This is a genomic window from Streptomyces sp. NPDC048197 (genome assembly GCF_043202395.1).
Classification (GTDB): domain Bacteria; phylum Actinomycetota; class Actinomycetes; order Streptomycetales; family Streptomycetaceae; genus Streptomyces; species Streptomyces siderophoricus.
The window spans coordinates 88,411-203,753 of record NZ_JBIDAJ010000015.1 but is presented as its reverse complement, the minus strand read 5'-3'; the positions used below and the strand labels follow the sequence as shown (position 1 = coordinate 203,753).

General features: G+C 72.4%; 97 protein-coding genes and 1 riboswitch (2 of these 98 only partly in view). Of the genes, 46 read left to right on the top strand and 51 right to left on the bottom strand.

Features of this window, described 5'->3' with window-relative positions:
• The 3 genes in view from ACGF4C_RS21330 to ACGF4C_RS21320 are tightly spaced (each overlapping or abutting the next) and all read right to left on the bottom strand, a layout consistent with a single transcriptional unit that may run on beyond the window.
• On the bottom strand, positions 1–295 hold the 5' portion of the coding sequence (locus ACGF4C_RS21330; protein ID WP_393568282.1) for an AIM24 family protein. The gene continues 479 nt to the left of window position 1, outside the view; the window shows 295 of its 774 coding nt (coding positions 1–295); its start codon is at positions 293–295; its stop codon lies off the left edge, out of view.
• A complete protein-coding gene (locus ACGF4C_RS21325; protein ID WP_393568281.1) occupies positions 292–942 on the bottom strand; it encodes an AIM24 family protein in 651 nt (216 codons plus the stop codon). Before ACGF4C_RS21325 ends, ACGF4C_RS21330 begins: the two co-directional genes overlap by 4 nt.
• On the bottom strand, positions 942–1,580 hold the full coding sequence (locus tag ACGF4C_RS21320; protein ID WP_393568279.1) for an AIM24 family protein: 639 nt from the start codon (positions 1,578–1,580) through the stop codon (positions 942–944). Before ACGF4C_RS21320 ends, ACGF4C_RS21325 begins: the two co-directional genes overlap by 1 nt.
• A gap of 284 nt (positions 1,581–1,864) precedes the next feature.
• On the opposite strand from ACGF4C_RS21320, the gene ACGF4C_RS21315 reads away from it, so the two are divergent.
• Both ACGF4C_RS21315 and ACGF4C_RS21310 read left to right on the top strand, forming a co-directional pair.
• On the top strand, positions 1,865–2,215 hold the full coding sequence (locus tag ACGF4C_RS21315) for a DUF3817 domain-containing protein (protein ID WP_030414102.1): 351 nt from the start codon (positions 1,865–1,867) through the stop codon (positions 2,213–2,215).
• A complete protein-coding gene (locus tag ACGF4C_RS21310) occupies positions 2,212–2,508 on the top strand; it encodes an MTH1187 family thiamine-binding protein (RefSeq protein WP_030414101.1) in 297 nt (98 codons plus the stop codon). Before ACGF4C_RS21315 ends, ACGF4C_RS21310 begins: the two co-directional genes overlap by 4 nt.
• Positions 2,509–3,226: 718 nt before the next feature.
• On the opposite strand, the gene ACGF4C_RS21305 is transcribed toward ACGF4C_RS21310, so the two are convergent.
• Positions 3,227–4,207 (bottom strand): DUF5937 family protein, encoded by a 981-nt coding sequence (locus ACGF4C_RS21305; protein WP_393568276.1) that lies wholly within the window; start codon positions 4,205–4,207, stop codon positions 3,227–3,229.
• A 131-nt stretch (positions 4,208–4,338) separates the two neighbouring features.
• Here ACGF4C_RS21305 and ACGF4C_RS21300 point away from each other — a divergent pair, with 131 nt between their 5' ends.
• The 4 genes from ACGF4C_RS21300 to ACGF4C_RS21285 all read left to right on the top strand — a co-directional run bounded on the left by ACGF4C_RS21300 (position 4,339) and on the right by ACGF4C_RS21285 (position 9,050).
• Complete coding sequence (locus ACGF4C_RS21300; RefSeq protein WP_393568274.1) at positions 4,339–5,964, top strand: MFS transporter; 1,626 nt, start codon at positions 4,339–4,341, stop codon at positions 5,962–5,964.
• Positions 5,965–6,150: 186 nt separating this feature from the next.
• Complete coding sequence (locus ACGF4C_RS21295; protein ID WP_393568272.1) at positions 6,151–6,663, top strand: MarR family winged helix-turn-helix transcriptional regulator; 513 nt, start codon at positions 6,151–6,153, stop codon at positions 6,661–6,663.
• A 143-nt stretch (positions 6,664–6,806) separates the two neighbouring features.
• On the top strand, positions 6,807–7,139 hold the full coding sequence (locus ACGF4C_RS21290; RefSeq protein WP_030417254.1) for a DUF3817 domain-containing protein: 333 nt from the start codon (positions 6,807–6,809) through the stop codon (positions 7,137–7,139).
• 210 nt (positions 7,140–7,349) lie between these two features.
• A complete protein-coding gene (locus tag ACGF4C_RS21285) occupies positions 7,350–9,050 on the top strand; it encodes a methylmalonyl-CoA mutase (protein ID WP_393568269.1) in 1,701 nt (566 codons plus the stop codon).
• A 47-nt stretch (positions 9,051–9,097) separates the two neighbouring features.
• On the opposite strand, the gene ACGF4C_RS21280 is transcribed toward ACGF4C_RS21285, so the two are convergent.
• Complete coding sequence (locus ACGF4C_RS21280; protein WP_393568267.1) at positions 9,098–9,748, bottom strand: hypothetical protein; 651 nt, start codon at positions 9,746–9,748, stop codon at positions 9,098–9,100.
• A gap of 106 nt (positions 9,749–9,854) precedes the next feature.
• Between ACGF4C_RS21280 and ACGF4C_RS21275 the strand changes: the two genes are divergently transcribed.
• The 3 genes from ACGF4C_RS21275 to ACGF4C_RS21265 all read left to right on the top strand — a co-directional run bounded on the left by ACGF4C_RS21275 (position 9,855) and on the right by ACGF4C_RS21265 (position 11,810).
• Complete coding sequence (locus tag ACGF4C_RS21275) at positions 9,855–10,193, top strand: hypothetical protein (protein ID WP_201811201.1); 339 nt, start codon at positions 9,855–9,857, stop codon at positions 10,191–10,193.
• Positions 10,194–10,269: 76 nt separating this feature from the next.
• Positions 10,270–11,415, top strand: a complete 1,146-nt coding sequence (locus ACGF4C_RS21270; protein ID WP_393568265.1) for a hypothetical protein — start codon at positions 10,270–10,272, stop codon at positions 11,413–11,415.
• A 35-nt stretch (positions 11,416–11,450) separates the two neighbouring features.
• Positions 11,451–11,810, top strand: a complete 360-nt coding sequence (locus tag ACGF4C_RS21265) for a hypothetical protein (protein ID WP_393568263.1) — start codon at positions 11,451–11,453, stop codon at positions 11,808–11,810.
• Here the strand turns inward: ACGF4C_RS21265 and ACGF4C_RS21260 are convergent.
• Entirely contained in the window at positions 11,795–13,255 is a 1,461-nt protein-coding gene (locus ACGF4C_RS21260) for an ATP-binding protein (protein WP_393568261.1), read from the bottom strand. The genes ACGF4C_RS21265 and ACGF4C_RS21260 overlap by 16 nt on opposite strands.
• Before the next feature lie 68 nt (positions 13,256–13,323).
• Positions 13,324–14,049, bottom strand: coding sequence for a response regulator transcription factor (locus ACGF4C_RS21255; RefSeq protein WP_393568259.1), 726 nt, complete (start codon positions 14,047–14,049; stop codon positions 13,324–13,326).
• 57 nt (positions 14,050–14,106) lie between these two features.
• Here ACGF4C_RS21255 and ACGF4C_RS21250 point away from each other — a divergent pair, with 57 nt between their 5' ends.
• On the top strand, positions 14,107–15,282 hold the full coding sequence (locus ACGF4C_RS21250) for a glycosyltransferase (protein ID WP_393568257.1): 1,176 nt from the start codon (positions 14,107–14,109) through the stop codon (positions 15,280–15,282).
• Positions 15,279–16,328, top strand: coding sequence for a GDP-mannose 4,6-dehydratase (locus ACGF4C_RS21245; RefSeq protein WP_393568256.1), 1,050 nt, complete (start codon positions 15,279–15,281; stop codon positions 16,326–16,328). The genes ACGF4C_RS21250 and ACGF4C_RS21245 overlap by 4 nt, the downstream gene beginning before the upstream one ends.
• A gap of 4 nt (positions 16,329–16,332) precedes the next feature.
• On the opposite strand, the gene ACGF4C_RS21240 is transcribed toward ACGF4C_RS21245, so the two are convergent.
• Positions 16,333–17,046, bottom strand: coding sequence for a TetR/AcrR family transcriptional regulator (locus ACGF4C_RS21240; RefSeq protein WP_393568255.1), 714 nt, complete (start codon positions 17,044–17,046; stop codon positions 16,333–16,335).
• Positions 17,047–17,374: 328 nt separating this feature from the next.
• Between ACGF4C_RS21240 and ACGF4C_RS21235 the strand changes: the two genes are divergently transcribed.
• From ACGF4C_RS21235 to ACGF4C_RS21220, 4 genes are all read left to right on the top strand, one after another.
• Positions 17,375–18,340: a tetratricopeptide repeat protein gene (locus ACGF4C_RS21235; protein ID WP_393568253.1), complete on the top strand. Its 966-nt coding sequence runs from the start codon at positions 17,375–17,377 to the stop codon at positions 18,338–18,340.
• A 629-nt stretch (positions 18,341–18,969) separates the two neighbouring features.
• Entirely contained in the window at positions 18,970–19,587 is a 618-nt protein-coding gene (locus ACGF4C_RS21230) for a DUF6230 family protein (RefSeq protein ID WP_030415642.1), read from the top strand.
• A 137-nt stretch (positions 19,588–19,724) separates the two neighbouring features.
• On the top strand, positions 19,725–20,276 hold the full coding sequence (locus tag ACGF4C_RS21225; RefSeq protein WP_393568251.1) for a DUF6114 domain-containing protein: 552 nt from the start codon (positions 19,725–19,727) through the stop codon (positions 20,274–20,276).
• Positions 20,266–21,582: a hypothetical protein gene (locus ACGF4C_RS21220; RefSeq protein ID WP_393568302.1), complete on the top strand. Its 1,317-nt coding sequence runs from the start codon at positions 20,266–20,268 to the stop codon at positions 21,580–21,582. The genes ACGF4C_RS21225 and ACGF4C_RS21220 overlap by 11 nt, the downstream gene beginning before the upstream one ends.
• 102 nt (positions 21,583–21,684) lie before the next feature.
• Here the strand turns inward: ACGF4C_RS21220 and pyk are convergent, their stop codons facing one another.
• The 3 genes from pyk to pta form a co-directional block, all read right to left on the bottom strand.
• A complete protein-coding gene (pyk, locus tag ACGF4C_RS21215; RefSeq protein WP_030415645.1) occupies positions 21,685–23,112 on the bottom strand; it encodes a pyruvate kinase in 1,428 nt (475 codons plus the stop codon).
• Between the two features lie 61 nt (positions 23,113–23,173).
• Complete coding sequence (locus tag ACGF4C_RS21210; RefSeq protein WP_393568249.1) at positions 23,174–24,409, bottom strand: acetate kinase; 1,236 nt, start codon at positions 24,407–24,409, stop codon at positions 23,174–23,176.
• Positions 24,410–24,448: 39 nt separating this feature from the next.
• Positions 24,449–26,542: a phosphate acetyltransferase gene (pta, locus tag ACGF4C_RS21205; protein ID WP_393568247.1), complete on the bottom strand. Its 2,094-nt coding sequence runs from the start codon at positions 26,540–26,542 to the stop codon at positions 24,449–24,451.
• A gap of 231 nt (positions 26,543–26,773) precedes the next feature.
• Between pta and ACGF4C_RS21200 the strand changes: the two genes are divergently transcribed.
• Positions 26,774–27,799 (top strand): ATP-dependent 6-phosphofructokinase, encoded by a 1,026-nt coding sequence (locus ACGF4C_RS21200; RefSeq protein ID WP_393568246.1) that lies wholly within the window; start codon positions 26,774–26,776, stop codon positions 27,797–27,799.
• Between the two features lie 106 nt (positions 27,800–27,905).
• Here ACGF4C_RS21200 and ACGF4C_RS21195 read toward each other — a convergent pair whose 3' ends face one another.
• The 8 genes from ACGF4C_RS21195 to ACGF4C_RS21160 form a co-directional block, all read right to left on the bottom strand.
• Complete coding sequence (locus tag ACGF4C_RS21195) at positions 27,906–30,500, bottom strand: ABC transporter permease (RefSeq protein ID WP_393568244.1); 2,595 nt, start codon at positions 30,498–30,500, stop codon at positions 27,906–27,908.
• 81 nt (positions 30,501–30,581) lie between these two features.
• Complete coding sequence (locus ACGF4C_RS21190; protein ID WP_362141765.1) at positions 30,582–31,382, bottom strand: ABC transporter ATP-binding protein; 801 nt, start codon at positions 31,380–31,382, stop codon at positions 30,582–30,584.
• A gap of 235 nt (positions 31,383–31,617) precedes the next feature.
• On the bottom strand, positions 31,618–32,325 hold the full coding sequence (locus ACGF4C_RS21185; RefSeq protein ID WP_393568242.1) for a helix-turn-helix domain-containing protein: 708 nt from the start codon (positions 32,323–32,325) through the stop codon (positions 31,618–31,620).
• A gap of 155 nt (positions 32,326–32,480) precedes the next feature.
• A complete protein-coding gene (locus ACGF4C_RS21180) occupies positions 32,481–33,317 on the bottom strand; it encodes a carbohydrate ABC transporter permease (RefSeq protein ID WP_393568240.1) in 837 nt (278 codons plus the stop codon).
• A 4-nt stretch (positions 33,318–33,321) separates the two neighbouring features.
• On the bottom strand, positions 33,322–34,242 hold the full coding sequence (locus tag ACGF4C_RS21175) for a carbohydrate ABC transporter permease (RefSeq protein WP_393568238.1): 921 nt from the start codon (positions 34,240–34,242) through the stop codon (positions 33,322–33,324).
• Entirely contained in the window at positions 34,239–35,603 is a 1,365-nt protein-coding gene (locus tag ACGF4C_RS21170) for an extracellular solute-binding protein (RefSeq protein WP_393568237.1), read from the bottom strand. Before ACGF4C_RS21170 ends, ACGF4C_RS21175 begins: the two co-directional genes overlap by 4 nt.
• Before the next feature lie 88 nt (positions 35,604–35,691).
• On the bottom strand, positions 35,692–36,372 hold the full coding sequence (locus tag ACGF4C_RS21165; protein WP_030415655.1) for a response regulator: 681 nt from the start codon (positions 36,370–36,372) through the stop codon (positions 35,692–35,694).
• Between the two features lie 46 nt (positions 36,373–36,418).
• Positions 36,419–38,077: an ATP-binding protein gene (locus ACGF4C_RS21160; protein ID WP_393568236.1), complete on the bottom strand. Its 1,659-nt coding sequence runs from the start codon at positions 38,075–38,077 to the stop codon at positions 36,419–36,421.
• Positions 38,078–38,223: 146 nt separating this feature from the next.
• Between ACGF4C_RS21160 and ACGF4C_RS21155 the strand changes: the two genes are divergently transcribed.
• Complete coding sequence (locus ACGF4C_RS21155) at positions 38,224–39,639, top strand: cation:dicarboxylate symporter family transporter (protein WP_393568234.1); 1,416 nt, start codon at positions 38,224–38,226, stop codon at positions 39,637–39,639.
• A 69-nt stretch (positions 39,640–39,708) separates the two neighbouring features.
• Here ACGF4C_RS21155 and glgB read toward each other — a convergent pair whose 3' ends face one another.
• From glgB to glgX, 13 genes are all read right to left on the bottom strand, one after another.
• Positions 39,709–41,883 (bottom strand): 1,4-alpha-glucan branching enzyme, encoded by a 2,175-nt coding sequence (glgB, locus tag ACGF4C_RS21150; protein WP_393568300.1) that lies wholly within the window; start codon positions 41,881–41,883, stop codon positions 39,709–39,711.
• Between the two features lie 368 nt (positions 41,884–42,251).
• Positions 42,252–43,733, bottom strand: a complete 1,482-nt coding sequence (locus ACGF4C_RS21145) for a maltokinase (RefSeq protein ID WP_393568233.1) — start codon at positions 43,731–43,733, stop codon at positions 42,252–42,254.
• Positions 43,734–44,062: 329 nt separating this feature from the next.
• Positions 44,063–45,781, bottom strand: coding sequence for a maltose alpha-D-glucosyltransferase (treS, locus tag ACGF4C_RS21140; RefSeq protein WP_362141750.1), 1,719 nt, complete (start codon positions 45,779–45,781; stop codon positions 44,063–44,065).
• Positions 45,778–47,781 (bottom strand): maltotransferase domain-containing protein, encoded by a 2,004-nt coding sequence (locus ACGF4C_RS21135; RefSeq protein ID WP_393568231.1) that lies wholly within the window; start codon positions 47,779–47,781, stop codon positions 45,778–45,780. The genes treS and ACGF4C_RS21135 overlap by 4 nt, the downstream gene beginning before the upstream one ends.
• Before the next feature lie 567 nt (positions 47,782–48,348).
• Positions 48,349–49,974: a sensor histidine kinase gene (locus ACGF4C_RS21130; RefSeq protein WP_393568229.1), complete on the bottom strand. Its 1,626-nt coding sequence runs from the start codon at positions 49,972–49,974 to the stop codon at positions 48,349–48,351.
• A complete protein-coding gene (locus ACGF4C_RS21125; RefSeq protein ID WP_393568227.1) occupies positions 49,971–50,636 on the bottom strand; it encodes a response regulator transcription factor in 666 nt (221 codons plus the stop codon). The genes ACGF4C_RS21130 and ACGF4C_RS21125 overlap by 4 nt, the downstream gene beginning before the upstream one ends.
• A 137-nt stretch (positions 50,637–50,773) precedes the next feature.
• Positions 50,774–52,408, bottom strand: a complete 1,635-nt coding sequence (locus tag ACGF4C_RS21120; protein ID WP_393568225.1) for a M4 family metallopeptidase — start codon at positions 52,406–52,408, stop codon at positions 50,774–50,776.
• Positions 52,409–52,694: 286 nt separating this feature from the next.
• Positions 52,695–54,974, bottom strand: a complete 2,280-nt coding sequence (locus ACGF4C_RS21115) for a M4 family metallopeptidase (RefSeq protein WP_393568224.1) — start codon at positions 54,972–54,974, stop codon at positions 52,695–52,697.
• A 320-nt stretch (positions 54,975–55,294) separates the two neighbouring features.
• The gene (locus tag ACGF4C_RS21110) at positions 55,295–57,112 is read right to left on the bottom strand and encodes an ABC transporter ATP-binding protein (protein ID WP_393568222.1); all 1,818 of its coding nucleotides are present in this window, start codon (positions 57,110–57,112) and stop codon (positions 55,295–55,297) included.
• Entirely contained in the window at positions 57,109–58,923 is a 1,815-nt protein-coding gene (locus ACGF4C_RS21105; protein WP_393568220.1) for an ABC transporter transmembrane domain-containing protein, read from the bottom strand. The genes ACGF4C_RS21110 and ACGF4C_RS21105 overlap by 4 nt, the downstream gene beginning before the upstream one ends.
• 49 nt (positions 58,924–58,972) lie before the next feature.
• Positions 58,973–60,886: an ABC transporter ATP-binding protein gene (locus tag ACGF4C_RS21100; RefSeq protein WP_393568218.1), complete on the bottom strand. Its 1,914-nt coding sequence runs from the start codon at positions 60,884–60,886 to the stop codon at positions 58,973–58,975.
• Positions 60,883–62,760 (bottom strand): ABC transporter ATP-binding protein, encoded by a 1,878-nt coding sequence (locus ACGF4C_RS21095; RefSeq protein WP_393568216.1) that lies wholly within the window; start codon positions 62,758–62,760, stop codon positions 60,883–60,885. Before ACGF4C_RS21095 ends, ACGF4C_RS21100 begins: the two co-directional genes overlap by 4 nt.
• A gap of 127 nt (positions 62,761–62,887) precedes the next feature.
• Positions 62,888–65,140, bottom strand: a complete 2,253-nt coding sequence (glgX, locus tag ACGF4C_RS21090; RefSeq protein WP_393568214.1) for a glycogen debranching protein GlgX — start codon at positions 65,138–65,140, stop codon at positions 62,888–62,890.
• 231 nt (positions 65,141–65,371) lie between these two features.
• On the opposite strand from glgX, the gene ACGF4C_RS21085 reads away from it, so the two are divergent.
• The 7 genes from ACGF4C_RS21085 to ACGF4C_RS21055 all read left to right on the top strand — a co-directional run bounded on the left by ACGF4C_RS21085 (position 65,372) and on the right by ACGF4C_RS21055 (position 71,938).
• Complete coding sequence (locus ACGF4C_RS21085) at positions 65,372–66,616, top strand: Ig-like domain-containing protein (RefSeq protein WP_393568213.1); 1,245 nt, start codon at positions 65,372–65,374, stop codon at positions 66,614–66,616.
• 214 nt (positions 66,617–66,830) lie between these two features.
• Positions 66,831–68,078: an Ig-like domain-containing protein gene (locus ACGF4C_RS21080; RefSeq protein WP_393568211.1), complete on the top strand. Its 1,248-nt coding sequence runs from the start codon at positions 66,831–66,833 to the stop codon at positions 68,076–68,078.
• 78 nt (positions 68,079–68,156) lie between these two features.
• Positions 68,157–68,924 (top strand): enoyl-CoA hydratase/isomerase family protein, encoded by a 768-nt coding sequence (locus ACGF4C_RS21075; protein ID WP_030799678.1) that lies wholly within the window; start codon positions 68,157–68,159, stop codon positions 68,922–68,924.
• Positions 68,925–69,188: 264 nt separating this feature from the next.
• A complete protein-coding gene (locus ACGF4C_RS21070; RefSeq protein WP_393568210.1) occupies positions 69,189–69,728 on the top strand; it encodes an ATP-binding protein in 540 nt (179 codons plus the stop codon).
• An 88-nt stretch (positions 69,729–69,816) separates the two neighbouring features.
• Positions 69,817–70,248 (top strand): hypothetical protein, encoded by a 432-nt coding sequence (locus ACGF4C_RS21065; RefSeq protein ID WP_393568208.1) that lies wholly within the window; start codon positions 69,817–69,819, stop codon positions 70,246–70,248.
• A gap of 56 nt (positions 70,249–70,304) precedes the next feature.
• Entirely contained in the window at positions 70,305–71,081 is a 777-nt protein-coding gene (locus ACGF4C_RS21060; protein ID WP_393568206.1) for a DsbA family protein, read from the top strand.
• Positions 71,078–71,938, top strand: coding sequence for a cytochrome c biogenesis CcdA family protein (locus tag ACGF4C_RS21055; protein WP_393568204.1), 861 nt, complete (start codon positions 71,078–71,080; stop codon positions 71,936–71,938). The genes ACGF4C_RS21060 and ACGF4C_RS21055 overlap by 4 nt, the downstream gene beginning before the upstream one ends.
• 29 nt (positions 71,939–71,967) lie before the next feature.
• Here ACGF4C_RS21055 and ACGF4C_RS21050 read toward each other — a convergent pair whose 3' ends face one another.
• The 4 genes from ACGF4C_RS21050 to ACGF4C_RS21035 all read right to left on the bottom strand — a co-directional run bounded on the left by ACGF4C_RS21050 (position 71,968) and on the right by ACGF4C_RS21035 (position 75,620).
• Positions 71,968–72,321, bottom strand: a complete 354-nt coding sequence (locus tag ACGF4C_RS21050) for a hypothetical protein (protein ID WP_030799666.1) — start codon at positions 72,319–72,321, stop codon at positions 71,968–71,970.
• Positions 72,322–72,502: 181 nt separating this feature from the next.
• Positions 72,503–73,333 carry an ammonia-dependent NAD(+) synthetase gene (nadE, locus tag ACGF4C_RS21045; RefSeq protein WP_393568202.1) on the bottom strand — a complete coding sequence of 277 codons (831 nt, stop codon included), beginning with the start codon at positions 73,331–73,333 and terminating at the stop codon, positions 72,503–72,505.
• Positions 73,334–73,551: 218 nt separating this feature from the next.
• On the bottom strand, positions 73,552–74,106 hold the full coding sequence (locus tag ACGF4C_RS21040; RefSeq protein ID WP_393568200.1) for a GH25 family lysozyme: 555 nt from the start codon (positions 74,104–74,106) through the stop codon (positions 73,552–73,554).
• 284 nt (positions 74,107–74,390) lie between these two features.
• Positions 74,391–75,620, bottom strand: a complete 1,230-nt coding sequence (locus tag ACGF4C_RS21035; RefSeq protein ID WP_393568199.1) for a glycosyltransferase family 4 protein — start codon at positions 75,618–75,620, stop codon at positions 74,391–74,393.
• A gap of 235 nt (positions 75,621–75,855) precedes the next feature.
• Here ACGF4C_RS21035 and ACGF4C_RS21030 point away from each other — a divergent pair, with 235 nt between their 5' ends.
• Together ACGF4C_RS21030 and ACGF4C_RS21025 are read left to right on the top strand one after the other, a co-directional pair.
• Positions 75,856–76,623 (top strand): response regulator transcription factor, encoded by a 768-nt coding sequence (locus ACGF4C_RS21030; RefSeq protein ID WP_393568197.1) that lies wholly within the window; start codon positions 75,856–75,858, stop codon positions 76,621–76,623.
• Between the two features lies 1 nt (position 76,624).
• Entirely contained in the window at positions 76,625–78,085 is a 1,461-nt protein-coding gene (locus tag ACGF4C_RS21025) for an ATP-binding protein (RefSeq protein ID WP_393568195.1), read from the top strand.
• A gap of 58 nt (positions 78,086–78,143) precedes the next feature.
• Here ACGF4C_RS21025 and ACGF4C_RS21020 read toward each other — a convergent pair whose 3' ends face one another.
• Positions 78,144–79,100, bottom strand: a complete 957-nt coding sequence (locus ACGF4C_RS21020; protein ID WP_393568193.1) for a M56 family metallopeptidase — start codon at positions 79,098–79,100, stop codon at positions 78,144–78,146.
• Positions 79,097–79,525, bottom strand: coding sequence for a BlaI/MecI/CopY family transcriptional regulator (locus ACGF4C_RS21015; protein ID WP_393568191.1), 429 nt, complete (start codon positions 79,523–79,525; stop codon positions 79,097–79,099). The genes ACGF4C_RS21020 and ACGF4C_RS21015 overlap by 4 nt, the downstream gene beginning before the upstream one ends.
• 114 nt (positions 79,526–79,639) lie before the next feature.
• Between ACGF4C_RS21015 and ACGF4C_RS21010 the strand changes: the two genes are divergently transcribed.
• From ACGF4C_RS21010 to ACGF4C_RS20995, 4 genes are all read left to right on the top strand, one after another.
• Positions 79,640–80,341 (top strand): DedA family protein, encoded by a 702-nt coding sequence (locus tag ACGF4C_RS21010; RefSeq protein ID WP_393568190.1) that lies wholly within the window; start codon positions 79,640–79,642, stop codon positions 80,339–80,341.
• A complete protein-coding gene (locus tag ACGF4C_RS21005; RefSeq protein ID WP_393568188.1) occupies positions 80,338–80,943 on the top strand; it encodes a phosphatase PAP2 family protein in 606 nt (201 codons plus the stop codon). The genes ACGF4C_RS21010 and ACGF4C_RS21005 overlap by 4 nt, the downstream gene beginning before the upstream one ends.
• Before the next feature lie 53 nt (positions 80,944–80,996).
• A complete protein-coding gene (locus ACGF4C_RS21000; RefSeq protein WP_393568186.1) occupies positions 80,997–81,731 on the top strand; it encodes a phosphatase PAP2 family protein in 735 nt (244 codons plus the stop codon).
• 142 nt (positions 81,732–81,873) lie between these two features.
• Complete coding sequence (locus ACGF4C_RS20995) at positions 81,874–82,182, top strand: hypothetical protein (RefSeq protein ID WP_030799642.1); 309 nt, start codon at positions 81,874–81,876, stop codon at positions 82,180–82,182.
• A gap of 99 nt (positions 82,183–82,281) precedes the next feature.
• Here the strand turns inward: ACGF4C_RS20995 and ACGF4C_RS20990 are convergent, their stop codons facing one another.
• The 7 genes from ACGF4C_RS20990 to gcvT all read right to left on the bottom strand — a co-directional run bounded on the left by ACGF4C_RS20990 (position 82,282) and on the right by gcvT (position 89,513).
• Entirely contained in the window at positions 82,282–82,674 is a 393-nt protein-coding gene (locus tag ACGF4C_RS20990; RefSeq protein WP_393568185.1) for a type II toxin-antitoxin system VapC family toxin, read from the bottom strand.
• A complete protein-coding gene (locus ACGF4C_RS20985) occupies positions 82,671–82,943 on the bottom strand; it encodes a hypothetical protein (RefSeq protein WP_393568183.1) in 273 nt (90 codons plus the stop codon). Before ACGF4C_RS20985 ends, ACGF4C_RS20990 begins: the two co-directional genes overlap by 4 nt.
• Positions 82,944–83,128: 185 nt before the next feature.
• Positions 83,129–84,514, bottom strand: a complete 1,386-nt coding sequence (locus ACGF4C_RS20980) for an L-serine ammonia-lyase (RefSeq protein ID WP_393568181.1) — start codon at positions 84,512–84,514, stop codon at positions 83,129–83,131.
• A 106-nt stretch (positions 84,515–84,620) separates the two neighbouring features.
• Positions 84,621–86,303, bottom strand: coding sequence for an APC family permease (locus tag ACGF4C_RS20975; protein WP_393568180.1), 1,683 nt, complete (start codon positions 86,301–86,303; stop codon positions 84,621–84,623).
• Positions 86,304–86,559: 256 nt separating this feature from the next.
• Positions 86,560–87,822 carry a serine hydroxymethyltransferase gene (gene glyA / locus ACGF4C_RS20970; RefSeq protein ID WP_388961910.1) on the bottom strand — a complete coding sequence of 421 codons (1,263 nt, stop codon included), beginning with the start codon at positions 87,820–87,822 and terminating at the stop codon, positions 86,560–86,562.
• Positions 87,823–87,877: 55 nt separating this feature from the next.
• Positions 87,878–88,255 (bottom strand): glycine cleavage system protein GcvH, encoded by a 378-nt coding sequence (gene gcvH, locus ACGF4C_RS20965; RefSeq protein ID WP_030412406.1) that lies wholly within the window; start codon positions 88,253–88,255, stop codon positions 87,878–87,880.
• A gap of 130 nt (positions 88,256–88,385) precedes the next feature.
• A complete protein-coding gene (gene gcvT / locus ACGF4C_RS20960) occupies positions 88,386–89,513 on the bottom strand; it encodes a glycine cleavage system aminomethyltransferase GcvT (protein WP_393568177.1) in 1,128 nt (375 codons plus the stop codon).
• Between the two features lie 150 nt (positions 89,514–89,663).
• A riboswitch (glycine riboswitch) is annotated at positions 89,664–89,759 on the bottom strand.
• A 217-nt stretch (positions 89,760–89,976) separates the two neighbouring features.
• On the opposite strand from gcvT, the gene ACGF4C_RS20955 reads away from it, so the two are divergent.
• The 9 genes from ACGF4C_RS20955 to ACGF4C_RS20915 all read left to right on the top strand — a co-directional run bounded on the left by ACGF4C_RS20955 (position 89,977) and on the right by ACGF4C_RS20915 (position 100,678).
• On the top strand, positions 89,977–90,726 hold the full coding sequence (locus ACGF4C_RS20955; protein ID WP_393568299.1) for an AAA family ATPase: 750 nt from the start codon (positions 89,977–89,979) through the stop codon (positions 90,724–90,726).
• Positions 90,727–90,860: 134 nt separating this feature from the next.
• Complete coding sequence (locus tag ACGF4C_RS20950) at positions 90,861–91,664, top strand: enhanced serine sensitivity protein SseB (RefSeq protein WP_393568175.1); 804 nt, start codon at positions 90,861–90,863, stop codon at positions 91,662–91,664.
• 120 nt (positions 91,665–91,784) lie between these two features.
• On the top strand, positions 91,785–92,582 hold the full coding sequence (locus ACGF4C_RS20945) for an enhanced serine sensitivity protein SseB C-terminal domain-containing protein (RefSeq protein ID WP_201811116.1): 798 nt from the start codon (positions 91,785–91,787) through the stop codon (positions 92,580–92,582).
• Between the two features lie 406 nt (positions 92,583–92,988).
• Entirely contained in the window at positions 92,989–93,987 is a 999-nt protein-coding gene (locus ACGF4C_RS20940) for an ABC transporter permease (protein WP_261955588.1), read from the top strand.
• A gap of 115 nt (positions 93,988–94,102) precedes the next feature.
• Positions 94,103–95,857 (top strand): ABC transporter substrate-binding protein, encoded by a 1,755-nt coding sequence (locus ACGF4C_RS20935; protein ID WP_393568173.1) that lies wholly within the window; start codon positions 94,103–94,105, stop codon positions 95,855–95,857.
• 78 nt (positions 95,858–95,935) lie between these two features.
• Positions 95,936–96,946, top strand: a complete 1,011-nt coding sequence (locus ACGF4C_RS20930) for an ABC transporter permease (protein WP_393568172.1) — start codon at positions 95,936–95,938, stop codon at positions 96,944–96,946.
• Positions 96,943–98,043, top strand: coding sequence for an ABC transporter ATP-binding protein (locus ACGF4C_RS20925; RefSeq protein WP_393568170.1), 1,101 nt, complete (start codon positions 96,943–96,945; stop codon positions 98,041–98,043). The genes ACGF4C_RS20930 and ACGF4C_RS20925 overlap by 4 nt, the downstream gene beginning before the upstream one ends.
• A 29-nt stretch (positions 98,044–98,072) precedes the next feature.
• Positions 98,073–99,158: an ABC transporter ATP-binding protein gene (locus ACGF4C_RS20920; protein ID WP_393568297.1), complete on the top strand. Its 1,086-nt coding sequence runs from the start codon at positions 98,073–98,075 to the stop codon at positions 99,156–99,158.
• A gap of 110 nt (positions 99,159–99,268) precedes the next feature.
• The gene (locus ACGF4C_RS20915) at positions 99,269–100,678 is read left to right on the top strand and encodes a M1 family metallopeptidase (protein WP_393568169.1); all 1,410 of its coding nucleotides are present in this window, start codon (positions 99,269–99,271) and stop codon (positions 100,676–100,678) included.
• Between the two features lie 16 nt (positions 100,679–100,694).
• Here the strand turns inward: ACGF4C_RS20915 and ACGF4C_RS20910 are convergent, their stop codons facing one another.
• Complete coding sequence (locus tag ACGF4C_RS20910) at positions 100,695–101,333, bottom strand: trimeric intracellular cation channel family protein (RefSeq protein WP_393568167.1); 639 nt, start codon at positions 101,331–101,333, stop codon at positions 100,695–100,697.
• Between the two features lie 94 nt (positions 101,334–101,427).
• Between ACGF4C_RS20910 and ACGF4C_RS20905 the strand changes: the two genes are divergently transcribed.
• The 5 genes from ACGF4C_RS20905 to ACGF4C_RS20885 all read left to right on the top strand — a co-directional run bounded on the left by ACGF4C_RS20905 (position 101,428) and on the right by ACGF4C_RS20885 (position 110,354).
• Complete coding sequence (locus ACGF4C_RS20905; protein ID WP_362141678.1) at positions 101,428–102,276, top strand: thioesterase family protein; 849 nt, start codon at positions 101,428–101,430, stop codon at positions 102,274–102,276.
• 147 nt (positions 102,277–102,423) lie between these two features.
• Entirely contained in the window at positions 102,424–102,918 is a 495-nt protein-coding gene (locus tag ACGF4C_RS20900; RefSeq protein ID WP_393568165.1) for a CU044_2847 family protein, read from the top strand.
• Positions 102,915–105,092: a trypsin-like peptidase domain-containing protein gene (locus tag ACGF4C_RS20895; RefSeq protein WP_393568163.1), complete on the top strand. Its 2,178-nt coding sequence runs from the start codon at positions 102,915–102,917 to the stop codon at positions 105,090–105,092. The genes ACGF4C_RS20900 and ACGF4C_RS20895 overlap by 4 nt, the downstream gene beginning before the upstream one ends.
• A gap of 85 nt (positions 105,093–105,177) precedes the next feature.
• A complete protein-coding gene (locus ACGF4C_RS20890; protein WP_393568161.1) occupies positions 105,178–106,191 on the top strand; it encodes an AAA family ATPase in 1,014 nt (337 codons plus the stop codon).
• Positions 106,188–110,354 carry an SAV_2336 N-terminal domain-related protein gene (locus tag ACGF4C_RS20885; RefSeq protein ID WP_393568160.1) on the top strand — a complete coding sequence of 1,389 codons (4,167 nt, stop codon included), beginning with the start codon at positions 106,188–106,190 and terminating at the stop codon, positions 110,352–110,354. Before ACGF4C_RS20890 ends, ACGF4C_RS20885 begins: the two co-directional genes overlap by 4 nt.
• Here the strand turns inward: ACGF4C_RS20885 and ACGF4C_RS20880 are convergent.
• Positions 110,290–111,168, bottom strand: coding sequence for an alpha/beta fold hydrolase (locus ACGF4C_RS20880; RefSeq protein ID WP_393568158.1), 879 nt, complete (start codon positions 111,166–111,168; stop codon positions 110,290–110,292). The genes ACGF4C_RS20885 and ACGF4C_RS20880 overlap by 65 nt on opposite strands.
• A gap of 119 nt (positions 111,169–111,287) precedes the next feature.
• Here ACGF4C_RS20880 and ACGF4C_RS20875 point away from each other — a divergent pair, with 119 nt between their 5' ends.
• The gene (locus ACGF4C_RS20875; protein WP_393568156.1) at positions 111,288–112,457 is read left to right on the top strand and encodes a cysteine desulfurase family protein; all 1,170 of its coding nucleotides are present in this window, start codon (positions 111,288–111,290) and stop codon (positions 112,455–112,457) included.
• On the opposite strand, the gene ACGF4C_RS20870 is transcribed toward ACGF4C_RS20875, so the two are convergent.
• Positions 112,454–113,257, bottom strand: a complete 804-nt coding sequence (locus tag ACGF4C_RS20870) for an N-acetylmuramoyl-L-alanine amidase (protein WP_393568154.1) — start codon at positions 113,255–113,257, stop codon at positions 112,454–112,456. The genes ACGF4C_RS20875 and ACGF4C_RS20870 overlap by 4 nt on opposite strands.
• A gap of 54 nt (positions 113,258–113,311) precedes the next feature.
• Here ACGF4C_RS20870 and mnmA point away from each other — a divergent pair, with 54 nt between their 5' ends.
• On the top strand, positions 113,312–114,451 hold the full coding sequence (gene mnmA / locus ACGF4C_RS20865) for a tRNA 2-thiouridine(34) synthase MnmA (protein WP_201810888.1): 1,140 nt from the start codon (positions 113,312–113,314) through the stop codon (positions 114,449–114,451).
• On the opposite strand, the gene ACGF4C_RS20860 is transcribed toward mnmA, so the two are convergent.
• The 3 genes in view from ACGF4C_RS20860 to ACGF4C_RS20850 are tightly spaced (at most 8 nt apart) and all read right to left on the bottom strand, a layout consistent with a single transcriptional unit that may run on beyond the window.
• Positions 114,445–114,783 (bottom strand): Uma2 family endonuclease, encoded by a 339-nt coding sequence (locus tag ACGF4C_RS20860; protein WP_393568153.1) that lies wholly within the window; start codon positions 114,781–114,783, stop codon positions 114,445–114,447. The genes mnmA and ACGF4C_RS20860 overlap by 7 nt on opposite strands.
• An 8-nt stretch (positions 114,784–114,791) precedes the next feature.
• Positions 114,792–115,055: a hypothetical protein gene (locus ACGF4C_RS20855; protein ID WP_358918944.1), complete on the bottom strand. Its 264-nt coding sequence runs from the start codon at positions 115,053–115,055 to the stop codon at positions 114,792–114,794.
• Positions 115,052–115,343: the 3' portion of a hypothetical protein gene (locus ACGF4C_RS20850; RefSeq protein WP_393568151.1), read on the bottom strand. The gene runs 74 nt beyond the window's last position; only the last 292 of its 366 coding nucleotides appear in the window; its start codon lies beyond the right edge, outside the window — the gene reads right to left on this strand; its stop codon occupies positions 115,052–115,054. Before ACGF4C_RS20850 ends, ACGF4C_RS20855 begins: the two co-directional genes overlap by 4 nt.

Genomic DNA, 115,343 nt, shown 5'->3' with positions numbered 1-115,343 from the left:
TGCCCTCATCGAGGTCGTAGGAATTCACGTCGAAGGCCCGGTCCGCGAGCAGCATCTTTCCCCGGCCCTCGGCGACGACCCAGTCCGCGGCGTGCAGTGGCGAATGGAAACTTCCGGCGATCAGCCGGTCCAGCCGGCCGTGTCCGATGCCGTGGAAGTCGATCTGCCCGTAGTAGGCGATCATCTTCCCCTTCTGCAGGAACCACTGGCCGTCCAGATCGACGCTGAAGGCGTACGGATTGACGTTGTCATCCGCGGGGAGCGAGGCGACGTCGTGGACAACGGGACCGGTCACAGCTTCTCCTCCGAGGCCTGGACGTAGACGGTGCCCTGGCCCGACAGCTCCAGCTGGAAGGCCTCGCCCGAGCCGCGGCCGACCATGTCGCGCCAGCCGAGCGCGGTGGACAGTTTGTTGCGGACCTCGCCGCGGTGCGCGACGTACGCCTGAGGATCGACGTGCACCGGGCGCTGCGGGGTGATCGGCAGCTCCAGCACGCCGCCGTGGGCCATCACCGCGACCGAACCGACGCCCGAGAGCGTCGTCGTGAACAGGCCCTGGCCGGTGACCTGGCCGCGGACCATGCCCATCACACCGCCCTGCGCGCCCAGGAACATCGTGCCCTGCTGGAGCGAGCCGTCGAAGGCCAGCAGCCGGTCGGCCTCGACGTAGAGCGTCTCGCCGGTCAGGTCCACGACGTGGACGTGATGACCGCCGTGACCGAACATCACCGTGCCGCTTCCTTCCACGGTCATCAGCGGGGTCGCCTCACCGGCGATCCGCCGCCCGATCATCGAGCCGATACCGCCCTGACCGCCCTGGATGTTCGGGGTGAACGTGACCTCCCCGCGGTACGCGAGCATCGCCCCGCGCTGGCTGAACATCCGCTGCCCGGGCGTGACCGTGGCCTGCACCATGCGGGAGTTGAGCGCAGTGAACGGCATCAGACCTCACCGCCCACGGTGTTGCGCTCGCTGGGCTGGACGTAGACCAGCCCCTCGCCCTCGAAGCGGATCTGGAACGCCTCGCCCGAGCCCTCCCCCATGAACGTGCGGAAATTCACGCCCGACTGGAAGTGCTGCTTCAGATCACCGGTGTGCGCCACATAGGCACCCGGGTCGACCTGGAGCGGGTACTGCTTGGTGACCCGCAGCACCACCGCGGGACCGTCCGAGGTGATCGCCGCCTGGCCGCTGCCCTCGACGGTGGTGGTGAACAGGCCGTTGCCCTGGGAGGCGCCGCGCAGGCCGGTGAACGTCGTGCCCGTGCGCAGCGCCGCGTCCGTGCAGAGCAGATTGCTGGCCTCCACGTACAGCTTCTCGCCCTGCAGCTGCACCAGATTGATCTCGCTGGCGCGGTCGGCGAAATAGCAGGTGCCGTGGCCCTTCACCTCCATCACGGCCATCTGCTCACCCGTGAGCCGCCGGGTGACCATGCCGCGCAGACCCTCGCCACCGCCGGTCATCTTCTTGAAGGACATCTGGCCGTCGTACGCGACCATCGCCCCGTTTTTCGCCTTGACGGCATCGCCCGTCATGTCGACGGCGAGCACCTTGCTCCCCTGGAGCCGAAACTGAGCCACGCCTCAGACGGTAACGGCCACCGGCCGTACGGGGCAGGGTCTTTGCCCCTGACATGGCCCGGATTGCGCCCTGATATGACCCGGGGATCTTCCTGGGGGGTGGGGTGGGGGTGGGGTGGTTCGGCTCACGTGGGTCCGGCTCATGCGGGTCCGGCTCGGGCCCGGGGTGGTCCGGCTCACGTCCCCCCGGCGCGGGGATCGCGGGCGCGGCTGTAACAATGGGGCGACGCTTGTGAACCCTTGCACAAGCCTGCTGCCTCCCCCGCCACCCGAACGAGGTTCTCGTGGACATCAAGACCGCCGCCGCCCTGCACCGCCTGCGCCTGGCCTCCGTTCCGGAGGCCATCTCGTTCCCCGCGCTGCTGATCTTCGGCACCGGTTTCCGGCTCGCCTTCGACTACGACGCCCTGGTGATGCCGCTCGGCCTGATCCACGGCCTGCTGTTCATCACCTACGTGGTGCTGCTGCTGGACGTGTGGAACCGCACCAAGTGGCCCTTCAAGCGCGTCGCGTTCTTCTTCCTGCTGGCGATCATCCCGTTCGGCGGCCTCTACGGGGACAGGGTGCTCAAGCGCGAGGAGGAGGCCGGCGTGATCGCCGCCCGCGCCCGCAAGGAAGGGATCGTCAACGCATGATCGTCGCCTTCTCGGTGAGCCCGCTGGGCGTCGGCGAGGACGTCGGCGCGTACGTCGCCGACGCGGTCCGCGTCGTCCGCGAGTCCGGCCTGCCGAACCGGACGGACGCGATGTTCACGTCCATCGAGGGCGAGTGGGACGAGGTCATGGACGTCGTGAAACGAGCCGTCGCGGCCGTCGAGGCACGTGCCGGTCGGGTCTCGCTGGTCCTCAAGGCGGACATCCGCCCCGGGGTCACGGACGGCCTGACGTCCAAGGTGGCAACGGTGGAACGACACCTCGCCGAGGGCTGACTTCCCACGTACCTGGCCGTCCCGCCGTGTCGCTGCGCTTTGCGGCGCGCCGTACGTACTTGGCTTTCCCGTCGCGGGGCTTGGTCGCCGTTGCGCGCTTTGCGGCGCCCCGTACGTAGCTGTCTGCTGCGCCGCGGGGCTTGCTCGCCGTTGCGCCTGCGGCGGGCTGGGTGGGTGTCGGGTGCGGTGCCAGCCCTACAGACTTCGTCCTCCGGTCTGTCCCCTCCCGTTGGGGGATGGGGGGGAGGGCGGTGGGGGTGGGCGTTGGGGGTGCAAGGGGGCCTGGGGACCCGTAGGGGTTGGTCGAACGGATCCCGTAAGGGTCGCGAGGGCCCCCTGCGGGGCCACAACCCGACGGGCTGGGACAGCTATTCCCGCTGACCAGCGACGCCAGGTGTACGCGATACGACGCGCGCCCCCACTCACCCGCACACTCCCCCAACGGGAGGGGACGGGCCGGAGGGGCCGGTGTTTGGGACGTAAAGCGTCAGCAGTCCCAAACACCGGCCCCGGAGGCCCGTCACCGCACCCACCACAAACCCAGCCCGCCGCAGGCGCAACGGCGAACAACACCCGCGGCGGGACAGACGAGTACGTGCGGGGGCGCCGCAAAGCGCAACGGCGAGACGCCCCGCGGCGGGACGGCCAAGTACGTGGGAGGCGCCGCAAAGCGCAACGGCGAGCAACCACCGCGGCGGGACAGACGGGTACGTGGGAATCAACCGAGCAGCGCCAGACCTAGTGGCGTCTGCTCATATAGCACCTCGTGGCCGTGGCGGCGGGAGGTCAGGAGGCCGGCGGCGCGGAGGACGGAGAGGTGGGCCGATACGGAGGACGGTGCGAGGCCGAGGCGGCGGGCGAGCGCCGTTGTGGAGGACGGCGCGTCGAGTGCGGCCAGTACGGCCGCCCGCTTCGGTCCCAGCAGCCGGGCGAGTGCCGGCCCGGCGTCCGGTTCGGCCCACAGGCCGCCGATCCCGCGTGCCGGGTAGATGACGGTGGGCTGCCACGGCGGATCGAAACCGCTCACCACGTCCGGCCAGGCGAAGACGCTGGGCAGCAGCAGCACACCGCGGCCGTTCAGGTCCTGGGTCTGCAGGAAGTCGGTGCGGGTCCGGACCGTGAGGGTGTCGCCCGACCACGTGAGCCGCGGATGCAGATCGGCGAACAGTCGCCGCAGCCCGCCGTCCGCCAACTGGCGTGACCGGTAGGCGATTTCGGCCTCCAGCAGGGCCCGCAGCCGGGGCCAGTCCGGGGCGAGCAGCGCATGCCAGGCCCGTTCGGTGGCGTCGGCCAGCTCCTGCACGGCACGGGCCGGATCCGCCAGTGCCGCCCGGCCGCGCGCGGACTCGGTCCCGCCGGGTGTGCAGGCCAGCGACTTGGCCATCTCGGTCCGGGCCAGTTCCGGGTCGGTGGCCCGCAGCCGTGCCAGTTCCTCGTCGAACCCGGTCGTCGGGGTGTCCGGGGGCCGGCCCAGGAAGTCCGGGGTGTAGCCCGGCGGCGAGGCCGGCATGAACAGCCACAGCGGTGTGAGGTCCAGTCCGGCCAGCGTCGTGCGCATCCGCCGTAACCACGGTGCGTGGTAGCCGTGCCGGTCGGTGCGGCGCAGGGTCCGTACCGCCTCGTGCGTCTCGCACAGCGGCGAGATGGCGAACCGGATGCGCAGCAGGTCGTCGGCGCCGAAGTGCAGATGCAGCGGCATGACCGCGGGACCTCCCCCGGGATTCGGCATGAGGCCGGGACTCGGCATGGGGCCGGGATCCGGCATGGGGCCGGGATTCGGCTGGGGCCGAAAGATTACGGGACGAGGGCGGCGCGCGGCAGTCTGCCGCCATGTCCGCGACCACCGGGCCCGTTCCGCCGGGCCGTACTCCCGCACGCCCTGAGCAGGACCCCAGGGACAGCCCCGAGGAGGGCCTCGGGGACGGTCCTGAGGAGAGCCCCGAGGAGCGCCCCAAGGGCGGCCCCGAGCAGAGCCCCAAGGACAGTCCTGGGGAAGGCCCCAAGGACAGTCCTGGGGAAGGCCCCAAGGACAGTCCTGGGGAAGGCATCAAGGACAGGCCAGGGGAAGGCCCCAAGGTCGGCAGCGGCCCAGTCCCTCCCGGGCGTCCGGCCCGTTACCGTGCGGTCTTCGCCGTGCCGGAATTCCGTGCGGTCTTCGCCGCGCACCTGCTGTCCTCCCTCGGAGTGGTCGTCTGTGAGATCGCGCTGTCCGTGCTGGTCTTCCGGCGCACCGACTCCCCGCTGCTGAGCGCGCTGACCTTCGCGCTCGGGCTGCTGCCGTACGTTCTCGGCGGGACGCTGCTGTCCGCCGTCGCCGACCGGTACCCGGCCCGCCGGGTGCTGGTGGTCTGCGATCTGCTGTGCGCGCTGGCGGCGGCCGGGATGGTCCTGCCGGGCACACCGGTGGCCGTGCTGCTCGTCCTGCGCTGTCTGATCGCCGCCATCGCCCCGGTCTTCGCCGGGACCCGGGCTGCCACGCTCGGCGACATCCTCGGCGAGGGCGAGCGGTTCGTCCTGGGCCGGTCGGTGATCCGCATCGTGAACCAGAGTGCCCAACTGGTGGGCTTCGGCGTCGGTGGGCTGTTGGTGGCCGTGGTGACGCCCCGGGCGGTGCTCGCCCTCACGGGCCTCACCTTCCTCGGCTCGGCGCTGCTGCTGCGCCTCGGCACCCGGGCCCGCCCGGCCCGGGACGGCGGTGGCCCGGCGGACGGGCGCGGGGCCCTGCTGGGCGCGTCCCTGGGCGGCGTACGGCGGCTGCTGGCGGACCGCAGGGTGCGCGCGCTGCTGCTCCTGACCTGGCTGCCGCCGGCCTTCGTGGTCATCCCCGAGGCGCTGCTCGTCCCCTACGCCGACCAGCTCGGCGCCGGCCCGGGCGGTGCGGGTCTGTTGATGTGCAGCATGCCGATCGGTGCCGTGGTGGCGGAGAGCCTGGTCGGCTCGCTCCTGGGGCCGCGGGCCCGGTCCCGGCTCACCTTCCCCATGGGCGTCTTCGCCGTCCTGCCGTCCCTCGGCTTCGCCGCGCAGCCCTCGCTGGGCTGGGCGGTGCTGCTCCTCGTACTGACCGGTACCGGCATCTCGTACAACTTCGGGGTGGACCGGTGGTTCGTCGCCGCGGTCCCCGAGGAGTTGCTGGGGCAGGGGATGACGGTGGTGCAGGCGGGGCGGATGACGGCGATGGGCCTGGCGATGGGCGCGGCCGGTCTCGCGGCGGAGTATGCGCCGCTGCGGGCCGTGATGCCGGCGGCGGGGGCGCTCGGTGTGCTCTGCGTCCTCGCCGTGATCCGCGAGGTCCGGCGGACCGCCCGGACCGACCACCGGCGGACCGCTCCGGGCAGTCCTCCGGCGGACCACTTCCGGGCCACCCCGGGCCGACCACCAACGGACCGTCCCGCGCCGCCCGTCCCGCCCACCGGCCGGCCACCCCGGGCCGACCACCCGGGGCGACCACCGGGCTGACCGCCCCGGCCGACCACCGACGGACCGCTCCGGACCGCCCCGGCCGACCACCGACGGACCGCCCCGCGCCGCCCCGTCCCGACCACCGGCGGGCGGGACCGCTCTCCCGTCTCCCGCGACCGCTGAGTGAGACCGAAAACTGAGACAAGGCTGACCACAATATGACCGCCGGGTAGGGTCGGAGACGTGCCGAAGCCGCTCAGCCTTGCTTTCGATCCCATCGCGCGCGCCGACGAACTGTGGCGCCAGAGGTGGGGAGCCGTGCCGTCGATGGGCGCGATCACGTCGATCATGCGCGCCCATCAGATCCTGCTGTCCGAGGTGGACGCGGTGGTCAAGCCGTACGGGCTGACCTTCGCCCGCTATGAGGCGCTGGTGCTGCTGACCTTCTCCAAGGCCGGTGAGCTGCCGATGTCCAAGATCGGCGAGCGGCTCATGGTGCATCCGACCTCGGTCACGAATACCGTCGACCGGCTGGTGAAGTCCGGCCTGGTCGCCAAGCGGCCCAACCCGAACGACGGGCGGGGCACCCTCGCCTCCATCACGGAGAAGGGCCGCGAGGTCTGCGACGCCGCGACCCGGGACCTGATGGCGATGGATTTCGGACTCGGCGCGTACGACGACGAGGAGTGCGCGGAGATCTTCGCGATGCTGCGCCCGCTGCGGGTTGCGGCCGAGGACTTCAAGGACGGGAGCTGAGCCTGCGGGGCAGGGTCCCTGCAGGTCAGCATGCTTGTGTCCGGTATCCGCGGGGAGGGTCCGCGAGGAGGCCTCACCCGGTCCGGGGCACGTGCGTGCTCCCCGCGTCCGCGGGGATTTTCCGGGCGGTTACGCTCGTATCCATGAAATCCAGCGTGCTGACCCGCTATCGGGTAATGGCCTACGTCACGGCCGTGATGCTGCTGGCGCTCTGCGCCTGCATGATCGCCAAGTACGGCTTCGGGATCGGCAAGGACCTCACCCTGGTCGTCGCCCAGGTACACGGCGTGCTCTACATCATCTACCTGATCTTCGCCTTCGATCTGGGCTCCAAGGCCCGGTGGCCGTTCGGCAAGCTCCTGTGGCTGCTGGTCTCCGGCACGATCCCGACCGCGGCGTTCTTCGTCGAGCGCCAGGTGGTGCGCGAGGTCGAGCCGCTGCTCGCCGAGAACGCGGCGGAGCCGGTCAAGGCCTGACCCCGCTCCCGTCCGCCGTCCTCCGTCACGCGCCCGTCCCTCACCGGCACGGGCGCGTTTTCGCGTTCCCGCTTCCCCACCCCGGCCCCGCCGCAGCCCCGCGCCAGCCCCAAGCCCTTGCCTCCCCCGCCCCGCTACGGCGTGTGACCGCCGCGACTCGAAGGCCACTCCCGTCGACAAGTACTAGGACGTCCTAGTAAATTCGATCGTATGGACGCTGACGCGATCGAGGAAGGCCGCCGTCGCTGGCAGGCCCGGTATGACGCCGCACGCAAGCGGGACGCGGACTTCAGCACGCTCTCGGGCGATCCCGTCGAGCCGGTGTACGGGCCCCGGCCCGGGGATTCCGTCGAGGGCTTCGAGCGGATCGGATGGCCGGGCGAGTACCCCTTCACCCGTGGCCTGTACCCGACCGGCTACCGCGGCCGCACCTGGACCATCCGCCAGTTCGCGGGCTTCGGCAACGCCGAGCAGACGAACGAGCGCTACAAGATGATCCTGGGCAACGGCGGGGGCGGGCTCTCGGTCGCCTTCGACATGCCGACGCTCATGGGGCGGGACTCCGACGACCCGCGCTCGCTCGGAGAGGTCGGCCACTGCGGTGTGGCCATCGACTCCGCCGCCGACATGGAGGTCCTCTTCAAGGACATCCCGCTCGGCGACGTCACGACGTCGATGACGATCAGCGGCCCGGCCGTGCCGGTCTTCTGCATGTACCTCGTCGCCGCCGAGCGGCAGGGCGTCGATCCGGGGGTGCTCAACGGGACCCTGCAGACCGACATCTTCAAGGAGTACATCGCCCAGAAGGAATGGCTCTTCCAGCCGGAGCCGCATCTGCGCCTCATCGGCGACCTGATGGAGCACTGCGCGCACGGCATTCCCGCGTACAAGCCGCTGTCGGTGTCCGGCTATCACATCCGCGAGGCCGGGGCGACGGCCGCGCAGGAGCTGGCGTACACCCTCGCGGACGGTTTCGGATACGTCGAACTGGGACTCAGCCGCGGCCTGGACGTCAACACCTTCGCGCCCGGACTCTCCTTCTTCTTCGACGCCCATCTCGATTTCTTCGAGGAAATCGCCAAATTCCGTGCGGCCCGCCGCATTTGGGCCCGCTGGATGCGGGACGTCTACGGTGCGACGAGCGAAAAGGCGCAGTGGCTCCGCTTCCACACCCAGACGGCCGGTGTTTCGCTGACCGCTCAGCAGCCGTACAACAACGTCGTACGGACCGCGGTCGAGGCGCTGGCGGCGGTGCTGGGCGGCACCAACTCCCTGCACACCAACGCCCTGGACGAAACCCTCGCGCTGCCGAGTGAGCAGGCCGCCGAAATCGCGCTGCGTACGCAGCAGGTGCTGATGGAGGAGACCGGGGTCGCCAATGTGGCGGATCCGCTGGGCGGTTCGTGGTTCATCGAGCAGCTGACGGACCGCATCGAGGCGGATGCGGAGAAGATCTTCGACCAGATCAAGGAACGGGGTCTGCGGGCGCATCCCGACGGGCAGCACCCCATCGGTCCCATGACCTCCGGAATTCTGCGCGGCATCGAGGACGGCTGGTTCACCGGCGAAATCGCCGAATCCGCCTTCCGTTACCAGCAGGCGCTGGAAAAGGGCGACAAGAAGGTCGTGGGCGTCAATTGCCACGAAGGTTCGGTCACCGGCGACCTGGAAATTCTCCGGGTCAGCCACGAAGTCGAACGCGAGCAGGTCCGCGTCCTCGCCTCCCGCAAGGCCGCCCGCGACGACGCTCGGGTGAAGGCATCACTGGAGGGTATGCTCGCCGCCGCCCGCAACGGCGACAACATGATCGAGCCGATGCTGGAGGCCGTACGGGCCGAGGCGACACTCGGCGAGATCTGCGGGGTGCTGCGGGACGAATGGGGGGTCTATACGGAGCCTGCCGGGTTCTGACTTCCTGCCGGGCCCGACGAACGCCGCGGGCCCGGCCCTGTCCCGGCTCAGCCGGGAAGTGCGAACGCGAGAAGCGGGCCGGCGGCGAGGCCGATGACGCCGATTACCGCGATGCCGACCACGACGACGCGGCCGGCCGTGCCCTTGGTGCTCCGCCACGAATCCGCCAGGCTCATGCCGTTCTTGTCGAGCTTCGTTACGAACCAGAAGACGACGAACGCCTCGATGAGCAGCAGCCCGGAAGCGATCAGGAACATCTTCAGCGCACCGTGGGGGTCATCCGGCAAGACCTCGTTGCCGCTGCGCTGGGTCGACAGCGTGTGTCCCTTGGGGTACTCGGCCGCGAGGCCGCTCACGTGGGCGTTGTCGGCCACGACTTTCCCGTCGTCCGCCCGGAACGTGCCGTTGCAGGTGAAGGTGTCGGGGGATCGGCTCGTGTGCCGTTTCCCGCTGACGGGATGCTTCCTATAGCAGTAGTCGACCGTGAGCTTCCCATGCGTCCCCGCGATTCCCGCCTGGATCAGCCCCATCCAGGCGACAACGACACTGGCCGCCAGGACGCCCAGAATGGCGAACAGATGGACGCAGCGCCACCAAATACGCTTGAGGTCTTTTAGGTGAAATGTCTGGGGCATGGGGACATTCTCTTCTCTGGTCACGTACGAGGGGCGGTACTGGTCTGTGAAGTTGATCTTCACCGCCCACTCACTCTGTCGCCGTGGTCGTCGGATACCGTACGACACAGGATTTGCGCGGTACTTAAGCGCTTCGGTCAACGCGCATCAACGCACACAAGGGGGACCCGTGGCAGGCTCCGGCTACGACGTCGATCCGGCCGTTCTCAAGGCGCAGGGCGGTGTCTTCAAGGACATCGGCTCCGATTTCAGCGCTGCCGCAAAGAAGTTGGCGGCCACGCTCAAAGAGGCCGAGGACTGGGGTGACGACGATGTGCTCAAGTATTTCATGGACGTTTACTCACCGGTGAGCGCAGGTCTCGTCGAGTCGATGCCCACCCTCGGTGAAGGGCTCTCCGTGATCGGGGAAAAGCTTGAGGCGACGGGCGAGCATTACGCCACCACCGAGCAGGATCAGCACGATCACCTTGCCAAGTACGCGGCGAGTCGCCCCAAATTTGCGAATTGACGGCGATTCAGCTCGGGACACCCCCGCAAACACCCTTACATCAACGAAAGTACGCTTCCCGGGGGAGTGACGCATAGTGGCCACCATCATGCTTCCTGTCGAGGTCGACTGGGTTCTCGACCTGCTGGGCTTCCAATGGCCCAATATCGACGAGGACAAGATGCGCGACGCGGCCGAGGCCTGGAGCAGCTTCGCCGCCTCTGTCCGTAGGGCCCAACAGCAGGGTGAGAGCGCCACCCAAGCGGTGCGCGGCGCCAACTCCGGTGAGGCGATCGAGGCATTCAACGACAAGTGGAAGAAGTTCTCCGGCGACGGCTTCCTCGATGAGTCCGCCGAGGCCGCCGAGGCGCTTGCCATCGTGCTGCAGATCGTGGCCACCATCATCATGGTGATGAAGATCGCGGTGATCGCTCAGCTCATCGCGTTGGCCATCGAGTTCGCGGCGGCCCAGGCCGCCGCGCCGGTCACGCTGGGTGCCTCGGAGGCCGGGGCGGCCGCCGCCACGGCGACGACCCGGGTCATGGTTCGCCAGATCATCAGCAAGGCGAAGGACCAGATCATTCAGGCCATCAAGGACGCCATCGCCCAGAAGGTGAAGCGGTCGGGCAAGGAGATCGCGCTTGATCTGGCCAAGGAACTCGGTATCGACGCCGGCAAGAAGCTCGTCGGGAACCTCGCCACACAGGGGATCAAGAGCCACTTCGGGGCGCAGAAGGGGTTCGACTTCGGGGCTGCGGGTGAGGCCTTGACCAAGCCCTTTGTCGACAAGGGAAAGGAGGTTGTCGACGGCGCCAAGGGGGTGGGCGAGCTGGGCCAGGGTCTCGGGAAGATGGCGACGGGCGATTTCAGCGAGGGCGCCAAGCAGGCCTACGAGGGGGAGCAGAAGGCCGCCAAGGTTGCCAAGACCGTTTACGGCGCCACCTACAAGGACCCCGAGCCGGCCGCCTCGGGTGACGGCACGTCGTCGGAAGGCGGCGACGGCAGCTCCTCCGAGGGCGGGTCCTCCGAGGGCGGTTCCACTTCCTCGTCATCCTCATCCTCTTCCTCGGCCGAAGCCGGCTCCGGTGATGCGTCGTCCTCCAGCAGTGGCTCCGACGGCTCGAACTCGTCGTCCGCCGCCTCCGCGGGCGGAGCTGCCAGGTCCCGCGCCGAGAGCAACACCAACACCGATAACGACGGCGGCCAGGACGAGGCCGCACGCGTCCGCAACGCCTTCGGCTGACGCCGACCCGTACCGTCCGACAGGAGCCCTGCCCCATGACCGGCAACAGCGCCTTCACCAACCCTGGCGACCGCGAATACCCCATCGAGGAGAGAGACCTCGCCGAGGAGCAGAACGAACACCTCACCTCCGCTCTGCGCACCGTGCGCGACAACCCCAAGGCTCCCTCCGAACTTCAGGACCTCGCCCGCAAGCTGCTCGGCGGCCGTCTTGAGCTCAAGGATGTGCTCGACGATCCGTCCGGGTACCGGGCGCTGACCGACGGGCTTGCCGGGATGCGGGAGAGCTGGCGGTCGATGGCGCCGGAGGACCGGCAGGCGGTGCGGGCGCGGGTCGAGGAGAAGGCCGTGGAGGCGGAGGCCGATGGGGTCGGTGCCACCTACCGGCCTCGGTGAGCGCCTTCCGGGGGCGGCACCGGCAGGCGCAGCCGGAAGAGTGCGCCGCCGCCCGTTGCCGCCTCTGCCGTGAGGTCGGCGGCGTGGGCGTGGGCGATCTGGCGGGCCATGGCGAGGCCCAGGCCGGAGCCGGGGAGGGCGCGGGCGGCGTGGGCGCGGTAGAAGCGGTCGAAGACGTGGGGGAGGTCTTCGGGGGCGATGCCCGGGCCGTGGTCGCGGATGGTGAGGTTCAACTCGCCTGAGGAGTAGTTCAGTTGGGCCTCCACCGGGCCGGCCGGTGGGGAGAACTTGGCGGCGTTGTCGAGGAGGTTGGAGAGCAGGCGGGTCAGGCGGGAGGGGACGCCGGGGGTGGTGACCGGGGCCGCTTCGGGGGCGATGCGGAGGGTGAAGGTGGTTTCCGGCCAGTGTTCGCGGGCGGTGGCCACCGCGTGTTCCAGGAGGGCGGCCGGGCGGACCTGTTCGACCAGCGGCCGGGGCTCCTCGTCCCGGGCGAGTTCGATGAGGTCGTTGACGAGGGTGGTGACCTCGCGCAGCTGCCGGTTCAGGGCCGCCGAGGCGCGGTCGCGCTGGGCGTCGGTCAGGCGGCCGGCGCGGGCGAGCAGTTCGGCGTTGGTACGGAGTGCCGTCAGTGGCGTCCGTAGTTCGTGGGAGGCGTCGGCGACCAGGCGGCGCTGGGCGGTGACGGACTGCTCCAGGGCCGCGAGCATGGTGTTGAAGGTGGCGGCGAGACGGGTGAGTTCGTCCTCGCGGGCGGCCGGGCCGGCCGGCAGCGCGATGCGGTGGCGGGGGTCGCGGGTGGCGGCGATGCGTTCCGCGGTCGCGGTGAGGCGGGCGACCGGCGCCAGGCCCGCCCGGGAGACCGCGTAGCCGAGCGCGGCGGCCAGCAGGATGCCGGCACCGCCGACCGCGGACAGCGCCCAGGCGGCGTGCCGTACGCCGCGTTCGACGGTGTCCGAGCGGAGCGCCACCTGGAGCGCCTCGTGCCCGCCGGGGCGCGGCGCGGTGTACATCCGGACGGGCTGCCCGTCGACGGTCAGGTCGCGGTAGTACGGCGCGTGCCGGCCGGCCGCGACCTGGCGGGTGGCGTCGGAGACCGGCAGGACGGGGTAGCCGCCGCGCGGGTCCTTCGCCGGGTCGGCAGGGACGATCTGGTAGCAGGGCACGGCTTGGTAACGGCAGGAGGCGTCGCTCGCGGTCGGGCCCCAACCGCGGGTGTCGTGGATCTTCTGGGTGGCCGTCTGGGCGAGGTTGAGGTTGAGCTGGCGGGTCATCTGGTAGCTGATGATCACGAAGGCGGCGGCGCAGACACCGACCGCCACCAGGGCGACGGCGGCCGAGGCGGCCAGGGCGAGACGGGTGCGGAGGGGGTAGTGGTGACGCCGCCAGGGGGCGGCGGTGTCCGGGGCCTCGGGCTCCTGTGTTCTGGGCTCCTGGGTTCCGGTCACGCGGCCCGTTTCGTGGGGAGCCGTTCCGTGCGGGTCCGCGCCGTGCGGGCCCGCCCCGTACCCCCCACTCACCGGTTCTCCGGGAGGCCCAGGCGGTAGCCGATGCCGTGCACGGTATGGACCAGGCGGGGCTCGCCGCCGGCCTCCAGTTTGCGGCGGAGGTAACCGACGTACACCGCAAGGGAGTTGGAGTCCGGACCGAAGTCGCGGCCCCAGACGCGCTCCAGGATCATCTCGCGCGGCAGCACCTGGCCCGGGTGCAGCAGGAGCAGCTCCAGCAGCGCCCATTCGGTACGGCTGAACTCCAGCGGGCGGCCGGCGCGGTGGCCGCTGCGGCTGACCGGGTCGACGACCAGGTCGTCGAAGGAGAGCCGGGTGTCCGGGGCGGCGGGGGTCGCCGCCCGGCGCAGCAGGGCCCGTAGCCGGGCCAGCAGTTCGTCCAGCGCGAAGGGCTTGACCAGGTAGTCGTCGGCGCCGGCATCCAGCCCGTCGACGCGTTCGCTGACCGAGTCCAGCGCGGTCAGTACGAGGATGGGCGTGCGGTCGTCCAGCGCACGCAGCCGCCGGCAGACCGCGAGCCCGTCCAGCACCGGCATCATCACGTCCAGGACGATGGCGTCCGGCTGCCAGGCGGCGACCTCCGAGAGCGCGGCCAGCCCGTCGGCGGCGCCGCGGACCGCATAGCCCTCCACGGACAGGCCGTCCTCCACGGCGGCACGCACCTCCGGTTCGTCGTCGACGACGAGGATCTTGGGGGCCGGGGCGGGCCCGGGAGTGGACGGCGGCATGGACATAGGCTGCCAAACACCTCTCTTAGAAGCTTCTTAGGGCACATGGCGAGCGTGGCGGCCATGCGCACACCACTCTCTGTCGTGATCGGGGCGGGTGGCACCGGCGGTCACATCTACCCCGGCCTCGCCCTCGCCGACGCGCTCCGCAGGGCCGTGCCCGATGCCGTGATCTCGTTCGTCGGGACCGAACGCGGGCTGGAGACCCGGTTGATCCCGCAGGCCGGGTACCGGCTGCACACCGTCGACATGATCCCCTTCGACCGCTCGCTCGGCGCCCGACGCTATCTGCTGCCGGCCGCGCTGCTGCGCTCGGGCGCCCAGGTCCGGACGATCCTCAAGGAGCAGGGCGCCCAGGTGGCGGTCGGGATGGGCGGCTATCCGAGCGCCCCGGTGATCGTCGGGGCGCGGCTGGCCGGGCTGCCCAGCCTGATCCACGAATCCAACGCGGTGCCCGGCCGGGCCAACCGGTTCGCGGCCCGCCTGACCCCGCACCTCGCCCTCGCCTTCGACCGCAGCCGGCCGCACCTGGCGGGCGGGGAGCGCGCCGAGACGGTCGGGATGCCACTGGTGGGCCCGCTCGCCGGGCTGGACCGTACGGCGCTGCGGCCGGCCGCCCGGCGGGCGCTGGGTGTCCCGGACGGGGCCCGGTTGCTGCTGGTCAACGGCGGCAGTCTGGGTGCGGCCCGGCTGACCGGGGCGGCGGTGGGACTCGCCGCCCGGTACCGGGCGCACACCGATCTGCGGATGCTGATCAAGACCGGCCCCGCGGCCCTGGAGGAGACCCGGGCCCTGCTGGCGGCGAACGGCGGGGCGGCGGTCGCCGAGGCCGTGCCCTACCTGGACCGGATGGACCTCGCCTACGCCGCGGCGGACCTCGTGGTGTGCCGGGCGGGTTCGGCGACCGTCGCCGAGCTGGCCACGATCGGGATGCCGGCGGTGCTCGTGCCGTATCCGCATGCGCCCGGCGACCACCAGACGCACAACGCGCGGGTGCTCTCCGACGACGGCGCCGCGGTGTTGCTGCCCGACGCCGAGACCACGGCGGAGCGGCTGGACGCGCTGGTCACCCCGCTGCTGACGGACCCCGCCCGACTGGCCGCGATGGGCGCGGCCGCCGACCCCGGCACCCACGCCCGCGCCGCGGACCTGCTGGCCGCCAAGGCCCTGACGCTGGCCGGCCACCACCCCCACCACCTGAGCACCCACCTGAGCACCCACCTGAAGGAGACGGCATGAACGACAGCAACGACAGCAACCGCAGCAATAACAGCAACAGCCCCCATGACAACGGACCGAAGTGGGCCGGGCGGCGGGTCCTGGTCACCGGGGCCGAGGGGTTCATCGGTTCCACCCTGGTCGATCTGCTCGTCGAAGCCGGCGCCGAGGTACGGGCCTTTGTCCACTACAAGCCGTACGCGGAGAAGGGCAATCTGGCGAGCTATCTGAGGCCGGGCGGGCCGGTGGAGATGGTCGCGGGGGACGTACGGGACGCGGGCCGGGTGGCGGACGCGGTCGCCGGCTGTGACACGGTCTTCCATCTGGCCGCGCTGATCGGGATCCCGTACAGCTACGACTCGCCGGGCGCGTACGTGCAGACCAATGTGGTGGGCACGGAGAACGTGGCGGAGGCCTGCCGGCGGCATGCGGTGCGGCGGCTGGTGCACACCTCCACGAGTGAGGTCTACGGGACCGCGCGGACCGCTCCGATCGCCGAGGACCACCCGCTGCAGCCGCAGTCGCCGTACTCCGCCTCGAAGATCGGTGCGGACATGACGGCGCTGTCGAACTGGCACGCCTTCGAGCTGCCGGTGACGGTGGTCCGGCCGTTCAACACCTATGGGCCCCGGCAGTCCGCGCGGGCCGTGATCCCCACGATCCTGGCCCAACTGCACGCCGGCGCCCGGGAGATCAAGCTCGGTTCGCTCACCCCGACCCGGGACTTCACCTACGTCACGGACACCGCGGCCGGGTTCCTGGCGCTGGCCGGCTGCGACCGGGCGCTGGGGCAGGTGGTCAACCTCGGCACCGGGCGGGAGATCGCGATCGGCGCGCTCGCCGAGGCGCTGATCGCCGCCTCGGGGCGGGACGCGGAGGTGGTGGTCGATCCGGCGCGGCTGCGGCCCTCCGGCAGCGAGGTGGAGCGGCTGCTTTCGGACAACTCCCGGGCGCGCGAGTGGTCCGGGTGGCAGCCGGAGGTCTCGCTGGAGGAGGGGCTGAAGCGGACCTCGGCGTGGGTCGCCGAGCATTTGCACCTCTTCGCGGCCGACCGCTACCAGGTCTGATCCGCTACCAGGTCTGATCCGCGTCCCGCTGTTCCCCGGTCCCGGCGGCCCGGTCGGCCCGGTCGGCCTGGCCGTCCAGCCCGGCCAGCCCGCCGAGGAAGAGGGCGGTGAAGTCCCGGCCCCAGTCGGCGTCCACCGGTTCGCCGCTGACCAGGGTGCGGTGCACGATCGCGCCGGCGATCACGTCGAAGATCAGGTCCATGGTGCGGGCGGCGGTCCGCGCGCCGTCCTCGCCGGGGGTGTCGGCCGGCAGTTCGCCGCGTTCCTGGGCCCGCGCCCGGCCCAGCAGGACCAGGCGCTTCTGGCGGTCGACGATGGCCGAGCGGATCCGTTCGTGCAGCGCCTCGTCGGTGGTGGACTCGGCGACCACGGCCATCAGGGCCGTCTTGGTCTCGGGCCGGGCCAGCAGCGCGCCGAACTGCAGCACCACGCCCTCGATGTCGGCCTGCAAGGAGCCCCGGTCGGGGAGTTCGAGCTCGTCGAAGAGGACCGCCACGGCGTCCACGACGAGCTCGTTCTTGTTGGCCCAGCGGCGGTAGAGCGTCGTCTTGGCCACTCCGGCGCGGGCCGCCACCTCGCTCATGGTCAGCCCTCCCCAGCCGAGGTCGACGAGGGCGGCACGGGTGGCGCTGAGGATCGCGTGGTCGGTCTCGGCGCTGCGCGGGCGGCCCGTGCGGCCCTTCCTCGGGCTGGCGGAGTGGTGCATGCGGGCGACCATACCGGCCGGTAAGGGCCCCGGCGGGGAGCCCCGTGAGGGAGATCACGGAGCTCGGGGCCGGAACCGGTTGTTGCGCGGGGGCGACGGCGAGTTACGCTACGACCCGTAGCGTAAGACTGGCATCCTCCTCCGGACACGGATCCGTCTTGAGCGACAACCACCGGCCTGGGTGGGGACCCGAGGCCCGCATGTACGGCCCTTGGGGCCGACCGCAGTACCGAGTACCACCCCGGCGCTCCGGCAGCCGGAAACGCTGACCACGTCGACCGACCGCACCGCTTTCCGGATCGCTTTCCGGAACGGGCCGCCCAGGGGGGAGGATGGACCCATGCAGCCACGCAATATGTCCATGAGCGGAGTCGTCGACCTCGCAGCGGTGAAGGCGGCCGGGGAAGCGAAGCAGAAGGCCGAGCAGGCGCGCGCCGAGGCCGCCCGTACGGGCCGGGCGCCGGCCGGCGGGGCCCGCCTGGTGTACGACGTCGACGAGGCCGGGTTCCAGCAGGACGTCCTGCAGCGCTCCACCGAGGTCCCGGTGGTCATCGACTTCTGGGCCGAGTGGTGCGAGCCGTGCAAGCAGCTGGGCCCGCTGCTGGAGCGCCTCGCGAACGAGTACGCCGGTGCCTTCGTCCTGGCGAAGATCGACGTCGACGCCAACCAGATGCTGTTCCAGCAGTTCGGGGTGCAGGGCATCCCGGCGGTCTTCGCGGTGGTCGCCGGGCAGCCGATCCCGCTGTTCCAGGGTGCGGCCCCGGAGGCGCAGATCCGGCAGGTGCTGGACCAGCTGGTGCAGGCCGCCGAGCAGCAGTTCGGCATCGTCGGTGCCCAGGTCGACGCGCAAGGGGCGGCCGAGCAGGCGGCCGCCGCGCCCCCGCCGGGTCCGTACGACGCACTGCTGGAGGCCGCCAGCCAGGCGCTGGACGCCGGTGATCTGGGCGGTGCCGTCCAGGCGTACAAGAACGTCCTCTCCGACGACCCGGCCAACCCGGAGGCCAAGCTCGGCCTGGCGCAGGCCGAGCTCCTGCAGCGGGTGCAGGACCTGGATCCGCAGGCGGTGCGCAAGGAGGCCGCGGACAACCCGGCCGACGTGCCGGCGCAGATCCGCGCCGCGGACCTGGACCTGGTCGGCGGACATGTCGAGGACGCCTTCGGCCGGCTGGTCGAGACGGTGAAGCGGACCGCCGGGGACGACCGGGAGGCCGCGCGGCTCCGGCTGCTGGAGCTGTTCGAGGTCATCGGCGCGGAGGATCCGCGGGTGACGGCGGCGCGTACCGCGCTCGCCCGGGTGCTGTTCTGACCCACTGTCCTACGAGGCGTCCGCTTCTGACCAGGCGTCCGCTTCTGACCTGTACGACCTCCAGGCGTTGACCAAACAAACGAAGCAGCGGCCACGTTTTACCTAAACTTGGTAAACGTGGCCGCTGTTACTTGGAGTAAGTCAGAGCGACCCCCTTGCGGCACTGTGTCCGCAATTGCGCGATGTCTCTTCGCGGTGAGTGGCGACCGTATGTGTCGGGCCGGTGTCGGTCGGTCGTCACGTGGTTATCAGCCCGTTACCCGCAAGTAACGAGCCCCTTGTGCACGGGCCGTGAATGGACCACGATCGGCCACGCTCGGTCCATTCCCGCAGCCCGGCATCCGGTCGGCGCGACGGGGCACTTGGGTCCCCACCGAGTGGTCGGCGGCAGTGGCGCCGGCCGTGGACAGGGGGGTCTCTGCCCTTCGGCGGAGCCTGTCCAAGGAGGTTGCGCGAGAGCGTGGCCAGTGGTTGTCGCTCGGGGGTGATCGCCGGTATTCGGAACACGATGTGCCTCCGAGAACGGGCGCTCTCCTTCCCGAGGACGTAGCACTTCTCCCATCCCAGGTACCGCCGTCCCAACTCGGGCGGCAGATACCGGAGATGTACGTCCGAGAAGGAGGAAAGTCATGGAGTCCCTGGCTCGTGGCGGGACCAGATGGAAGCGGTTCGCCGTTGTCATGGTGCCGAGCGTGGCGGCGACCGCCGCGATCGGCGTCGCCCTGTCGCAGGGTGCCCTTGCGGCGTCGTTCAGCGTGTCCGGCCAGCAGTTCAAGGTCACGACGGACCGTCTGGACGGCACCGGCTTCGTTCAGTACGGAGCCATTGACGCCCAGAAGGGCGGCAAGGCTGTCCCGGTGGCGGTCTCGGCGTTCTCCAACGCCAAGATCAAGAACCTGTGCCAGTCGGTGGTCGTTCCGGTCCCGGTCTTCGGCGATGTGTCGCTGAAGCTGTCGGCCGGTGGTGGAAGCACGCCGGTGGAGGCGAAGAACCTCTACATCGACCTCGATCAGCTGGACGCGGACGCGACCTTCAACAACATCAACATCGGTGTTGCTGCGGGATCGACGTCCAAGGGCCCCGGCATTCAGAAGGGCGACAAGACCGACCCGGGCTCGTTCGCCCAGGAGGCCGACTCGGCCGTGCTCACCCACGTCAAGCAGACGGCGTGGGCCACGACGGCCGGCACCTTCAAGCTCAGCGGCCTGAAGATGAGTGTCGCCAAGGGCAAGAACGAGTGCTACTGACGCACTGAGCGTACGGGCGCGGGGCCTCACGCCAGTGCGGTGGCCCACGCCGTTCCCCGTGCCCGTACGCCGGGTAGCGCTTGGTAGACATCTCAGCTCAGAACCACCGATTTGCCAGTCCCGAGGAGCTGTACGACATGAGCGCCGAAACGCGACCAAGGCTGATCGAGTCCGTCGGCCGGAAGCGGATTTCGTTCCGGGAGTGGCGCGGACACCGCCCGTTCTGGGGCGGGTTGCTGACCCTGCTGGCCGGTCTGCCGATCATGTACATCCCTTACGCGAACCTCACGATCGGTTCCCTGACCGTCCGCATGTCCACCACCGCCGGCGCCGGCTCGCTGATCATCGGCGTTCTGCTGGTCGTGCTCGGGCTGACCATGTGGTTCCAGCCGGCCTCGCGGGTCTTCGCCGGTGTGGCGGCGATCCTGCTGGCCCTGGTCTCCATCGTCGTCTCGAACTTCGGCGGTCTCGTGGTCGGCTTCCTGATGGGGCTGATCGGCGGTGGCCTGGGCGTCGCCTGGGCACCGGGCGCGCCGGAACAGAGCGGGGACGACGCGGGCGAGCCGGTCCGCAACGTCGCCGGGCCGGTGGTCGCGACGGACCCCGCCCGTGGGTCGGGCAACGGACTGGACGACCTGTCAGGAACGAGCCCGATCAATGAAACGAACGGGAGGCACCGTGCCGGGTGACGAGCTGCATGAGGAGAACGCAGCCGCCGGGGCGAGAACCGGGCCGAGGCACGCGGCGCCGAAAAAGCCGCTGCTGACTCGGCTCCACGTGCCCGCGGGCAAGGCGATCGCGATCGCCGCCATGCCGTCCGCCGTCCTCATGGGCATGGGGCTGACGCCCCAGATGGCGATCGCCAAGCCGGCGCCGCCCAAGAGCCCCTTCAAGGACGGGCCGTGCGTCACCGCTCCGGACAAGGTGGACGGACAGGACGGCAAAAAGGCCAAGGACGGCGCGAAGGACAACAAGGCCGGCGGATCGGCGAAGGACGACAGCACGCCGTCCGCCAAGCCCTCGGCCACGCCGTCGCCCTCGGCCGGCAAGCAGGCGGACAGGACACCCGAGGCCACGCCGTCCGGCTCCGCCTCGAAGACCGACGAGCCCTCGGGCTCCGCGACCCCGTCGCCGTCGGCCTCCGAGGAGAAGAAGGACGACGGGGGTCTGCTGGGCGGGATCGGAGACGCGCTCGGCGGTCTCCTCGGCGGGGGCTCGTCGGACGACGACAAGGCCTCCGCCTCGCCGAGCACGACGCCGTCCCCCTCGCCGTCGGCCTCGGCGTCGAAGGAGTCCACCTCCGGCGACGCGGCCAAGGACACGGCGTCCGCCGGCGACCAGGCCAACAGCCCGGTCAAGGACACCCTCGGCGGTCTGACGGACGGCGCCAAGCGGGCCGCTGACCCCAAGAACGGGTCGAAGACGGTCAACGACACCGTGCACGGCGCGGTGGGCACGGCCGACAACGCCCTGCCCGGCGGCGGTCTGGACGGCAAGGACGCGGACGGCAAGAAGTCCTACCCCTGCGTCGTCGAGAACAAGCAGAAGGGCAAGGACGAGCAGACGCCCGTCACCCTGCCCGACGACCCCTGGCACCTGGAGTCCAGCGGTCTGACCCTGCGCGGCCTCGACTACGAGGGCGTCGTCAACGTCACCACGCAGAGCGGCCACACCAAGCAGGCCCTGAAGTTCACCGCGGACAGCGTGGACATCGGCGACCTGCACCAGATCGTGGACGACAAGGCGTCCGGCAAGCACTACCACGTCCGGTCCACGCCCCACTCCAAGTCCACGATCCGCGGCGGCAAGGTGACCATGTACACCGAGCGGCTGCAGGCCAACCTCTTCGGGCTGATCCCGATCGTCTTCGATCCGGAGCACCCGCCGCCGCTGAACATCTCCTACGCGTACTTCACCAAGGTGAAGCTCGACCAGGCGGGCCAGTTCGGCGGCAACCTCACCGTCCCGGGCATGAACGTGTCCATCGAGGACTGACCGGGCACACCACCCGGCCGGAACTTTCCGGGAGCCGCGGAAACGGCGGTGGGCCGTCCCTCCAAGAGGGGCGGCCCACCGCCGTTTCGCCGTACGGGAGCGTCAGCCGCGGCCGCCGCCGAGGTGGTGCACCCGGACCATGTTGGTGGTGCCGGGGACGCCGGGGGGCGAACCGGCGGTGATGATCATGGTGTCGCCCTCGCTGTAGCGCTGGAGCTTGAGCAGCTCGGCGTCCACCAGGTCGACCATGGCGTCGGTGTTGTCGACGTGCTCCACCACGAAGCTGTCCACGCCCCAGCTGAGCGTGAGCTGGTTGCGGGTGGAGACGTCGGTGGTGAAGGCCAGGATCGGCTGGACCGCGCGGTAGCGGGACAGCCGGCGGGCGGTGTCACCGGACTTGGTGAAGGCCACCAGCGCCTTGCCGTTGAGGAAGTCGGCCATCTCGGCGGCCGCCCGGGCCACCGAACCACCCTGCGTACGCGGCTTCTTGCCGGGGACCAGCGGCTGCAGGCCCTTGGAGAGCAGCTCCTCCTCGGCCGCCTCGACGATCTTCGACATCGTCTTGACGGTCTCGATCGGGTACTGGCCGACCGAGGACTCCGCGGAGAGCATGACCGCGTCGGCGCCGTCGAGGATGGCGTTGGCGACGTCGGACGCCTCGGCGCGGGTCGGCCGGGAATTGGTGATCATCGACTCCATCATCTGGGTCGCGACGATCACCGGCTTGGCGTTCCGGCGGCACAGCTCCACCAGGCGCTTCTGCACCATCGGGACCTTCTCCAGCGGGTACTCCACCGCCAGGTCACCACGGGCGACCATGACGGCGTCGAAGGCCATCACGACCTCCTCCATGTTGGCCACCGCCTGCGGCTTCTCCACCTTGGCGATGACCGGCACCCGGCGGCCCACCTGGTCCATGACGCGGTGCACGTCCTGCACGTCCTTGGCGTCCCGGACGAAGGACAGCGCGACCATGTCGCAGCCCATCTTCAGGGCGAACTTCAGGTCCTCGATGTCCTTCTCGGACAGTGCGGGGACGTTCACCGCGGCGCCGGGCAGGTTGATGCCCTTGTGGTCGGAGATGACCCCGCCCTCGATGACGATGGTGCGCACCTGCGGGCCGTCGACCTCGACGACCTGCAGCGCGACGTTGCCGTCGTTGATCAGGACCGGGTCGCCCTTGGAGACGTCACCGGGCAGGCCCTTGTAGGTCGTGCCGCAGATGGTCTTGTCGCCGGGGACGTCCTCGGTGGTGATGACGAACTCGTCGCCGCGCACCAGCTCCACCGGGCCGTCGGCGAAGGTCTCCAGACGGATCTTGGGTCCCTGGAGGTCGGCCAGCACGCCGATGGCGCGGCCGGTCTCCTCCTGGGCCTTGCGGAGTCGGTGGTACCGCTCCTCGTGCTCCGAGTGGGTCCCGTGGCTCATGTTGAAACGGGCCACATTCATACCGGCCTCGATCAGCGTCTTCAGCTGCTCGAAGGAGTCGACGGCGGGGCCCAGGGTGCAGACGATTTTGGAACGGCGCATGGCTTGGATCCTATCGGTTTGTTTCAGAGCGGAATATTCCGGTAGGCGAAAACACCAACGTCTAGGCGTTGACCAGGGCGTATGTCTGCTGGGCGATCTCCAGTTCCTCGTCGGTGGGCACCACGGCGACCGCGACCCGGGCGTAGTCGGGCGAGATCAGCCGCGGCTCGCCGGAGCGTACGGCGTTCAGCGTGGCGTCCACGGCCAGGCCCATCTCCGCAAGGCCGGCGACGGCGGCCTCGCGCACCGGGGCGGCGTTCTCCCCGACGCCCGCGGTGAAGGCCACCGCGTCGACCTTGCCGAGCACCGCGCTGTAGGCGCCGATGTACTTCTTCAGCCGGTGGATGTAGATGTCGAAGGCGAGCCGGGCCCGCTCGTCGCCCTCGTCGATCCGGCGGCGGATCTCCCGCATGTCGTTGTCGCCGCACAGCCCCACCAGCCCGCTCTTCTTGTTGAGCAGCGCGTCGATCTCGTCCGTCGACATCCCCGCCACCCGCTTGAGGTGGAAGGTCACCGCCGGGTCGATGTCGCCGGACCGGGTGCCCATGACCAGGCCCTCCAGCGGCGTCAGGCCCATCGAGGTGTCCACGCAGCGGCCGCCGGCCACCGCCGAGGCGGAGGCGCCGTTGCCCAGGTGCAGCACGATGACATTGACCTCGGAGGGGTCCTTGCCCAGCAGCTCGGCGGTCTTGCGGGAGACGTACGCGTGCGAGGTGCCGTGGAAGCCGTACCGGCGGATGCGGTGGGCGTCGGCGGTCGCCACGTCGATGGCGTAACGGGCCGCGTGCTCCGGCATCGTGGTGTGGAAGGCGGTGTCGAAGACGGCGACCTGCGGCAGGTCGGGGCGGAGCGCCCGGGCGGTCCTGATGCCGGTGATGTTCGCGGGGTTGTGCAGCGGGGCGACCGGCACCAGCCGCTCGATCTCCGCCAGGACCGCGTCGTCGATCACGGTCGGCGCGGTGAACTTCAGCCCGCCGTGCACCACCCGGTGCCCGATCGCGGCCAGCTCGGGGGAGTCCAGGCCGAGGCCGTCGGCGGCCAGCTCCGCGGCGACCGCCTTCAGCGCGGCGTCGTGGTCGGCTATCGCGCCCTCGGTCTCCCGCTTCTCCCCGCTGGCCGCCAGCGGGGTGTGCACCAGACGCGAGCTCTCCTCGCCGATCCGCTCGACGAGCCCGACGGCGAGCCGGGTGCCCGCGGCGGAGCCGCTGTCCGGCTCCGCGCCCATGTCGAGCAGCTGGTACTTCACCGACGAGGAGCCGGAGTTGAGGACGAGGACGCGGGTGGCAGTGGCAGACATCTGGTGCTTTCCGGTGGGTTGCGGGAAGGGCTTTGCGGCTCAGGCGGTGGGTCCGGCGCCGGGCCGGGCACCCTGCGCCTGGATGGCGGTGATGGCGACGGTGTTGACGATGTCCTGCACCAGCGCACCGCGCGAGAGGTCGTTGACCGGCTTGCGCAGGCCCTGCAGGACCGGGCCGACGGCGACCGCACCGGCCGAGCGCTGCACGGCCTTGTAGGTGTTGTTGCCGGTGTTGAGGTCCGGGAAGATCAGCACGGTCGCCTTGCCGGCCACGTCGGAGTCCGGCAGCTTGGTCCGCGCGACCGCCGCGTCCACCGCCGCGTCGTACTGGATCGGGCCCTCGACCTTGAGGTCGGGGCGGAGCTCCCGGACCAGCTCGGTGGCCTTGCGGACCTTGTCGACGTCCGCGCCGGAGCCGGAGGTGCCGGTGGAGTACGACAGCATCGCGATCCGCGGCTCGACGCCGAACTGGGCCGCGGTGGTGGCGGACTGGATGGCGATGTCGGCCAGCTGCTCGGCGTTCGGGTCCGGGTTTACCGCGCAGTCGCCGTAGACCAGCACCCGGTCGGCCAGGCACATGAAGAACACCGACGAGACGATCTGCGCGTTCGGCCTGGTCTTGATGACCTCGAAGGCCGGGCGGATGGTCGCGGCGGTGGAGTGCACCGCGCCGGAGACCATGCCGTCGGCCAGGCCCTCCTGGACCATCAGCGTGCCGAAGTAGGAGACGTCGGCGACCACGTCGTAGGCCAGCTCGTAGCTGACGCCCTTGTGGGCGCGCGCCTTCGCGTACAGCTCGGCGAACCGCTCGCGCAGCTCGGAGGTCTGCGGGTCGATGATCTGGGCGTCCGCCAGGTCGATGGCCAGGTCGGCGGCGCGCTTGCGGATCGCCTCCTCCTCGCCCAGCAGCGTCAGGTCGCACACGTCGCGGCGCAGCAGCACGTCGGCGGCGCGCAGCACCCGCTCCTCGGTGCCCTCGGGGAGGACGACCCGGCGGCGGGCGGACCGGGAGCGCTCGATCAGCTCGTGCTCGAACATCATCGGGGTGACCCGGCCGGAGCGGGCCACCGAGATCCGGTTGGTCAGCTCGACGGTGTCCACGTGCCGCTCGAAGAGGCCCAGCGCGGTCTCCGCCTTGCGCGGCGAGGCGGCGTTGAGCTTGCCCTCGATGGCGAACAGCTCGGCGGCGGTCGGGAAGGAGCCGCCCGGTACGGAGACCACCGGGGTGCCGGGGGCGAGCCGGCCGGCCAGCGCCATGATGTCGGGGCCGGGCCGTTCGTCGAGGGTGAGCAGCACACCGGCGATCGGCGGGGCCCCGGCGCTGTGCGCGGCGAGCGAGCCGATGACCAGGTCGGCCCGGTCGCCGGGGGTCACCACGAGGCAGCCGGGGGTGAGGGCCGGCAGGAAGGTCGGCAGCATGGCGCCGCCGAAGACGAAGTCGCGGGCGTCCCGGGCCAGGCCGGAGTCGTCGCCCAGGAGTATCTCGGCGCCGAGGGTGTGCACGATCTGGCCGACGGTCGGCGCGGAGAGCGAGCCGTCCTCGGGGAGCGCGTAGCAGGGCACCGGCAGCCGGGCGGCGAGCCGCTCGACGACCGCCTCGCGCAGCTCGGGGGCCACCCGGTTGACGATCACGGAGACCACGTCGCAGCCCAGCGACTGGAAGGCGCGGTAGGCGTTGCGGGCCTCGGCGCGGACCGACTCGGCCTCCTGGCCCTGGCCGCCGACGACGGCGATCAGCGAGGCGCCGAACTCGTTGGCGAGCCGGGCGTTCAGGCTCAGCTCGTCGGGCAGGCTGGTGTCGGCGTAGTCGGAGCCGAGGACCAGGACGTACTCGTAGTCGCGGGCCACCGCGTGGAAGCGGTCGACGAGGTGGGAGACCAGCTCGTCGGTGCCGCGCTCGGCCTGGAGCGCGGCGGCCTCGTCGTAGCCCATGCCGTATACGGTCTCGGGGGACTGGGCGAGCCGGTAGCGGGCCCGCAGCAGGTCGAAGAGGCGGTCCGGTCCGTCGTGGACCAGCGGGCGGAAGACCCCCACCCGGTCGACGTGGCGGGTCAGGAGTTCCATGACTCCCAGCTCGACGACCTGGCGGCCGTCACCGCGGTCGATACCGGTCACGTATACGCTGCGCGTCACGCGTGCACTCCGTCCATTCCGTTGGTCGCAAGGTCAAAATTGGCCGTTATGGTGGGCTTGCCCCTCTTGACAATACCTGCGCGTGTGGCTAGGTCGCCCCTCCAGTTTCCCTTGAGGCGGCCGGGCGGGGACAGTAGGGGTGGGGTCGATGTGTGCGGCCGGGACCCGTCGGGCCCGTGAAACAATCGGACCGGCTCAGGAACCCACAGCGAGCACAGGAGACACAGCACGATGCGTATCGGAGTCCTCACCGCAGGCGGCGACTGCCCCGGCCTGAACGCTGTGATCCGGTCCGTCGTCCACCGCGCCCTCACCGGCCACGGCGACGAGGTCATAGGTTTTGAGGACGGCTTCGCCGGCCTGCTCGAAGGCCGCTTCCGCAAGCTGGACCTGGAGGCGGTCAGCGGCATCCTCGCCCGCGGCGGCACCATCCTCGGCTCCTCCCGGCTGGAGCGCGCCCGGCTGCAAGAGGCCTGCGAGAACGCCAAGGACCACTCCAAGGACTACGGCATCGACGTCCTGATCCCGATCGGCGGCGAGGGCACCCTCACCGCGGCCCGGATGCTGTCGGACGCCGGACTGCCCGTCGTCGGCGTGCCCAAGACCATCGACAACGACATCTCGTCCACCGACCGGACCTTCGGCTTCGACACCGCCGTCGGCGTCGCGACCGAGGCCATCGACCGCCTCAAGACCACCGCGGAGTCCCACCAGCGGGTCATGGTCGTCGAGGTGATGGGCCGGCACGCCGGCTGGATCGCGCTGGAGTCCGGGATGGCCGGCGGCGCGCACGCCATCTGCCTGCCCGAGCGCCCCTTCGACCCGGCCGACCTGTGCGCGATGGTCGAGGAGCGGTTCGCCCGCGGCAAGAAGTTCGCGGTCATCTGCGTTGCCGAGGGCGCACACCCGGCGCCGGGATCCATGGACTACGGCAAGGGCGCCATCGACCAGTTCGGCCACGAGCGCTTCCAGGGCATCGGCACCGCCCTCGCCCGCGAGCTGGAGCACCGCCTCGGCAAGGAGGCCCGGCCGGTCATCCTCGGTCACGTCCAGCGCGGCGGCACCCCGACCGCCTACGACCGGGTGCTCGCCACCCGCTTCGGCTGGCACGCCGTCGAGGCCGCGCACCGCGGTGACTTCGGCAGGATGACCGCACTGCGCGGCACGGACATCACGATGGTGCCGCTGGCCGACGCGATCACCGAGCTCAAGACCGTGCCGGGGTGGCGGATGGACGAGGCCGAGTCGGTCTTCTGAGCCGGCCCCGCCCCGTACGGCGGCGGACCCGAACACGGCGGTGAACCCGAACACGGCGGCGCGCCTCCCCCGGCAGGGGAAGGCGCGCCGTCGTGCAGGGACCGCCTCACTCGGCGCCGATCGCCTCCAGCATGTTCAGCCGGGCCGCCCGGCGGGCCGGCCACAGCGCCGCCAGCACCCCGACCACCAGCGCGATCAGCAGGAACAGCGCCAGCCTGCCCCAGGGCAGCACCATCTCGTACGTCGGGAACGACGAGCCGACCAGGCTGCCGCCGGCCCAGGCCAGGAAGATCCCGACCCCGATGCCGAGCACCGCGCCGAACAGCGAGATGACCACCGACTCCAGCCGGACCATCTGCTTGATGCCGGTCCGCGCCAGGCCGATCGCCCGCAGCAGTCCGATCTCCCGGGTCCGCTCGAACACCGACATCGCCAGGGTGTTGACCACACCGACGACCGCGATGATCACGGCCATGCCCAGCAGTCCGTAGACCATGTTGACGACGGTGTCGATCTGGCCGGCGTTCTCCTTGCGCAGGTCGTCGCGGGTCTGGACCTTCAGCAGCGGGCTGTCGCCGAGCGCGTGCCGGATCTCCTTGGTCAGCGCGGGGGACGCGCCGTCCGCCGCCTTCACCAGCAGGTCGTCGTTCTTCACGCGGGACAGGTGCGGGTCGACCAGCGAGACATCGGCGAAGGACTCCCCGAGCATCTCGTTGTCCTTGTAGACGGCGGCGACCTTCAGCCGGGTCGGCCGCTTCTTGGCGCCCTCGGGGCCTTCGCCGAACCGGGCGCTCACCGTGTCGCCGGCGTGCCAGCCGTGCCCCTTGGCGTCCGTCTGCGAGACCGCGATCCCACCGGCCCGGACGGCGTCCAGCGAGCCCTCGGTGAACGTGAGCCGGGTGACCTTGTCGATCTGGCTGAGGTCGGTGCCGCGGAGGTAGACGAAGCCGCCCCCGCCGCTGCCGTCGGTGCTGAAGCCCGTGCCGCGCAGCGGCGCCGTCGCCTCGACGCCCGGGACCTTCGCCACCTTCTTCGACAGCTCGGGGTCCAGACCGACGTAGGTCGAGGTGTTGATCCGGTAGTCCGCGGTCAGTCCGTCGGCCGCCATCTTGTCCATGCCGAGCTGCGCCGAGTGGCCCACCACGGTCATGCCGGTGATCAGGGTGAGCCCGATCATCAGCGCGGACCCGGTCGCCGCGGTACGGCGCGGATTGCGCAGCGCGTTCTCCTTGGCCAGCTTCCCGGCGACCCCGAACAGCCGGGTGGTGACCAGCCCGGCCAGCGAGACCAGCGGCCGGGACAGCAGCGGTGCCAGCACGATCACGCCGGTCAGCGTCAGCGCCGAGCCGGCCATGGCGATCGGCAGGTCGTCGCCGCTGTTCAGGGTGGAGACGTACAGCATCACCGCCACGCCCAGGCCGGTGAGCAGCAGACCGAGGACGTTGCGGAGGACCAGACTGCGCGGCGCGGGCGGCGCCTCGACGGTGGTCAGCGCCTCCACCGGCGCGATCCGGGCCGCCTTGCGGGACGGCAGCCAGGCGGCGAGCACGGTCACCACGACGCCCACGGCCAGCGCGGCCAGCACCGTGTTGGGGGCGATGACGACCGGGCCGTCGGGGAAGCCCGCGCCGTTGGCGTTCAGCACCGCCCGCAGGCCCACCGCGATCCCCAGCCCCAGCGCGAAGCCGACGACCGAGGAGATCAGGCCCAGCAGCGCCGCCTCGGCGAGCACCGAGCGCACCACCTGGCGGCGCGAGGCGCCCACCGCGCGCAGCAGCGCGATCTCCCGGCTGCGCTGCGAGATCAGCATGGTGAAGGTGTTGGCGATGATGAACACCCCGACGAACAGGGCGATTCCGGCGAAGGTCAGCAGGGTCGTGCTCAGCGCGCTGTTCTGCTGGGCGATCATCCTGGACTGCTCGGCCGCGAGGGTGCTGCCGCTGGTCGCCTGGGCACGGCCCTTCGGCAGCAGCTCACGGACCTTGGCGGTCAGGGCCTGCTGGTCGGTGCCGGGCGTCGCCGACACGACCAGCTCGTCGAACTGGCCGGGGTACAGATAGAGCCGCTGTGCGGTGGCGGTGTCGAAGAGCGCCAGGCTGCCGCCCGCGGTCACCTGCGGGTCGTCGCTGCGCACGATGCCGACCAGCTTCTTCTTCAGCAGCGGCCCGTCGGTGGCGAACCGTACGGTGTCGCCGAGCGTGACCCCGGCCGCCTCGGCGGTGGACTCGGCCAGCGCGATCTCGCCGCCGTTGGCCGGGCCGCGGCCCCGTACGAGCGGGTAGCGGGGGTCCGTGCCGTCCTTGCCCGGGCGGTAGTTGACCGCGCGGTTCTGCCAGCCGTTGCCGACCGGCTGGTCGTCGCGGCCGGCCAGGGTGGCCTGGCCGGTGACGTCCGGCCGTACCGCGGCCACGCCCGGCAGGGCGCGGATCCGGTCCGCCAGCCGGTCGTCGAGGGCGGTGGCCCGCTTGCCGTCCTTGGCGGCCCCGACGGCATCGGGGCCTTCGGGGGCGTCGTCGATGGCCTGGACGGAGACGGCCACGTCCTTGAGGTTCTTGGCGGAGGCGTTCTTGACGGCCTCGCCGACGGTGTCGCTGAAGATCAGGGTGCCGGCGACGAAGGCGACGCCGAGCAGGACCGCGAGGGCGGTCATCAGCAAACGGGCTTTGTGCGCAAGGACGTTGCGCAGTGCGGTACGCAGCATGGTGGTGGTGTCAGTCCTGGGTCCGGGGGCTCGGGATACGTAGGGGGCGGGCGGGGCCGCGTCGGCTCGTCCGGCCCTCGGTCAGCTGGTCCGGCCCTTGGCGTCGAACAGCCGCATGCGGTCGAGCACCGCGTCCGCGGTCGGGTCGTGCAGCTCCTCGACGATCCGGCCGTCGGCCAGGAAGACCACCCGGTCCGCATAGCCGGCCGCTACCGGGTCGTGGGTGACCATCACCACGGTCTGTTCCATCGCCCGCACCGACTCGCGCAGGAAGCCCAGCACCTCGGCGCCGGAGCGGGAGTCGAGGTTGCCGGTCGGCTCGTCGGCGAAGATGATCTCCGGCCGGGCGGCCAGGGCCCGGGCCACCGCGACCCGCTGCTGCTGGCCGCCGGAGAGCTGGGCCGGCCGGTGCGCCAGCCGCCCGCCCAGCCCGACGGTCTCGATGACCGCGCTGACCCACTCCCGGTCGGGCTTGCGGCCCGCGATGTCCATGGGGAGGGTGATGTTCTCCAGCGCGGTGAGCGTGGGCAGCAGGTTGAACGCCTGGAAGATGAAGCCGATCTTGTCGCGGCGCAGCCGGGTCAGCTGCTTGTCGTTGAGCGAGCCCAGCTCGACGTCCCCGATCCGGGCCGAACCGCCGGAGATCTTGTCCAGGCCCGCCATGCAGTGCATCAGGGTGGACTTGCCGGAGCCGGACGGGCCCATGATCGCGGTGAATCGGGCCTTGCCGAACTCCACGGAGACGGAGTCCAGCGCCACCACCCGGGTCTCCCCGTGCCCGTAGACCTTGCTCAGGTCGGTGGCGCGGGCGGCGACGGCGCCGGTGGTGCGGGTGGGTGCGAATGAGCCGGGAAGGCCCGGGACGGCGGCCGGGTGGGACACGGGGACTCCTGGAAGGGGACGGGAAATGCGACGTCCTCATTCTCGAAGGCGCAGGTCACCGTGGTCGTCGGCCCCAAGGACCGAAAGCCGGGCCGATCGGAAGAGTGATGTCGGCCTCCGGTGTCCTCCTCTGGGGGGACGGCCCTACGACCTGGGAGCGACGGGATCCCTCAGGGTCGCCCGGGCGCTGCCGGCCCCGGGGCCGTGCGCCTCACCGGCCCGCGGCCGTGCGCGGTCAGGACAGTTCGCCGACCCGGGCCCAGAACTCGGCCAGGATGTCGTCGAGGAAGGCGCGCCCCGCCTCGCCCGACTCCCCGGTCCCGTCGCCGCCGCCCCAGTTGAGCGTGGCCGCCATCGACGCCTGGTAGTCGGCGTGCAGCGCCTGCAGGACCTCCTGGATCCGCTGCTTGGGCAGCGGGACGAGCTTGCCGACCGGCCGGACGTACGCCTGCCAGCGGGTGGAGGCGGCGCTGGTCAGCAGCTCGGCGAGCCTGGTGTCCTGGCCGGTGAAGCGGAGCAGGGCGGGCAGCGGCAGGTCCAGCGCCTCGACCAGTGCGGCGGCCTGGCGCTCGGTGCCGCCCCATTTCCCGCCCGCCTCCAGACGTTCGTACCCGGCCGGGTCCATGCCGATCCGCAGGGCGAGCGCGTCCGGTGCGAGGCCGGCCGCGAGGCGGTACTCGCGCAGGGTGCCGGGCGCGCCCAGCAGTTCGCCCGGCGCACACCACAGGGCGCCGGCGAGCGCGGTCAGTTCGGATTCCGTAGGAGCGCTTTCCCCCAATTCCCAGGACGCCACCGTGGCCGGGGACACCGGAATTCCATAAGCGGCGCGAATTCCGTAGGCGACATGGGCGGGGGTCATGCCGAGGGCCTCGCGGAGCCGGCGGGCGGCGGTGGCGTCGAAAGGGGGCCTGCGCGGCTCCCCGGCGTGCGTGTTCACCGGCACACGGTAAGTGACGATGTGGCTTCGCACCTATCGTGTGGAAACCCAAGGATGAAAGTCGTAGGAACCTCCGAGCCAGTCGCTTTTTCTCGGCCGGGGCGTGAAGATTTCCGGCCGATCGGCCGCTCACCAGCGCCGACCGGCCCACCGCTCCTTCACTACCCCTTCACTGCGCCGCCCAGTGCGAAACCCCCGCCGAGCCGCCGGGAAATGAGGACGTACAGCAGCACGACGGGTGTCGAGTAAAGGAGGGAGAATGCCGCGAGTTCACCGAACGCGATGGCTCCGTAATTGCCGAAGAAATTGAAAATGCTGACCGACGCGGGCAGTTGCTCCGGGGAGAGCAGCAGCATGAACGGCACGAAGAAATTGCCCCACATCATGATGAAGGTGTAAATGGCGACCACTGCGAGTCCGGGCCCCATCAGTGGCAGGATCACCCGCAGCAGGGTCTGCCGCCAGGACGCGCCGTCCGTCCACGCCGCCTCCTCCAGGGCCCGCGGCACCCCGTCCATGAAGTTCTTCATCAGCCAGACGGCGAACGGGAGTTGGGCCGCGGCCAGGAACAGCGCGGTGCCGTAGCGGGTGTCGATCAGGTTGATCTGCACGAACAGCCCGTACACCGGCACCATCACCGCGGTGATCGGCAGACACGTCGAGAACAGGATGGTCAGCAGGTACGGGCGGGCGAAGCGGGAGCGGAAGCGGGACAGCGGATAGGCGGCCAGCGCCGCGCAGACCACGGTGAGCAGGGTGGCGCCGCCGCAGATCAGCAGGCTGTTGAGCATCGGCGTGAAGGTGATCTCGTCGGTCAGCACCGCCGAGAAGTTCCCCAGCGTCGGCGAGGTGGGCGGCCGCACCCGCAGCGTGGCGTGCGCGTCCAGCGACGCCAGCACCAGCCACAGCAGCGGTACGGCGAACGCCACCGCGACGGCCAGCAGTCCGGCGTCGGCGGCCAGTTGGCGGACCACCCGCCGGGGGAGGGGCAGCGGCACGGCGTCAGACCTCCTCGCGCATCAGGCGCAGCCAGCCGGCCGCGAACACCGCGCCCACCAGCAGCAACAGCAGCGCCACCGCGGTGCCGTAGCCGATCAGCGACTTCAGGAACGCCTGGTCGTACATGAACACCGGCAGCGTCCGGCTGCGGTTGCCCGGGCCGCCCCGGGTCATCGCCCAGATCAGCCCGAAGACGGAGAGCGTCTGCAGGGTGTTGAGCATCAGGTTCGTGCCGATGGAACGGCGGATCATCGGCAGCGTGATGTGCCACAGCCGGCGCAGCCCGCCCGCGCCGTCCACCTCGGCGGACTCGGTGACCTCCGGCGGGATCGCGGACAGCGCCGCGGAGTAGATCAGCATCGAGAACGCCGTACCGCGCCAGACGTTGGCGAACGACACCGCGAGGATCGGCAGCGTGAACAGCCAGTTCTGGGTGGGCAGATGGAGCCAGGCGAGCACCGCGTTCAGGGTGCCGCGCCGCTCGAAGAACGTGTACAGCAGGAAGCCGGCGACGATCTCCGGGAGCACCCAGGCGGTGATCACCACGGCGCCGGTCAGCGCCCGCACGGGACGCGAGGCGCGCCGCATCAGACCGGCCAGCGCCAGCCCGAGGGTGTTCTGCCCGAGGATCGAGGAGACCACCGTGAACACCAGCGTCAGCACCACGGCGTTGCGGAACCCCGGATCGCCGAACGCCCGCCGGAAGTTGGCCAGGCCCACGAACGACGCCGACTCCTGGCCGGTCAGCTGGGTGTCGGTGAAGGCGAGGTAGACGCAGTACGCGATCGGGCCGGCCAGGAAGAGCAGCAGCAGGACGGTGGCCGGGAGCAGCGGCGACCAGCGCAGCAGGTGGGTGCGCACCGGGACGGCCCGCGGCCTGCGGGGGCGGGCGGCGGTCCGGCTGCCGGCGACGGTGCCGGTCACGGCCGGGCGACGGTCCGGCCGTCCACGATCGCGCCGAGGCCCTGGTCGTAGTCCTTGGCCGCCTCGGCCGGGGAGGAGTCGTCGGCGGTGACCGCCTCCATCGCCTCCCCGATCGCCGCCGCGACCTTCGGGTACTCGGGCAGCGCGGGACGGAAGTGGCTGACCTTCACCAGCGAGGTGAAGAAGCCGATGCCGGGGACGGACTTCAGATAGCGCGGATCGGCCGCGACGTCCTTCCGCACGGAGATCTGCGCACCGCGTACGCACCACTCCAGGGCGTTCGCCCTCGACTGGAAGGTCTGGATCAACTTCCAGGCCAGATCGGGCTGTTGGGCCCGCTGAGGTATCGACCAGGTCCAGCCGCCGGCCAGGCTCACCGTGCCCGGCGGTTCACCGTGCCGGGTGGGGAACGGCGCCTGGCCCAGCGTCGTCGACCACTGCGGCCAGGGGTTGCCGCCGCCGGTCTTCTGCCACTGCTGGCCCAGCCACGAGCCGTCCAGGTCGATCGCCAGCTTCTCCTCGGGGAGCAGCTCGGCGGCCACATTGGTCTGGATGTTGGGGCTGAGCGCGTCGGACACGTCGGGGCCGAGCTTCTCCTTGTAGACGGTGTCGATGAAGGCCAGGCTGTCCCGGAAGCCCTTGCTGCCGGTGACCCACTTCTTGGCCGCCGGGTCGTACAGCGGGTCCTGTCCCGTGCCGTACAGCAGCATCTCGAAGCCCTGCATCACGGCCGCCTCGCCCGCGCCCTTGCCGGTGAAGACGTTCAGCGGGATCACCCCGGGGACCTTCTTCTTGACCGTCCGGGCCGCGGCCAGCACCTCGTCCCAGGTCCTCGGCCGCCAGTCCGCCGGCAGCCCGGCCCGGCGGAAGATCTTCTTGTTGAACCACAGCCCGCGGGTGTCCGTACCGTCCGGGACGCCGTACGTCTTCCCGTCCTGCCCGCGGGCCGCGGCCTTCGCGGCCGGCTCGAACTGCCGCCAGTCGGCCCAGGTCCTCACCTGTGCGTCCAGCGGCCGCAGCAGTCCCGCCTTGATGTCGGAGTTGACCAGGAAGGTGTCCTCGTAGACCAGGTCCGGGGCGGTCCTGGGGGAGCGCATCATCTGCTGGATCTTGGCGTAGTAGTCGTTCTCCGACGCCTGGATCGGGATCAGCCGGACCTTCTTGCCCGGGTTGTCCTTCTCGAACTGCCGGGCCACCAGGCGGATGTAGTCGTCCCGGACCGTGACCTTGGCGTTGGTGTCCTTGATGAAGGCGACCTTGACGGTGTCCTTGTCGCTCCCGGACCCGCTGCCGCAGCCGGTGAGCGTCCCGGCGGCCACGACGGCGGCGGCGAGCAGAATCAGCGGAGCGGTGGGGCGCACGGCAGACCTCCTGCGGGACCACGGTCAACTCACGGTCAACTCACCATGGGGTGCGGCCTGCTGAACGTAAGTCACCGGTCACAGCGGGTCAATGGCCCGACCAGCGGTAGCGCAATTCGGGCCGGCCGACCTGGCCGTACTGCGGCGCCCGGACCGCCCGGCCGCCGTCCACCAGATGCTCCAGATAGCGGCGCGCGGTGATCCGGGAAATGCCCACGTCGGCGGCGGCCTCGGCGGCGGTCAGCCCGTGCTCGGCGGCCCGCAGCACATCGGTCACCGCCCGCAGGGTGGCCGCGGTCAGCCCCTTGGGCAGCGCGGCCGGCCGCGGGGCGCGCAGGGCGGCGATCGCCCGGTCCACCTCGTCCTGTCCGCTGGCCTCCCCGCTGGTGGCGCGGAACTCGGCGTACCGGGTGAGCCGGTCCCGCAGCGTGGCGAAGGTGAACGGCTTCAGCACGTACTGCACCACCCCCAGCGAGACGCCCTCCCGGACCATCGTCAGATCGCGGGCCGAGGTGACCGCGATGATGTCGGCGCCGTGCCCGGCCGCGCGCAGCGTCCGCACCAGCTGCAGCCCGTGCCCGTCGGGCAGGTACAGGTCCAGCAGCAGCAGATCGACCGGGTGCTGGTCGAGGTGGCGGCGGGCGTCGCCCATGGAGTGCGCGGTGCCGGACACGGTGAAGCCGGGCACCCGCCCGACGTACAGCGCGTGCGCGTCGGCGGCCACCGGATCGTCCTCGACGACCAGCACCCGGATGTCGGAGGGTCTCACCGCCGCCCACCTCCCTCGACCGGGCCGGCCGGCCCGCCTGCCCGCATCATGCCGTCGTCCCGGTCCGCAGCGGCAGCCGTACGGTGAACCGCGCGCCGCCCTCCGCCGCCCGGTCCAGGGTCACGGTGCCGCCGTTGCGCCGCACCGCCTGCCGCACCAGGGCCAGCCCCAGCCCGCGGCCGGCCGCGCCCTGCTTGGTGCTCCAGCCCCGCCGGAAGATCTCCTCGGCGGCCTCCGCGGCCACCCCCGGCCCGTTGTCCGCCACCCGCAGCATCAGCTCACCGCCGTCCGCGCGGGCGCTGACCCGCACCTGCGGCGGTTCGTCCGGGGCGTGCTCCGGGCCCGGGGCCGCGGCGTCGATGGCGTTGTCGAGGAGGTTGCCCAGCACCGTCACCAGGTCCCGGGCCGGCAGCCCGGGCGGCAGCACCCCGTCGTCGATCCGGCTGTCCGGCGTCAGTGTCAGCTCCACCCCGCGCTCGTTGGCCTGGGCGGCCTTGCCCAGCAGCAGCGCGGCCAGCACCGGCTCGGCGACCGCCCCGACGACCTGGTCGGTCAGCGCCTGTGCCAGTTCCAGCTCGGCGGTGGCGAACGTAACCGCCTCCTCGGCCCGGCCCAGCTCGATCAGCGAGACCACGGCGTGCAGCCGGTTGGCGGCCTCGTGCGCCTGCGAACGCAGTGCTTCCGCGAAGCCCCGCACCGAGTCCAACTCGCCGGAGAGCGCCTGCAGTTCGGTGTGGTCCCGCAGGGTGACGACGCTGCCGCGCTGCTCGCCGCCGGAGACCGGCGCGGAGTTGACCACCAGCACCCGGTCGCGGGTCAGATGCAGCTCGTCGACCCGCGGCCCGGACGCCAGCAGCGCCTCGGTCAGCGGCTCCGGCAGCCCGAGCTCGGTCACCGCCCGGCCCACCGCGTCCCCGGAGAGGCCCAGCAGCTCCCGCCCGCCGTCGTTGATCAGCGCGACCCGGCGCCGCCCGTCCAGCATCAGCAGCCCCTCGCGCACCGCGTGCAGCGCCGCCTGGTGGTAGTCGTGCATCCGGCCGAGTTCCTGGGCGTTCATGCCGTGGGTGTGCCGGCGCAGCCGGGCGTTGATCACGTAGGTGCCCGCACCGCCCAGCACCAGCGCCGCCGCGGCCACCCCGACCACCGCGAGCACCTGCTCGCGCAGCTGCCGGCTGATCGTCTTGATCGTGATCCCCGAGCTGACCAGCGCGGTGATCCGGCCGCCGGCCCGCGGATCGCGGACCGGGGCGACCACCCGCACGGACGGGCCGAGCACGCCCAGGTGCGTCTCCGGGAAGATCCGGCCGTGCAGCGCCGGACCGATGTGCCCCAGGTACTTCCCGCCGATCGCGGACGGCTGCGGATGCGTCCAGCGGGTCCCGTCCGGAGCCATCACCACCACGAAGTCCACCCCCGCGTCCCGTCGCAGCCGCTCGGCGTACGGCTGGAGCGTGGCCGTCGGGTCCTTGGTGCGGGCCGCCGCCACCACGGCCGGGGAGTCGGCCACGGCGGTGGCCGCCGCGGTCGCCTGCCGCCGCGCCGTCTCCTCCGCCTGCCGCCCGGCACTGAGGTACGCGAACACGGCGCAGCCCACGACGACCACCGCGACCAGCACCACCTGCATGGCGAAGAGCTGGCCGGCCAGACTGCGCGGACCGCGCAGCCGGCCGGGCCACCGGGGCCCGCGGGATCGGGGGAGTCGCATACGGAACAGTCTGCCGGGTCACTTTTGCGTGAACGAAATGCACGTAAGGGTGACGGGCGCCACACCGGCCCTGCATAGTCACCGGGACTCGTTGAGCGCCGGAGCCGCAGACCAGGCGCAGGACCGTAGACCGTCAGGAGGCAGCCGTGGCTGCACAGACCCCACCGTCCGGGGGGACCACCGAGGAAGCCGCGCCGGTGAAGCGGGACCGGACCCACTTCCTCTACATCGCCGTGATCGGGGCGGTGCTCCTCGGCATCATCGTGGGCTTCGCCGCCCCCGGTGTCGCCGTCGAGCTCAAGCCGCTCGGTACCGGGTTCGTGAACCTGATCAAGATGATGATCTCGCCGGTCATCTTCTGCACCATCGTGCTGGGCGTCGGCTCGGTCCGTAAGGCCGCCAAGGTCGGAGCGGTGGGCGGACTGGCCCTCGGCTACTTCATGGTGATGTCCACCGTCGCGCTGGCCATCGGCCTGGTCGTCGGGAACGTCCTGGAGCCCGGCTCCGGGCTGCACCTGACCGAGTCCGTACGGCACGCGGGCCACGCCCAGACCTCGGGCAGCGCCGAATCCCTGCCCGACTTCCTGCTCGGCATGATCCCCAAGACGCTGGTCTCGGCCTTCACCCAGGGCGAGGTGCTGCAGACCCTGCTGGTGGCGCTGCTGGTCGGCTTCGGGCTGCAGGCGCTGGGCTCGGCGGGCGAGCCGGTGCTGCGCGGCGTCGGGCACCTGCAGAAGCTGGTCTTCCGGGTCCTGGCCATGATCATGTGGGCGGCGCCGGTGGGTGCCTTCGGCGCGATAGCGGCGGTGGTCGGCGAGACCGGCCTGGACGCGCTGAAGTCGCTGGCCATCATCATGGCCGGCTTCTACCTCACCTGTCTGCTCTTCGTGATCGTGGTGCTCGGCGCGCTGCTCCGGCTGGTCGCCGGGATCAACATCTTCCTGCTGCTGAAGTACCTCGCCCGGGAGTTCCTGCTGATCCTGTCGACGTCCTCCTCGGAGTCGGCGCTGCCCCGGCTGATCGCCAAGATGGAGCACCTGGGCGTCAGCAAGCCGGTGGTCGGCATCACCGTCCCGACCGGCTACAGCTTCAACCTCGACGGCACCGCGATCTACCTGACGATGTCCTCGCTGTTCGTGGCCGAGGCGATGGGCAAGCCGCTCTCGCTCGGACAGCAGGTCTCGCTGCTGGTCTTCATGATCATCGCGTCCAAGGGGGCCGCCGGCGTCACCGGCGCGGGCCTGGCCACGCTGGCCGGCGGGCTGCAGTCCCACCGCCCCGAACTGGTCGACGGCGTCGGCCTGATCGTCGGCATCGACCGCTTCATGAGCGAGGCCCGGGCGCTGACCAACTTCGCGGGCAACGCGGTCGCCACCGTGCTCATCGGCACCTGGACCAAGGAGATCGACAAGTCCCGGGCGGCCGAGGTGCTGGCCGGCCGGGTCCCGTTCGACGAGAAGACGCTGTCCGTCGACGCGCACGGCCCGGCCGCGGAAGCGGCGCCGCCCGCCGTCGTCGCAGGCCCCCGGGACGGCGGTCCGAAGGAGTCCGCCACGGTCTGAGCCATGGAAGGGGAGAAGGGGCGGACGCCGGATCGCGGCGCCCGCCCCTTCGGCGGCCGGCAGGAATGCCTACGCCGGCCGGAGCCAGATCGTGGCCAGCGGCGGCAGCACCAGCGAGACGGAGCTGGTCCGCCCGTTCCAGGGGACCGTTTCGGTCTTCAGCGGATCGGGGTTGGCCACGCCGCTGCCGCCGTAGCGCGGCGCGTCGGTGTTGAGCACCTCGCGCCAGGCCGGGACGTCGTCCGGGACGCCGGTCCGGTACGCGTGCCGGACGACCGGCGAGAAGTTGCTGACCGACACCAGCGGGGCGCCGTCGGCGGCGAAACGGAGGAACGAGAAGACGTTGTCCTCGCTCGCGTCCCCGTCGATCCACTGGAAACCGGCCGGTTCGGTGTCCCGCTCCCACAGCGCCGGGGTCGCGGCGTAGTGCCGGTTCAGGTCCCGGACCAGATCGCGCACGCCCCGGTGGTCCGGCTCGGCCTCGTACGACGGGTCGAGCAGCCACCAGTCCGGGCCGTGGCTCTCCGCCCACTCCGCGCCCTGCGCGAACTCCTGCCCCATGAAGAGGAGTTGCTTGCCCGGGTGGGCCCACATGAAGCCCAGGTAGGCCCGGTGGTTGGCGCGCTGCTGCCACCAGTCCCCGGGCATCTTCGACACCAGCGCCTGTTTGCCGTGCACCACCTCGTCGTGCGAGATCGGCAGCACGTAGTTCTCGGAGTAGGCGTAGATCATCGAGAAGGTCATCTCGCCGTGGTGGTACTTGCGGTGCACCGGCTCCTTGGAGACGTAGCCGAGCGAGTCGTGCATCCAGCCCATGTTCCACTTCAGGCCGAAGCCCAGACCGCCGAAGCCGCCGGGCCCGACGTGGTGGGTGGCCCGGGTGACGCCGTCCCAGGCGGTGGACTCCTCGGCGATGGTGACGACGCCGGGGCAGCGCCGGTAGACCGTGGCGTTCATCTCCTGGAGGAAGGCGACCGCGTCGAGGTTCTCCCGGCCGCCGTTGACGTTCGGGGTCCAGCCGCCGCCCTCGCGGGAGTAGTCGAGGTAGAGCATCGAGGCGACCGCGTCCACCCGCAGCCCGTCGATGTGGAACTCCTCGCACCAGTACACCGCGTTGGCCACCAGGAAATTACGGACCTCGGTGCGGCCGTAGTCGAATTCCAGGGTGCCCCAGTCGGGGTGCGCGGCCCGGGACGGGTCCTGCGGCTCGTACAGCGGCCGCCCGTCGAACTCCGCCAGCGCCCAGTCGTCGCGCGGGAAGTGCGCCGGCACCCAGTCCATCAGCACGCCGATGCCCGCCCGGTGCAGGGCGTCGATCAGGAACTTGAAGTCGTCGGGCGTGCCCATCCTGGCCGTGGGCGCGTAGAAGCCGGTGACCTGGTAGCCCCAGGAACCGCCGAAGGGGTGCTCGGCGACCGGCATGAACTCGACGTGGGTGAAGCCCAGGTCCTTGACGTAGGCGGGCAGCTGCGCGGCGAGCTGCCGGTAGGTGAGACCGGGGCGCCAGGACGCCAGGTGCACCTCGTAGACGGAGAACGGTGCCTGGTGGACCGGGCGCCGGCCGCGGTGCGCCATCCAGTCGTCGTCCTGCCAGCGGTGCCGTGAGGTGTGCACGACCGAGGCGGTGGCGGGCGGGCACTCGGTCCGCCGGGCCATCGGGTCGGCCCGTACCGTCCGCGAGCCGTCCGGCCGGGTGATCTCGAACTTGTACAGCTCACCCTCGCCGAGGCCCGGCAGGAACAGCTCCCAGACACCACAGGACCCCAGCGACCGCATCGGGTGGCCGGTGCCGTCCCAGTAGTTGAAGTTGCCGACGACGCGGACGCCCTGCGCGTTGGGCGCCCACACGGTGAAGCGGGTACCGGTCACGCCCTGGTGGTCCATGACGTGGGCGCCCAGCGCCTGCCAGAGCTGCTCGTGCCGGCCCTCGCCGAACAGATGCAGGTCGAGTTCGCCCAGCGCGGGCAGGAAGCGGTACGGGTCGTGCACGGTCGCGGCGCTCTCGCCGTAGTCGACCAGCAGTTGGTACTCCGGGACGGTGCGCAGCGGCAGTACACCGGCGAACAGCCCGTCGCCCTCGCAGTGCAGTTCGGCGCGCAGCCCGTCCGCCAGGACGGTGACCCCGCTCGCGAAGGGCCGCAGGGTACGGACGAGCAGCCCGCCGCGCACCGGGTGGGCGCCGAGCAGCGCGTGCGGGTCGTGGTGCGCGCCGGCCAGCAGCCGGCCGCGGTCCTCGTCCGACAGCGGGGTGGCGGCCCGTACTCCGCGGCCGCCGCTGCCCGGCCGGGCAGGCGCGGGCTGCCGCGCGGCTCCGGCCGCGGTCCCGGCCGGCCGGGCGGGCCCGGCGGCCGCCTCCCGGGGCGCGGGCGGACGGGTGCCGGACGCCGGGGCGCCGGGGCTGCCGGGGGCCGCGGTCCCGGTGCCGGGGGCGGCGGCCCCGGTCGCGCTCTCGGCGGTCGCGTCCGGCGTGGACGGGGGGTCGCCAGGGGTGGGGCGGGACGGCGGTGGGGCGGCGGTCACGGGCGGGGCCTCCTCGGGGGCGGTGCGTCGGCGGTGCGTCGGGGACGTCGGCTGGCGGGGCGGGATCGCGTCGTCGGGTCAGGGAGGCCGGTTCAGGGCGGGCCGGTCCCGTCCACGCCCACGGCCGGTTCGCCGCCCGCCGCCAGCCGCCGGACGGCGGCCATCGGCACGGACAGCCAGTCGGGCCGGTGCCGGGCCTCGTAGAGCACCTCGTAGACCGCCTTGTCGGTCTCGTAGGCCCGCATCAGCTCGGGCGCGGAGCGCGGATCGAGCCCGCCGGCCTCGGCGTAGCCCAGGCAGTACGCGGCCCGGGTGCGCCGGGCCCACTCCAGTGCCCAGGGGTCCGCGCCGGCCGGCCCGCTGCGCGCCGCGTAGTCGAAGGACCGCAGCATCGCCGCGACGTCCCGCACCGCGGGCTGCAGCTTGCGCCGCTCGGCCAGCGGACGGGCCGGTTCGCCCTCGAAGTCGATCAGTGACCAGCGGCCCTCGTCGGCCGAGCGCAGCGTCTGGCCCAGGTGCAGATCGCCGTGGATGCGCTGGGCGGCCCAGCTGCGGCCGTCGTGCCCGACGGCGGCCAGCGCGTCGAAGGCGGTGCGCAGCCGCGCGCGGTAGGGCTGGAGCACGGGGACGGCCCGGGCGGTGGCCTCCAGCCGCTCGATCATCTGCGCCGCGATCAGGTCGAGCTGCGGGCGGCGCAGCTCGGTGGTCGGCAGCGTCTGGGCCAGCGCGGTGTGCACCTCCGCGGTGGCGTGCCCGAGCGCCCGGGCCGAACCGGTGAAGTCGGCGCGGACGGCCAGCGCGTTGAGGGCCAGCTGCCAGCCGTCCGCCGAGCCGGGCAGGAACGGCTGGAGCACGCCCAGCGTGGTCGCCTCGCCGTTCTCCTCGGCGACCGCCGACTCGAACCACGCGGCCGGCGCAGGCACCCGGGCGCACTTGGCGTCCGCCAGTGCCCGGGGCAGTTCCAGATCGGGGTTGATGCCCGGCTCGACCCGCCGGAAGACCTTCAGGATGAACGAATCCCCGTACACGATCGAGGAGTTGGACTGTTCGACGGCGATCGGCCGGGCCGGCAGGCCGGAGGGGATGTCCGCGTCGGGTTCGCGGCAGAACCGCAAGGCCCCCAGCCGCCCGGGGATCCGCAGCCGTTCCAGCAGCAGCCCGCAGAGCCGGTTGTCCAGCAGTGCGTCGTAGACCACCCGGCCGCGCAGCGGGCCGCCGCCGGGCCGGCCGATCACCGCCGGTGCCAGCTGGGGCGGCGGCGCCGGATGCACCCCGAGCAGCAGCTGGTAGCGGTCCCCGCCGGCCGGGGTGCGGCTCGGCGGGGAGCTCTGCTGGGCCCGGACCAGCAGCTGCAGCAGGCCGGGCGAGGTCCCGTCACCGGTGCACGGCAGCAGCTCGGTCGCGGACAGCAGGGAGAAGCCGGTGAGCAGCCGGCCCTTGCCGGCGAACCAGCGCTGGCGGGGAACCCATTCGGCGAGCAGCGGTGCCAGCGAGGAGAGCAGATCGGGGGCGGTGACGAGCGGACGGTGGGCAGGGGTGTTACGGGTGGCACGGGTCGGGGCGGTGTCCGACATGGCGTCGCGTCCTTTCCCCGGGCACACGACAGGTAGGGCAAAGTGTCCCGGAATACGGCCTTCACTGTGCGGTGGCGCGGTGGCGGTACCCCCGGACGGAGGGTGTGAAGATCCTCCCGGCGGGGGTGTCGGGATCGCGGCAGCGGTCGTGCCGGTGCGCGTGTCCGCTGCGCGGCGGTCCCCCTCGAACCGGGGACCACCGAGGGCTCACCCGGCCCGTGCGGTAGTAAGGAGACTGCCCGAGCGAAAGGTCGAAAAACGCCCGTACGCGGTATACGGCCGCGTACGGGCGGGGTGCTCGGTGCCCGTGCCCGGTCAGGGCCGGGGCACTAGGTGGCGTTTCTGCGCAGCCGGAACCAGTAGAAGCCGTGGCCCGCGAGGGTGAGCAGGTACGGCAGTTCCCCGATGGCCGGGAAACGGACGCCGCCGATGAGTTCCACCGGATGGCGGCCGCTGAACGCCCGCAGGTCCAGCTCGGTCGGCTGGGCGAAGCGGGAGAAGTTGTGGACGCACAGCACCAGGTCGTCGTCCGCGCCGCCGGTGCCCTTCGAGGCCCGCAGGAAGGCCAGCACCGCCGGGTTGGTGGAGGACAGCTCGGTGTAGCTGCCGAGGCCGAAGGCCGGGTTCTGCTTGCGGATCTCGATCATCCGGCGGGTCCAGTGCAGCAGCGAGGACGGCGAACTCATCGCGGCCTCGACGTTGGTGACCTGGTAGCCGTAGACCGGGTCCATGATGGTCGGCAGGAACAGCCGGCCCGGGTCGCAGGAAGAGAATCCGGCGTTGCGGTCCGGGGTCCACTGCATCGGGGTGCGGACCGCGTCCCGGTCGCCGAGCCAGATGTTGTCGCCCATGCCGATCTCGTCGCCGTAGTAGAGGATCGGCGAACCGGGCAGCGACAGCAGCAGGGCGGTGAACAGCTCGATCTGGTTGCGGTCGTTGTCGAGCAGCGGGGCCAGCCGGCGGCGGATGCCGATGTTGGCCCGCATCCGCGGGTCCTTGGCGTACTCCGCGTACATGTAGTCCCGCTCTTCGTCCGTGACCATTTCGAGGGTCAGCTCGTCGTGGTTGCGCAGGAAGATGCCCCACTGGCAGCCGGACGGGATCGCCGGGGTCTTGGCGAGGATTTCCGAGACCGGATAGCGCGATTCGCGGCGCACCGCCATGAAGATGCGCGGCATGACCGGGAAATGGAACGCCATATGGCATTCGTCGCCGCCGACCCCGTAATCACCGAAGTAGTCGACGACGTCCTCCGGCCACTGATTGGCCTCGGCCAGGAGCACGGTGTCCGGATAGTGCTTGTCGATCTCGGTGCGGACCCGCTTGAGGAAGGCGTGCGAGGCGGGCAGGTTCTCGCAGTTGGTGCCCTCCTCGGCGTAGAGGTACGGCACCGCGTCGAGCCGGAAGCCGTCGATGCCCAGGTCCAGCCAGAAGCGCAGGGCGGAGATCATCTCCTCCTGGACCGCCGGGTTCTCGTAATTGAGGTCCGGCTGGTGGGAGAAGAAACGGTGCCAGTAGTACTGCTTGCGGACCGGATCGAAGGTCCAGTTGGAGGCCTCGGTGTCGACGAAGATGATCCGGGCGTCGGCGTACTGCTTGTCGTCGTCCGCCCAGACGTAATAGTCGCCGTAGGGGCCGTTCGGGTCGTTGCGTGATTCCTGGAACCACGGGTGCTGGTCGCTGGTGTGGTTCATCACCATGTCGATGATGACCCGCATGCCGCGGTGGTGTGCGGCGTCCACGAATTCCACGAAGTCCGCCAGGTCGCCGAATTCGGGGAGCACCGCGGTGTAGTCGGCGACGTCGTAACCACCGTCCCGTAGCGGCGATTTGAAGAACGGGGGCAGCCAGAGGCAGTCCACCCCCAGCCACTGCAGGTAGTCGAGCTTCGCGGTGAGGCCCTTGAGGTCACCGATGCCGTCGCCGTTGCTGTCCTGGAACGAGCGCACCAGGACTTCGTAGAAGACGGCCCGTTTGAACCAGTCGGGATCGCGGTCCTTGGCCGGGGTGTCCTCGAACGTGTCGGGGACAGGCTCATTGACGATCAATTGGGTGACCCTCCGATCGGTGAGGACGGTCGCAGCGACAGCACATGGGCGGGCGCGAGCGAGCGGCCCGGCTCCAGGCGCACATAGTTGTCCCTGCCCCAGTGGTAGGTATCGCCGGTGAGCTCGTCGCGCACCGGGAAGGACTCGTGCCGGCCGAGGCCGAGTTCCGGCATGTCCAACGACACCGTCGCCTCGTGGGTGTGGTGCGGGTCGAGGTTGACCACCGTGAGCACCGTGTCCGTCCCGGCGCCGTGCCCCGCGCGCTTGGAGAACGCGAGCACGGCGTCGTTGTCCACGGGATGGAAGTGCAGATTGCGGAGCTGCTGCAGGGCAGGGTGCCGGCGGCGGATGCGGTTCAGGGCGGTGATCAGCGGGGCGATGGTACGCCCCTGCTTCGCCGCCGCATCCCAGTCGCGCGGCCTGAGTTGGTACTTCTCCGAGTCGAGGTACTCCTCGCTGCCGGGGCGTACCGGGGTCGACTCGCAGAGCTCGTATCCGGCGTAGACGCCCCAGGTGGGGGACAGGGTGGCGGCCAGCACGGCACGGATCTCGAAGGCGGGGCGGCCGCCCTCCTGGAGGTAGGCGTGGAGGATGTCCGGGGTGTTGACGAAGAAGTTGGGCCGCAGATAGGCGGCGGACCCGCCGGACAGCTCGGTGAGGTACTCGGTCAGCTCCTGCTTGGTGTTGCGCCAGGTGAAGTACGTGTACGACTGCTGGAAGCCGACCTGGGCGAGGGTGTGCACCATCGCGGGACGGGTGAACGCCTCGGCGAGGAAGAGCACGTCCGGATCGGTGCGGTTGATGTCGCCGATGACCTTCTCCCAGAAGGCCACCGGTTTGGTGTGCGGATTGTCCACCCGGAAGATCCGTACGCCCTTTCCCATCCAGAAGCGCAGCAGCCGCTCGGTCTCGCGGACCAGCCCGCGGAAGTCGGCGTCGAAGGCGAGCGGATAGATGTCCTGGTACTTCTTCGGCGGGTTCTCGGCGTACGCGATCGAGCCGTCCAAGCGGTGGTGGAACCACTGCGGGTGCAGGGTGACCCAGGGGTGGTCCGGCGAGCACTGCAGCGCGAAGTCCAGGGCGACCTCCATCCGCAGGTCGCGGGCGGTGCGCACGAAGTGCTCGAAGTCCTCGAAGGTGCCCAGGTCGGGGTGGAGCGCGTCGTGCCCGCCGGCCGCCGAGCCGATCGCCCAGGGGGAGCCGACGTCGTCCGGGCCGGCCGACAGGGCGTTGTTGGGGCCCTTGCGGAAGGACGTGCCGATGGGGTGGACGGGCGGGAGGTAGACGACGTCGAAGCCCATGGCGGCCACCGCCGGGAGGCGTTCGGCGGCGGTGCGCAGGGTGCCGCTGACGGCCGTGCCGTTCGGGGTGACCTTGGCGCCCTCGGAGCGCGGGAAGAGTTCGTACCACGAGCCGTACAGGGCCCGGCGGCGCTCGACGACCAGCGGCATCGGGCGCGAGACGGTGAGCAGTTCGCGCAGCGGGTGGCGGCCCAGGGCCTCGATGACCTGCGGGGCGAGCGCGGCGGCGAGCCGGGTGGCGGCGGGCAGCTTCGGGTCGCGCAGGGCGTCCACGGCGGCCAGCACCGCCTCCCGGCCGTCGCTCTTGGGAACGTCGGCGGCCGCCCGCTCGTGCAGCTCGGCGCCCTCGGCGAGGACCAGCTCGGTGTCGATGCCCGCCGGGATCTTGACCCCGGCGTGCTTGCGCCAGGTGGCCAGCGGGTCCGACCAGGCCTCGACGGTGAAGGTCCAGCGGCCCTCGATGTCCGGGGTGACCTCGGCGCTCCAGCGGTCGGTGCCGGGCGCCCGTTCCTGCATCGGTGTCCAGGGTCCGCAGCGGCCGGCGGGATTGCGCAGCACCACATTGGCCGCGACCGCGTCATGGCCTTCGCGGAAGACCGTGGCCGAGACCTCGAAGGTCTCGCCCACCACGGCCTTCGCCGGGCGGCGGCCGCAATCGATCTGCGGGCGGATGTCCAGAACAGGGATGCGACCGATCATGGGCTCACCTGGGGGCTTGTGACGCTTTGCGGGGTTTTGTCCTTTGTATCCGCTCCACGGGAGGGGGACCCGGTGCGGGCGTGGGGCTCCTGTCCGCTTCACCCGGCTGGCGGAGAACACGGCCGGCCGGGGCGTACTCGATGAGCCTTCCCTCGCCCGGCGGACATGAACTCGGGCGGAATGTGAACGTCTGGTACGTCACCAGGGGCCCGGTGCGGCCTCGCGGACACGCGGCCACCTCGGTGCGGACGGCTGCGGAGCTGGGCGGACACGATCGGCGTTCGCCTCCTCAACTCAGGTGTGATCACAGCGGAGTTGCGGTGTGCGGAAGTACCGGTGTCGCGCCGCGGCCGGTCGGCGCCACACCGCAGCCTCTCTCCAGGAGGGATCTCGTACAAGGGCGCCTGAGGGGGTGGAATCGGCCATATCGGGAAACGCGCGGGTAGGGAGGTGCGGGTGGCCCACGGTGCCTCTCAACTCCCCTGTTGTGCAGGGAAGTTGGCGCGCCGTGCGCGATGTGGTCGTCGCCCGGGACACCCGGATGGGGGAGTGGTGGGCTGCCGGGTGTCAGCGGTCCCGGCGGTGGGCGACGGCCTTCCGGACCAGACGGCCCTCGGTGAAGCACAGCTCGTAGGCCGCTGTGGTGTCGGGGTCGATGCCGTAGTAGGTGCAGGACCAGCCGCGGGGTGGCGCGGGGGTGCCTTCCGGGGGGACGTCCAGGTGGAAGAACGGCACCAGGTCGTCCACCTCGGTGCGCGGCATGCCCGGGCGCAGCCGTTCGTAGCTCGCCCGGTCCAGGATCGTCCACCCGGTGCTGACCAGGGCGAAGACGCCCATCAGCACCAGCAGTGCGGCGAACAGCGCGAGCGGGACGGTCACCGTCTGGCGCAGCCGCCGCCGCACCTGGCGCCGGGCCCGGTCCAACTCACGGGCCGCGGCGGTCGGTTGGGGTGCGGCGCCGGAACCGGTGAGCGGGCCGCCGGTGAGGGGGAGCCGGGCGGCGGCCGTGAAGCCGCCGTCGGGGGTCGGGCCGCTGTGCAGGGTGCCGCCCGCCAGCCGTACCCGCTCGTCCAGGCCGACCAGTCCGCTGCCGCCGGAGACCGCCGCCGGGGCGGGGCCGGGCGGCGGCGCGGCGTTGGTGACGGTGACCCGAAGCTGCCCCTCCGCCCGCTCGATCCGCACCCGGACGGCCGCGCCCGGGGCGTGCTTGGCGGCGTTGGTGAGCGCCTCCTGGACGAGCCGGTGCACGGCGGGTCCGGTCATGCCGGGCAGGCCGGCCGCCCCGGGCCGTTCCGCCCCGTCGGGCCGTTCGGTCTCGTCGGGCTGTTCCAGCATCACCGTCATCCCCGACGCCCGGGCGCGCGCCACCAGCTCCGGCACGCCCTCGTCCGCGGACCGCCGCGGCGCGCCCTCGTCGTCCGTCCGCAGCACGCCGATGATCTCCCGCAGCCGCTCGGTCGCCGCACCGGCCGCCGCCCGCAGCTCACCGGCCGCCGCCCGGCGGTCCGCGGCCAGCGCCGGATCCAGCTCCAGCGCGCCGGCCCGCAGCGCGATCAGTGCCAGCTCGTGGCCGAGCGAGTCGTGCATGTCGCCGGCGATCCGGGCCCGTTCGCGCAGCCGGGTGCGGTCGGCCATCGCCTGCTGCTCGCGTTCCATCCGGTCGGCCAACTGCCAGCCGGTGCGGACGAGTTCGGCGTACTGGCGGCGGTAGCGGCCCAGCAGCCAGGGCAGCACCACGTTCAGCAGCAGCGTCATCAGGAAGGTGAACCACGGCCACAGGGTGCGGGCGGCCAGCGCGCACACCGGTACGCCGGCCAGCGCGACACCGGTGAAGAACCACAGCGCGGGCCGGGCCCGGGCCACTCGCACCCCGGCGAGATGACCGAGCACGGCCAGGGCGAGGCAGTACGCACCGGTGAACAGCTGCACCGACAGCACCAGGCTCGGTACGACCGGTACCGCGACCGCCACCAGTGGTGCCCGCCGGCGGACGAGCACGGCCAGCGCGAGCAGCGGGAAGCCGGCCAGGGTCGCCCAGCGCTGCGGCCCTGAGAGGCCGTCGAGGACGTAGAGCAACGGCGGTACGCACAGCAGCAGCCACAGCGCGAGGCCGGGCAGCCGGGCGCGCAGTCGTCCCGGGTCCGTGTGCCGCGTCCAGGACCGCAGTGCGGCCCGGGACGGCAGACGTCTCACGAGGCGGGGACCAGGCCGGCCTCGTAGGCGAGGACCGCGGCCTGGACGCGGTTCTTGACGCCCAGCCGGGCGAGGGCCGCGCTGACGTACGCCTTGACGGTGCCCTCGACCAGGAACAGCCGCCGGGCGATCTCCGCGTTGGACAGTCCGGCGCCGACCAGGCCGAGCACCTCGCGTTCGCGCGGGGTCAGCTCGGCGACCCGGGCCCGGGCGGCCGCACCGCGGCCCAACTGCCCTTGTGCCATATGGGAGATGACCCGCCGGGCGACGGACGGGGCGAGGCAGGCGCCGCCCGCCGCGACGGCCCGGACCCCGGCGATGAGCTCCCGCGGATCGCCGGTCTTGAGCAGGAAACCGGCGGCGCCCGCGCCGAGCGCGCCGGCGATGTGGTCGTCCTCCGAGAAGGTGGTCAGCATGACCACCGCGGCCTGGGGGAGGGCGGTGGCGAGTTCGGCGGCCGCGGCCAGGCCGTCCAGGCGCGGCATGCGGATGTCGAGGAGGCAGACGTCGGGGCGGTGCCGCAGTGCGAGGTCGACCGCCGCGCGGCCGTCCCCGGCCTCCGCGACCACCTCGATGCCGGGCGCGGTGGCGAGGATCGCGCGCACCCCGGCCCGTAGCAGGGCCTCGTCGTCGGCCAGCAGCACCCTGATCGTTTCGTCCATCCGGACCCCCGTTCCGCCCCGTTGCGCGCGCCGACCGCCCCCGGGACGCGCGAAGGCGGTGTCCGGAGGGTCTCCGGACACCGCCCGCTCCGGGGTCACGTTACCCCGGGCCGATCAGTGCGCATCGGCCGGTTGCGTCACTTGACGGCGACGCCGGTCCAGGCCGCCTCGACGCCCTTGACCTCGGGGCTGTCGGCCTTGTACAGGTCGGTGGCCGCCTTGATGGTCGCCTCGCGGGCCGCCTTGTAGTCGGTGTTCGAGGTCATGTACTCGGTCAGGGCCTTGAACCAGATCTTCTCGGCCTTGTCCCGGCCGATGCCCTCGACCTTCTTGCCGTCCGCCGTCGGGCTGTCGTACTTGACGCCACCGATCTCCTTCGGGCCGCTGCCCTCGGACAGCAGGTAGAAGAAGTGGTTGGCGACGCCCGAGGAGTAGTGCGGGTCGAGGTTGCCGGTGTTGGAGTCCCAGTTGTCCTGCGACTGGCCGTCCTTGGACGGCTTGTCCATGTAGCGCAGCGGCTTGCCGTCACCGTTGATGTCGATCTTCTCGCCGATGAGGTAGTCGCCCGGGTCCTTGTCGTTCTTGGCGTAGAACTCGACCGAGGTGCCGAAGATGTCGGAGGTGCCCTCGTTGAGGCCGCCGGACTCACCGCTGTAGGTGAGGTTGGCGGTGGCGGAGGTGACACCGTGCGACATCTCGTGCGCCGCGACGTCGATGGCGGTGAGCGGCTTCTTGTTGCCCTCGCCGTCGCCGTACGTCATGCAGAAGCAGCTGTCGTCCCAGAAGGCGTTGACGTAGCTGTTGCCGTAGTGGACGCGGGACGAGGCGCCCTTGCCGTCGCCCTTGATGCCGCTGCGGCCGTGCACGGTCTTGTAGTAGTCCCAGGTCTCGGCCGCGCCGTAGTGGGCGTCGACGGCCGCGGTCTGCGGGTCGTCGGCCTTGCCGGTGCCCCAGGCGTCGTCGTCGTCCGAGAAGGGCTTGCCGTCACCGGACTCGCTGTTGCCCAGGTCGGTGGTCTTGTGGCCACCGCGCCCGTCGTCGGTCAGCGTGAACTTGCCGCCGTCCTTCTTGGTGCCCAGCTCGACGCTGCCGCTGTACTCGCTCTCGCCCTTGCCGGTGTGGATCTCGTCGTACTGGAAGAGCTTCTTGCCGGTGTTGGCGTCGGTGATGACGTGCAGCCGGCTGGGGGTGCCGTCCTTCTGGACGCCCTTGACGACGGTGTCGTAGGCCAGGACCGGCGAACCGGAGGCGGCCCAGACGACCTTCTTCGGGGTCTGCGCGGCGGGTGCCTTCTTGGCGGCGAGCGACTTCACCGCGGTGCCCTGGGCCGACTTCGCGGCGGCCTGGGGGGCGATCTTCGCGGTGGTGGAGGCCACCTTGATGCTCTTCTGCGTCGACTTGGTGGTCGACTTGATCGCGCCGCCCTTGGCGGTGTGCACGACCAGGTCACCGCCCAGCACCGGAAGTCCGGCGAAGGTGCGGTCGTAACGGGTGTGGGTGGTGCCGTCGGCGTCCTTGATGACGTCCTTGACGACCAGCTTCTCCTGACCGCCGAGACCGAGGGCCTTCGCGGTCTGCGCCTTGGTGCCGTCCGCGTCGCGCAGGAGTTCCGCGCGGTGCGAGGCGCTGAGCTGGAGGGGGGAGGCGTCCTTGTGGGGGGCCGGGGCCGGCGAGGCGCCGGCCGTTCCGACGGTGATGCCCGCCGCCAGCAGGGCGGCGGCCGCAAGGGCGCCACCGGTCACACGGGTCTTGCGGGATATGTGGGGGGCCACGCGTGCTCCTTCAACTTTGCCAAGTGGTGGGGGTGCAAAGCGATGCGGGTGTGACTCGCGTCCGGAACACTGCCAGCTGAACGCGTGCATGTCAGGAGCCTGTTCACAGGTTGGCTGAAAATCGTCCGCACTGAGGTGATCGGTGTCCGCATAACGGAGGTGGGCGCCGCCCCCGGAATTCCGGGGACGACGCCCAATTTCCCTGTTCACCAGGCCAGTTGCCCGTCTTCCCGGCGACCGGCCCGGCTATGTCACACCAAGGTGACGGCTGAGTGCTCTCGCCGGATCAGAACGTCAGCTTCCAGCCGTTGATGTAACCGGAGTCCTGCGAGTAGACGTCCTGGACGCGCAGCTTCCAGGTGCCGCTCGCCGCCTTCGAGGAGGCGTTGACGGTGTACGTGGTGTTCACGTTCGCCGCGGAGTCGTACGGGTTGGAGTTCTTCAGCCGGTAGGCCGTGCCGTCCGGGGCGATCAGGTCGATGACCAGGTCACCGCGGTAGGTGTGGACGATGTCCACGCCGACCTTCAGGGTGCTGGAGGCGTTGCCGCTGCGGCTGACGCTGATCGGCGAGGTGACCGCCGCGCCCGCGTCCGGGATCTGCACATCGGCGGAGTTCTCGAAGACGTTGCCGCCGCCGGTCGCGTTGACCGTCCAGGTGAAGGAGGTGGTTCCGGTCTTCTTCGCGGAGTCGGTGACCGTCACCGTCACGTTGGACGTGCCGGCCGTGGTCGGCGTCCCGGAGATCAGACCGGTGCTCGCGTTGATGGACAGCCCGGAGGGCAGCCCGCTCGCCGCGTACGACAGCGCGCCCGCGGTGCCGCTGGTGGCCTTGATCTGCAGGCTCGCGGCCTGGCCGACGGTGCTGGTCTGGTTGCCCGGGTTGGTGACGGTGACCCCGCCGCCGTCCGGGACGCGGGAGCCGACGTTGACCGCCGCCCAGGTGTTGGCGACCGTGTTGTACGACGCGCTGCCCTGGCCGAACAGGTCCGCGGCCGCCTTCAGCGTGGCGGTGCGGGCGTCCGCGTAGTTGGTGGTGGCGGTCATGTACTGGCTGAGCGCCTTGAACCACACCTTCTCGGCGTTGGCCCGGCCGATGCCCGGCACCGGAAGGTTGTCGAAGGTCGGGCTGTCGTAGTGGACGCCGCCGATGTCCTTCGGGCCGCTGCCCTCGGACAGCAGGTAGAAGAAGTGGTTGGCGACGCCGGACGAGTAGTGCACGTCCTTGTTGCCGACACCGCTCGACCAGTAGTCCGCGGAGGCGCCGTCCTTGCTGGGCTTGTCCATGTAGCGCAGCGGGGTGCCGTCGCCGTTGATGTCGATCTTCTCGCCGATGAGGTAGTCACCGGGGTCGGACGGGTTGTTGGCGTAGAACTCCACGGCCGTGCCGAAGATGTCCGAGGTGGCCTCGTTCAGACCGCCGGACTCGCCGCTGTAGTTGAGGCCCGCGGTGTTCGAGGTGACGCCGTGCGACATCTCGTGGCCGGCCACGTCGAGGGCGGTCAGCGGGGCCGCGTTGCCGCTGCCGTCGCCGTAGGTCATGCAGAAGCAGCCGTCGTCCCAGAACGCGTTGACGTAGCTGTTGCCGTAGTGGACGCGGGAGTAGGCACCCACGCCGTCACCGCGGATACCGCTGCGGCCGTGCACGTTCTTGTAGTAGTCCCAGGTCTCCTGGGCGCCGTAGGCGGCGTCCACGCCCGCGGTCTGGGCGTTCTGCGGCGTACCGTCGCCCCAGGTGTCGTCCGCGTCGGTGAACAGCGTCCCGGTGCCGGACGACCCGTGCTTGAGGTCGTAGGTCTTGTGGTTGCCGCGGGTGGGGTCGGTCATCGAGAAGTTCGGCGCCGAACCCGACGTGCCGATGGTGACCTTGCCGCTGTACTCGCTGTTGCCGACACCGGTCTCGATGCCCTGGTAGCGGTAGATCTCGGCGCCGGTGGTGGCGTCCGTGACGACGTGCAGCTGGTTGGGCGTGCCGTCGTCCTGCAGCCCGCCGACCACGGTCTCGTAGGCCAGCCGCGGCTTGCCGTCGGCGACCCAGATCACCTTGCGGGGCGTCTTCGCCGGGGCGGTCTTCTTCGACCCGAGGGTCTTCGCCGCGGAGACGGCCTTCGCGGCGGCCGCGGCCGGAGTGATCTTGGCGGTGGTGCTCGCGACCTTCAGCTGCGAACGGACGGCCTTGGTGACGCCCTTGAGCGTGCCGCCCTTGCTCTCGTGCACGACGAGGTCGCCGCCGAGCACCGGCAGTCCGGCGTAGGTGCGCTCGTAGCGCGTGTGGACCGTGCCGTTGGCGTCCTTCGAGACGTCCTTGACGACCAGCTTCTCCTTGGCGCCGAGCTTGAGCTCGCGGGCCGTCTTGGCGGTGGTGGCGCCGGCCGCCCGTATCAGCTCCGCACGCTGGGACGGGGACAGCTTGACCGGCAGTGCGCCGGGATCGGGTACGGCGTGCGCGGTGCCGGGCCGCGGGGCGGCCGCCGTGCCGGTGCCGGCCTGGACTCCGACGGCCAGCATCGCGGTGACGGCGACCAGCGCGCCGGTCGCGACGGCGCGTCCATGGGGGGTGCGTCTCACACTGACTCCTTCTGCGGTGGCCGCTACGTGACGGTGCGGCCGAGGGGGACCGGGCGGCCCAACGGCCGTCCGGGCAGATCGAGGCAGAACACTTGGAGCGTGTGGGGGGAGACGTACGCAAGAGGTGCGACGTACTGGTGGAACGGATCGTGCAGGGGAAGCCCGCTGCCGCAGGGTGTGGTGCTGTGGGGACCGTGCGGCGGCTGCGGGGAAGAGTCCCACCACGGCTGGCTGGTTGTCAGGGTCCGTTCAAGTAATTGGCCGGAAAACGTCCGTTGCGCGAAATCGACGTCCGGAATCCGGACAGGGAGTGATCGCCGTCACGGCCGGCCCCCGTGCCAGGACCGCCAGAGCGCCGCATACGCACCACCGGCCGCCACCAGCTCGTCGTGGGTGCCGAGTTCGGCCAGCCGGCCGCCCTCCATGACGGCGACCCGGTCCGCGTCGTGCGCGGTGTGCAGCCGGTGCGCGACGGCGATGACCGTACGGCCCGCGAGCACGGCGGCCAGCGCCCGCTCGGTGTGCCGCGCGGTACGCGGATCGAGCAGCGCCGTCGCCTCGTCCAGGATCACCGTGTGCGGGTCGGCCAACACCACCCGGGCCAGCGCCAGTTGCTGGGACTGTGCGCCGTCGAGGCGGTGGCCGCCCGGGCCCAGCTCGGTGTCCAGACCGGCCGGCAGCTCCCCGGCCCAGCCGGCCCCGACGGCCGCCAGCGCGGCCCGCAGCTCGCCGTCCCCGGCGCCGGGCGCGGCCAGCCGGAGGTTGTCGCGGACGCTGCCCAGGAACACGTGGTGCTCCTGGGTGACCAGGACCACGTGCTGCCGCAGCACCTCCGGATCCAGCCCGGCGACCGGCACCCCGCCGACCGTCACCGACCCGCGGCGCGGCGCCTCGATGCCGGCCAGCAGCCGCCCCAGCGTGGACTTCCCGGCCCCGGAGGGGCCCACCAGCGCCAGCCGCTCACCGGGGCGGACGGTGAGGGTGACGCCGTGCAGGACGTCCCCGGCACCCCGGTCCGCCGCCCCGGCCGGCCCGTCACCGCCGGTGGGGTAGGCGTAGTGCACGCCACGGACCTCGATCCGGTCACCGGCCGGGACCGGAACGCCGCCGGCGGCCGCCTCCCGGGCGTCCGGGACCGTTCCCAGCCCCTCGACGCGGGCGAACGCGGCGCCGCTGCTCTGCAGTTGCTCCAGCCACAGCAGAACCGTGTCCAGCGGCTCGGACAGCTGCCGCAGATACAGCGCGGCGGCGACCACCGCGCCCAGACCGACACCGTCCCGCCCCATCAGGGCCCCGCCGGCCAGCAGCACACCGGCCACCGGCAGGACATGGCCGACGTCCACGGCGGGCAGCAGCACACTGCGCAGGAACAGCGTCCGCAGCCGCGTGCGGCGGCACTCCTCGATCGCCCGCTCGCTCGCCGCCCACCGGCGCTCCTGCAGGCCCAGCGCCTCCACCGTCCGGGCACCCGCTGCGGTGGCGGCCAGCAACTCGGCCAGGTCCGAGGTCGCCGCGCCCTCCGCGAGATACGCCCGGTGCGCCCGGCGCAGATACCACCGGACCGCCAGCAGGCCGCCCAGCAGCCCCAGCGTGCACAGCCCGAGCAGCGGAGCGACCACCACCACGGCGCCCAGCAGGAACAGCGCCTGCACGGCCGCGACCGAGACCTCCGGCGCGGCGTCCCGCAGCGTCCGCCCGACCGACGTGACGTCCGTCGTGCCGCGGGCCGTCAGATCGCCGGTCCCGGCCCGCTCCACGACCGCGGCTGGCAGCGCCAGCGCCCGGTCGACGTAACCCTCCCGGATCCGCGCCGCGGCCCGTTCCCCGAAGCGGTGGCCGACGTACCGGGCCTGCCGTGCCAGCAGCAACTGGGCCACCGCGCACACCAGGATGACCAGCGCCAGCCGGTCCACCGCCGCCACCCCGCCGCCGTCCCGGACCGTGTCCACGATCCGCCCGAGCAACCACGGACCGGCCAGCCCGGTGCCGGCCGCCAGCGCGTTCAGCACCAGCATCAGCGCGAACGCCCGGCCGTCCCGGCGCACCAGCCGCAGCGCGGCCCGCCGGGTCGCGGCCGGCCCGGCCACGGGAAGCCCGTGCGCGCCGGGTGCGGGGGTGTGTGCCGCCGATGACGTCATGACGCGGCTCCTCCGTCCCGGTCCTCGTGCGCTTCCCCGTCGTCTTCCGCTCCCTCTCCCTCTCCCTCTCCCTCGTCCTCGTCGCGGGCCACCAGGCGGCGGTATGCGGGGACGTCGTCGAGGAGTCGGCGGTGCCGGCCGACCGCGCTGACCTTGCCGTCGACGAGGAAGCACACCACGTCGGCCTGGTCGAGCAGCAGCGGGGAGGCGGTGGTGACGACGGTCGTACGGCCCGTGCGGGCGGCGTGCAGCCGCGCCGCGACCGCCGCCTCGGTATGGGCGTCCACGGCCGAGGTCGGCTCGACCGCGAGCAGCACCTCCGGGTCGGCCAGCAGGGCCCGTACCAGGCGCAGCCGCTGCCGCTGCCCGCCGGAGAGGTTGCGGCCCTGCGCCGTGACCGGCGAGTCCAGCCCGGCCGGCAGCGCCCGGACGATGTCCTCGGCCAGGGCCGTGTGCAGGGCCCGGCCGATCGCCGCGTCGGTACGGTCCCGGCGTCCGCTCACCACCTCGCGCAGGGTGCCGGCGAACAGGTCCGCCTCGTTGTCCGCGACCAGGATGCGGGTCCGGACCCGGGCCAGCGGGATCTCGTCCAGCCGGACCGCGCCCCAGGCCGCCGCGGAGTCGGCGAACCGGCCCAGGCGGTCGACCACCGCCGCCGATTCGGCCGGCCGGGCGGCGACCAGCGCGGTCAGCAGCCCGGGCACCACCTCGACGCCCGACTCCGGGTCCCGCAGCACAGCCACCCGCTCGGGCCCGGCCGGCCGCCGCGGCGGTACCGTCCCGCCGTCCGCTGCCACGGCATCCGCGGCGCTGGTGACGTCCCCGGAATCCGCCACGTCCGCCCGCAGGTGCAGGAACCGTACGACCCGGCGGGCGGCGACCAGGCCGCGGGTGAGGTCGTGGCCGCCCTCGATGAAGAACGAAACCGGGACCACCAGGGCCGCCGTATAGCCGTAGACCGCCACCAACTCGCCGGTGGTGAGGGCACCCTGGGCCGCCATCCGGGCCGCGAGCCAGGTGACGGCGGCCAGGAACAGGATCGGCAGACCCACCCCGAGCGCCTGGATCCAGCTCGTCACCGCACCGACCCGGTAGCCCTCGCGGCACAGCTCCTGCGACGCGCGGCGGTAGCGGCCGGCGAACACCTCCTTGCCGCCCAGCCCGCCGAGCACCCGCAACCCGCCGACCAGATCGGCCAGTTGGGCCGCCAGCCCGCTCTGCCGCTCGCGGTAGTGGGTCTCCGCGCCCTGCAGCCGTCCCAGCAGCGGCCCGACCGCCACCGCCAGCAGCGGCACGCCCAGCAGCACCACGGCGGCGAGCAGCGGCGAGACGGCCAGCAGCAGTACGGCGACGACGCCGTACGCCAGCACCCCGCCGACGCCCGGCCCGGTCATCGTCAGGGTCTGGCTGATCACCGCGACGTCGCCGATCCCGATGGTGACGACCTCCCCGGCCGTCACCTGCCGGGGCAGCGCCGCGCCCAGCCGCAGGGTCTGCGCCATGACCGCCCGGACCGTACGGAACGTGGCGTCCATCCGGATCCTGGTCATCGTGCGGTGCCGCATGATGCCCAGCCAGGCGTTCAGCCCGCCGACGGCCAGCAGCACCGCCACCCAGCCCGCCAGCGCCGCGGGCCGCCCCGGCGCCAGCCCCTCGTCGATCGCCCGGGAGAGCACGTACGGCGGCACCATCAGCCCCGCGTTCCACAGGCTCCCGTACGCCGCGCCCGCCGCCACCCGCCCACGCTGGCTCGCCACCAGCCACCACAGATAGCGCCCGGCACTCCGCGGCGCGTCCACCGGCTGCTTCATCCCGTACGTCCCCCGTTCCGTCCGCGCGCGGCCGCCCGGGCCGTGCCGCTCACCCCACGCTGTCCCGCCACGCCTGGTGCAGGGCGGCGAACCTGCCGCGGTCCTTGATGAGCCGGTCCGGCGGGCCGTCCTCGACGATCCGGCCGTCGGCCATCACCAGGACCCGGTCGGCGATCTCGACGGTGGACAGGCGGTGGGCGATGACCACGGCCGTACGGCCTTGCAGGACAGTGTCCATGGCGCGCTGGACCGCGCGTTCACCGGGGATGTCCAGGGAACTGGTCGCCTCGTCGAGGATGAGCACGGCCGGGTCGGCGAGCAGTGCCCGGGCGAAGCCGACGAGTTGGCGCTGGCCGGCGGATATCCGGCCGCCGCGCTTGCGCACGTCGGTGTCGTAGCCGTCCGGCAGGGCGGTGATGAAGTCATGGGCGCCGATGGCCTTCGCGGCGCTCTCGATCTCCGCGCGGGTGGCGTCCGGCCGGCCGAGGGCGATGTTGTCCGCGACCGTGCCGGAGAACAGGAACGCCTCCTGGGTGACCATCACGACGGCGCGGCGCAGCTCCGCCGCGGACAGCTCCCGCAGATCGACGCCGTCGAGCAGGACCCGGCCCTCGGTGGGGTCGTAGAAGCGGGCCAGCAGCTTGGCGAGGGTGGACTTGCCGGCGCCAGTGGCGCCCACTACGGCGACGGTCGAACCCGCCGCGAGGGTCAGGTCGAAGCGGGGCAGCACCTCGCCGCCGGTCCGGTAGGCGAAGCGGACCCCGCGGAACGCCACCTCGCGGCCCGGCCGGCCGGACGCGACGGCCGGCAGCCCGGCGGGGGCGGACGGTTCCGGGACCGTCGGGCGCTGGGCGAGCAGACCGGCGATCTTCTGCAGCGAAGCGGCGGCGCTCTCATAGGCGTTGAGGAACATGCCGAGGCGGTCGATGGGGTCGTAGAGCCGGCGCAGATAGAGCACCGCGGCCGCCAGCACGCCCAGCGCCAGCCCGCCCGTGGCGACGCGGTAGGCGCCCCACAGGACGATCGCGGCGACCGCGACGTTGGCGGCCAGCCGGGAGAGGACCACATAGCGGGCCATCTCCAGCAACGCGTCGCCGTTGAACCGCTCGTGGTGGTGGTTGAGCCGGGCGAAGGCCGCCTCGTTGGGCCGCTCGCGGCGGAACGCCTGCACCGGGCGGATGCCGTTGAGGGTCTCGGTGAACTGCACGATGACGCCCGCCATCGCCGTCGACTTGGCGCTGTAGACCCGGTGGGAGCGGCGGCGGTACGAGCGCACCTGGAGCGCCAGCGGGGCGGCGGAGACGAGCGCGGCCACGCCGAAGCCCGGGTCCAGGAAGAGCAGGGTCACGGTGATGTAGACCGACGACAGGGCGATGGTGATCAGTTCCTGGATGCCCTCGTCGAGGAGTTCGCGCAGCGACTCGACGTCGGTGGTGGCCCGGGATATCAGCCGGCCGGAGGTATAGCGCTCGTGGAAGTCCAGGCTGAGCGCCTGGCCGTGCCGGAAGATCCGGCCCCGCAGGTCCAGCAGCACGTCCTGGCTGACCAGGGCGGACACCCGGATGAAGCCCCACTGCAGCCCGCCGGACGCCGCGGCGCACAGCCCGGCCGCGACCGCCACGGCGACCAGCGGCCCGTGGTCGTGTGCGCGGAGCGCCGGCACCGCCCGGTCCAGTGCGTAGGCGACCAGCAGCGGACCGGCCTGCACGGCGGCCTGCTGGAGGAGCAGCAGTACGGCGACCAGGCCGACGCGGCGGCGGTGCGGCGCCAGTAAGGAGGCGAGGAGTGCCCGGGCGGCGTTCCTGGGCGCGGGCAGCCGGTCCCGTTCGAAGGCGTCGTCGGCCTCCGGCGGCTGGCCCGCGGGGCGGTCCGGGCCGGCGGGGGGCTGCTGGGCCGCTCCGGGGCCGGGCTCGGGGCCGGGCTCGGGGGCGTCGGAGGGGCGGCCGGTCGTGGTGGTGGTCATCGGGCGGCCTCTTCCTCGCCGGACATCAGGGCGGCGTATTCGGCGTTGTCCCGGAGGAGTTCGTGGTGGGTGCCGACGGCGGTGATCCGGCCGCCGGAGAGCAGCGCCACCCGGTCGGCGAGCAGGACCGTGGACGGGCGGTGGGCGACCACCAGGGCCGTGGTCGTCGCCAGGACCTGCCGCAGCGCCGCCTCCACCAGGGCCTCGGTGTGCACGTCGAGGGCGGACAGCGGATCGTCGAGGATCAGGAAGCGGGGCCGGCCGACCACCGCGCGGGCCAGCGCCAGTCGCTGCCGCTGCCCGCCGGACAGGCTCAGGCCCTGCTCGCCGACCGGGGTCGCGCCGCCCTGCGGCAGCGCGTCGACGAACCCGTCGGCCTGTGCCACCCGCAACGCCCGCCGCAGCTCGGCCTCTTGGGCGTCGGCCGCGCCCATCGAGACGTTCTCCGCCGCGGTCGCGGAGAACAGCGTGGGCTCCTCGAAGGCCACCGAGACCAGCGAACGGACCTCGTCGCGGCCGATCGTCGCCAGATCGCGGCCGTCGAGGGTGATCCGGCCGGCGGTCGGGTCGTACAGCCGCGGCACCAGCGCCGTGAGCGTGGTCTTCCCGCTGCCGGTCGCGCCGACCAGGGCCATCGTCTCGCCGGGCCGGATGTGCAGGGTGACGTCTTCGAGGGTGGGCGGCGCGTCCGGCGGGGCATCGGGATAGCGGAACCCGACCCCGGAGAAGACCAGACCGCCGGTGGCCGGCCGGGCCCGGTCCCCGCTCGACCGCGCGCCGCCGGCCGGCAGTGCGCCGCTCGCCTCCGGCCCGCCCACCTCCGGCCCGTCCGCCGCCGGCGCGTCGCTCACCTCCGGCTCGTCCATCACCTCGAAGTACCGGTCGGTGGCGGTGGCCGCCTCGTTGCTCATGGCCAGCAGGAAGCCGATCGACTCCACCGGCCAGCGCAGCGCCAGCGCCGTCGACAGGAACGCGACGAGCGTGCCCGCGGACAGCGCGCCGTCGGCCACCTGGACCGTGCCGAGCACCAGGGCGGCGCCGAGCGCACATTCCGGGAGGGTGGTGTTCAGCCCCCATATCCAGGCCAGCAGGCGCGCCTTGCGCAGCTCGGAGGCGCGCAGCCGGCCGGTCAGCTCCTTGAAGGCCCGGGCCTGGCTGCGGTGGCGCCCGAAGCCCTTGATGATCCGGATGCCGAGCACCGACTCCTCGACCACGGTGGTCAGATCGCCGATCTGGTCCTGGACGACGCGGGCCGCCCGCCCGTACTTCGCCTCGAAGACCGAGCACAGCACCAGCAGCGGTAGCAACGGCGAGAGCAGCACCAGCCCCAGCGACCAGCGCTGGGCCACCAGAATCACCCCGCCCACCAGGATGGTCACGCCGTTGACCAGCAGGAACGTCAGGGGGAAGGTGAGGAACATGCGGAGCATCTGCAGATCGGTGGTGCCCCGCGACAGCAGCTGGCCCGACGGCCAGCGGTCGTGGAAGGCGACCGGCAGCCGCTGCAGCCGGCGGTACAGCGCCGCGCGCATCGCCGCCTCCACCCCGGACATCGGGCGCGCCACCAGCCAGCGCCGGAACCCGAACAGCAGCGCCTCGGCGAGCCCGATCAGCAGCAGGTATCCGCCGCCCAGCCACACCCCGCCCGGGTCACCCGCCGCGACCGGCCCGTCCACCAGCCACTTGAGCACCAGCGGGATGACGAGGCTGAGGCAGGAGGCCACCACCGCCACGAACGCGGCCGTGAACAGCCGCGCCCGCACCGGGCGCACGAACGGCCACAGGCGCAACAGCGACCGCACCGCGGAGTGTTGGGGCACCTCGGGTAAGGACGTCGGGTCGGTCGGGTTCGTCGTGTACGTGGTATCGGCCATCACTCGCGAGCGTAAGGCGCACCACTGACATCGCTCAGCCGGATTTCGGCGGGGCGCGGCCGGCACCCGTCAGTTCGCGCCGCACCGCTCCCGCCCCGCTCCCGCGCCGGCCCGCACCGCCCCGGCCTCAGCCCGGCACCGCCCGGAACAGCACCACCGACCGGCCCTCCAGCGTGAGCGTGCCGCCCGCAGGGCAGGGCGGTTCGCCGGCGGTGGGCTGTTCCTCGCGGGCGGTGTCGACGAGGAGTTCGTAGGTCTGGGCCCAGGGCGGGCCGGGGAGGGTGATCCGGCGGGGGCGGGCAGCGGCGTGCAGGACGGCGAGGAAGCTGTCGTCGACCACACGGACGCCCCGTTCGTCGCGCTGGGAGATGTCGTTGCCGGAGAGGTACATGCCGAGCGTCGCCCCCGGGGTGTACCAGTCCTGTTCGGTCATCTCCGTCCCGTCCGCGGTGAACCAGGCCAGATCGCGCAGCCCGCCCTGCTCGTGCGGCCGCCCGGAGAAGAACGCCCGGCGGCGCAGTACGGGGTGGGCGCGACGCAGCGCGATCAGCCGGGCGGCGAGGTCGGCCAGCGGCCGCCAGCGGGGGTCGTCCAGGAGCGACCAGTCGAGCCAACCGGTGGGGTTGTCCTGACAGTAGGCGTTGTTGTTGCCGTGCTGGGTGCGGCCCATCTCGTCGCCGGCCACCAGCATCGGCACGCCGGTCGACAGCAGCAGGGTGGTCAGGAAGTTCCGCAGCTGGCGGTGGCGCAGCGCGGTGACCTCGGGGTCGTCGGTCTCGCCCTCGGCGCCGCAGTTCCAGGACCGGTTGTCGTTGGTGCCGTCCCGGTTGTTCTCGCCGTTGTCGCCGTTGCGTTTGTGCTCGTAGGTGACCAGGTCGCGCAGGGTGAAGCCGTCGTGCGCGGTGATGAAGTTGACCGATGCGTACGGGCGGCGGCCGCCCCAGGCGTAGAGGTCGCTGGAGCCGGAGAGCCGGTACCCCAGGTCGCGCACGTCGTGCTGGGCGCCGCGCCAGAAGTCGCGGACGGTGTCGCGGTAGCGGTCGTTCCACTCCGTCCACAGGGGTGGGAAGGCGCCCACCTGATAGCCGCCGGAGCCGACGTCCCACGGCTCGGCGATCAGCTTGACCCGGCGCAGCACGGGGTCCTGGGCGATCACGGCGAGGAACGGGGAGAGCATGTCGACGTCGTGCATCGAACGGGCCAGCGCCGCCGCGAGGTCGAAGCGGAAGCCGTCCACGCCCATCTCGGTGACCCAGTAGCGCAGGGAGTCCGTGATCAGCCGCAGCACGTGCGGCTGGACGACGTGCAGGGTGTTGCCGCAGCCGGTGTAGTCGGCGTAGCGGCGGGCGTCGCCGGCCAGCCGGTAGTAGCCGCGGTTGTCGATGCCCCGCAGGGACAGCGTCGGGCCCAGCTCGCCGGCCTCCGCGGTGTGGTTGTAGACCACGTCGAGGATCACCTCGATGCCCGCGTCGTGCAGCGCCCGCACCATCCGCTTGAACTCGCCGACCTGCTGGCCGCGGGTCCCGGTGGCGGCGTAGCCCGCGTGCGGCGCGAAATAGCCGATGGAGTTGTAGCCCCAGTAGTTGCGCAGCCCCCGGCGCACCAGGTGGTCCTCGTGGGCGAACTGGTGGACCGGCAGCAGCTCGACGGCCGTGACGCCGAGCCGGACCAGGTGGTCCAGCGCGGCGGGGTGCGCCAGTCCCGCGTACGTGCCGCGCAGCCGCTCCGGAATGCCGGGGTGACGCATCGTGAAACCGCGGACGTGCAGCTCGTAGAGGACCGAATCCGGCCAGGGGGTCTTCGGGCGGCGGTCGTCCCGCCACTCGTCGTCGCCCTCCTCACCGGCGTCCCCGCCGACCACGACGCCCTTGGGGACGAATGGGGCGGAGTCCCGGTTGTCGCGGACCGTGTCGGCGAGGTGCTGGTCCGGCCAGTCGCGGACGTGCCCGTAGAGCTGGGCGGGCAGCGCGCCCCCGGGGCCGGCCGGCTCCGTACGGTGGCCGAAGTCGCCGTCGACGGCCCTGGCGTACGGGTCGAGCAGCAGCTTCGCCGGGTTCCAGCGGGCGCCGGACCAGGGGTCCCAGCGGCCGTGCACCCGGTAGCCGTACCGCTGGCCGGGGTGTACACCGGGGAGGAAGCCGTGCCAGATCTCGTGGGTCAGTTCGGTCAGCGGATGGCGGGTCTCCTGCTCCGCCTCGTCGAACAGGCACAGCTCCACGGCCTCGGCGCCGCCGGCCCACAGGGCGAAGTTGGTGCCGGCGACCCCGTCGGGGCCGGTGCGGTGGCGCGCCCCCAGGGGAGTGGGGGCGCCGGGGCGGATGTCCGCGGGCGGGGCGAGGGGTTCGTCCGCCACCGCCTCTTGTTCGGGTGCGCTCGACACGTGCCGGCCTCCTGCGGCTCATGGCTCGGTCGGGCGGTGCCCCCGCACGGAGTCCCGGCCGTGCGTACGTCCCGCCCTCCCGGTTGTTCTTCCCGCAACCGGCCGTTGCCGCACGTTTCCGCGCGCGGGGGCTCGGCACGCCGTCCCGGAGCCCCTCCGGGACGGGACAAACGGATGGATCCGCACGCGACATACCCCCGTCACTCCCCACCATCCCGCACACTTCGGTATATGACCGGCCATCAGCAGGAACGTGCAGGGGGACGAGCGAAGAACCACCGGGACGTCCGTGTCCGCGTCGCCCGCGCCGTCGTGGCCTGGCTCGCCGGGACGGTGGCACTGGCCGGCTGCGGGGACACCGAGGCGCTCATCGGCGACGCCCCGCGCTCCCCGGAGGAGGCGATCAGGATCGTCCCGGAGAACGGCGCGCGCGGCGTACGGGCCAACGGGCGGTTCGAGGTCCGGGTGCCGGAGGGCCGGCTGGAGCGGGTGCACGTCACCCGCACCCAAGGAGCCGGCCGGCAGCTGGTGGTCGGCCGGATCTCACCGGACGGCATGGTCTGGCGCCCGGCCACCGGCCCCTTGCGGCCCGGCACGACGTACACCGTCGACGCCGTGGCGCTGGACGGCGCCGGACACCGGGCCGCCCGCCGCACCACCTTCACCACCGCCCCGCCGGTCCACCACGTCACCGGCTCGTTCTCACCGCAGGGCGATGCCACGGTCGGCACCGGCCTGATCTTCTCGATGGTCTTCAACCGCCCGATCGCCGACCGCGCGGCCGTCGAGCGCGCCGTCCGGGTGAGCGCCCGGCCCCGCGTCGAGGTCGCCGCCCACTGGTTCGGCCGCCGCCGCCTCGACTTCCGCCCCCGCGACCGCTGGCGGCCGGGCACCAGGATCACCGTGGAGCTCCGGCTGCGCGGCGTGAAGGCCGCCCCCGGCGCCTACGGGACGCAGCGCCGGACCGTGCACTACCGGGTGGGCCGGGACCAGGTCAGCTTCATCGATGCCGCGCGGCACACCATGACGGTGCGGCGCGGCGGACGGACCGTCGCGGTGCTGCCGGTCACCGCGGGCGACGCCGAGAACCCCACGTACAACGGGCGGATGGTCATCCTGGAGCGGCATTCGCTGACGCGGATGGACGGCGGCACGGTCGGCTTCGGCGGCGAGTACGACATCCCCGACGTGCCGCACGCGATGCGCCTCACCAGGTCCGGGACCTTTCTGCACGGCAACTACTGGGCGCGGCCCGAGGTCTTCGGCGGCCTCAACACCAGCCATGGCTGCGTCGGCCTCAAGGACATCAAGGGCGGTGGCCCGCACACCCCGGCGGGCTGGTTCTTCGCCCAGTCGATCGTCGGCGACACCGTGATCGTCCAGAACTCCCCGGAGCGGCTGGTCGCACCGGACAACGGCCTGGGCGGCTGGAACCTGTCCTGGGAGCAGTGGCGGTCCGGCTCCGCGCTGCACTGACCGGCGCCGACGGTGAAGGCCGCCCGCGCCGGAGCCGCTCCGGCGGGCGTGCCCGGCCCTCCGCTCCCGTTCACCCCCGCACTTGGGACTAAACGGTGACATCCGCGGGGAGTTCACATGTCAGTGCGGTGTGGTTATCTAACGCCAGGCGCGCGGCCCTTTCGCGTCCGCGCGCGGGGGAGTGCGGGCCGTACGAGGGGAAATGGGGCCAGTGGTGAACGTCCAGCCGAATCCGGGGGTGCCGGCGCGCCGGCGCCGGGGGCCGCGCGGGGGCCGCGCACCGCTCGCGTTGCTGCTCGGCGCGACGCTGATGCTGGTGAGCGCGTGCGGCGGCGACGACGGGGACGGTGCCGACGGGAAGGCGGCCGGCAAGGCCGGCGGCGCCAAGGCCGCCTCGCAGGCCGCCGTGACGATAGCCCCCAAGGACGGCGCGGACGGCGTGGCCACCAGCGGCGCGCTGAAGGTGACCGCCCGGAAGGGACGGCTCAAGACCGTCAAGGTCACCGACGGCAAGGGCAATGCGGTCGACGGGAAGATATCCGGCGACGGCGCGCTGTGGCAGCCGAGCGGCCATCTGGGCGCCTCGACGAAGTACACCGTCGACGCGGTCGCGGTGGACGGCCGGGGCCGGGCGGCCGCCGAGCACGCGACGTTCACCACGCTCGTCCCGAAGAACACCTTCATCGGCCAGTACAGCCCGGAGAACGGCCAGCAGGTCGGCGTAGGGATGCCGGTCTCGCTCCGCTTCACCCGCGGCATCACCCACCCCAAGGCGGTGGCGGACGCCATCAAGGTGACCGCCAGCCCGTCGGTCCCGATCGAGAGCCACTGGTTCGGCAACGACCGGCTGGACTTCCGCCCCGAGAAGTACTGGGCGCCCGGCACCAAGGTCACCCTCAAGCTCGACCTCGACGGCGTCGAGGGCCGCCCCGGCGTCTACGGCACCCAGGCCAAGCAGGTCTCCTTCACCGTCGGCCGCAGCCAGGTCAGCACGGTCGACGCGGAGAAGAAGACGATGACCGTGGTCCGCGACGGCAAGAAGATCAAGACCGTCCCGATCACCGCCGGCGCGCCGGGCACCGAGACGTACAACGGCACGATGGTGATCAGCGAGAAGCACCTGGTGACGCGGATGAACGGCGACACCGTCGGCTTCGGCGGCGAGTACGACATCAAGGACGTCCCGCACGCCATGCGGCTGAGCAATTCCGGGACGTTCATCCACGGCAACTACTGGTCGGGCGGGCCGACGTTCGGCACCCGCAACGCCAGCCACGGCTGTGTCGGCCTGTTCGACCAGCGTGGCGGCGGCGACGGCTCCACCCCGGCGGCGTGGTTCTTCCGGAACTCCCTCGTCGGCGATGTCGTCATCGTCAAGAACTCGCACGACGAAACGATCCAGCCGGACAACGGCTTCAGCGACTGGAACCTCTCCTGGGAGAAGTGGAAGGCCGGTCGGTAGGTCCCTCCCGGAGAGCCGAGAGGCACTGTGACGGACCGCACCGGTCCGCCCGCCGTTAACGCGTACTAACCTTCCGGCATGACTGTGAATCTTGAGGTCACCGAGGGCGTCGGCACCATCCGCCTGGACCGCCCGCCGATGAACGCACTGGACATCGCCACCCAGGACCGGCTGCGCGAGCTGGCCGAGGAGATCACCCGCCGCGACGATGTCCGGGCGGTCGTCGTCTGGGGCGGCGAGAAGGTCTTCGCGGCCGGCGCGGACATCAAGGAGATGCAGGTCATGGACCACGCGGCGATGGTCGTGCGGTCCAAGGCGCTGCAGGACGCGTTCACCGCCGTGGCCCGGATCCCCAAGCCGGTGGTCGCCGCGGTCACCGGCTACGCCCTCGGCGGCGGCTGCGAGTTGGCGCTCTGCGCCGACTTCCGGATCGCCGCCGACAACGCCAAGCTCGGCCAGCCGGAGATCCTGCTCGGCCTGATCCCGGGGGCCGGCGGCACCCAGCGGCTGGCGCGGCTGGTGGGCCCGTCCAAGGCCAAGGACCTGATCTTCACCGGCCGTCAGGTGAAGGCCGAGGAGGCGCTCGCCATCGGACTGGTCGACCGGGTGGTCCCGGCCGCCGAGGTCTACGAGCAGGCGCACGCCTGGGCGGCGCGGCTGGCGGCCGGACCGGCGCTGGCGCTGCGGGCCGCGAAGGAATCCGTCGACGCCGGACTGGAGACCGACATCGACACCGGGCTGACGGTCGAACGCAACTGGTTCGCCGGGCTGTTCGCGACCGAGGACCGGGAGATCGGGATGCGCAGCTTCGTCGAGGAGGGCCCCGGCAAGGCCAAGTTCCTCTGATACGCCCGTTGTTGGCGGGGCGCCTGAGGTTTGGCCGGGACCCGATGCCTCGTGTGGGCGAATCGCTGAAAACTTAACTGCCGCTTAAAACAGCCCTGTTGACGCACCGGATCGATCATTCGTATGTCCGGTGTCGCCGCAGGTCAGCGGCAAGGTTCCGAGATCTCGGATGCCACTGGCATATGTCTCCGTCGGGGGCAGGAACCGTCGATTCCGGGCAACGGATTCCGTCGGTTCCGCCCCCGCGACCGCCGAGTAACAGCCATGATGGGGGGCATGGCGGGCCTCGAAGGAATGGAGCAGCCGCGGCCGCGGAGCGATGCGGCCGCCGCGCGATGGGGCATCCCGGGTGCGGACCGGACCCCGGCGCCGGCTCCCGGCAGACCGGTTTCGGTGTCCGTCGACCTGGTGGCCGAGCCGACCCTCGGCGAGGTCCGGCTGCCCTCCCGTCCGCAGTCCGCCGGTATCGCCCGCCGGCTGACCGCCGCCGTCCTCCTGAAGCAGTGGTCCCTGACGCCCCAGCTCGCCGAGCAGGCCGTGCTGCTGGTCTCCGAACTCGTCGGCAACGCCGTACGGCACACCGGCGCCCGGACCCTGGCGCTGCGGATGCTGCGCCGCCGTGGCTGGATCCGCATCGAGGTACGCGATCCGTCCCGCGGGCTGCCCTGCCTCATGCCCGTCCATGACCTGGACATCAGCGGCCGGGGGCTCTTCCTCGTCGACACGCTCTCCGACCGGTGGGGCGTGGACCTGCTGCCGCGCGGCAAGACCACCTGGTTCGAGATGCGGGTCGGCGACCGCTGAACGCCCCCTCCGGCCGGTGCTCCGGTCGCGCGGTGGCGGTCCGTAGGATGGGCTGTTCCTGCGCGCGACGGGTACGGAGAGGAGGGACATGCACCAGCTGCGGCGATCGGCCCTCACGGTGCTGCTGCTCCTCCTCGCGGTGACCTTCGGTCCGCTGCTGTGCCGGACCGGCCTCGAAGCGGTGCCCCCGGCCGGCCGTACGGCAGCGTCGGCGGCCGTGGCGAAGGCCGTGCCCGCGACCGACGGGCGGCCCACCGCGAAGCCGGCGGCCGTCCCGCTGACCGTCCCGCCGACCGCCGCCGACCCGGCGAAGCGGTGCTCCAACCGGCATGCGCCCGGCCCCGACGAGTCCGCGCCGCTGCCCGTCCCGCACCGCGGTGAGCCGCTGGCCCCCGCGCCGACCGCCGGACCCGGGCCGCTCGCCGCCGACGCGCCCGCACAGTTCGCGCTGGCCCGTCCGCCGACGGACCACGCCCCCGCCAACGACCCCACCGCGCTCCTGCCCGTACTGCGGATATAGGCCGCCGGCCACACCACCCGGCCGATTTCCCTCTTTCGTACGTCAGGAGCTTCCGCATGCCCGCAAACGCTTCCCGCACCCGCAAACTGGCCGCCCTCGGCGCGGTCCTGGCCCTCGTCGTGGCGTTGGTCGCCATCGGTGTCGCCGTCGGCAAGGCCGTCGAGGGCGACCGCGACCCCTACCGCGGCGACGCACCCGAGGCGGCCGCCTCCACCCGGCCCGAGGAGGACCCCGCCCAGCTGAAGATGTTCGACGACCTCGCCCGCAAGACGAGCCGGCGCACGGCCGGCGACCCGCTGGCCGTCGGCAAGAAGGACGCCCCGGTCGTCCTGGTCGAATACGCCGACTACCAGTGCTCGTTCTGCGGCCGCTTCACCCGCGAGACCCAGCCCGAACTGATCAAGAAGTACGTCGACGCCGGCACCCTGCGCATCGAATTCCGCAACTTCACGGTCTTCGGCGCCGACTCCGAGCGGGCCGCCCGCGCCTCCTGGGCGGCCGGCCGGCAGGGCAAGTTCTGGCAGCTGCACGACCTGCTGTACGCCAAGACCCGCAAGGGCGCGGCGCTGGCCGAGGACAAGCTCGTCGAGCTGGCCGAGGAGAGCGGGGTGCCGGACCTCGACGCGTTCCGCAGCGACCTGAAGAGCGCGGACGCCCGGCGGGCGCTGAAGAAGGACCAGGACGAGGGCTACCAGCTCGGAGTGCAGTCCACGCCGTCCTTCCTGATCAACGGCCGGCCGGTGGCCGGGGCCCAGCCCACCGAGGTCTTCGCGCAGGCGATCGAGGACGCCGCGGCGCGGGCCCACAAGGGCGGTGCGGGGGCCGGGAAGTGACCGACATCGGCTACCTCGCGGCCTTCCTCGGCGGGGTGCTGGCGCTGATCAGCCCCTGCAGCGCACTGCTGCTGCCGGCGTTCTTCGCCTACTCGCTCACCGGCACCGGCCGGCTGCTGGCCCGCACCGGGGTCTTCTACCTGGGGCTGGCCACCACGCTCGTACCGCTCGGCGCGGCGAGCACGGCGGCCAGCCGGCTGTTCAACGGCCACCGCGACCTGCTCATCACCCTCGGCGGCTGGACGGTCATCGCGATGGGGCTCGCCCAGATCCTCGGCCTGGGCTTCGCCTCCCGGCGCGCGCAGGCCGCGGCGGCCCGGATCACCCCGCGGTCGGCGGTCACCACCTTCCTCCTCGGCTGCGTCTACGGCCTGGCCGGCTTCTGCGCCGGCCCGATCCTCGGCGCGGTGCTGACCGTGACGGCGGTCAGCGGCTCACCGGTGTACGGCGCCTCGATGCTGGCCGTCTACGCCCTGGGCATGGCACTGCCGCTGTTCGTGCTGGCGCTGTTCTGGGACCGCTTCCGGCTGGGGTCCCGCGGCTGGCTGCGCGGCCGGGAGCTCACCCTGGGGCGGCTGCGGCTGCACACCACCTCGGTGGTGTCCGGGGTGTTCTTCCTCGGCATCGGCGTGCTTTTCCTGTGCTTCAACGGGACCAGCGGGCTGCCCGGCATCCTCGACGCCGACGCCGAATTCCGGGTCGAGGAATGGGCGACCCGGCTCGGGAACGGCGTACCGGACTACGTCCTGATCGCCGTGGCCGCACTGGTCGTCGCCGGGGTGCTGGGACGCATCGCCCTCCGGCCGGAGAAGCGGCCGGAGGACGGGGGCGGCGAAGCGCCGCCCCCGGGCCGGTAGCCGGTACGTGCCGCGTCCGCCCCCGGGCGTCAGGCGCTCAGGGGGCGGCGCCAGCGGGGGTGGGGGCGGGCGAACCGGCGTATGTGCGGGTGGTGCGCATCCGCCCGGCGCCGGCGGTCGTTGCAGAGCAGGCACTTGCCGTAGCCCGGCGGGAGGGGGTCCTCCGGATCGCCGTACAGGGGGTCGACCGCGCCGTGCGGATGCAGGGCGCAGCCGGTCGGGCCGGTCTCGGCGCCCAGCGAGCTGGCGGCGGTCAGCGCCTGCCGGAGGACGTCGACGAGTTGGTCCGCGTCGTGCCGGTTGGGCGCGGACTGGAGGGCGGTGGTCAGGTCGGAGGCGGTGGTCAGCGCGGTCTGGAGTTCGCGCAGGTGTGCGTAACCCATGCCTTGGAGCGTAGGCGGACCCACTGACAGTTGATCTTCCGATCGCACTTCGCGGCTTCCCATGCCCGCATTCATGCCCGCCCACGCCCACGATTTAGCACCGGAAGAGTGACCGTCCCCTTGCGGGCGCATGACGGGCGGGGTATGGCGCCGGCGGCCGGGCCGGCCGCCGGCCTCCCGGCTACGGCGCCACCGGCAGTGCCCGCTTGTGGGCCGTGAAGCGGTAGCGGCGGGTGATGGCCTCGAAGGCGGGGGTCGGGACCGGGTTGCCTTCGAGGAAGTCGTCGATCTGGTCGTAGCTCACGCCGAGCGCGTCCTCGTCCGGCTTGCCCGGGTCGAGGGTCTCCAGGTCGGCGGTCGGCACCTTCGTGACGAGCTCCTGCGGGGCGCCCAGGGCCGCCGCCACCGCGCGCACCCGGCGCTTGGTGAGACCGGTCAGCGGCACGACGTCGGCCGCGCCGTCGCCGAACTTGGTGAAGAAGCCGGAGACCGCCTCGGCCGCGTGGTCGGTGCCCACGACCAGTCCGTCGTGCGCCCCCGCGACCGCGTACTGCGCGATCATGCGCTGCCGGGCCTTGATGTTGCCGTGCACGAAGTCCTGGTGGTGCGCGTCGCGGAAGACCAGCCCGCCGTCCACCGCGGCCTGCAGCGCCGCGTCGCTCGCCGGGCGGACGTCGACGGTCAGCTCCCGGTCGGCGCGGATGAACTCCAGCGCGCGCTGGGCGTCCTTCTCGTCCGCCTGGACGCCGTAGGGCAGCCGCATCGCGTAGAACGTCGCCTCGTAGCCGTTGGCCCGGGCCCGCTCCACGGCGAGCTGGCACAGCCGCCCGGTGGTGGTCGAGTCGACGCCGCCGCTGATCCCCAGGACCAGCGAGCGCAGGCCCGAGGAGGTCAGCTGCTCCGTGAGGAAGGCCACCCGGCGCTCGATCTCCTGCTCGGCGTCGAAGGACGCGGTTACCTGGAGATCCCGGGCGATCTCCTGCTGCAGGGCCATGGACGCCGGGTCGGTCACGGCTGCTCCTTTTCCGCTCGGGTTCGTTTCCGGTACGGGCTCGCGGGCGTTTTCGGTGCGAGATCCCGTTCGGGGAATGTGGTCCTGGTCACGCACCGCGCGCCCCGGTCACCGGTTGTCGCCTTTCCGCCTACGAAGCGTTGCGCGAGGTCGCGTTCTGCTGGTCGCCGGCATACGGACGGTGGCCGTGAGCGCGCTTTCGCGTGCCGTAGGAAACTTTATGCCGGGTGCGCCCACTTCTTCAGAGCGGTCCGGCTGGAAAAGTTCGCGACGTCCTTGTCCAGCGGCTGGTCGGTGTACTGGTGGATGCGCCACTTCGCCTTGATCCGCGGATGACCGGCGGCGACGTAATCGGCGATCCACAGGCCGTCGGCCACGTAGGACGTGGTGTCGTGGTGGAGCCAGAAATCGCGGTTGCAGTAGAGCATCACCCGGTGCTTGGGGCGGAGCTTCTTCACCTCGACCAGGAACTGGTCCTTCTGCGCGTTGCTGGCGGCCGTCCCGTCGCCGGTGCGCTCCCAGTCGCAGGCCAGGATGTCGCCCGGGACCGAGGCGCACTTCTCCACGAAATACCGCGCCTGGGCGGAGATGTGGCCCGGCCACAGGAAGTGGTAGAAACCCACCACGCAGCCCGCTTTACGGGCCTTCGCGGCCTGGGAGTTCTGGTGCGGATTGATGTAGGAGCGGCCTTCGGTCGCCTTGACGAAAACGAAGTCCAGCCCCTCGACGGAATATGAGGTGTTGTAGGAGCTGACATCGACACCGTGCAGCATGAGTGGCCTCCTGCCGATCGGACCTGCGATTCGAAGCGCCAACTGCTCGACACGTCAACTGCCTTGCCACGAGTGCCGTGCTGTGCCGTGCGTGTTCCGTGCCCGCCGGGCCGTGCCGTCCCCGTGCCGTGCCCGTTCGGCGTCCGTGCGCGCCCCGCGTCCTCGGTCTGCCCTTTCCCTGAGTCTTCCCGTTCCTGACCGGACGTACGTTCCCCACGGCCCGCCAGTTCACCGGCAGGTGGAGGATGTTGTCCCGGTGAGCGGGTGCGGGAGGAGACGGCCCGTCAGCGGCGCAGTGCGCGGCGCAGGACGGCGCGGGCCCGGCGCCGGACGCGGCCGACAGTGCGGTGCACCGCGCGGCGGGTCCGGGTGGCGCGCAGCTCCTGGAAGAGGAGTTGGTAGCGCTCGGCGATCGGCTCGGGGTCGTAACGGCGGGCGCTCTCCCGCGCGGCCTCGGCCATCGTCCGGCGGCGCACGGGGTCCTCGATGAGGCCGAGCAGCCCGGTGGCGAGCGCCCGGCCGTCGCCGGGCGGCACCAGCAGGCCGTCGGTGCCGTCGTCGATGATCTCGGCCGGCCCCAGCGGGCAGTTGGTGCTGACGACCGGCACACCGCAGCGCATCGCCTCGACGAGGGTCATGCCGAACGACTCGGCGTCCGAGGCGGAGGCCACGATCGACGCCTTGGCGAACTCCGCCTCGATCGGCGAGCGCGGCCCGGTCAGTTCGGCGCGTCCGGTCAGCCCGAGCCCGTCGATCAGGCCCTGGAGCCGGTCGCGTTCGGCACCGCCGCCGTGTATCCGCAGCCGCCAGTCGGGGTGCTTGGCGGAGACCGCGGAGAACGCCTCGATCAGCAGGTCGAAGCGCTTGCCGCGGACCAGCCGGCCGGCCGCCGCGACCACCTTCGCGGTGCCGTCGGAGGGTGCGACGGGCGGTGCGGGCACGATGTTGGGCACCGCCAGGACCCGTACGCCGGGCAGCGGCATCCGGGTGCGGTAGACCGCGGCGTCCGCCTCGGTGGTGGTGACCAGCGCGTCCAAGTGCCGGTAGTGCCGGGCGAGTTCGGCGCGCAGACGCTTGCCGTGCGCGTCGTGGCGCAGGTGCTCCTGGGCGATCCGCAGCGCGCGGCGGGGGCCGAAACGGGCCAGGTAGACGTTGATGCCGGGGCGAGTGCCGATCAGGACGTCGGCGTCGGTGCCGCGCAGGAACTCCGCGGCGCGGACGTCGACCAGCCGGCTGTACTGGTGGTGCCGCTTCTCGGCGAGCGGGAAGTCCTGGGCGGGCTCGCCGAACCGCGGGTCCGCCATGTCGTCGCTGCCCACCCGGGTGTCCACCAGGGGCACCAGCCGCACGCGGGGGTCGAGGGTGAACCGGGGGACCTCGCGGTGGCGCAGCATCGAGACGATCTCGACCTCGTCGACGCCGGGCCGGCCGGCGAGCGCGGCGGCGAGGTTGAAGGTGGTGCGGATGGTGCCGCCGATGGCGTACGCGTTGTGCAGCAGGAGGGTGATCTTCATCCGGAGTGGTGTCTTCCCGAGGTCTGCCCCGTCGTGGGGCCGGCGGGTCGCGCACCGCGGCCGACCCGCCGTGCCGGCCCGTCCGGCACGGGGGCCACCGTGTCGGCAAGGGGTAAGCCGACTGCGTGGCGGGGGTGAGAGGCCGGTAAGAACCGTGGGTGAGAGCCGGGTAAGAAAGCCGCCGCCGGGCCGGCCGCCCGCCGCCGCCCCGCAGTGACCTTGGCAGACTTGCCGGGTGACCCATTCCGTACTGCTCGCCGAGGACGACCGCCCCATCCGCACCGCCCTGGAGCGTGCCCTGACCCTGGAGGGCTACCGGGTCACCGCGGTCGCCGACGGCATCCAGGCGCTGGCCGCCGCGCACCGCGAGCGGCCGGACGTGATCCTGCTGGACGTGATGATGCCGGGCATCGACGGGCTGCAGGTGTGCCAGGTGCTGCGGGCCGAGCAGGACCGCACCCCGATCCTGATGCTGACCGCCCGGGTCGAGACCGCGGACCGGATCGCCGGCCTGGACGCCGGCGCGGACGACTACGTGGTCAAGCCGTTCGAGGTCGAGGAGGTCTTCGCCCGGCTGCGGGCGCTGCTGCGGCGGACCACGGAGGGCGCGGCCGGGACCGCAGCGGGTGGCGCTCCCGCGGCGGCTTCCGGGCCGGGCGGTGAGGAGGCGGCCGGCGGGTACGACGTCCGGGCGGTGGACAGCGGGGTCGTCGAGGCGGCGGACCTGCGGATCGACGGGCCCTCGCGGCGCGCCTGGCGCGGGGACCGCGAGCTGGAGCTGACCCGGACCGAGTTCGAGCTGCTGGAGCTGCTCGCCCGGAACGCCGGGATCGTCCTGGACCACTCGACGATCTACGACCGGATCTGGGGCTACGACTTCGGGCCCGGTTCCAAGAACCTCGCGGTGTACGTCGGCTACCTGCGGCGCAAGGTCGACGTCCCGGGCAGCCGCCCGCTGATCCACACGGTGCGGGGCGTCGGCTACGTCCTGCGGGAGGACTGAGGTGCCCGGCCGGCTGCGGGCCTGGTTCCGGTCCCGGGCCGGCGCCTGGCGGGACCACGGGCGGGCCGCCTGGCTGCGCACCCGCCGGCCGGCCAGCCTGCGGACCGCCTTCGCGGTGGCGTTCGCCGCCGGTGCTGCCGCGGTCACCGTGCTCGTGGGGTTCCTCAGCTACGACGCGGCGGCCCGGCTGGTGCGGGTCGACGAGAGGTCGGTGTTCTCCGAGGTCGTCCGGGACCTGCGCACCCAGGTGCAGGAGAAGCAGTTCGGGCCGGCCGATTACGCGGCCTCCGACCCCGACCACGACGGGCCGCGCGACGACCTGACCCGGCCGACCCGCACCGACGTGCAGATCCTGGGCGCCGGCGGCCGGATCGTGGAGCTGGGGCGCCCGGCCCTGCCGGCCGGTGCCGCCGAGCGGCGGATCGCCACCGACCCGCAGGCCGGCCGGCACGCGGAGCGGGAGGCGGAGCTCGGCGACGACGAGTACCACGTCGCGACCGTCGCGCTCGGCGGCGGCCGCGGGGCGGTGCAGGTCGCCCAGAAGTTCAGCGAGACCGAGGATCTGCTGTCGGCGCTGCAGCAGCGCACCATCCTGCTGGCGGCGGTGGTCATCGCGCTGGCCGGCACGGTCGGCTGGTGGCTGGCGCGCCGGATCACCGGCCGGCTGGTGCGGCTGACGTCGGTCGCGGAGAGCGTCGCCGAGCACGGGCGGCTGGACGTGCCGGTGCCGGTGGCCGGCCGGGACGAGGTGGCCCGGCTGGGGCGGGCCTTCGACGACATGCTGGGGCGGCTGGCCAGCGCTGTCCAGGACCAGCAGCGCCTCGTCCAGGACGCCGGGCACGAGCTGCGCACCCCGCTGACCTCGCTGCGGACCAACATCTCGTTGCTGAAGCGCTTCGACGACCTGCCGCCGGACGCCCGCGAGGAGCTGCTCGCCGATCTGGCGGGCGAGGCCCGGGAGCTCAGCGATCTGGTCAACGAGCTGGTCGGGCTGGCGGCCGGGCAGCGCGACGACGACCCGTTGTCGCAGGTGAACCTGGCGGAGGTCGCGGAGAAGGCCGCCGCCTCCGCCCGTCGCCGCACCGGCCGCGAGATCACCGTACGCACCCTCCGCCCGGCCGTGGCCTGGGGACGGCCGGCCGCGCTGAACCGGGCGATCGGCAATCTCCTGGAGAACGCCGCCAAGTTCGACGCGGGCGGCACCGAACCGATCGAGGTGCGGGTCACCGGCGCCCGGATCGAGGTCCTCGACCGGGGCCCGGGGATCGCCGAGGCCGACCTCACCCGGGTCTTCGACCGCTTCTACCGCTCGGCGGCCGCCCGCGGCCTGCCCGGCTCGGGCCTCGGCCTCGCCATCGTCCGGGAGATCGCCACCGCCCACGGCGGCCATGCCTTCGCCGCCGCCCGCCCCGGCGGCGGAGCCGTCCTGGGCTTCACGGTCGGGCGGGGCTACGCGCACTGAGCGAGCGGGCCGGTCCCCATCCCCATCCCTCAGCCCCTCGTCCCTCAGCCCCCACCCCTCAGCGGGTCTCGCCCTGGGCCACCTCCACCGACGCGTGGAGGTCCGCCGCGGCGTCCAGGGCGGCGGCCGCGGAGAACGTGACGCAGGTGAGCAGGGCCGCGGCGACCAGCCGGCGGCTGCGAAGGCCGGTGGGTATCCGGGGGCGGCCGGCCGACGCCTGGGAGCCGAGCAGCGCGGCGACCCGGCGCGGCACCGGGCCGGTGGTCGCCGCGAGGACCGTACGGGGACGGTGCGGCGCCGGGGCGTGGGGGCCGGCGGCCAGGGCGGCACGGCCGATGGCGCGGGCGGTGACCCGGCGGTCGCCGACCCGGGCGGCGGCCGCTTCGTCCGCCCAGCGCTCCAAGGCGTACGCCAGCGGCGCGCGCAGCCCGCGGAGCAGCGGATGGCAGACCTCGGCGAGCGCGGCGGTCAGCAGGAAGAGGTGGTGCCGGGCGGCGAGATGGGCGCGCTCGTGGGCGAACAGCGCCTCGCGCTCGGCGGCGGACAGTGCCCGCAGCATCCCGGCGGTGACCACCACCCGGCCCGGCCGCCCGGGCAGGGCGTACGCATCGGGCGCGGCGTCGGGCAGCACGCACAGGTCGCCGGAGACCGGGTGTGGTGCGGTGGCGCGCCGGGCCGCGCGCAGCTCGGTGCGGTGCCGGCGGGCGCGGTGCACGGCGGCGAGGGCGCAGGCGGCGAGCGAGAGGCCGGCGGCCCCGGCGGCGGGGAGCATGACGGCCGGATCGCCGTCGGCAAGTGGGAGGGAGAGATGACCGAGGGCGGCGACCGGGGGCAGCCGCAGCGCCCCGGCGGCCACCAGCAGGCCGAGCGCGGCGGTCGTGCACCCGGCGAGCAGGGCGGCGCAGCCGGTCAGCAGCCAGGCCGCGGCGCGCGGCGGCAGCGACTCGGCCAGCCGGCGGGCGGCGGGCACCGCGAGCAGCGGCATCAGCAGCGGGATCCAGACGGCGACGATCACGGGGCGGCCCCCGGGGCGGGCGGCCGGCCGGTCCCCGGTGCCCCCTGCGGGCCGTCCGCGGCGCCCTCCAGCAGGGAGCGCAGCAACTGCTCGTCCTCGCGGGTGAGTTGGGAGACGAAGCGGGTGAGCGCGGTGCCGCGGTCGTGCTGTTTGTCGAGCTCGCTGCGCATCCGCCGGGCGGTCAGCCCCGCGGAGTCCTGTATCGGGGAGTACGCGAAGCCGCGGCCGGCCCGGGAGCGGGACACCGCGCCCTTGTCGTGCAGCCGGGACAGGATCGTCGTCACGGTCGTACGGGCCAGCCGGCCGCCGAGGGCGCTCTGCACCTCGGCCGGGCTGAGCGGCCCCTCGGCCGCCCAGAGCGCGGCGAGGACGCTCGCCTCCAGCTCGCCGGAGGGGCGCCGCTGCACGGGTGGTGTCTCCGACATGGAACGCCCTTCACCTGCTCGTCGTCTACAGTTCCGTAGACCGTCTACGTGACTGTAGTCGGTCGGGCCGGTCGCGCGGCAGGCCCGCAACCCATTATGTAAGGGGCCACCGACATGGCCGTAGCCGCTGCGTTTGCGCAGGTGGCAGCCGATGCGAGCGGCATGGGCCAGGCCGTCGACGTGCTCGACGCCGGCTCGCTGCTCGCCGCGTTCGGAGCGCTCGGCGTCGCCGTCGTCCTGTTCGCCGAGACCGGACTGCTCGTCGGGTTCTTCCTGCCCGGCGACTCCCTGCTCTTCACCGCCGGACTGCTCTGCGCACCGGGCGCCGGCGGCGCCGTGCACCTCGCCCTGCCCCAGGTGCTGCTCGCCGCCGCGGCGGGCACGCTCGCCGGATCCCAGACCGGCTACTGGCTCGGCCGGCGCGGCGGCCGCGCCCTGCTGGCCCGCAGCCGCGCCCGCAAGCTGCACGAGGGCGCCGCCCGCGCCGAGGCATACCTCGCCCGCTACGGCCACGCCAAGGCCCTCGTCCTCGCCCGCTTCGTGCCGATCGTGCGCACCGTGCTGAACCCGCTGGCCGGGGCCCTTCGGGTGCCCGCCCGCACCTTCACCCTCTGGCAGATCACCGGCGGAGTGCTCTGGACGCTCGGCCTCACCCTCGCCGGCTACGCACTGGGCTCGTCCGTGCCCAACGTCGACCGCTATCTGCTGCCGCTGGTGGCCCTCGTGGTGGCGGTGTCGCTGACCCCGCTCGCCCTGGAGGTGCTCCGCGCCCGCCGGCGCCCGGCGACGGCCCACCCGGAGGAGCAGCGCCCATGACCTCCCTCGCCCTCGGCGGAGCCGCGATCGACGGCACCGCCTACACCTGGCTCACCGGTCTCGCGCACCGCGCCCCGCACGGCCTGAACACCGCCGTCGCCGCCTGGAGCGACTACGGCCTGGCGCTCTTCGCCGGGCTGATGCTGCTCGCCTGGTGGCGGGCGCGCCGCCGCGGGCCCGGCGCGATGGCCACGGCCCTGGCCGCCCCCCTGACCGTCGTCCTCGCCTACCTCGCGAACGACCTGGTCAAGAGCCTCTTCGACGAGCAGCGGCCGTGCCGGACGCTGCACACCCTCACCGTCGAGAGCTGCCCGGGGCCCGGCGACTGGTCCTTCCCCAGCAACCACGCCGCCATCGCCGCGGCCGCCGCGGTCGCGCTCCTCCTGTGCGACCGGCGGCTCGGCCGGATCGCCGTCCCGGCCGCCGTCCTGATGGCGGCCTCCCGGGTCTGGATCGGGGCCCACTACCCGCACGACGCCGTCGCCGGCCTGCTCACCGGGGGCCTGCTGGCCTGGGCACTCACCCCGCTCGCCGACCGCGCGGCCCCCGCCGTCGCCCGGATCCGCACGACCCGGTTGCGCCCCCTGGTGGCCGCGCGGTGACCGGGCCGGGAGGAGAGACAGGGACCGGGCCCGGGCCGGACCGGGAGCCGGTGGTGGGCCGGCAACCGCGGCCGGAACTGGGCCCCGGCTCCGTCCCCCGGCCGGGGAACGGCGCGCTCCGCGCCCTGGCCGCGGTCTGTGCGGTGCTCTTCGCCGCCGCCGCGACCACCGTCTCCGTACGGCACGGCACCCCGCTCGCCCCCGAACAGGACACCGTCCACTGGGCCGCCGCCCACCACGGCGAGCCGGTGCGGTCCCTGGCGCGGGCCCTGACCGCCACCGGCACCGGCCTCGTCCCCTACCTGATGGCCGTTCTCGCCGGACTGCTGGCCGGCCGCGGCGCGAGCGGCCGCCTCCGGGCCGTGACCTGCACGGTGGTCGTCCTCGCCGTCGGCCAGGCGGTCCGCTACGGCCTGATGGAACTGCTCGCCCGGGCCCGCCCACCGGCCGTCGACTGGGCCGGGCACGCCACCGGGTACGCCTTCCCCTCCGGCCACGCCACCACCTCCGCGCTCGCGGCCGGCCTGCTCGCCTGGGGCCTCGCGCACCGCTGCGGCCCCGCCGTCGCCCGCACCTGGTGCGCGGTCCTCGCCCTCTGGGCCGCCGGGGTCGGCCTCACCCGGGTCTACCTGGGCGTCCACTGGCTCGGCGACGTCGTCGGCGGCTGGCTCCTGGCCGCCACCTGGCTCACCCTCGCCCTCCTCCTGGAACCGGCCGCCTTCCGCACCCGGGCGCCCCGGGCGCACTCCGGCGCGGCGCAGCCCAGGGGTGGGCATTCCCATGAATAGCTGACGATCCGACCAGGTCTTCCCCAAGGCGGCATGGACGCCGCCCGCGCCGAGCACCACTGTCCTGGGCGCCGGGACCGTACCGATCCCGCCACCGCCCACGGCACGCACCGCCGCACCGCACCGCCAGGGGGAGTTCGCCATGAACCAGCCGTTCGACGCCCGGTCCCCGCACCCGGCAGCCGGCCGGGAGACCGTCGCCGGAGCCCCGCCCGGCCGCTGCCCGGCCGCCGCCGTCAAGGACCCCACCCCGTGCGAGGGACCGCACGACGCCGCCACCATCGTCGACCGCCACGGCCGCGAGGTGGCCGGCTGCGTACACCACTGCGCCCGCCTGCTGGCCGGCCTCGAAGGCGCCCGCGTGCACCCCTTCGTCCCGGCCCGGCACGCCCTGGAGATCTACTCCCGGGCGCGCGAACTCCCGCCCTTCGCCTGGGAGATCGGCAGGTAACCGCGCCCCGGGACCGACGTCTGATCACGGCGCTGAGCTGCTGATTCGACGCTTCGAAACGGTCCTTGCACGAGCCAGGCCCACACCGTCTGCCGCGTGTCAGATCTTGAGGATGCGGACGCTGGGGCCGCAGAGGACCTGGAGGTCCTCGGGGTCAGAGGTCAGGACGGTGACGGGGGCGGGTGAGGCGAGTGCGGTGGCGGCAACGATGGCGTCGAGGGCGTACTTGTGCCCGTGCAGTTCGGCCGAGGCGAGGAGTTTGCTGGCGCGACGGGCGATGGCTTCGGTGGGCGGGACGATGTTCACGCGGGAAACGGCGAAGTCGAAGCGCGCCTGGTCGGTCCTGGGGTCTCGAGCCTCGACGAGAGTTACCGAGCTGACGCTGACGCGGATGTCCTCAGCCTCGGCCGCGGCCAGCCACTCGGTGAGTTCGGGCGTGCGTTGTACGAGTGTGGACAGGCCTTCGCAGTCCAGGACGAGCGTGCCGCTCACGCGGCATCCACCGAGCCTGCCGCGTCGCCGCGCAGAATGGCTCGCTTGGCCTCGACGGCGGCTTGGTCGATGGGACCGTGGTCGGCTTCGGCGTCATCGATGAGTTCGCGCAGTCGGTCGCGTTCCAGTTGGCGTTGGATGAGGGCTTCGACGTAGGCGGAGAGGCCTCGTTTGCCGGTGCGTGCCCTGAGGGCCGCGATGGTGCCCTCGTGGAGGGAGACGGAGACCGGGCGCACAGGGCCTTCACCGGGAGTTGGGGAGGCTGCCATGCGGCAAGTTTAACAAATTTCTTGTTATTGGGTTCGTGTTCCGTCCCGTCCCCGGCTGGTCGGGCGAGGCCGTCGTGGACACGTCTGCCACAGGGAGTCTCGGGCCTTCCGTCGCGTAAGCCGGAAGGCCCTGACAGCGCCCAAAGAAACGAACGCGCTGGTCAGGGCCTACGAGGCCGACACCGTCAGCACTCGATGATGTTGACCGCGAGCCCGCCCCGCGCCGTCTCCTTGTACTTGACGCTCATGTCGGCGCCGGTGTCCTTCATGGTCTTGATGACCTTGTCCAGGGAGACGTGGTGCCGGCCGTCGCCGCGCAGGGCCATGCGGGCGGCGGTGACGGCCTTGACGGCGGCCATGCCGTTGCGCTCGATGCACGGGATCTGGACCAGGCCGCCGACCGGGTCGCAGGTCAGGCCGAGGTTGTGTTCCATGCCGATCTCGGCGGCGTTCTCGACCTGCTCGGGGGAGCCGCCCAGGACCTCGGCCAGACCGCCGGCGGCCATGGAGCAGGCCGAGCCGACCTCGCCCTGGCAGCCGACCTCGGCGCCGGAGATGGAGGCGTTCTCCTTGAAGAGCATGCCGATGGCGCCGGCGGCCAGCAGGAAGCGCACCACACCGTCCTCGTCGGCGCCGGGCACGAAGTTGATGTAGTAGTGCAGTACGGCCGGGATGATGCCGGCGGCACCGTTGGTGGGCGCGGTCACGACCCGGCCGCCGGCGGCGTTCTCCTCGTTGACGGCCATCGCGTAGAGGGTGATCCACTCCATGGCGCGGGTGGTGGCGTCGCCCTCGGCACGCAGCTTGCGGGCCGAGCCGGCCGCCCGCCGGCGGACCTTCAGGCCGCCCGGCAGGATGCCCTCACGGGACATGCCGCGCGTCACGCAGGCCTGCATCACCCGCCAGATCTCCAGCAGGCCCTCGCGGATCTCGTCCTCGGTGCGCCAGGCCTTCTCGTTCTCCAGCATCAGCGCGGAGATGGACAGGCCGGTCTGCTGGGACAGCCGCAGCAGCTCGTCGCCGGTGCGGAAGGGGTACTTCAGGACCGTGTCGTCCGGCACGATCGGGTTCTCGCCGGCCGCCGCCTCCCCGGCCAGCACGGTCTCGTCGACGACGAAGCCGCCGCCCACCGAGTAGTACGTCTTGCTCAGCAGCTCGGTGCCGTCCGCGTCGTGGGCCCGGACCGTCATGCCGTTGGCGTGGTACGGCAGGGTCTTGCGGCGGTGCAGGACCAGGTCCTCGTCGAAGTCGAAGGCGATCTCGTGGGCGCCGAGCAGGCTGATCCGCCCGGACTCCTTGATCGCCGCGACCCGGTCGTCGGCGGTTTCGACGTCGACGGTGCGCGGGGAGTCGCCCTCCAGGCCGAGCAGGACGGCCTTGGGGGTGCCGTGGCCGTGGCCGGTGGCGCCCAGGGAGCCGAAGAGTTCGGCGTGGATGCGGGCCGTCCGGGCGAGCAGACCGTCCTTCTTGAGCCGGCCGGCGAACATCCGGGCGGCGCGCATCGGGCCGACGGTGTGGGAGCTGGAGGGACCTATGCCGATGGAGAAAAGGTCGAAGACGGAGATGGCCACGGGGGCGGACTCCCTTGTCTGCTCGTGGTGGACGGTGGAGCTATCGGACGAAGAGGTACGTTTCTGCGCCGAATGTCGAGCGTAACGCGGACCCGGCGCGGTGCCGTCAGACGGAAACCGTCGGGCGGTCGTCGGTGGACGTAACAGGAGGTGTCGGGTGCACAACGGGTGACGGGGCGGCCACGGTGGCGGCCGGCGGGCCGGTCAGGCCGGTCGCCCGGGCCCGGACGCCGGCCCGTACGGCCCAGAAGTAGAAGGCCGGCGCGGAGAGCGCGACCAGGGCGATGTCCAGGCCACCGGGGATGATGCCGTGCCCGCCGAAGTCCGGGCTGCCCAGCGCGGACAGCGCGGCCAGCCAGAGCAGGAAGGCGATCATCCACCAGGCCGGGGCGAACTGCCGCCGCAGCCGGGCCGCGCCGAGGGACCCGGCCCGGTGGCGCAGCACCAGCACCGCGATCGGCACGGACACCAGCGTCAGCGCGGTCACCTTGCCGGTGTCCGGCCACTTCGACCAGTACAGGGCGCAGGCCGCGAAGGCGAAGGTGACCGGGGAGAGGACGCCGGCGGCCGGGAGCCGGAACGGACGGGGCAGCTCCGGCGCGGTCCGGCGCAGCACCCCCACCGCGATCGGGCCGATCAGGTACGAGATGACCATGGCCGCCGAGACCACCCCGGCCAGCGCCTGCCAGCTGCGCCCGACGGTGAGCAGCAACAGGACGGAGAAGCCGAGGTTGAGCCACATCGCCGGGCGGGCGGTGCCGTACCGCGGGTGCACGGCCGCCAGCTTCCGCGGGAAGAAGCCGGTCTCCGACAGGTTGGTGACCATGTACGCGGCCGAGGCCACGTTGGCGATGTTGGAGCCGGCCGGCGAGATGAACGCGCCGAACTGCAGCATGGTGACCACCCAGTGCAGCATCAGCAGCTTGGCGAGGTCGGCGAACGGCGAGCCCAGGTTCACGCCCTGCCAGCCGCCGGCCCGGGCCAGCTGCTCGGGCGGCACCGCCCCCAGGTACGCGGTCTGCAGCGCCAGGTAGATCACCAGGCCCAGGGCGAGCGCGCCGACCAGGGCGACCGGGATGGCCCGGCCCGGGTTCCGGGCGGCGCCGCCGAGGTTGACCACGGCCTGGAAGCCGTTGAAGGCGAAGACCACGCCGCAGGCGGTGACGGCGGTGAGCACGGCCGACCAGCCGTACGGGGCGAAGCCGCCCTGCGCGGTGAGGTTCGAGGTGTGGAAGCCGGAGGCGGCCAGCGCCGCCACGGCGAGTACCGGGATGGCGAACTTCACCACGGTGAGCACGGTGTTGGCGCGGGCCAGCAGCTGCACCGACCAGTAGCAGGTCAGCCAGAGCGCGACGGTCAGGGCCAGCGCCACGGCCATGCCGGATGCCGAGAGCTGGTGGCCGGCCGGTTCGACCAGCCCCTTCGCCCAGCCGAAGCCCCAGGACGTCATGTACTGGGTGGCGGCGATCGATTCGATCGGGATGAGCGAGGCGGTCGCGATCCACACCGCCCAGCCGGTGAGGAAGCCGAGCACCGGTCCGTGCGAGAGGTGGCCGTAGCGGGCCATTCCGCCGGGGATCGGGTAGGCCGCGCCGACCTCCGCGTAGGTCATCGCGATCATGCCGATGAAGACGGCACCGATCACCCAGGCGACCAGTGCCGCGGGGCCCGCCACTTGCGCGGCGGCACCGGCGCCGAAGAGCCAGCCGGAGCCGAAGATCGAGCCGATGCCGATCATGATGAGGGCGAAGAGGCTGAGCCCCTTCCGGTCGCCCGCGCTCATGTCCATGGGGTGGTGTCGTCCGTCCTGCTGTCGAAATGCCCCCTCGCCGTTGAAGGGTTGCTGCGTATGCCGCTGACACCTTATTTCGCGCGAATCACCGTGAATCACCGGTTCCGCCGTGAGGGCGCGCGACATCGGCGAAGGAGGAGGGGAATCCGGGCATGCGGACCACGAGCCCGGGACCAACGGCCCCGGGCTCACGGCCCGTTGAGCCCGCGTCCGCCGGGGGCCGGCGGACCGGAGGATCACCGCATGAGACGCGTCACAGCGACGGGTACAGCGGGTACTTCTCCGCGAGCGCGGTGACCCGGGCCTTGAGGGCCTCGGCGTCGTGGTCCGGCTTGAGGGCCTCGGCGATGATGTCGGCGACCTCGCGGAAGTCGTCGGCCGTGAAGCCGCGGGTGGCCAGGGCCGGGGTGCCGATCCGCAGACCCGAGGTCACCATCGGGGGCCGGGGGTCGTTGGGGATGGCGTTGCGGTTGACGGTGATGCCGACCTCGTGCAGACGGTCCTCGGCCTGCTGGCCGTCGAGCTGGCTGTTGCGCAGGTCGACCAGGACGAGGTGGACGTCGGTGCCGCCGGACAGGACCGACACACCGTGCTCGGTGACGTCGTCCTGGACCAGGCGCTCGGCGAGGATCTTGGCGCCTTCCAGGGTCCGCTGCTGGCGCTCCTTGAACTCGTCGGACGCGGCGACCTTGAAGGAGACCGCCTTGGCCGCGATGACGTGTTCCAGGGGGCCGCCCTGCTGGCCGGGGAAGACCGCGGAGTTGACCTTCTTGGAGATCTCCGGGGTGGCGGAGAGGATGACGCCGCCGCGGGGGCCGCCGAGGGTCTTGTGGGTGGTGGTGGTCACCACGTGGGCGTGCGGCACCGGGGAGGGGTGCAGCCCGGCCGCCACGAGGCCCGCGAAGTGCGCCATGTCGACCATGAGGTAGGCGTCGACGGAGTCGGCGATGCGGCGGAAGGCGGCGAAGTCGAGCTGCCGGGGGTAGGCCGACCAGCCGGCGACGATCAGCTTGGGGCGGTGCTCCTTGGCCAGGCGCTCGACCTCGTCCATGTCGACCAGGTTGGTCTTCTCGTCGACGTGGTAGGGGACGACGTTGTAGAGCTTGCCGCTGAAGTTGATCTTCATGCCGTGGGTCAGGTGCCCGCCGTGGGCGAGGTTGAGACCCAGGATGGTGTCACCAGGCTTGAGGAGGGCGAACATGGCGGCGGCGTTGGCCTGGGCGCCGGAGTGCGGCTGGACGTTGGCGTAGGGGGCGCCGAAGAGGGCCTTGATGCGGTCGATGGCGATCTGCTCGACGACATCGACGTGCTCGCAGCCGCCGTAGTAGCGGCGGCCGGGGTAGCCCTCGGCGTACTTGTTGGTGAGGACGGAGCCCTGGGCCTCCATGACGGCGACGGGGGCGAAGTTCTCCGACGCGATCATTTCGAGGGTGGACTGCTGACGGTGCAGCTCGGCGTCGACGGCCGCGGCGACGTCGGGGTCGAGCTCGTGCAGGGAGCTGTTCAGAAGCGACATGGGTCTTTCCTGGAGGGGTCAGAGGGCGCAGAGCACTTCCAACGGGCGGGGTGGCTCAACCGGTGATGAACGCGGCGTACTCGTCGGCCGACAGCAGCTCGGCGGGCTCGTCGCTGATCTTCACCTTGAACAGCCAACCGCCCTCGAACGGGGCGGAGTTCACCAGCGAGGGGTCGTTGACGACGTCCTCGTTGATCTCCACGATCTCGCCGTGCACGGGCGCGTAGAGATCGCTGACCGACTTGGTCGACTCCAGCTCACCGCAGCTCTCGCCCGCCGTGACCGTGGAGCCGACCTCAGGGAGCTGCACGTAGACGACGTCGCCGAGCGCGTTCGCCGCGTGCTCCGTGATGCCGACCGTCGAGACGCCTTCCTCGGCGGCCGACAGCCACTCGTGCTCCTTGCTGTAGCGCAGCTGCTGGGGGTTGCTCATGGCTCGATTCTCCTGTACGCGAGGGTGTGATCGTGAATGGGGGCACCTCCCGGGACGAAGTCCGGGGGGAGCGTCTTGCACAGTGAGACGCGCGGTGGCGCGCCGCCGTCCGGTCCGCCGGGACGAACCGTTACTTCTGCCGCTTGTAGAAGGGCAGCGCGATGACCTCGTACGGCTCATGGCTTCCACGGATGTCCACGTGGACACCCTCGGTGCCCGGTGTGGCCCAGTCCGCGTCGACGTACGCGATGGCGATCGGCTTGCCGAGCGTGGGGGAGGGGGCGCCCGAGGTGACCTCGCCGATCACCGTGCCGTCGGCGGAGACGACCGGGTAGCCCGCGCGCGGGACCCGGCGGCCCTGGGCGATCAGCCCGACCAGCTTGCGCGGCGGGGCGGCCTCGGCGCGTTCGGCGGCCACCTCCAGCGCGGCGCGGCCGACGAAGTCGCCGTTGTTGGTCGTCTTCTCGAACTTCACGACCCGGCCCAGGCCCGCGTCGAACGGGGTGGTGGCGGTGGTGAGCTCGTGCCCGTACAGCGGCATGCCCGCCTCCAGGCGCAGGGTGTCCCGGCAGGACAGCCCGCACGGCACCAGGCCCACGTCCTTGCCGGCCTCGGTCAGCGCCTCCCAGAGGGCGACCGCGTCGGCCGGCCGGACGAACAGCTCGAAGCCGTCCTCGCCGGTGTAGCCGGTACGGGCGATCAGCGCCTCGACGCCGGCGACCGTGCCGGGCAGGCCGGCGTAGTACTTCAGCCCGTCCAGATCGGCGTCCGTCAGCTTCTTGAGGATGCCGGGGGACTCCGGGCCCTGCACCGCGAGCAGCGCGTAGGCGTCCCGGTCGTCGCGGACCACGGCGTCGAAGCCGCCGCCCCGGGCGGTCAGCGCGTCCAGCACGACCTGGGCGTTGGACGCGTTGGCGACCACCATGTACTCCTGGTCGGCCAAGCGGTAGACGATCAGGTCGTCGAGGATGCCGCCCTCGGCGTTGCAGATCATGGTGTACCGGGCGCGGCCGGTCTTCACCCCGCCGATGTTGCCGACCAGGGCGAAGTCGAGGAGGTCGGCGGCCTGCGGGCCGGTGACGGTGATCTCGCCCATGTGGGAGAGGTCGAAGAGGCCGGCGCGGGTGCGGACCGCGACGTGTTCGTCGCGCTCGCTGCCGTAACGCAGTGGCATGTCCCAGCCGGCGAAGTCGGTCATGGTCGCGCCGAGTGCCCGATGCGTGGCATCGAGCGCCGTGCGGCGGGGGGCATCAGTCATGGTTCTGGGCTCCCAGGCAGGGGTGACAAGACGTTCTCCCCATCTGTCATCGGAACCTGAGAGGTTCACCGGGAGCCCGCGAACGGGCCCGGTTTGCACCTTGGGTGGAGCCGCCCCGTGGGCCGGGCCGGACTCGCTTTTCAGATCTGCCTCGCCCGCGCGGTATAGGGGCCTGAGAGATTCAAGGGAGGACTTGCTCCTTCGGCGCCCCGCCGTGGCGGCCGGGGACTCTCCCGCGCGGATTCAAGCGGCCGGTATGGAGTTGGCGGTGCACGGGTGAACCGAGATGTGCACGTGGCGCGCACATCATTGCACGGGATCGCCGAATACAGGAGGCCCGGTCGGCGCACCGTCCCCGACGTGGGCGGATCGGACAATCACCTTGATGGCCATTACCTTTTCTTGACACTCTGCGGGTAGGGAACCGGCCTCGGGCCGGACCGTAACCCGGACGGGAAGGGTGATCACGGTGCAGAGGGACGCGGCACTCGCGGCCACTTCGGGGGCCGGACCCGAAGAGCCGGCGGCGGTCCGCGCCGCCGAGCCGGTGACGGTCCGCGCCGCCGCACCCCGGGCCCGGCGCCCGGCCCGCCCGGTCGTCCGGCCGGGGCGCGGGGCGCGGGTGGTGGACCTGCGCGGCGACGGCCGGGCCCGGACCGCCGCCGAGCTGCGGTTCCCGCCCGGTGACCTGGTGGTCGTCTCCGGCCTGCCCGGCAGCGGCAAGAGCACCCTGATGCACCGGGTCGTGCCGTCGCTGGACGGCGGCGGGGCCGAGGTGCACCGGATCGACTCCCAGGACGTCCGCGAGCGCTGGGAGAGCGGCCGACTGCGCCGGCTTCCTTACGGCCTGTACCGCCCGCTGGTCCGGGCCGCGCACTATCTGGCGCTCGGCCGGGCCCTGCGCTCCGGCCGCAGCGTGGTGGTGCACGACTGCGGGACGCTGGCGTGGGTGCGCCGCTGGATCGCCCGGGCGGCCGGCCGCGGCGGCCGCGGGCTGCATCTCGTCCTGCTCGACGTGGCACCGGAGGTGGCCCGGGCCGGCCAGCAGGCGCGCGGCCGCGGGGTGTCGGGGTACGCCTTCGCCCGGCACCGCCGGGCGGTCTCCCACCTGGTCGGCGGCGCGGAGGCGGCCCGGCTGCCGCGGGGATTCGCCTCGGCCGTGCTGCTGGACCGCCGCGCGGCGAGCGCCCTGGAAACCCTCACCTTCCGCTGACCGGCGGCGCGCCTTTGCCCGCGCGGCGGCCCGCCGCAGCGCGACCCGTCCGGTGGGCGCGGCCACCGCTTCCTCTCGTCTAGGGTCATGGGCCAGAAAGTGCGGAGTGCGGTGTGGAACGCGGGTGGATGCAGATGAACTTTCCGGAGCAGGGGATACCGCAGCTGGCCTGGCCGGCGAACGAACTGGAAGAGGTGCTGGCCGCCTCGGTCGGGCATCCCGGCGCCGGCGGCCGGATCGTCGAGGTCCTGGGCCGCAGCCGGGTGTGGGTGCCGCTGCCCAACGGCGGCGGTCCGCAGGGTGCGGGCCTGGGTACCGCCGGACTGGACCTGCCCACCGTCGACATCGGCGGGCTGGCCTACGTCCCGGTCTACAGCTCCGAGCAGGAGTTCCTGCGGGTCGTCGGCTCGCACATGTCGTTCACCGTCGCGCCGGCCCGGGAGTTCGCCCGCGGGCTGCCGCCGAAGATCGGGATCGTGGTGAATCCGGACGGGACGGTCGGCGTCCCGGTGCCGCCGCCCGCGGTGGCCGAATTGTGCCGCTCGGGACGTCAGGAACCGGACACCGGCGGGCTGCCGGGCGGCGGCCGGGTGCGGCTCTTCGAACCGGACTGGCAGGACGAGCCGGTGGACTTCCTGGCCGCTGCCGGACTGGAATTCTCCGGCGTCGGAATTGTCCTGACTGCCCGGCGTGTCCTGGCCAGTGTGGAAGGCGACACGCCCGCACTGTTCGTCGGTGTCCAGGTCGCCACGGTCCCCGAGGCGCTGCACGACGGATCGGCCCGTGACGTGGTGCTCGCGGGGCTGGGGCGGGCCCTCGGCGCGGTGCCGGTGCCCTGGCCCGTACAGCTCGTCATGCTCGACCTCGCCCAGGGCGACCCGGTGGCCGACTGGATGCTGGAGCGGGTACGGCCCTTCTACTCGCGCGAGCACTCCTAGGGTTCGCCGCTGTTGCGGAGGCCGCGGCCTTCCGGCCCTGGACCATCGGCAAGCCCTAAGCTGGTTGGATGACGCGCGGGCGCACCCACACGTGCCCTGCCGAGAGAGGGGACGGACCACGTGAGTGCGGGTGCGCATCAGGGGCCGGCGGCGGCCGGACAGCTGGAGCAGCTGCTGCAGCAGGTCTCGCCCGGCCGTTACGACGCCTACGAAGCCCTGCTGCACGCACTCGCCGCGGGCCAGGTCTGGATGCTGCTCTGGCACGGCCGGGCCGGCTCGCCCGACGCGCAGTACGGGAACATGGAGGTCGACGGCCTCGGTTACGCGCCCTGCGTGACCTCCGCGCCCGAACTCGCCGCCTCCGGCTGGAACCGCGACCACGAGGTCGTCACCGGCCGGGAGATCGCCGCCGCGCTCTTCCCCGACCGCTGGGGACTGTGGCTGAATCCGCACGCTCCCGGCGGCGGCGTCGGCATTCCCTGGCTGGATCTGCGCCGGATCGCCGGCGGGCTCGACCGGCTGCCCGCCGGTCCGCTGCGGATCTCCGAACCGGTCATCGACATCCCGCAGTTCTACGCGCTGCTGGCGCAGAACGCCCATCGCACGCCCGCCGTACGGTCGTTGCGCCGCGCCTGGGTGCAGCCCGCGCTCGGTGCCCCGTATCTGGCGATCGGTCTGGATCTGTACGACACCGGTCCGCAGGCGGTGGATTCGGCCCGGTTGATGATCCAGCAGTCGATTGGTGCCGTTCCGGACGGATTGCCGGTCTCCACGGTCGCGATGAACGACGAGTACGACCCGGTCGCCATGTGGATGCGGGCCGCCGCGCGGCCGTTCTTCGACCGTGACGGCTACACCCAGCAGCCGGCCCAGCCGCCGGCGCCCTCGTACGGCTACGGCTACCCGCGTCCTTACTGACAGCCGGTCTCCCCTGTCGGAGCGTGTCGCTCCGGCAGGGGTTTTGTGCTGAATTCGCCCTGTGTGCCCCGCGGTTGAGGTGCTCTCCCGCGGCTCCTGGCTCCGCTCAGCCCGAACTTGTGTCCGTATAACGGAAAGCCGTGGAGCACATCACAGTTGCGCATCCTTTCCTTGTCAGGGCTGGTGACTGATCGCGAAGGGGATGAAGACTCCGGAACCAACAAGGGCCTCGGTCCTATGTGCGAGCGACATTCCGGTCGGCGTCGTGTGAACCACTTCCTTCCGCAAGGTGAACTCCCGCGGGGAACACCGGACTTGCTCCGCAGTGCACCAATTGACGTGAACCAGGCCGCTACCGCGGCGGGCAGGGGCCGGCCACCGTCGGCCGAGAGGGGTCAAAGGCACCGTGACCGCACCGATCGAGACCACCGGGGCGGCTGCCGAGGCGCAGCCGGAAGCGGTGCTGGAGGGCGTGTCGAGCAAGCGCATCGAAGGGCGCTCGCTCGGCCAGATCGCATGGCTGCGCTTCCGGCGGGACAAGGTCGCGGTGGCCGGTGCCATCGTTGTCATCCTGCTGATCGCCGTCGCGGCGCTCTCCCGTCCGCTGCAGGCCCTGCTGGGGCTGGACCCCAACGCGCCCAACGAGTCGCTGATCGACCCCAACACCACGCTGCCCAAGGGGGACTTCGGCGGGATGAGCGGGGACCACCTGCTCGGCGTGGACCCGAAGTTCGGCCGCGATCTGCTCGCCCGGGTGCTGGAGGGTTCCTGGGTGTCGCTGATCGTGGCGTTCGGCGCCACGCTGCTGTCGGTCGCCATCGGCACCGTGCTCGGCGTGATCGCCGGTTTCTACCGCGGGCGGGTGGACGCCTTCATCAGCCGCATGATGGACGTCTTCCTGGCGTTCCCGCTGCTGCTGTTCGCCATCGCGATCTCCGCCTCGCTGCAGGGCGGCGCCTTCGGCCTGGAGGGCCTGCCGCTGCACATCTCGGTGCTGATCTTCGTGATCGGGTTCTTCAACTGGCCGTACATGGGACGGATCGTGCGCGCGCAGACGCTGTCGCTGCGCGAGCGGGAATTCGTGGACGCCGCCCGGGGCATGGGCGCGCGCGGACCGTTCATCCTCTTCCGGGAGCTGCTGCCCAACCTGGTGGGCCCGATCATCGTCTACTCGACGCTGCTGATCCCCTCCAACATCCTCTTCGAGGCCGCGCTGAGCTTCCTGGGCGTCGGCATCCAGCCGCCCCAGGCCTCCTGGGGCGGCATGCTCAACCAGGCGGTCAAGTACTACGAGGTCGACCCCCAGTACATGATCGTCCCCGGCCTCGCGATCTTCGTCACCGTGCTCGCTTTCAACCTGCTCGGTGACGGTCTGCGGGACGCGCTGGACCCGCGCAGCCGCTGACGGCACCGCGGGCGTCCGCCCCAGCCGCCACCGCGCTTTGTGTTGTGACGTTTCTCGACGAACGAAGACCGATCGAAGACCGTACGAAGACCGAACGAAGGGGACACCGACCACCATGCGAAGGTCAGTTCCGGTCGCGACCATAGCGGCCATCACCAGTGCGGGCCTTTTGCTGGCCGGCTGCAGCGGGGGCAAGGGCTCCTCGGAAGGCTCCGGCGAGGCGAACGCGGCCACCAAGGGCGTCGTCAACGCCTCGGACGCCAAGGGCGGCACGGTCACCTACGCCATGAGCGACGCCCCCGAGTCGTTCGACCCGGGCAACACCTACTACGCCTTCATCTACAACTTCAGCCGGCTCTACGCGCGCCCGCTCACCACCTTCAAGCCGGGCCCCGGCACCAAGGGCAACCAGCTGGTCCCGGACCTCGCCGAGTCCATGGGCAAGCCCAGCGACGGCGGCAAGACCTGGACGTACAAGCTCCGCAAGGGCGTCAAGTACGAGGACGGCTCCACCGTCACCTCGCAGGACGTCAAGTACGCCGTGGAGCGCTCCAACTTCGCGCGTGACGTGCTCTCGCTCGGCCCGAACTACTTCCAGCAGTTCCTCAAGGACAACGACGGCGGCGGCTACAAGGGTCCGTACAAGGACAAGAGCAAGGCCGGTCTGAAGTCCATCGAGACCCCCGACGACCAGACCGTCGTCTTCCACCTCAAGAAGCCGTTCGCCGAGTTCGACTACCTGGTCAGCGCCCCGCAGACCGCGCCGGTCCCGCAGGCCAAGGACAAGGGCGCGGACTACACCAAGTCCGTGCTGTCCACCGGCTCGTACAAGTTCCAGAGCTACCAGGAGGGCAAGCAGCTCACCCTGGTCCGCAACCCGCAGTGGTCGGCGAAGACCGACCCGCTGCGCAAGCAGCTCCCGGACAAGATCGTGCTGAACCTGAAGGTCGCCCAGTCGACGATCGACAAGGACCTCCAGTCCGGCAACACCCTGGTCGACCTGGCCGGCCGCGGTGTCGACGGCCAGACGCAGGCCCAGCTCCTGACCAACGCCGACGAGAAGGCCAACACCGACAACGCGCTCGGCCAGCGCCTGGTCTACACGGCGATCAACACCAAGGTGAAGCCGTTCGACAACCTCGAGTGCCGCAAGGCGGTCGAGTACGCGATCGACAAGAAGGCCGTGCAGACCGCGCTCGGCGGCCCGATCCGCGGTGAGCTGGCCTCCACGGTCCTGCCGACCGACCTCGCCGGCTACCAGAAGTACGACCTGTACCCGCAGAAGTACGACGGCGACAAGCTCGACCTGGCCGAGGCCAAGAAGCACTGGGACAAGTGCGGTGCCGGCAAGGCCACGACCACGATCCTGGCCCGCAACGACCGTCAGGACGAGGTCGACGCGGCCACCTCGGTCATCGAGTCGCTCAAGAAGATCGGCGTCACCGCCAAGATCCAGTCGTACCCGACGAGCAAGTACTTCTCGGACTACGCCGGTGTGCCGGAGTTCAACAAGAAGAACAACGTCGGCCTGATCATGATGCAGTGGGGCTCCGACTTCCCCACCGGCTACGGCTACCTGCAGCAGATCCTGAACGGCAAGGCGATCAGCAAGTCCGGCAACACCAACCTGTCCGAGCTGGACGACCCGGAGATCAACAAGCTGCTCGAGACGGCCATCGCCAACACCGACAAGGCGGCCCGCGAGAAGGCGTACGCCGAGATCGACAAGAAGACGATGGAGCAGGCGGCGCTGGTCCCGCTCACCTACTTCAAGGTCCTGATGTACCGCTCGCCGAAGGCCACCAACCTGGTGTCCACCTCGGCCTTCAGCGGTCAGTACGACTACCTCAACATCGGCGTCAAGAAGTAGCAGCCCTGGAAGGCAGGTGAAGGCATTGGTGTCCGCGGGCCGGTTCCGGCCGGCCCGCGGCGCCGACGCCGCATCCCCGTGTTCTCGTACATCATCCGCAGGTTGATCAGCGCAGTGATCCTGCTGCTGATCGTCAGCGCGGTCACTTTCGGCATCTTCTTCCTGCTGCCGAAACTGGCCGGGCAGAGCACCGACCAGCTTGCCCAGCAGTACATCGGAAAGGCCCCCACGGCCGCGGACATCGCCGCGGTGAAGAAGAACCTCGGCCTGGACAAGCCCGTGTACGAGCAGTACTGGGACTTCCTCAAGGGCATCTTCGCCGGCGTCGACTACAAGTTCGGCCCGGAAGCGGCCAAGTGCCACGTGCCGTGCTTCGGCTACTCGTTCAAGACGCACATCGAGGTCTGGCCGGAGATCCAGTCCCGGCTGCCGGTGACCCTCTCGCTCGCGGCCGGCGCGGCCGTGCTGTGGGTCGTCTCCGGCGTCGCCACCGGCGTGCTCTCCGCGCTGCGCCCCGGTTCGTTCTTCGACCGTGCGGCGATGGGCGTGGCGCTGGCCGGCGTCTCGCTCCCGATGTTCTTCACCGGCGCCCTGGCCCTGGCCCTGTTCACCTACCAGTGGCCGATCTTCGAACGCAGCGACTACGTACCACTGCTGGACAACCCGTTCCTGTGGGCCCGCACCCTGGTGCTGCCCTGGGTCACCCTGGCCTTCCTCTACTCCGCGCTCTACGCCCGGCTCACCCGGGCCGGCATGCTGGAGACGCTGGCCGAGGACTTCATCCGCACGGCCCGCGCCAAGGGCCTGCACGAGCGCAAGGTGGTCGTCCGGCACGGTCTGCGCGCCGCGCTCACCCCGATCATCACCGTCTTCGGCATGGACCTCGGCCTGCTGCTCGGCGGCGCGCTCATCACCGAACAGGTCTTCTCGCTCAAGGGAGTCGGCGCCTTCGCCGTCGAGGCGATCAACGCCAACGACCTGCCGAACATCCTCGGCGTCACCCTGCTCGCCGCGTTCTTCATCGTCATTTGCAACCTGGTGGTGGACGTTCTGTACGCCGCCGTCGACCCGCGGGTGAGGCTCTCGTGACCGACTCCTCCGAGGACAGGGCCGCCACCGCGGCGGCCACCGAGAAAACGGCACCGCGGACGTCCGCCTTCCTCGACGTACGCGACCTGAAGGTGCACTTCCCCACCGACGACGGCGTGGTGAAGTCCGTCGACGGGCTGACCTTCAGCCTGGAGAAGGGCAAGACGCTCGGCATCGTCGGCGAGTCCGGCTCCGGCAAGTCGGTGACCTCGCTCGCCGTCATGGGCCTGCACCGCGCCTCGCGCCAGCAGCGCAGCAAGGTGCAGATGTCCGGCGAGATCTGGCTGGACGGCAAGGAGCTGGTCTCCGCCGACCCGGACGAGGTGCGCCGGCTGCGCGGCCGCGAGATGGCGATGATCTTCCAGGACCCGCTGTCCGCGCTGCACCCGTTCTACTCGGTCGGCAAGCAGATCATGGAGGCCTACCGGGTCCACCACGACGTGGACAAGAAGACCGCGCGCAAGCGGGCGGTCGAGATGCTCGACCGGGTCGGCATCCCGCAGCCCGACAAGCGGGTCGACGACCATCCGCACCAGTTCTCCGGCGGTATGCGCCAGCGCGCGATGATCGCGATGGCGCTGGTCAACAACCCCGAGCTGCTCATCGCGGACGAGCCGACCACCGCCCTGGACGTCACCGTGCAGGCGCAGATCCTGGACCTGATCCGCGATCTGCAGAAGGAGTTCGGCTCGGCGGTCATCATCATCACCCACGACCTGGGCGTGGTCGCCGAGCTCGCCGACGACCTGCTGGTGATGTACGGCGGCCGGTGCGTCGAGCGCGGCCCGGCCGAGAAGGTCTTCTACGAGCCCCAACACCCCTACACCTGGGGGCTGCTCGGCTCCATGCCGCGCATCGACCGGGAGCAGACCGAGCGGCTGATCCCGGTCAAGGGCTCCCCGCCCAGCCTGATCAACGTCCCGTCCGGCTGTGCCTTCAACCCCCGCTGCCCGTACGCGGACGTCCCGAAGGACAACCTCACCCGTACGGTCCGCCCCGAGCTGCGCGAGGCGGGCGGCGGGCACTTCTCCGCCTGCCACATGGCGCCGGAGGAGCGGAAGCGTATCTGGACCGAAGAGATTGCGCCGAAGCTGTGACCGAGACGACTGACGACGAGAACACCACGATCCCGCTCCAGAAGTCGGCGGACGCGGCACCGGCCGGGTCCGGGGACGATGCCGAGCCGCTGCTGCGGGTGCGCGGCCTGGTGCGGCACTTCCCGATCACCAAGGGCCTGCTCAAGCGGCAGGTCGGCGCGGTGCAGGCGGTCGACGGCATCGACTTCGACGTACGGCCGGGGGAGACGCTCGGCGTCGTCGGCGAGTCCGGCTGCGGCAAGTCGACGATGGGCCGGCTGATCACCCGGCTCGACGAGCCGACCGGCGGCTCGATCGAGTTCCAGGGCACCGACATCACCCATCTGTCGACGGGCAGGCTGCGGCCGATGCGCCGCGACGTCCAGATGATCTTCCAGGACCCGTACGGTTCGCTGAACCCGCGGCACACCATCGGCGGCATCGTCTCCACCCCCTTCCGGCTCCAGGGCGTCGAGCCGGAGGGCGGGGTGAAGAAGGAGGTGCAGCGGCTGCTGGAGCTGGTGGGCCTGAGCCCCGAGCACTACAACCGCTATCCGCACGAGTTCTCCGGCGGGCAGCGGCAGCGCATCGGCATCGCCCGGGCGCTGGCGCTCAAGCCCAAGCTGGTGGTCGCCGACGAGCCGGTCTCCGCGCTGGACGTGTCGATCCAGGCGCAGGTCGTCAACCTGATGGACGACCTCCAGGAGGAGCTGGGCCTGACCTACGTCATCATCGCCCACGACCTCTCGGTCATCCGGCACGTCTCGGACCGGATCGCGGTGATGTACCTCGGAAAGATCGTGGAGCTGGCCGACCGGACCTCGCTCTACGAGACGCCGATGCACCCGTACACCAAGGCGCTGCTGTCCGCGGTGCCGGTGCCGGACCCCAAGCGGCGCACCCAGCGGGACCGGATCCTGCTCAAGGGCGATGTGCCCTCGCCGATCAATCCGCCCTCCGGCTGCCGGTTCCGGACCCGCTGCTGGAAGGCGACCGAGGTGTGTGCCACCACCGAGCCGCCGCTGGTCGCGCTGCGGACCGGGCACCAAGTGGCCTGCCACCACCCGGAGAACGCGGAGGACGCCGCGCCCGCGGCGGCCGCCGGGCCGTCCGGTAAGGCATCAAGTGATCAGTAACACCTGACGACTTGGCAAAGTCGCGGGTGGAACGCGGCGGGAGGGTGCAGAGTCAGCACGGTTGTTCGATCTTCGATCGGCCTTCATCCGTGTGTCCGAAGGGATGGCTCATGGCACTCTCCCGCTCCGCGCGCCGCACCTCCCGCTGGCTGGCCCTGGCCACCGCGGTGGCCTCGGCCGCCACCATCGCCGCCGCTCCCGCGGCGACCCCCGGCGCACCCGGCGCCGGCGACCCGTACTTCCCCGAACTGGGCAACGGCGGCTTCGACGCCCTGCACTACGACCTCGGCGTCAGCTACCACCCCGACAGCGGCCGGCTCGACGGCCGCACCACGCTCACCGCCCGGGCCACCCAGAACCTCTCCGCCTTCGACCTCGACCTGCAGAAGCTGACCGTCGACTCGGTGCGGGTGAACGGCCGGCGGGCGCACTTCGCGAGATCCGGCGACGAGATAACCGTCCACCCGTCCTTCCCGCTGCGCCGCGGCGGGAAGTTCACCGTCACCGTCGCCTACCACGGCGTCCCCAAGCCGCTGAGCGGCCCGATCGTCTTCGGCTCGGACTACGGCTGGATGAAGACCAAGGACGGGGTGTTCGTCGCCTGCGAGCCGAACGCCGCCTCGACGTGGTTCCCCTCCAGCGACCACCCGGGCGACAAGGCGACGTACGACATCCGCATCGACGCCCCCAAGGGCCTGACCGGGGTCTCCAACGGCCGGCTGATCGCCTCCGGGGAGGCGCACGGCCGCGCGTACGCCCACTGGCGCGAGTCCCGCCCGATGGCGACCTACCTCGCCACCGCCACCATCGGGAAGTTCGACGTCCGTACCGGCACCACTCCCGGCGGCATCCCGGTCTACGTGGCCACCGACCCGACCCTGCCGACCGGCAAGGTGGACGTGTACGGCATCACCTCGGAGGCCACCGACTACTGGTCGAAGGTCTTCGGGAAGTACCCGTTCGAGGAGACCGGCGCGATCGTCGACGACATGCCGCAGGCCGGGTTCTCGCTGGAGGTGCAGTCCAAGCCGGTCTACTCGGCGGTGCGCAGCGAGTCCACGATCGTCCACGAGCTGGCCCACCAGTGGTTCGGCGACTCGGTGTCGGTCCGGCAGTGGAAGGACATCTGGCTCAACGAGGGCTTCGCCAGCTACGCGCAGTGGCTGTGGAACGAGCACCGCGGCACGGTCAGCGCGCACGATTCCTTCCGCAAGGCGTACGACTCGATCCCCGCCGACGACGGCTTCTGGAAGCAGAAGATCGCCGATCCGCAGCGCGACACGATGTTCTCCGGCGCGGTCTACACGCGGGGCGCGATGACCCTCCAGGCGCTCCGCGAGCGCATCGGTGACACGGCGTTCTTCCAGCTGCTGCCGGCCTGGACCGCGGCCCACCGCTACGGCAACGCGGACACCGCCCAGTTCGTCGCGCTGGCCGAGAAGGTCTCCGGGCAGAAGCTCGGGGACTTCTTCGACACCTGGCTGTACACGGAGAGCAAGCCGGCGCTGTCCGCGAAGTAGCCGGCCGCCGGGCGGGTCAGTCGGCGTCCGGCCGGCGGCCCGCCCGGGGGCGGAGCTGCTGGGGGCGCGGCAGGTGCAGCCCCAGGTAGACCGCGCCCATGCGCAGGGCGAACACCACTCCCGCCGAGATCGCCGCAGCGGGGGTGGGCCGGGCGCCGAGGTGGTGCAGCAGCAGGAGGCAGCCGGCGCCGGCCAGCGCGGCGATGGCGTAGACGTCCTCGCGCAGCAGCAGCGGGGGGAACTCACCGCACAGCACGTCGCGGATGACCTCGCCGGCGACGCCGGTGAGCACCGCCAGGATGATCACGGCGAGCGGGGTGGCGCCCGCCGCGATGGCGGCCCGGGCGCCGATCACGGTGACCACGGACAGGCCGACCGCGTCGACCACCAGCAGCGATTTCCGGGGCAGCGACCAGAACCGCAGATAGACGATGGTGCCGACGCCGACGCAGATGATCACGGTGAGCAGCACCCAGTCGTGCGTCCAGTACAGCGGCCGCCGGTCGAGGATGAGGTCGCGCATCGTGCCGCCGGAGATGGACGCGGCGAAGGCGAGCACCAGGCCGCCGAAGGGGTCCATGTTGGCGCGGTAGGCGGCCAGCACCCCGCTCGCCGCGAAGGCCGCGACGCCGGCCAGGTAGAGGACGTGAAGCATGGCGTCATCATGGCAGGGCCGGAACGGCGCTCTCCGCTTGCGTCCGGGAATGCTGACCCTACCGGTCGGTAATTTATCCGTGTACCGTGCCGCCATGGCTCTGGTCACCTCAGGCAACAGCGAGTTCGACCGCGACACCGCGGTCACCCGCCGCGCAACCGGCATCTACGAAGCCCAGCTCTCCGCGGGCTGGACGATCATCCAGGCGGTCAACGGCGGCTACCTCCTCGCCCTCATGGGCCGCGCCCTCGGCGACGCCCTGCCGCACCCCGACCCACTGTCGGTCACCGCGCACTACCTCACCGCCTCCGTTCCCGGCCCGGCCGTCATCCGCACCGACGTGGTGCGCACCGGCCGCACCATGTCGACCGGGACCGCGACCCTCGTCCAGTTCGAGGAGGACGGCAGCGAGGTCGAGCGGCTGCGGGTGCTCGCCGCGTACGGCGACCTCGGCGCGCTGCCCGACGACGTCCGCACGACGGCCAAACCGCCCGCCATCCCGCCGTACGAGCACTGCCTGGGCACCGACAGCGCCCCGGGCGGGGCCCCGGCCATCCCCGGCAGCACCGCCATCGCCGAGCGGCTCGACCTCCGGCTGGACCCGGCGACCGCGGGCTGGGCGGTCGGCGCACCGTCCGGCCGGGGCGAGATGCGCGCCTGGTTCGGGCTCGCCGACGGCCGGGACCCCGACCCGCTGTCCCTCCTGCTGACCGTCGACGCGCTGCCGCCCACCGCGTTCGAGATGGGGCTGTCCGGCTGGGTCCCCACCGTCGAACTGACCGTCCACGTCCGGCACCGCCCGGCCCCCGGGCCGCTGCGGGTCGCCATCACCACCCGCAATCTGGCCGGCGGGTTCCTTGAGGAGGACGCGGAAGTGTGGGATGCGGAGGACCGGCTGGTGGCGCAATCACGCCAACTGGCGCGGGCCCTCGGAGTGGGCTGATCCGCCACGTCGGCGCGGCCGCGCCCGCGAGGTACCGCGCCGCCCTCTCCGGAAGGGACTTTCCGCAGGTGGCCACCGGTGCGAGAGGTCGGAGAGTGACGCAAAAGTGCGCGCGGGGGCGGTGCGGCTCATGTCAGACTGATCGACATGGGGGACGTGCCACTCACGATGGAGGACGGGACCGTCGTCTGGCTGCGCGCACCGGCGCCGGCCGCCGCCGACGGCCCGCCGGGCGCGGTGCCCGGACAACCCACCGCCGCTGACGGCGAGTTGGAGCTGCCCGACGCCTTCGGCTCCGCGCAGCCGGTCAGCGTCGACGGCCGGATGGGCCGGGCGCTGACCCGCGGCGGCGAGGTCCTGGAGGAGGCGCTGCGGCCGCTCGGCGGGGTGCTCGGCCAGATCCACCGCTCGATCTCGGCCGGCAGCCACCGCCCGGACGAGGTCACCGTGGAGTTCGGGGTGACCCTCGGCTCGGACCTGCATCTCGGCGTCTTCACCGGCAACGGCGAGGCCAGCTTCAAGGTCTCCGCCACCTGGAACCTCGCCGGTGACCGCCCCGCCCACCGCACCGGCGAGCGCGGCGGTGACGAGGGCACCGGCACCCCAGCCGGCCCCGGCGCCCCGGGCGGTGCGGCGCCATGATCCCCGGCGCAGGTCCGGACACCCCGCTCCAGCTGTCCTTCGCCTCCGTTCGGGACGGTGAACGGGCCGTCGGCGCGGGCGTCCTGGTCGCCGAGCGGCTGATCCTGACCTGCGCCCACGTCGTCAACAGCGCCCTGGGCAGGGCGCGGTTCGCCCAGGACACCCCGGGCCCCGGCGAGACCCTCACGGTCCGGCTGCCCCATGTCGCGGCCGGGGTGGACCTCACCGCCCGGGTCGTCCGCGAGATGTGGACCCCGCCGCGCGCCACGGCGAACGGACCCGGCCCGGCCGACCCCGGCCGGGTGCCGTACCACGGCGACCTCGCGGTGCTGGAGCTCACCGACGCCCCGCCTGCGGGCGCCGAGCCCGCACCGTTCCTCCAGCACAACTACGCCGGGGAGACCATCGCGTTATGGGCCAGCGGCAATCCGCTGCCCACCGTCCGGGCCGTGCCCCGGGTCTCGGCGCCGCCCTGGATCGCGCTGGACGTGCTCGGCGGCACCCAGGTCACCGAGGGCTTCAGCGGCGGCCCGCTCTGGGACCGCGAACGGCAGGCCGTGGTCGGCCTGGTCGTCGCCGTCCACCGCGCCCCCGAAGGCGCCGGGGACCGGCCCGCGACGATGTACGCCATCAGCGTGCCCGCCATCGAGGCCGAACTCCCCGCCCTCCCGCCCTCCGCGGTGCCCACCGCCCGCCGCGGCGTCCAACAGCTGCTCACCGCCCTGGAACGGGTCCTCAAGGGCCGCGAGGCGGTGCCCGACTGCGAGCGGCGGCTCGCCGCCCGGCTCGGCCGGACCTCGGCGGGCCCGGCCGCCGATCTGGAGCGGCTGGTCGGCCTCGCGGTGAGCGTCCGCCGCGGCCTCCCCGAACTCCTCGACGTGGTCCGCGACCAGGAGCCCCTCGCGCCCCCGGACCCGTACGACCCGCATCACCGCCCCGGCCCCTACGGCGCCCGTGAGGACTGGGAGCGGCTGCGCCGCGCGGCCCGTACGGTCCGCCCCGGCGAATACCTGACCACCCGTCAGCGCCGGGACCTCGCCGGTCTGCTGGCGCACTGCACCCGCACCGACCCCCGCGCCCTGCTCGCCCGGGTGCTGCCGCACGCACCCGAACTCCCCGCCGTCACCGGCCTCGCCGACGCCGTCGAAGCCCTGGAGGGATTCGGCTCCACCGCCGGCGCACCGGTGCCCCCGCTGCTCCAGGGGGTGGTGCGGATCAGCGTCGAGGAGCGGGCGGCTGGCCCGTATCCGGCCGACGACCTGGACGCCTGGGTGGAGCGGGTGGCCGCCCGGTCCGGTGTCGACGAGGCGGCGATCAGCCAGTTCCGCGCCGATGTGACGGCCGCCGCGGCCCCCGCGCCGGTGGCCGCGCCCGGGCCGGCGGCCACCGCCGTCCGCGGGCCGGCCCGCGCCCCGCGGGTCCAGGTGGAGCTGCTGCCGGCCCCGACCGGCCGTCGCTTCACGTACCAGATCTGGACCGTCGCGGACGGCCGGCCGCACCGGCTCGCGCTGGTCCGGGACACCGAGGCGGGCAGCGAGCAGGTGGTCGACGACATCCGCCGGGTGCTGCGCACCGAGGTGCGGGAGGACCCGGAGACCGCCCTGGTGGAGTACTTCCTGCCGTGCGCCTGGCTGGGCCTCGACGTCGACGCCTGGGAATCACCGGACAGCGACGAGGACGGGCCGTTCGCCCCGGGCATCACCCGCCGCGTCGTGGTCCGCACCACCGAGCGCTCACGGGAGAGCTACGCCGGCTGGAAGCAGCGCACCGCCGCCCTGCCGCACGCCAAGCGGCTGGTCCTCGACCACCGGCACACCGACCGCAAGGTCGCCCGCGCCCAGCTGGAGGTCCACCGCGACGCCGGCACGGTGATCGTCTGCTGCCCGCCGCACCACCACGGCACGCTGCTGCGCCAGTGCGTCCAGGCCGGCGTGCACACCGTCCTGTGGCACCGCGCCGACCACGGCGAGCACCTTGCCCAGGACCTGCTGGCCCTGGTGGACGGCGCGGACCACACCGAGGTCCCCGAGGTCGTCCGGCTCGAACGCGCCAAGGCGATGGCCGAACCCGAGAGCTCCACCCACCCCGGCCGCAAACTGTCCCTGCTCTACGACGCCCCGGACCACCGGCCGCCGCAACTCGCCCCCGATGCCTGGGTACTGACCCAGCCATGAGCACCCCGGAACGACAGCCACACCCGTGTCCCACCGGCCGGGGGAGCCGGGGCGCGGACGCAGCAAGGAACGAGGAGAACGCGCGGTGACCGGACAGAGCACCACAGACGGGTACGACAACCCCGCGGACCGGCCGGAGGACTGGTGGGTCTTCCGCGGCCCCGCGGAGCTGCCCGCCCCACCGCCCTGGCGGCGCCTGACCGCCGCCCGCGGCACCGCACCCCGCGCGCCCTACCTCCTGGAGCGCAACGAGATCTCCGTCGTCAACGCCGCCCTGCACCTGCACCGCCCGCTGCTGGTCACCGGCCGCCCCGGCGCCGGCAAAAGCTCGCTGGCCCGCGCGGTCGCCGAGGAACTGGGCCTCGGCGAGGTGCTCCGCTGGTCGGTCAACAGCCGCTCCACGCTCCAGGACGCCCTGTACCGCTACGACGCGGTGGGCCGGCTCCGCGAGGCGTCGCTGCGCCGCGAACGCGAGGCGGCCCGCGGCTCCGCGCGCCGCCCCCGGGCCCGCCGCACCACCGGCGCCGGCGACATCGGCCAGTACCTGCGCCTCGGCCCGCTGGGCAGCGCACTGGCCGCCGACCGCCCCCGGGTCCTGCTCGTCGACGAGCTCGACAAGGCCGACCTCGACCTGCCCAACGACCTGCTGGTGGTGCTGGAGGAAGGCGAGTTCGAGATCCCGGAGCTGGCCCGGCTGCCCGAGCACCAGCAGGAGGTGCAGGTCCGCCTGAGCGGCAGCCGGGAGCGGGTGACGGTCCGGCGCGGGGTGGTGCGCTGCGCCCACTTCCCGATCGTCATCATGACCAGCAACGGCGAACGGGACTTCCCGCCGGCCTTCATGCGCCGCTGCGTACGACTCGACCTGCCCGAACCGACCGGCGACCGGCTGCGGAAGATCATCGAACACAACCTGGGTGCGGAGGCGGTCGCCGCCGCCGAGGACCTCATCGAGGTCTTCCACCAGCGCGCGAAGACCCAGACCCTGGCCACCGACCAGCTGCTGGCCGCCGTCCATCTGCGGATCAGCGGCGCCGACCTCGGCAAGGAAGAGCTGCTCGCCGCCGTCCTGCACCGCCTCGACGAACCGCTGTCGCCATGATGGACCGACTGCGGCAGACGCTGGCGGCGGCCGGGTACGACCTCGCGGCCACCGAACTCCTCGACGTGCTGTGGCTGGCGCGGGCCATGGAGGGGGAGGGGCGGCAGGGGCCGGCGACCGGGCCGCAGCGGGGCGGGCCGGGGGACCCGGAGCGGGCGGCCGGAGAGCCGGGAGAGTCCGGGGAGTCCGCAGATCCCGGGGCGCCAGGGGCCGTTGACGAGGCGGCCGGCGCGGCCGGTGGCCGGGGTGAGGGGGCCGACGAGGGGACAGGGGGCGGCCGGGCCGCGGCGGGCGCCACCGCCCCGGATCGGCCCGCCGAGCCCGCGGACCCTGACCGCCCGGCCGAGCCCGCCGACCCCGTCCGCTCCCCCGGTCCGCCCCGCCGCGCCCTCTACGCCATGGGCAGTCAGGGCGGCGGGCCGGACGGCGGGCGGGCCCGCCCCGCGCGGGTGCCCGGTGGGCGGGCGCTGCCCGACGCCCGCCAACTGGGCGGTGCGCTGCGCCCGTTGCGGCGGACCCATGAGCACCCGCACCGTACGGTCCCCGACGTCGAGGCCACCGTCCGGCTCACCGCCGAGACCGGCTTCCTCGACGTCGTCTCCCGGCCCGACCGGGAACGGCACTGGTCGGCCGAGCTGTGGGTGGACACCTCCCCGGCCATGCAGGTGTGGGGCTCGCTCGCCGCCGAGCTGCGGACGCTGCTGGTCCGGAGCGGGGTCTTCCGTTCCGTTCGGGTCCGGGCGATCGACCCCCGCGGCCCGGGCGGCCCGCTGCCCGGCCGCAGGTCCGGGGGCGCCACGGTCACCTTCGTGCTCACCGACGGGACGGACCCGGGCTGGCGCGGACCGCAGGCCGTACGGTCCCTGACCGCGTGCGGGCGGGGCGGACCGGTGGCCGTGATCAACCCCCTCCCGCGCCGGCTCTGGCGCGGTACGGCCCTCGACGCCCGCCCCCAACTCCTCTCCACGCCGGGCGAGTTCGATCCGCCCGGACGGCTGGTGGTGTGCGACCCGCTCAGCGGCGAGCGGGACCCGGAGGCGGCGGGGCTGTTCGCGCTGCCCGTGCTGCACCCCACCGCGTCCGCGCTGCAGCAGTGGGTCGGGCTGCTCACCCGCCCCGGAGTGCCGCACCTGATCGACACCGCCCTGCTGGCCGGGACGCCGCAGCCCGCCCCGCCGTCCCCGCCGCACGGCAGCGCCGAGGAACTGCTCAGCCACTTCCGCGGCGCGTTCTCGCCCGAGGCGTACCGCCTCGCCGTCCGGCTCTCCGCGATCCGCCCGCTGACCACGCCGCTGATGCAGCTGGTGCGGGCGGCCACGATGCGCGACGCCGGACCCACCCATGTCGCGGAGATCCTGCTCGGCGGCCTGCTGGAGCGCACGGACCGGACCGCGGACGCGACCGCCGTCCGGACCCTGGACCGGGCCCTGGGCGCGCCCCTGCCCGGCGGGCCGGTCCAGCCGGTCTACGACTTCCGGCCGGGCGTCCGGGAGTTGCTGTTCAGCGGGCTCGGCACCGAACAGGCCGTGGAGGTCGTCGAGGCCGTCGGCCGTTCCCTGGAGCCGTACATGGGGCGGCTGCCGGACTTCCCCGTCCTCATGGGCGACGACGAGGGCGAGCTGCGGCTGCACGCCTCGGCGCGGGCGTTCGCCGTCCTCGCGAGTCCGGTGCTGGAGCGGATGGGCGGCGCGGTGCCGGGACAGCGCTCCGGCGGCGGCCCGGAGCCGCTGCGCGCGGTGCTGCCCGCCCCGCGGCCCGCGGAGCTGCGCTTCACGGTCCTCGGCCCGCTACGGGCCCGGCGCGGGCAGGCCCCCCTCGCGCTCGGCTCGCCCCAGCAGCGCGCCCTGCTCGCCGCGCTGCTGCTCCGCCGGGGCCGCCGGGCCACCGCGTCCGAACTCGTCGCCGGCCTCTGGGGGGACGAGCCCCCGCCCCGTGCGCGCGCCGCGCTGCGCACGTACGCCGCGCGGCTGCGCCGGGCGCTCGGCGAGGACGGGCAGCTCCTCGTCAGCGAGCGCGGCGGCTATGCGCTGCGCGGCCCGGACGGCCGCCCGCCCGCCCTCGACCTCGACGAGGCCGAGCAGCTGATCGCGCGTGCGCGGGCCGCCCGCGACCCGGCGGAGGCCCGCCGACTGCGCGACGCCGCCCTTGAGTTGTGGCACGGTGAACCGCTCGCCGGGCTGCCCGGGCCGTACGCGGCGGCGCAGCGGGTCCGGCTCGCGCGGTGGTGGAGCGAGCTCCTCGCGGAGACGTATCCGTACCGGGCGCCCGCGGCCGGGCAGCTTCCGGGGGCGCCCTCGGGGACGCCGCCGGGCCGTTCCGCGTTCCGGGAGCTCGACGACCGGCTCACCCGGGATGCGCGACGGGCCCTGCGGCTGCTGTCCGTACCGGAGGGCCCGGACCTCTCGGCCGGTGCCGCGGCGGCCCTGCTCGACGTCCCGGCGGACCGCGGCCGGGCGCTGCTGGAAGAGCTGCGGACCGCCGGCGCGCTGACGGAAACGGCCCCCGGCCGCTACGGGCGCGCGGGTGAACCCCTTCCGCCGGTCCGGGAGTTGCGGTCCGAGCTGCCCGAGGACGAGCGTACCCAGGCGCTTTCCCGGCTGCTGACCTGGTACGTGGCCCTGGGGCGGCAGGTGCACACGCTCCGCTACCCCGGCGAGCGGCTGCCGCAGGACCTCGTCCGGGTCCCCGCGGCCGCTCTGCCGCCCCTTCAGGACGCCGCCCGGGCCCTGGCCGTGTGGACCGAGGAGACACCGCCGGCGCTCGCGCTCGTCCGGCAGGCCGTGGCGGACGCCCCGGAGCTGGTCCGGCGCGCCGCCGATCTGCTGCTGCTCGCGCAGGTGACGGCGGACTGCGGGGCCCACGCCGCCGCGTTCGAACCGGCCGCGGCCGCGGTGGCGGCCCGGGCGGCCATGGACGGCGACGCCCGCGCCGAGGCCCGGGCCCGGGTCGCGCTCGCCGAGTGCACGGCCGCCGTCGGACGGTTCGCCCGCGCCGAACGGGAGGCCCGTCAGGCCGTCCGCCTCGCCCGGACGGCGAACGACCCCCTCGCGCTCTTCCGCGCCCCGCTGGCGGCCGGGGTGATCGCCCTGTACCAACGGCGGCACGACGACGCCGAGCGGCACCTCACCGCGGCCTGGGAGCGCTGCCGCGGCCGCGACGACCGGCTGGGCGAGGCCGCCGTGCTCGGTGCGCTCGCCCGGGTCTGGGCGGCGACCGGCAGCAGCGACGCCGTGCTGTTCGCCGAGCGCGGCGTGGGCCTCCACCGCACCTCCGGCGATGCTTCCCCGGGCCTCGCGCACGCCCGGTACGCCCTGGCCGAGGCGCTGTCGGCGGCCGGCCGGCACGCCGATGCGCTGCGCGAACTCTTCCAGGCGCTGCCGCTCTTCGAGGAGGACCGCCAGCGCCTGTGGGCGGGCCGCACCCGCAGCCGGATGGCCGCGGAGATGGTCGCGCTGATCCGGCCGGGCGAGGCGGTGTCCGCCGCCGAGGACGCCGCCGGACGGCTGCTGGTGCCCGGCGGTGAGCGCTGGCGCGCCGATGCGCTGACCGCGCTGGGGCAGGCCGAGACCGCGCTGGGCCGCAAGCAGAGCGCCCAGGGGCACTGGCGCGAAGCGCTCGCCGTCTACGAGGAGTTCGACGCCCCGGAGGCCGCCGAGGTGCGCGCCCTGCTGCGGGAGAGGGCGACCGCGGCGGCCCGGCCGCGGACCGGCGGGGCGCGCCCCGCCGCCGTGTCGCGCACCGCGGACGCCGCGAGCACCGGCACGGCGCTGCGCGAGCTGACCGCGGCCGTCCGCACCCTCCGCGACCAGCTCCGGCTGCAGGGCGCCGACGGCGGCCGGGCGGAGCCGGGCCACGGCGCCGCGGCCGGTTCCTCCGGGGACCGCGGCCCCGAAGCACCGGAGGCACGGGAAGCACTCGAAGCAATCGAATCGATCGAAGCCGAACTCACCGGCCTCATCGCGGACTTCGAGCGGACGAGCCGGGTGCGGCGGGCCGAGCTCGGCCGGCTGCGGGCCGATCTGGAGTCGGCGGTCTCCGCCGCGGCACCGGGGGAGCGGGGTGCCGGCGCGGCCGACGCGGCCGGCGCGGTCCGCGACCTCAGCCGCCGTCTCGCGCCGAAGCCGGGCCGCCCGGACGCAGGAAGTCCGCCAGTGCCGCGGTGAGTTCGGCGGGCGCGTCCTCCTGGACGAGGTGGCCCGCGCCCTCGATGAGCCGCAGCCGGGCACCGGGGATGCGGGCCGCCAGCTCGCGGCCCTTCCCGGCCGGGATCCAGGCGTCCTCGGCGCCCCAGCAGATCAGCGTCGGCAGGTCGAGTTCGCCGTAACGGCCCTGGATCTCGTCGGTGAACCGCTGGTCGTTCTGCTGGATCTGCCGGTAGAACGCCGGCTGCCCGGCTTCCGTGCACCACGGCTCCACCAGCCGGTCGAGGACGTCCGAAGGCAGGCCCGGACGGCTCGCGGAGGAGACGTAGGCCCGCACCAGCGCCCGGTGCAGTTCGGGCGGCAGCTGCCCGAAGACGCCGGGGTGGGCGCCCAGCAGCCGGTAGGTGGGCGAGCCCCAGGGCGCCAGGGCCACGGGGTCGACCAGGGCCAGCCGCTCGTACCGCGCACCGTGCAGCAGATGGGCCCGCAGGGCGACGCAGCCGCCGAAGTCATGGGCGACCACGGCCGGCCGGGACGCCTCCCGGTCCAGCTCCCAGTGCGCCAGCAGCTCGCCGAACACCCGGGCCTGCGCGGCGAGCGAGACGTCCTGGCCGTCCCGCTGCGCGGAGACGCCGTAGCCGGGCATGTCCCAGACGAACACCCGGTGGTGCGCGGCGAGCGCCCGCGCGATCCCGCGCCAGACGTACGAGGAGAACGGCGTGCCGTGCAGCAGCACCACCGGCGGCGGGCCGGCCGACCGCTCCCCGAGGGCGGCCCACCGCACCTCGTCCCCCGACGCCGTGCGGAACGTGCGATCCAGCAGCCACTCTGTCATGACTGTAAGGGTATTTACTCCTTACGGGCGTGTCGAGGGTGCGTGCGAGCATCGCGAGGAGAGCATGCGCCCCCGCGCCGGGCGTGCGCCCCGGGGGCGCCTCGTAGAATCGGGGCACCATGGTTTACCTCGACCACGCCGCCACCACCCCGATGCTCCCGGAGGCGGTGCAGGCGATGACCGCCCAGCTGACCGTCACGGGGAATGCGTCCTCGCTGCACGCCGACGGCCGGCGGGCCCGCCGCACCGTTGAGGAGGCGCGGGAATCCCTCGCCGCCTCGCTCGGCGCACGTCCGAGTGAGATCGTCTTCACGGCGGGCGGCACCGAGGCCGACAACCTCGCGGTCAAGGGCCTGTACTGGGCGCGCCGGGCGGCCGACCCGGCCCGCGACCGGGTGCTCGCCAGCCCGGTGGAGCACCACGCCGTCCTCGACGCCGTGGAATGGCTCGCCGAGCAGGAAGGCGCCCGCGTCGAGTGGCTGCCGGTCGACCCCTACGGCCGGGTGCACGCCGAGGCGCTGCGCGAGGCGATCGTCCGCAACCCCGCCGATGTCGCGCTGGCCACCGTCATGTGGGCCAACAACGAGATCGGCACCATCCAGCCGGTCCGTGAACTCGCCGAGGTGGCAAGGGAGTTCGAGATCCCGCTGCACGCCGACGCGGTGCAGGCGGTGGGCCAGCTGGAGGTCGACTTCGCCGCCTCCGGGCTGGCCGCGATGACGGTCTCCGGGCACAAGATCGGCGGCCCGTACGGCATCGGCGCTCTGCTGCTGGGCCGCGAGTACGCCCCGGTGCCGGTGCTGCACGGCGGCGGCCAGGAGCGGCACGTCCGCTCCGGCACCCTCGACCCCCCCGCCATCGCGGCCTTCGCCGCCGCCGGCCGGCACGCCGTGGCGCACCGCGCGGACTTCGCCCGGGACATCGGCGCGCTGCGCGACGACCTGATCAAGGCGGTGCGGGCGGCCGCCCCGGACGCCGTCCTCGGCGGCGACCCGGACCCGGCCGGCCGGCTGCCCGCCAACGCGCACTTCTCCTTCCCCGGCTGCGAGGGCGACTCCCTGCTGCTCCTCCTGGACGCCCAGGGCATCGCCTGCTCCACCGGCTCCGCCTGCACCGCCGGCGTCGCCCAGCCCAGCCACGTCCTGCTGGCCACGGGCATGTCCGCCGACCTGGCGCGCGGCACGCTGCGCTTCTCCCTGGGGCACACCTCCACGAGCGAGGACGTGGCGGCGCTGGCCCAGGCCATCGGCCCGGTGGTCGAACGCGCCCGGAGCGCGGGGCTGAGCTAGGCGCGCCGCTTCTGGGCGGATCCGGGTCCGCGCCCGGCCGCACGGACGAGGCGCAGATAGCGGTCCCAGTCCCAGTGCGGGCCGGGGTCGGTGTGGTCCGTCCCCGGCACCTGCACATGGCCGACGATGTGCTCCCGGTCGGCCGGGAAGCCGTAACGGTGGCAGATATCGGCGGTCAGCCGGGCCGACGACTCGTACATGGCGTCGGTGAAGTCCTCCGGGCGGTCGACGAAGCCCTCGTGCTCGATGCCGATGCTCCGCTCGTTGAAGCCGCGGTTGCCGGCGTGGAACGCCACGTCCAGCTCCCGCACCATCTGGGCGATGTGCCCGTCCTTGCGGACGACGTAGTGGGCCGCCGCCTCGTGGTCGGCGTTCCGGAACACCCGCAGTGCGGTGGCGTAGCTGCCCTGGACGACGTGGATGACCACCCGGTCGACGGGGTAGTCGGCGGGCCGGTCCGCCCGGCGGTAGTTCGCCCCGGACGCCGCCACCCACTGGGCGCCCCGGTGGTCGACCTCGCCGGCCCGCCGCGGCAGGTCGTTCCCCGGCAGCTGCCACCACCAGTGCCGCAGCTCGTCCCACCCGGTCGCCACCACGGCCCCGGCGGCCACCGCACCGCCGCCCGCCAGCCACAGCGCCCGCCGCCGGGTGATCCCCGCCGCGGCTCCCCGCCGCCCGCCCGCCTGCCGCCCGTCCGGCTGTTCTCCCGCCTCGCCCCGGTCGTCCGGCCGCTCGTCCGGCCGTTCCCCGGCCCTGTCCCGCTGTTCGGCGGCCGGCTCCCCGACCCTGCTCTTCCCCATGCGCTGCTTAACGCTTTCCGCACTGTCGGCGGTTCCGTCTACCCTGGACGGGCTATGACTGACGACGCCCCCCGCCGCCTCCGCGTACTCGCCGCCATGTCCGGCGGTGTCGACTCCGCCGTCGCCGCCGCCCGAGCCGCCGAGGCCGGCCACGACGTGACCGGCGTGCATCTCGCCCTGTCCGAGAACCCGAAGTCCTTCCGCACCGGCGCCCGCGGGTGCTGCACGATCGAGGACTCGCACGACGCCCGCCGCGCCGCCGACGTCATCGGCATCCCCTTCTACGTCTGGGACCTCGCCGAGCGCTTCCGCGAGGACGTCGTCGACGACTTCATCGCGGAGTACGAGGCCGGACGCACCCCGAACCCCTGCCTGCGCTGCAACGAGAAGATCAAATTCGCCGCGCTGCTGGACAAGGCGCTGGCCCTCGGCTTCGACGCGGTGTGCACCGGCCACTACGCCACGGTCGTGGTGCGCCCGGACGGCAGCCGCGAGCTGCACCGCGCCACCGACATGGCCAAGGACCAGTCCTACGTCCTCGGCGTCCTCGACGACCGCCAGCTGGCGCACGCGATGTTCCCGCTCGGCGACACCGAGACGACCAAGGCGGAGATCCGCGAGGAGGCCGCCCGGCGCGGCCTGTTCGTCGCCAAGAAGCCGGACAGTCACGACATCTGCTTCATCGCCGACGGCGACACCCAGGGCTTCCTCGCCAAGCGGCTCGGCACGGCCCCCGGCGACATCGTCGACGAGGCCGGCAACCGCCTCGGCAGCCACGAGGGCGCGTACGGCTTCACGATCGGCCAGCGCAAGGGCCTGCGGATCGGCCACCCGGCCCCGGACGGCAAGCCGCGCTACGTCCTCGACATCTCCCCGGTCGACAACACCGTCACGGTCGGGCCCGCCGAGTCCCTCGACGTCACCGGCCTCACCGCGATCCGCCCCCGCTGGTGCGGCCGCCCGCCGACGGCCGGCCCCGCCACGTACACCGCCCAGCTGCGCGCCCACGGCGGCGAGACCGAGGTCACCGCGGAGCTGGTCGACGGCACCGAGCTCCGGGTGACCTTCACCGAGCCGGTCCGCGGCGTCGCCCCCGGCCAGGCCATCGTCCTCTACGACGGCACCCGCGTGGTCGGCTCGGCGACGATCGCCACGACCGAGCGGCGGGCGCGGGCGCAGGAGGCCGCTCAGTAGGTGTAGAGGGCCGTGGTGTCGAGGGCGAGGTCGAACGGTTCGCCGATCGGCACGGGCTTGCCGAAATCGGTCTCCAGCGACGCGCGGTAGTGCTCCCCCTCAGGCAGCGAGTAGAGCAGGCACGTGCCCTCTATGGGGTTCACGATGAGGTAGTACGGAATTACCGCCTGGGCGTACTTCTTCACCTTCTTGTTGGTGTCGTCCTCGGGATGGGATTCCGAGACGATCTCACCGACGTAGACCACTCCGTCGATCATTTCCGCGTGGTGGTCCGGAAACGTCGCATCGAATTCCGCGAATCGCCGCATCTCTACGGTCTGCACTGGGCTCATCAGGTGGTTCACAGGCAGGAGACGCTGACCACCACGATGCGTTCCCCGCGCACGTCCGTCAGATAGCTCAGCATGAGATATCGGCCCCCGGGAGTCCTTCCGTGCTCGACCCGAAGCCCCGGCGACGGTCCTTGGTAGGCAGCGCCTTCTAAGTAGATCATCGAGTTGACGACGGCGAGCTCGGCGCAGATCCGTTCGGTCTCTGCTCTGACCGAGGGCGGCAGGCTGTCACCGTAGTCGTCGGGCTCGTACTCCCACGTCCACGTGCTCACCCCGCCTCCAGCGCCTCGACCTCACACTGCGCGGTGCGCACGATGCTCCCGATCAGACGAACGGCGGCCTCTCTTTCGTCTCCGGCCTCGCTGGACTCCAGGACTTGTTCCGCCGCGTGGAATCGGGCTGCTCTGGCCGGATCACGCTCGATGGCGACGAAGATGGCCCAGCGACGGTAGAACATGCGGATCGGTGCCGTGCTGCCGTCCTGGCCCGCCCGGTCGAAGGCCTGCTGCATCTCCTCGACCAGCTCCGTTAGCTTGGCGGGGGCCAGTGCGGCGACTGCC

What these genes read in the sequence shown, in the direction of transcription:
- ACGF4C_RS21325 (WP_393568281.1), bottom strand. Translation starts at nt 942, where the DNA reads ATGCCGTTCACTGCGCTCAACTCCCGCATGGTGCAGGCCACGGTCACG.
- ACGF4C_RS21310 (WP_030414101.1), top strand. Translation starts at nt 2,212, where the DNA reads ATGATCGTCGCCTTCTCGGTGAGCCCGCTGGGCGTCGGCGAGGACGTC.
- ACGF4C_RS21305 (WP_393568276.1), bottom strand. Translation starts at nt 4,207, where the DNA reads ATGCCGCTGCATCTGCACTTCGGCGCCGACGACCTGCTGCGCATCCGG.
- ACGF4C_RS21300 (WP_393568274.1), top strand. Translation starts at nt 4,339, where the DNA reads ATGTCCGCGACCACCGGGCCCGTTCCGCCGGGCCGTACTCCCGCACGC.
- ACGF4C_RS21290 (WP_030417254.1), top strand. Translation starts at nt 6,807, where the DNA reads ATGAAATCCAGCGTGCTGACCCGCTATCGGGTAATGGCCTACGTCACG.
- ACGF4C_RS21285 (WP_393568269.1), top strand. Translation starts at nt 7,350, where the DNA reads ATGGACGCTGACGCGATCGAGGAAGGCCGCCGTCGCTGGCAGGCCCGG.
- ACGF4C_RS21265 (WP_393568263.1), top strand. Translation starts at nt 11,451, where the DNA reads ATGACCGGCAACAGCGCCTTCACCAACCCTGGCGACCGCGAATACCCC.
- ACGF4C_RS21255 (WP_393568259.1), bottom strand. Translation starts at nt 14,049, where the DNA reads ATGTCCATGCCGCCGTCCACTCCCGGGCCCGCCCCGGCCCCCAAGATC.
- ACGF4C_RS21250 (WP_393568257.1), top strand. Translation starts at nt 14,107, where the DNA reads ATGCGCACACCACTCTCTGTCGTGATCGGGGCGGGTGGCACCGGCGGT.
- ACGF4C_RS21245 (WP_393568256.1), top strand. Translation starts at nt 15,279, where the DNA reads ATGAACGACAGCAACGACAGCAACCGCAGCAATAACAGCAACAGCCCC.
- ACGF4C_RS21240 (WP_393568255.1), bottom strand. Translation starts at nt 17,046, where the DNA reads ATGGTCGCCCGCATGCACCACTCCGCCAGCCCGAGGAAGGGCCGCACG.
- ACGF4C_RS21235 (WP_393568253.1), top strand. Translation starts at nt 17,375, where the DNA reads ATGCAGCCACGCAATATGTCCATGAGCGGAGTCGTCGACCTCGCAGCG.
- ACGF4C_RS21230 (WP_030415642.1), top strand. Translation starts at nt 18,970, where the DNA reads ATGGAGTCCCTGGCTCGTGGCGGGACCAGATGGAAGCGGTTCGCCGTT.
- ACGF4C_RS21225 (WP_393568251.1), top strand. Translation starts at nt 19,725, where the DNA reads ATGAGCGCCGAAACGCGACCAAGGCTGATCGAGTCCGTCGGCCGGAAG.
- pyk (WP_030415645.1), bottom strand. Translation starts at nt 23,112, where the DNA reads ATGCGCCGTTCCAAAATCGTCTGCACCCTGGGCCCCGCCGTCGACTCC.
- ACGF4C_RS21210 (WP_393568249.1), bottom strand. Translation starts at nt 24,409, where the DNA reads ATGTCTGCCACTGCCACCCGCGTCCTCGTCCTCAACTCCGGCTCCTCG.
- ACGF4C_RS21200 (WP_393568246.1), top strand. Translation starts at nt 26,774, where the DNA reads ATGCGTATCGGAGTCCTCACCGCAGGCGGCGACTGCCCCGGCCTGAAC.
- ACGF4C_RS21195 (WP_393568244.1), bottom strand. Translation starts at nt 30,500, where the DNA reads ATGCTGCGTACCGCACTGCGCAACGTCCTTGCGCACAAAGCCCGTTTG.
- ACGF4C_RS21160 (WP_393568236.1), bottom strand. Translation starts at nt 38,077, where the DNA reads ATGCGACTCCCCCGATCCCGCGGGCCCCGGTGGCCCGGCCGGCTGCGC.
- ACGF4C_RS21145 (WP_393568233.1), bottom strand. Translation starts at nt 43,733, where the DNA reads ATGTCGGACACCGCCCCGACCCGTGCCACCCGTAACACCCCTGCCCAC.
- ACGF4C_RS21135 (WP_393568231.1), bottom strand. Translation starts at nt 47,781, where the DNA reads ATGATCGGTCGCATCCCTGTTCTGGACATCCGCCCGCAGATCGATTGC.
- ACGF4C_RS21125 (WP_393568227.1), bottom strand. Translation starts at nt 50,636, where the DNA reads ATGGACGAAACGATCAGGGTGCTGCTGGCCGACGACGAGGCCCTGCTA.
- ACGF4C_RS21110 (WP_393568222.1), bottom strand. Translation starts at nt 57,112, where the DNA reads ATGACGTCATCGGCGGCACACACCCCCGCACCCGGCGCGCACGGGCTT.
- ACGF4C_RS21105 (WP_393568220.1), bottom strand. Translation starts at nt 58,923, where the DNA reads ATGAAGCAGCCGGTGGACGCGCCGCGGAGTGCCGGGCGCTATCTGTGG.
- ACGF4C_RS21100 (WP_393568218.1), bottom strand. Translation starts at nt 60,886, where the DNA reads ATGACCACCACCACGACCGGCCGCCCCTCCGACGCCCCCGAGCCCGGC.
- ACGF4C_RS21095 (WP_393568216.1), bottom strand. Translation starts at nt 62,760, where the DNA reads ATGGCCGATACCACGTACACGACGAACCCGACCGACCCGACGTCCTTA.
- ACGF4C_RS21085 (WP_393568213.1), top strand. Translation starts at nt 65,372, where the DNA reads ATGACCGGCCATCAGCAGGAACGTGCAGGGGGACGAGCGAAGAACCAC.
- ACGF4C_RS21075 (WP_030799678.1), top strand. Translation starts at nt 68,157, where the DNA reads ATGACTGTGAATCTTGAGGTCACCGAGGGCGTCGGCACCATCCGCCTG.
- ACGF4C_RS21070 (WP_393568210.1), top strand. Translation starts at nt 69,189, where the DNA reads ATGATGGGGGGCATGGCGGGCCTCGAAGGAATGGAGCAGCCGCGGCCG.
- ACGF4C_RS21065 (WP_393568208.1), top strand. Translation starts at nt 69,817, where the DNA reads ATGCACCAGCTGCGGCGATCGGCCCTCACGGTGCTGCTGCTCCTCCTC.
- ACGF4C_RS21060 (WP_393568206.1), top strand. Translation starts at nt 70,305, where the DNA reads ATGCCCGCAAACGCTTCCCGCACCCGCAAACTGGCCGCCCTCGGCGCG.
- ACGF4C_RS21050 (WP_030799666.1), bottom strand. Translation starts at nt 72,321, where the DNA reads ATGGGTTACGCACACCTGCGCGAACTCCAGACCGCGCTGACCACCGCC.
- ACGF4C_RS21040 (WP_393568200.1), bottom strand. Translation starts at nt 74,106, where the DNA reads ATGCTGCACGGTGTCGATGTCAGCTCCTACAACACCTCATATTCCGTC.
- ACGF4C_RS21035 (WP_393568199.1), bottom strand. Translation starts at nt 75,620, where the DNA reads ATGAAGATCACCCTCCTGCTGCACAACGCGTACGCCATCGGCGGCACC.
- ACGF4C_RS21015 (WP_393568191.1), bottom strand. Translation starts at nt 79,525, where the DNA reads ATGTCGGAGACACCACCCGTGCAGCGGCGCCCCTCCGGCGAGCTGGAG.
- ACGF4C_RS21010 (WP_393568190.1), top strand. Translation starts at nt 79,640, where the DNA reads ATGGCCGTAGCCGCTGCGTTTGCGCAGGTGGCAGCCGATGCGAGCGGC.
- ACGF4C_RS21005 (WP_393568188.1), top strand. Translation starts at nt 80,338, where the DNA reads ATGACCTCCCTCGCCCTCGGCGGAGCCGCGATCGACGGCACCGCCTAC.
- ACGF4C_RS20995 (WP_030799642.1), top strand. Translation starts at nt 81,874, where the DNA reads ATGAACCAGCCGTTCGACGCCCGGTCCCCGCACCCGGCAGCCGGCCGG.
- ACGF4C_RS20985 (WP_393568183.1), bottom strand. Translation starts at nt 82,943, where the DNA reads ATGGCAGCCTCCCCAACTCCCGGTGAAGGCCCTGTGCGCCCGGTCTCC.
- ACGF4C_RS20975 (WP_393568180.1), bottom strand. Translation starts at nt 86,303, where the DNA reads ATGGACATGAGCGCGGGCGACCGGAAGGGGCTCAGCCTCTTCGCCCTC.
- glyA (WP_388961910.1), bottom strand. Translation starts at nt 87,822, where the DNA reads ATGTCGCTTCTGAACAGCTCCCTGCACGAGCTCGACCCCGACGTCGCC.
- gcvH (WP_030412406.1), bottom strand. Translation starts at nt 88,255, where the DNA reads ATGAGCAACCCCCAGCAGCTGCGCTACAGCAAGGAGCACGAGTGGCTG.
- gcvT (WP_393568177.1), bottom strand. Translation starts at nt 89,513, where the DNA reads ATGACTGATGCCCCCCGCCGCACGGCGCTCGATGCCACGCATCGGGCA.
- ACGF4C_RS20950 (WP_393568175.1), top strand. Translation starts at nt 90,861, where the DNA reads ATGAACTTTCCGGAGCAGGGGATACCGCAGCTGGCCTGGCCGGCGAAC.
- ACGF4C_RS20935 (WP_393568173.1), top strand. Translation starts at nt 94,103, where the DNA reads ATGCGAAGGTCAGTTCCGGTCGCGACCATAGCGGCCATCACCAGTGCG.
- ACGF4C_RS20915 (WP_393568169.1), top strand. Translation starts at nt 99,269, where the DNA reads ATGGCACTCTCCCGCTCCGCGCGCCGCACCTCCCGCTGGCTGGCCCTG.
- ACGF4C_RS20910 (WP_393568167.1), bottom strand. Translation starts at nt 101,333, where the DNA reads ATGCTTCACGTCCTCTACCTGGCCGGCGTCGCGGCCTTCGCGGCGAGC.
- ACGF4C_RS20905 (WP_362141678.1), top strand. Translation starts at nt 101,428, where the DNA reads ATGGCTCTGGTCACCTCAGGCAACAGCGAGTTCGACCGCGACACCGCG.
- ACGF4C_RS20900 (WP_393568165.1), top strand. Translation starts at nt 102,424, where the DNA reads ATGGGGGACGTGCCACTCACGATGGAGGACGGGACCGTCGTCTGGCTG.
- ACGF4C_RS20895 (WP_393568163.1), top strand. Translation starts at nt 102,915, where the DNA reads ATGATCCCCGGCGCAGGTCCGGACACCCCGCTCCAGCTGTCCTTCGCC.
- ACGF4C_RS20885 (WP_393568160.1), top strand. Translation starts at nt 106,188, where the DNA reads ATGATGGACCGACTGCGGCAGACGCTGGCGGCGGCCGGGTACGACCTC.
- ACGF4C_RS20880 (WP_393568158.1), bottom strand. Translation starts at nt 111,168, where the DNA reads ATGACAGAGTGGCTGCTGGATCGCACGTTCCGCACGGCGTCGGGGGAC.
- ACGF4C_RS20875 (WP_393568156.1), top strand. Translation starts at nt 111,288, where the DNA reads ATGGTTTACCTCGACCACGCCGCCACCACCCCGATGCTCCCGGAGGCG.
- ACGF4C_RS20870 (WP_393568154.1), bottom strand. Translation starts at nt 113,257, where the DNA reads ATGGGGAAGAGCAGGGTCGGGGAGCCGGCCGCCGAACAGCGGGACAGG.
- mnmA (WP_201810888.1), top strand. Translation starts at nt 113,312, where the DNA reads ATGACTGACGACGCCCCCCGCCGCCTCCGCGTACTCGCCGCCATGTCC.
- ACGF4C_RS20860 (WP_393568153.1), bottom strand. Translation starts at nt 114,783, where the DNA reads ATGAGCCCAGTGCAGACCGTAGAGATGCGGCGATTCGCGGAATTCGAT.